The organism is Chryseobacterium sp. HNCC26DJ239 (assembly GCF_057180445.1).
Window position 1 is genome coordinate 230,687 of sequence record NZ_JBXUGJ010000005.1, and the last position, 115,343, is coordinate 346,029.

Sequence of the window (115,343 nt, forward strand, 5' to 3'; positions counted from 1 at the left end):
ATTCCCGGCGTTGCAGAAGCCATTAGAAATTACGGACAATTACGAACTCCTTATTCTATGCTTTCCAGAAGTATTGCCGGAATGATAGGTGAGACATTGGTCATTGCACTTCCTGGTTCTACAAAAGGAGCGGAGGAGTCAATGGATGCGATATTTCCTGGAATTTTACATATCTATAAAATAATAAATGGAGGCAAGCATTAAATCAAATGACATAAATCAAAATAATAAAAGACAAAACACTCTTTTATTTGAAATTCTAATCTTAAATTTGTCGTAATTCTATTATTAAAGAACAAAACGCCTAGTTAGAAAAGTTTTTTTATTTTTAAATAGAAGATAAAAAGATATTAATATTTTATTAAAAAATAAATGGATAAAAATCAATTTAAATCAGGACATCCTGTTCAAACTTATTTGATCGAAGAAGAAATAATTATTTCTTTGTTAGAAGAACTGAACAATACAAATGCAAACGAAGAATTTCAGAAGTTTTACAATCTTTTCAATCAACTGGCAACCGTTGAAAGACGATTTGAAAGAAAAGAAAATCAACTGTTTCCGTTTTTAGAGCAGAAAGGATGGACAGGGCCTTCCAGAAATATGTGGTCTTTCCACGATACAATAAGGGAAATTTTCAGGATCATCAGAAAAAATATCGATGAAAAAGATCTGGATTCTGCGATGGAAAATACAGAGTATGCAGGACAGAATTTGAGGAATCTAATAGCGGTTGAGAAAACAGTTTTGTTTCCTAACGCTTTGGATATTCTTACAGAGGATGAATGGATCAAAATGCGTGAAGGAGAAGATGAGATCGGCTGGATGCTTAGCAAGCCTCCCGCAAAATATCCTGAAGACAATCAATATGTACATCCATCAGAAGATACAGTCGTAAGAACCAATGTCGTTTTTGATGAAAATGCATCACATTTCGACGAAGGATATATGACAATTGAACAAGTGAATCTATTATTTAGAACTTTACCTTTAGATTTGACCTATGTCGATGAAAATGACAGAGTGATTTTCTATAATCGAGGAGAAGAACGTGTTTTCCCCAGAAGTGCGGGGATCATCGGAAGGGAGGTAAAATTCTGCCATCCTCCAAAAAGTGTTGATACAGTATTGAAAATAGTAGAGGCATTTCGGAAAGGAGAACAAAATGAAGCATCATTTTGGTTTAACTATAAAGAGAAGTTGATTTATGTTCGATATTTTGCTGTTCGGGATGCTCAGAAAAATTACCGAGGGGTGATTGAGATGTCTCAAGATATTTCCGAAACCAAAAAAATTGAAGGCGAAAGGAGACTGTTGGAATGGGAATGATAAATATCAATTAAATAAAATACTAATTTGTCTTTTATTTCGAAATAGATTTTTATCTTTGTATAATAAAAATAGCAAATGTTTTCTAAAACCTGTGAGTACGCCATTCGAGCTTTGATTTTTATCGCACAGAAGTCTAAGGACGGAAGTCGGATAAGCATTAAAGATATTTCATCGGGTATAGATTCTCCGGAATATTTCATTGCAAAAATACTTCAGAATCTCAGTAGAAAAGGTTTTGTGCAATCGGCAAAAGGACCCAACGGTGGTTTCTATATGGATGATGCCAATCTTGAACAGTCTGTAGCTGATATTGTGAGAGAAATAGATGGTGACAAACTATTTTCGGGTTGCGGTCTTGGTCTTAAAGAATGTTCAGAAGACCATCCTTGTCCTATTCATAACGATTTTAAGCATATTCGACAGGAAATAAAAGATATGCTCGACAATTCTAAAATCGAAATGTTTGTCAAGAATTTAGATTTAAAACTCACATTTCTAAAAAAATAAAATCAATATTATTGAATTAAAATATTTGAAAACAATAAAATTTCATTAAAATAAAATAACTTTGTTTAAGTATTTTTGAAATTAAAACCAACTATAAATCGTAAAAATTCTGAAAAAATGAAAAAATCACTCTTCCTTGCCGCTGTTTTGTCTGCTTTCATCAGTCTGAATTCCTGTAAACAAAACAATTCTACAAGCTCTGAAAATAATTCAGATACAGAGAAAATTAAAACGGACGGTTCCGTAGAACAGCAAAAATCTGTAGCACCGCCCAATGTGCCGGCTCCTGTTGGAGATCGTGCAGCAAAGAAAGTTGTCGTTCGTCTTGAAACTATCGAGAAGACTGGCGAATTGGCAGACGGTACGCAATATAATTTCTGGACTTTCAACGGAACGGTTCCGGGAAGTTTTATCCGTGCAAGGGTAGGCGATGAAATCGAACTTCACTTAAAAAATAATGAAAACAATACATTCCCTCACAACATCGACCTCCACGCTGTTAATGGTCCCGGTGGCGGTGCAGAAGCCACTTTCGTAGCGCCGGGAACGGAAAAAGTTTTCAATTTTAAAGCACTGAATCCCGGACTTTACGTTTACCATTGTGCCACAGCTCCTGTAGGAATGCACATTGCCAACGGAATGTACGGTCTCATCCTTATCGAACCGGAAGGCGGACTGCCAAAAGTGGACAAAGAATACTACATTATGCAGGGCGATTTCTACACCAAAGGGAAATTTGGTGACAAAGGTCTTCAGGAATTCGATATGGATAAAGCCATTGCAGAACATCCGGAGTATGTAGTGTTTAACGGAAAAACCGGAGCTCTTTTGGGCGATGGCGAGTTGCAGGCAAAAGTAGGTGAAACGGTGCGTTTCTTCGTAGGAAACGGTGGTCCGAACCTTACGTCTTCTTTCCACGTGATCGGGGAAATCTTCGACAGAGTGTATATGGAAGGCGGCAGCAAAATCAATGAAAATGTACAGACCACGGTTATTCCTCCTGGTGGAGCGTCTATTGTAGAGTTCAAAGCAACCGTTCCCGGTGAATATGTGATTGTTGACCACGCAATTTTCAGAGCTTTCAACAAAGGAGCTTTAGGCAAAATTAAAGTTACAGGACCGGATAACCCTGCAGTTTATAAAAAGAATCCATAATTTTTTTCTTGTTTCATTGAGGTTTAGCAAATACAAAGCAATGAGAGTTTTTGTCTTCATTTGTGCAGTCATCCTGAATTTGGGTTTAGCTTCCTGTTCACAATCTCCCAAAAGTCATCAGAGTACGTCTGTAGCAGATCATCAGTTAGAATTCATTTCCAGTTCAAAAAAAATGATGAAAATAGACAGCGGATCGTACAGAGCTTTTATCGGAAAAGATTCTAACAATATTATTAAAGTAAAATCTTTTTATATTGATAACAGCCCGGTGACCAATGCAGAATATCTCACATTTCTGAAAGCTAATCCTCAATGGACCAGAAGTAAAGTGCTTCGGTTATACGCAGACAGCACTTACCTCAAACATTGGAAAGGCGATTATCAGCTTCCGGAAAAAATAAATCCCGACGCTCCCGTCACCAATGTTTCCTGGTTTGCCGCAGAAGCGTATGCTAAAAGTGTGGGCAAAAGGCTTCCAACAATAGAAGAATGGGAATATGTAGGACTTGCAGACCGCAGTTCTAAAAATGCTTCTGATAAACCTCATTTTACAGATTTTATACTTAGAGAATACCAACAGCGGAAAAGCAATATGAATAAAGTTGTAAGACAAGGTGAACCCAATTTTTACGGCGTTTACGGTATGTACGGAATGGTTTGGGAATGGACGTACGATTTCAATTCGGTGATGATGAGCGGAGAATCCAGAAAAGACAATACCACCAACGAGTCTTTGTTTTGTGCCGGTGGCGCCATTACCGCTTCGGATCTTAGAAATTATGCTGCCTTTGTGCGTTATGCACTTCGCGGAAGTATCAAAGCTAACAACTGTCTCAACAATCTCGGTTTCCGATGTGCAAGAGATTTTGAAAATTAAAAAAAATGAAAAACTTACTTTATATTTTGTTGGCAATGGCAAGTTTGTCCTGCAGCAAAAAAAACGAAGAAATAAGTCCGGATTCCATTTATAATGTCAGTTCCAAATGGGAGAAACAGGACGGTAAAACCATTACGTTTTCTGATATGAAAGGGAAAGTTCTGGTTACTGCAATGATTTTTACATCGTGTAAAACCGCTTGCCCGAGACTCACTGCCGAGATGAGAACCATCTCCCAAAAAGTAGGAAAAACCAATCCGGAAGACATCCAGTATGTTTTGATTTCCATTGATCCGAAAAACGATACTCCCCAAGTAATGAAAGCTTATCTGGATACCAATAAATTCGATGAAAAACAATGGACATTTATCCGCAGCAACGAGGATGATACGCGGGAACTCGCCAACGTAATGGCTGTTAAATACAAAGAAATTTCGCCGATAGAGTTTTCCCACTCCAATATCATCAGTGTCTATTCCAAAAAAGGAACTTTAGCTTACCAAAAAGAAGGTCTGGACTCCGGCGATGATGACCTTGTAAAAGAAATTAAAAAACAAATAGAATTATAATCCATAAAAATCTTTAGTAATGAAAAACTTATTTTTTACAGCAATTTTGCTCTCTCTTACCATCACTTCTTGCTCAGAAAAAAAAGAACAAGTAGCAGAACAGCAGCCCACAACAGAATCCAATACAATGATGGAGGAACCAAAACCTGCAGCATCTGCTGATACTGCTTCAACAACAGCCGCAGCAAAGCCCGAAGACGAAGGCAAAGCTCTTGTAGAAGGCGCAGACTGCCTGTCTTGTCACAAGGTAGATTCGAAATTGGTGGGACCGTCTTATCAGGACGTAGCAGCAAAATATACCGATGCCGATATCGACCATCTTGCACAAAAAGTGATTGATGGCGGAAAAGGTGTTTGGGGCGATATCCCGATGACACCGCACGCCGGGCTCAGCAAAGAGAACGCTCAGAAAATGGTAAAATATATCCTTTCACTTAAAAAATAGATTAACAACTAATTCAATACTATTTTGTCATTCCGTAGGAATCTCAATTTACTGATGATGAATTACGAACTTATTCTAAATGGATTCCTTCGGAATGACAAATAATAGGCTTGAATAAAACTAAAACAGAGTTGTTTATAGTTAAATAGAAGATTTATTGATAATGAACTATATCCAATTCAAAAACTAAAAACCAGAAAATCAAAATAAAAAAATTTTAAAATAATAAAAGATAAAAAAGTATTTAATTATGAATATCAAGACAGATTTTATAGGAGAGATTGTCGCTGAAGATTTCAGAACCGCAGCAATCTTTAAAAAATACGGCATTGATTTTTGCTGTAAAGGCGGAAGAACAATAGAGGAAGCTTGTAGTCCGAAGAGTTTGGATAAAGATCAAATCTACTCAGACATAGAAAATCTTCCGAAAACGGATGGAAATTCTATCGATTTCAACAGTTGGCCCTTGGATCTTTTGGCAGATTATGTGGAGAAAACACATCACCGTTATGTGGAAGAAAAAACGCCAGTTCTACAACAGTTTTTAGATAAATTATGCAAAGTTCACGGTGGCGCACATCCGGAGTTATTCGAAATTAGAGATTTGTTTTTTGCGTCTGCACAGGATTTGGCAGCACACATGAAAAAAGAAGAATTGATTCTTTTCCCTTTTGTGAAAAATATGGTGAAGGCGAAAATTTCTAATGAAGCTATTCCGCAACCACCTTTTGGATCTGTAGAAAATCCCGTCAATATGATGAAGCACGAGCATACCATTGAAGGAGAACGATTGAGAAAAATCGCAGATATTACAAACGAATATACGCCTCCTGCAGATGCCTGTAATACGTATAAAGTGACATTCGCAATGCTTCAGGATTTTGAAAATGATCTGCATAAACATATTCATTTAGAAAATAATATTCTCTTTCCAAAAGCGATTCAATTAGAAAAAGAATTTTCAGTAGAACACTAAATTGAGAAAAGTATGACCACCAAAAAATTATGGACCTGGCTTGCAGCCGTCATCATAGGTTCTTTTGCCGTACTGATCTACTATGGCGTAGATATTTATAGGAAAATCCCGCCTGTTCCGGATAAGGTTGTTACTACTGACGGAACAGTCATAGCTACCGGGCAGGACATCAAAGACGGTCAGAATGTTTGGCAATCTATCGGTGGACAGACTGTCGGTAGTATTTGGGGACACGGAGCCTATATTGCACCCGATTGGAGTGCCGATTATCTCCATCGTGAATCTTTGCTTCTTCTGGAAGAACTGGCTAAAAAAGAGGGGAAAGTCTATAAAGATTTACCGGATGACGAGCAGGCAAAATATCAGGTATTACTGAAAAAAGAACTTCGTAAAAATACCTTAGACGAAGCTACCAATACAATTGTGATTTCTCCTGAAAGAGCAAAAGTACAGGCAGAACTGGCAGATTACTACGCTAAAATATTTATGAATGCTCCGGAAATGGCAAAACTGAGAGATCAGTACGCCATCCCGAAAAATACGGTAAAAACTCCGGAAAGAATGGCAAAAATGAATGCCTTTTTCTCTTGGGCAGCCTGGGTTTGCATCACGGATCGTCCTGGTGACGATGTAACGTACACCAACAACTGGCCACACGATGAACTGATTGGCAATGTACCACCACCATCGTTACACCTTTGGTCCGGTTTCAGTGTGCTGATGTTGCTGGGTTGTGTAGGTCTGCTGGTATTTTACCACGCCCGAAACAAGGAGGAAGAAATCAATTCAAGGGATATGCTGCCTTTGGAAGATCCGCTCAGAAATATGAAACCAACACCTTCTATGAGAGCAACGCTGAAATACATTTGGGTTGTCGCATTGTTAATTTTAGTACAAATGTTTGCGGGTGTCATCACAGCGCACTACGGAGTCGAGGGAAGTGGATTCTATGGTTTTCCTTTGGATGAATTTTTACCACAATCAATATCCCGAAGTTGGCACGTACAATTAGCCATTTTCTGGATTGCAACATCTTGGTTAGCCACTGGATTGTACATTGCTCCCGCAGTTTCAGGCTATGAGCCGAAGTATCAGGTTTTAGGTGTCAATATTTTATTTGGAGCATTACTGATTGTTGTTTTCGGTTCTTTAGCGGGACAATGGCTTGGCGTAATGCAGAAATTAGGATATGTAGATAATTTTCTTTGGGGACATTCGGGTTACGAATATGTAGAACTGGGTAGAATTTGGCAGATCTTATTGTTAGTAGGATTAATTCTTTGGTTAATTCTAATGGTAAGAGCACTTTTACCCGCATTGAAAAAGAAAGATGGTGACAGACATTTACTATTATTGTTCACACTTTCCGCAGTAGCAATTGCCCTATTCTATGGAGCCGGATTGATGTACGGAAGACAAACCCATATGGCCATTGCAGAATACTGGAGATGGTGGGTGGTTCACCTTTGGGTAGAAGGATTCTTCGAAGTTTTTGCAACCGTTGTAGCAGCCTTTTTATTTACAAGATTGGGATTATTAAGATTAAAGGCAGCAACTCATGCTGTATTATTTTCAACCATTATTTTCCTAGCGGGAGGTATTTTGGGAACGTTCCACCACTTGTATTTCAGTGCGACGCCAACAGCAGTTTTGGCTTTGGGAGCTACATTCAGCGCACTTGAAATTGTTCCTTTGGTTTTAATTGGGTTTGAAGCTTATCAAAATTATCAGATCAGTAAATCTACCAAATGGATCAAAGCATACAAATGGCCAATCTACTGTTTCATCGCCATGTGTTTTTGGAATTTCCTTGGTGCAGGTATTTTCGGGTTTGCCATCAATCCACCGATTGCATTGTACTATATTCAAGGACTCAATACAACCGCAGTTCACGGCCACGCCGCACTGTTCGGAGTGTATGGAATCTTAGGAATTGGTTTGATGATGTTTATGTTGAGAGGATTATATCCTGACAGAGAATGGAATGATAAACTCATCGGCTGGGCATTTTGGCTAACAAATATCGGATTGTTAGTAATGGTAACCATCAGTTTGTTGCCGATAGGAATTATGCAATCCGTAGCCTCTATTAAAGAAGGATATTGGTACGCTCGTTCCGCAGAATTTATGCAGACCGATATGATGCATACTTTACGTTGGCTGCGTGTTCCCGGTGATATTTTACTGGCGCTAGGAGAGATGCTGTTGGTAATTTTCATTATCGGACTGAAAACCGGCTGGTCATTAAAAGACAAAAGATAATCAATTATTTAATCATGAGAACTGTCATTGCTTTTGTAGTGGCAGTTCTTTTTAAATTTTAAGTTATGAAAAGAAACGAAAATCTCGTACCCTTATCCCGAGACCATCATTTTGGTTTGCTTTGTTGCTGGAAAATCCGTCAGGGCATCAAAAAAGAGGTTTCTTACGAACGCATCAAGAATTACATTAATTATTATTGGGAAAAGAATCTTCATAACCATTTCAAGACTGAAGATGATGTGCTTCCGGAATTATCGAACGAGGGTTTACAGAACCAAATGGAGAAAGAACATCGCGAAATTAGCCGTTTAATTGGAAGTATCAATCAATCAAATAACCAACAGTTGCTATCAGATTTTGCTGATGCTTTATACAAACATATCCGTTTTGAGGAAAGAAGTGTTTTTCCTTATCTTGAAGAACATCTTTCCGATGAACAGATGGATACAATAGGTTTAGAATTAAGCCAACATCATCACAAAGAAGAAGATGACTATGCGGATGAGTTTTGGAAATGATCATCAATTTTAAAAAATAAATCAATGGAAATCGTATTAAAAAGAGTGTACCAAGATGCTTCTCCCGAAGATGGTTACCGTGTTTTGGTAGATCGGATTTGGCCAAGAGGAATCTCAAAAGAAAAAGCCGCTTTGGATGAGTGGGACAAAGATCTTGCACCATCAACAGAACTTCGGGAATGGTTTCATCACGATCCTTTGCTTTGGGACGAGTTTTCCCGGAAATATAAAGAAGAACTTTTGGAGCGAAATCCCGGAAAGCCGTTCCTGGAAAAAAATGGGCAACAGGAAAAAATAACGCTGGTTTATGCAGCAAGGGATGATAAAAATTGTCATCCTTTGGTTTTGAAAGACTATCTGGAACAATTGCTCAACAACAAATCAAAAAAATAACTTTGATATTAAATTAAAAACTTTAACTGAAATGAATTATACTTTAGGAGAATATCTTTATCTGGCAATGGGAGAGTGCAACGGGCACAAAGTGGTAATGGGAATTGGATACACCTACGAATATGCCGACAAAAAAGCAAAACAGTTCGAAGAAGCAAGCCAAGGAAAAGTAAAATATATTGATGTTTCAGTCGTAAAATCTGGTGACAAAGAAAAATGCAAGACTTTAGAAAGACAAGTTTAAATCTTCATTTTCCGATCATTTGTTTTTGGATTTTCAATCGATAATCATACCTTTGAAAAGGATAAGAAAGTCTTATTTTGAATCTTTCTTTTCGCGTAATTTATGAGCAATTGGATTCATTTAAAACTGTTAGTCTGTACAATTTTAATGTCAGTTATGATGTTGAATTGTAAAAAAAAAGAACCAAATTCATCTGAAAAATCCACTCAAAATTCTTTCATTTCCGTTGCGGCGGCAGCTAATCTTAGGGACGTTTTAGAAGATTTAAAACAAATTTACATCAAAGAAAATCCTGATAAAAAAGTAGAAATTACTTTTGGTTCTTCTGGTTTGCTGGTTCAGCAGATCTTAAATGGTGCACCTTTCGATTTGTTTTTATCTGCCGATACTCAATTTCCGGAAAAATTAAAAAGTGCTGGGAAAAATTATGGAAATCCGAAAATTTACGCTTATGGAAAGGTCGTTTTGTGGAGCTCGAAAAAGGACGTTTCTAAAGGTTTGGATTTGTTGCAAAATCCTGAAATAAATAAAATTGCCATCGCAAATCCTGAGCTCGCACCATATGGAAAAAATACAGTCGAAGCTTTAAAAAAATCAGGATTATATTCCAAAATTGAAAACAAAATCGTTTGGGCAGAAAACATCAGTCAAGTCGCACAATTTGCGTCGACAGGAAACGCAGATGTAGGTTTCATCGCACTTTCCAATGCTAAAAATAAAGAAATGATGAGGCGAGGAAATTTCTATGAATTATCTGAAAAAGAATGCGAGCCGATTGCCCAAAGCGGAATCGTTTTGAAAGGCAAAAGCCAAACTGAATCTCAAGATTTTTTTGATTTCATCAATTCGGAAAAAGCAAATGAAATTTGGAAACGTTACGGTTATCAAACCAAAATTTCAAAATAAATGCTCGACCAAGACTTTATTTACACCTTGCTCCTCACTGGGAAATTAGCGCTAATTACCACGGTAATCCTCATTCTCATTGGAATTCCGGTTGCGTATTGGCTTTCCTATTCTCGGTTTAAACTGAAATTCATTGCAGAAACTTTAATTTCAATGCCGATGGTTTTGCCACCGACAGTGATGGGATATTATCTTTTGGTAGCCTTCAGTCCGGAAAATGCTTTCGGGAATTTTCTTCAAAAATATTGTGATGTTCGGCTCGCTTTTTCGTTCCAGGGAATTGTGATTGCAAGTATCATTGCCAATCTTCCGTTTATGATTCAGCCATTGCAGAACGGGTTTTCGGCTTTGAATGATGATTTGCGACAAGCTTCCTACACAATGGGAAAATCGAAAATAGTTACTTTATTCAAAGTCCTTATTCCAAATATTAAAAAATCTGTTATCACTGGAATTGCGCTCACTTTTGCCCACTGTATCGGCGAATTTGGCATCGTGATTATGGTTGGCGGAAATATTCCCAAAGAAACCAGGATCGCTTCGGTTGCGATCTATGACCAGGTTCAGGCGCTCAATTTTGAGGCTGCTAACCGTTATGCATTCGTGCTTTTCATCCTTTCGTTTCTTATTTTATTGTTGATTTACAGCATTAACCGAAAAACTAATTTTACCACATTCCGATGATTGAAATTCAGATAAGACATCAAATTTTTACTTCGTCAGGAAATAAATTTCTTGAGGTTGATGAGCGGATTTCAGAAGGAAGTTTTGTGCACGTTTCCGGCGATTCCGGGATTGGGAAAACCACTTTTTTCAAAATACTTTCGGGATTGGTTGTTCCGGATTTTGGTTTCATTAAATTAAATGATAAAATTTTGCTGGATACTGCCAATAAAATATTTCTACCACCTCAAAAACGAAATATTTCATTGATGTTTCAGAATTACGCCTTGTTCCCAAATATGACTGTGAAACAAAATATCGCTTTCGCACAAACGGAAAAAGACGAAAATATCGTCGATGAATTATTAGAAAAGTTTGCCCTCAAAACCTTCGAGAATACATCGCCTTCTAAACTTTCTGGCGGACAACAGCAAAGGGTTGCATTGGCAAGAACTTTAGCCCAAAATGCTGAAATTGTTTTGCTCGATGAACCATTTTCTGCAGTAGATATTGCAATGCGAAAAGTGATGTTAAATGAATTATTGGAGTTTAATAAAAACAATAATTCCACATTTTTTGTCATCAGTCATAGTGAAGAGGAATTTGAAAGTTTTTCAACATACAATTTGAATATCATTTAATTAAAATCATAATTTTCAGCTTTAGATTCCATTAAAAATCCAAGGATTTTAACAAAATTAATTGTTAAAAATTAAAATAAGACAAAAATGTCTTATTTGTGATTTCTATCACATCTTTATTTTTATTCAGTATAAATAAAAACTATTTCTTTGTAAAAAAATTTATACTTATGAAAGTAAAATCACTTGTAGCTCTAGTATTGGGCTTATTCATTTTTAGTTCTTGTAACAGTAGTGATGATAGAGAAGAAGACATTGCAACAGCAGGAGAAATCAAAACGCATCAGTTTTTAGATGCCAGATCTTATACCAATTGGGTTTATTTTTCATTTTCAAAAAATGAAATTGTAACCGTTACCGATGTTCAAGATGACAAAAATTGGGACATTATCGCTTACGAATTGGAAAATGGAGAAATTATTTATATCCCTGAGTAATTAATGAAGAATTTTAGTGTTTGGTTAAAACTTTGCGTTTTCAATTTCTTTGTTGTGTCGGTTGTCGGCGTGATGATGAGGTACAATATGGCTTTTTCTTTACCAGGATTAACGCACAAATTTACGCAGGAAGCGCACTCGCATTTTGCTTTTTATGGCTGGGTTTCAGCAAGTATTTATCTTTTTGTTACGAAATATTTGAGTGAAATTTCCGAAAAAATAAACTTCAAAAAATACCAATATTTAATGACTGCCAACCAAATCGGTTCGTATGGAATGTTGTTCACTTTTCTTTATTGGGGCTATTTTTGGTTGTCAATCATATTTGCGTCAATTGCTTTGTTTACGGGATTTGCGTATTTTATATTTTTATTAATTGATACAAAATCAAATAGAAATCCTGAAATAATCTGGTTAAAATCAGGTGCTTTTTTTACCACAATTTCTGCAATTGGAATTTTTGGGTTGGCTTATTTTTCTTCCCGAAAAGATGAATTTGAAGTGCTTTTTAGAGCCTCAACTTATTTTTATCTGCATTATCAGTACAACGGATTTTTTCTGTTTTCGTGTGTCGGTTTGCTTTTGATTTCATTAAAAAAGTACGGCATTCAAATCTCAGAAAAATTGAATAAAACTATATTTTTCCTTTTATTCATCGGATGTTTTTTCGGTTACGGACTTTCAATTTTATGGACAGAAATTCCTGATTTGTTGTATGGATTTTTTACCATAGTTTCACTCATTCAACTTTTAGGAGCGTGGAAACTTTGGAGTTTTGTTTGGAAAAATCGATCGAAATTCTCAGGAAATCATTTCATTCAAAAATTATTATTGGCAGTTGTCGGATTTTCTTTTTTAATGAAGTTTATTTTGCAAATTGCTTCTGCTATCCCGTCTTTAGGCATTTATGCATTCAACAGCATCAATATTGTCATTGCGTATTTGCATTTGGTTTTACTATTGGGAATTAGTCTTTTTCTAATATGGAAAATAGTAGATTTGGACTATTTTAAATTTGATAAAACAGTGAATTGTGGTGTTTTATTAATGGTTTTCGGTATTGTTTTAAATGAAATCATCTTGTCATTGGCAGCTATTTTTTCCATCTTTTATATTCCGTTTTTGAGTGCAAAATATTGGTTGCTATTTGCCTCAGTTATCATTATGATTTCAATCGGTTCTTTTATCAAATCTTTAAAAGTAGACTAACTTTTTGGTAATTTCATAATCTTTTGATTCTCATTGATGTTATCGTCAATTTTCTCATATTATTTTTATTGAATTATCGATGGTTTTGATGGTGAAATTAGTATGATATAAATCCTTTTTTTCGTGCTTAAAAAATGTTGTTATTCTTGACATAACAACCTCTGAAAATCTTAAATTTGTTAGGACTTTCAGCACGGTTATTTTCTCTTGTAAGTACTATGAAATCTCGGAACTCAAACAATTAATTCAATTTATAAATAATGAACAAAAAACCTGTACACAACTTTCATATTCCTGTGATGGGACTCGCTTACACAATCGATAGTCCAATCCGTGTTGCTCAATTTGGGATCTCATCTGTAGTTTCAATTATAGATGACGAAATTGTTGAGAGAATGCGAGACTTTTATAGCAAAAAATTCAATTTCGATTTTACAGCAATTTCAATTAAATCTGAAGACCACAGAGCGGAGAGAATCACGGCTTATCTGGATATGATGGACGATATTGTGACCAAAAAGTTTAAGGATTTCAAAGAGGAAATTTCAAAAAATACAGAAACTCTCAAACAATATATTGGAATGTTGCCAAGTACTTCTGGCGTGAGAGATGGTTTGCAAAATATCCTCAACAAAAAAGATAATCTGGCGGAAAGCATCAAAAATTTCATCGATAATCATTTAAATCCAGGTGAAATAGATGTGAATATTATGACGAAAGTAGACAAGGATAATTTTGTGAAAGATGTTCAGCTTCCGACTATTTATAATGATGCACACGCTTCTTTGCGAGGTTTTGCCAATAGCAAATTGTCGTCATCCGTCATTTTTTCTGCCGGAATGAATCCAAGATTGTATAGTTATCTGGAAGAGTTTGAAGATTTTTTTCCTAATGAAAATGGCGAATTGAAAAAGAAAATCATTCTTAAAGTCAGCGATTTTCGCTCTGCGATGATTCAGGGGAATTTTCTTGCGAAAAAAGGACTTTGGGTTTCAGAATACAGAATTGAATCTGGACTAAACTGCGGTGGACACGCCTTCGCAACCGACGGACTTCTTATGGGGCCAATTATGGAAGAATTCAAACAAAAGAAAAACGAGCTTCAGGCTTCGGCTTTTGCTCTCTGGAAATCAGCCTTGGAGCAGAAAGGGAAAATGACAACTTCCGAACCTTTGGAAACCAGAATTTCTGTGCAAGGTGGTGTTGGAACTTCTGAAGAACACGAGTTTCTTTTGACCACATATAATGCGGACAGTGTGGGTTGGGGTTCGCCATTTTTGCTGGTTCCAGAGGCAACTTCTGTGGATCAGGAGACCAGGAACCTTTTGATAAATGCAAAAGAAGAAGATTATTACCTGAGCAATATGTCGCCATTGGGAGTTCCGTTTAACACAATCAGAGGCACGAGCAATGATGAAATCAAGGATATGAATATTTCAAATCAAAAATTTGGGAGTTCTTGTCCAAAGAAATTTTTGGCGCTCAGCAAAGAATTTACACCTAAAGGAACTTGTACGGCTTCCAAAAAATATCAGGATATAAAACTGAGTGAATTGAAAACTAACAGGTTAAAATTGACTGATAAACAATACGAGAAACAGAAGCAAAACATTACAGAAAAATCTTGTCTTTGTGTTGGACTTGCAAATTCTGCATATTTGGAGTTAGATATCCCGGTAAAAGGGGAGAAGCAAGGTGTTGTCATTTGTCCGGGACCGAATCTTAGTTTTTTTGATAAAGAGGTTTCACTTTCGAAAATGGTTCGTCATATTTATGGTTATGAGAATGTTTTATCAGATGATCGCCGTCCTCATTTATTCATCAATGAATTGAAACTGTATGTCGATTATTTTAAGAATGAAATTCTGGAATTCTCTGAAGAAATCACCAAATCTCAGGTGAAAAAGTGGGAGATTTTCAAAGGAAATTTGCTGAAAGGAATTGCTTATTACGAAGAACTTTTTGCCGAAACCAATTATTTCAAACCAAAATTAGATTCTATTTTTTCTGACTTAAAATCTTTCAAACTGAAATTGAATCAAATCAAAATTCCTCAATTATAATAACTGAATTCATAAATCACTTGGCACACCCATCATCTGCATCACGCTTCCAAGATCTTTTAAATCTTTGATTTTGTACTTGAACATAATCAGTATCTTTTCTTTTACAGCAACCGCAAGATGGTGGATAGGGCAAGGGTTATCTCCATTACACTGTTTAAGTCCTAAGAGGCAGGAAGTAAGAACTTCTTTTCCCTCGAAATTTTCATAAATATCTTTGATTGTCAGGTTTTCAAATTGTTCATCAGTCAGAAAAAAACCGCCCCCTTTTCCTTTTCCTGAAGAGATTAACTTTTTTTTCGTCAATTGTTGTAAGATTTTGGATGTGAAAGCGGTTGGTGTTCCGATGACTTCGGAAATATCAATAATTCCAATCTTTCTTTTTTCTGTTGCCAGTACAATACAAGCTTTGATGGCGTATTGGCAAGTATGTGAAAATATAAGCATTTGTGCAATTTATAGTCGGCAATTATAGCAACTTTATTAGTTTTTATTAAAATTCAATTTTGATACCTAAATTGCTGAAAACGACTATTTATTTTACTATGATAATGATTTATAAAAATGATTAATGAAATTAAATATGTCCTTAGTTTCCATTAGAAAAACTAAGGACATTTTTTTATTTAATTTTAAAATTCGGAGCGATTCTAAAAGCAATCCACGACCAAGTTTGCAGGTTTTTTGGTTCAGGAACATTCTTCAGATATTCCATGCTTTTTCCTGAAAACATAAACGAATGACCAAGATTTGCAGTAATTGATTTTCCGATTTTATGAGTGAAAACTAAATCTAATTCGGTTCCTAAAAAATTTGAATATTTTTCTCCCAAATTATTTAAGCCCAATTTTCCATTGGATGTAAATGCGTGAAAATTGGCTTGAAGATTAGAATTTGAGTTAAATTTATAAGTAGATTTCAGATAATAATCGTTCAAGCCAAAACTGTTGAAATGATTTGTCCCGAAATAAAAATAATCCATAAAACCATTATAAAGATGATTAGTTCCGTACAGAGGACTGAAAGATCTATTCTTGCCGGCTTCCGTATCAAAACTTCTTCCGGAAAGCCATTCTGTTCCCAAAACCACGTTAAATTTCGGTATGATGATGAAGTCTGAATTTACAGAAAATTGATAAGCAGATTTACTTTGAGCGGCTGTATTTTTTCCGGTTTGATAATAAGCAGAACCAAAAAAACCGAAATTTTCAAAATATTTTTTTGAGTTAATTCCTACGGTCAACATATCGTAATGTGTACCAGACGGGTTTTGTAAAACCTGGTTCAAAGCGACTGCGGAGAACTGTAACTTGTTTTTTCCTGTGTATTGGTAATGGATGATTTGTAGAGATTTTGTGATTTCTCCGGCTTCTGTAATATTATAAACTTCTTTGTCGGGAAGGTCATTCGCGTCATTGTCGTCATTATTGTAAGTAATAACGGTTTCTAATTTTGAACTCGGAGTTAATTTGAAAATACCTTTTAAAGCATCAAAACTTCGTCCCTGCATTGCCCAATCCAATGCCCCAATTAATCGTTCGTTGTCGTAAGAAAGAATTTGCCGTCCCAATTTTAAGGCAAATCGTTCTGAAAATTGATAATTGGCCCAAGCCTCATTCAGAATAAAATTCTGATTTTTACTTGCAGTAGAAGAGGATTCACCCCAAGTTCTTACGTCTTGTGCAGAAATGTAAACTTCCAGATTTTTATAGTAATAATCAATTCCGAAACGAGCTCTTGATACAACCGTCGTTTCTGCTGATTTTCCTTTTGGGATTAGCGTTCTTGCTCCGTTATCCAGTTCGGCTCTTGTTCTGAGGTCAATGTTCATTTTCAGGCTGTCGACTTGTGCATTTGTGATTCCAAAAGCAAAGACCAGAAAGCTGATGGCGATTTTAGTTTTATACATCTTCTTATTATTCGGTGGTTATTTTATAGGTTTTATGACAAGCAACACAGTTGTTGAGCAATTGATTGAGCTTTTCCTGAGTTAGTTGGCGGTCGTATTTCTTTTTTGCCATTTTTGCCATCACATCAAAAAGTTCGTGAGTTTGAAAGCCCATTTGTTTAAATTCAAACGGTAAAGATTTTACAAGACCTTGTGGCACCGCATCCACTTTGCAGGTTCCGGATTGTTGTCCGACTTTTGCAATGATTTCAGGATCATTTTTAGCAATTCCTTCGTTGATCTTTTGGACGCTTTCCAGAAAACCTCTCATTTCTGCCATAACAAACTCCCGGTTTTCTTTTGCCATTTTGATTTCATATCTTCCCTCTTTTTCAGCAATTACCTTTTCACCCTTGTAAAAAAATTGATAGATCAATCCCGCATTCAGAGCGATAGATATCAACAGTAAAACTGAAGTTATTTTCTTTTGCATTACAATTTTTTAAATTAATAAACGAGCTTAAAGGAAATACTAGCAAGGTCTTTCACATCCTTTTTTTGTATAGAAATGCCAGTTGACGGCGGTTGCACAAACACATCCTACCACCAAAAACCAAAAGAATAATCTGGAATCTCCAGTCAATGCTCTGGATTGTGTGATCAAAATATTAAATACGAAAGGACCAAATGCAGCCACTGCTGCTGTCCAGCCGATAACACCTGCTGCTTTTCTCGGTGATTCTGAAAAAATAACTGGAAACTGTTTGAAAGTCGCTGCATTACCTATTCCTGTGAAGAAAAATATGGCTAATACTATGAGAAGAAATCCCTGAAATTGATCCGGTGAAGTTGGGGTCAGATAACCGCCAAGAATCAATCTGGAAATTAAAATTATCAATGATATTCCCGTGAAGTGAGTCAAATATGCACCACCTATCTTGTCTGCCACTTTCCCGAAAATCACTCTGGATGCAGAACCGATTAGGGGACCGTAAAATGCAAACTGTAAAGGGTCAATGTTCTTATCTAAGGGTGTATAGAGATTTTTTATCATCAGGGGGAAAGCCGCAGAAAATCCTGCAAAAATTCCGAAGGTCATTATGTAGGTCATCGTACAATACAAGGTGTGACGGTCTTTGAAAATATCCAGCTGCTCTTTGAAAGAAGCTTTTACGGGAATACTTTTTAATGAAAACCAAGCCCAAATTCCAACGATCAATAAAGGAATCACATAGATAAATGCAGTATTTTCCAGGTAGATCGTTTTTCCGGTTTCCACGATGATTTCACCGCCGCCTAAAAATGAGAACAGTGTAAGACTCATAATCAAAGGAGAGAGTAGCTGTACCAGACTTACCCCAAAATTACCGACACCTGCCTGGATTCCGAGTGCTGTTCCTACCTCCTTTTTAGGGAAAAATAATGAAGTAGACGGCATGAAGGATGAAAAATCTCCACCTCCAATCCCTAATAAGAATCCTATCAGCATAAAATAAGTGAATGATGTTTGGGGATTCATCACAGCAAATCCTAACATTAAAAGAGGAATTATTTTGATCAGTGAACTGATGGAAATAACTTTTCTTGTTCCGTATATGGGAATTAGAAATGTATTGACGATTCTTAGAATACCACCCGCCAGTCCGGGCATAGCGGCCATCCAGAAGAGCTGGTCATCTGTGAATTGAAAACCGATGTGCGGAAGTTTGATAACGATAACACTGTAAAGAAACCAGGTTGCGAAAGAGAAAGTAAGTGCAGCTGTGGTGATGGCCAAAGTTTTCCAAGCTATCTTTTTCCCACTGCGTTTCCAAAATTCTTCATTTGACGGATCGTAGTCCGTTAACCAATTTGACTCGTTCATATTGTAGTAATTTATTCTTTTAGTTTATTTTAATCTTTGTTGTTGTTGACGTGCTCAATTCTGTCTTTAAGATGCGGTGCAGCATTGTTTGTCATTTTTTTAATAACCTGATTCATCCAGAACAATGAGATAGCGGAAATGAGAAATACGAAAATCCATGAACTGGTCCATAACCCTGAAAAATCTAATAAATATCCAAAAAGGATAGGACCAATAAATCCGCCTAGACCACCAATTAATCCAACCATTCCGCCGACAACACCGACTTCATTCGGAAAATATTCAGGGATATGTTTATAAACTGCTGCTTTACCGATTCCCCACATAATGCCGATGAGAATCACCAAGATTGAGAAAACCCAGATGTGTGCTTCAAATTTGATCAATGTGACACCTTGTGCCAAAAGCTGCTTTTTCTGTACGCGCTCGTTTTGTTTTACTAAAATTTCCTGCCATGAAAAGGATTCGGGTAATACTGAAGTTTGTTGGGGAATCTCAGGTTTTGCACTGATAGCAAATTCGGCATTATCAAGAATGATCTTTTCATTTCCAAAACTTTTTACGATTCCTGTTTTTTTTGCTGTGATGCCTTTTCCGGGAGTTAGAATCTCCATTTTCGGAAGCATCAGAAGTCCGCTTAAAATCAGTGAAGAGTATAAGATCCAGTACATCACTTTTCTAGCACCGAATTTATCTGAAAGATAACCGCCAAAAGCGCGGATAACGCCACTGGGTAAGCTGAAGGCTGATGCCAAAAGTCCTCCTAAAACCAATGAGGTTTTGTAGACACTCACATAGTAAGGCATCAACCACTGAGAGAAAGCGACAAATAAGCCGAATACTAAAAAATAATAAAGACCAAATCGCCAGACTCTCATGTTCGAGAGAGGTTCGAGAAGTTGTTTTGTAGACTTGTTTTGTGCGGTAACTTTCTTATTTTTCACAAAGAGTAGAAAGATGCATCCTATGATGACCAATGTAATTCCATAGAGTATGGGAAGCATTCTCCATCCATTCTCTGGGTCTTCGGCAGATAGATAATTAAGTAGAGTGGGGGCAAAAAATGTGGTTAAGGCAGCGCCTGAATTTCCCATCCCAAATATTCCCAAGGCACGTCCCTGCCATTCTTTTGGATACCAAGCTGATGTAAAGGCAATTCCTACGGCAAAACCTGTCCCAATCATTCCGAATAAGGCACTTAGCAGAAAGTAGATCCAATAGGAATCTGCAAAATAGAGTAGGAACAATGGAACACTGCAAAGAAGTAGTAGGGTTGAAAATACAGGTTTTCCACCGTATTTATCAGTTAAAATTCCCAAGGGTAATCTCATAATGGAGCCCGTAAGAATGGGAATTCCGAGCAGCCAGCCAGTTTCGACGACTGACCAGTTGAAAATATTATTATCTACGAGATAAGTTACGAGAACTCCGTTCAATGTCCAGCAAGCAAAACAAATGGTAAAAGCCAGTGTATTTAATACTAGAATTTTGTGAGCGGAAGATAAATTTGCATCCATTGATTGTCTTTTTTTAGATGTTTATTATTTCTTCAGCAAAGATATTATAAATAAGATATTTTTGTCTTATTTTGATTTTTTTTTCTATTTTTGTGTCATAAATCATACTGCTCGTTATCCTACAGGAAGCTGATACAGGATTTTGTTTATTGTGTGTAATGTCTCCATTAAAACTTTAAAGATGAAGCAAATCGTCGGAATCAAAATCATACTATATGTACATGATCAAAAAAGAAGCACAGAATTCTATACTGCCTTATTTCGAAGGAAGCCTCATATTAATGTTCCGGGGATGACAGAATTTATCCTATCTGATCACTGCAAATTAGGATTGATGCCCAATGATGGTATTGTAAAAATTCTGAAGGATTTTATGCCTCATCCTGATAGGGGAAATGGTATTCCACGCTGTGAGCTATACCTGCGAACAAATGGTGTAACTGCCGAGTATGATAACGCTTTACAGATTGGAGCAAAGCTCATCAGTGTTGTTAAAAGTCAGAACTGGGGAGATGATGTCTGTTCGCCTTGGAGAGAATTTTGTGAAGAATTAATTGCAACAGAAATTTTAAACTGGCGGCCTTTTAGATACATCGACTATAGATTTAAGAAAAAAAGTCAATCACCTATAATTGATTTGGATATGGGAGGTAAAGGTCTTTTTATTTATGAAGTTTTTGATTTAGTAATTAATGATGACCAAATGCCATTACTTAAAGATTTAAAGAATAAAACATCTGAAAATTACATCTGGGTTACGGATGAAGTTATTCAAACACTAGGTGATGAGAGGGGTTCGAAATCTTTTCCACATGAAATTGGACCACATACAAAGTATGCACAAAACTTAAAATGGAGTAAATAAAACATCAACTACCATTTACATAGAAAAACCTTTAAATACTTTTATTTAAAGATTTTTCTATGTAACTCTTTTTTTTAACAATTATTGCCGATTTTTATTGAGTATTAAATCGGAACTTTTTATCTATTATTTTTTTAAGTTGGTATCTTCTTTTAGGTAATTATAAATTTATAAAATTGCTAATTAATGTATTTGCAAACAAGTATTGTAAATCGTCAGCAAAAAGTAGACATTATATAGTATAAAAGTTAAGGAGTGTTTTCAAAAAAAGAATTACATTTAATTATGGAAACACCTAAAAAGAAAAGTTCCGAAAAATTCGTAAAAGACATCCGTAAAAATACAAGGAGGATTTTTACAGCCGAGCAGAAAATTTTAATCGTAATGGAAGGGCTTCGTGCAGAAACTTCTGTAGCGGAACTATGCCGACAGCATAATATTGCCCAATCTCAGTTTTATTCCTGGAACAAAGAATTTATGGAAGCCGGTAAAAAACGACTCAATGGTGATGTTATTAGAGAAGCAACGAGTGATGAAGTGTCGGATTTGAAGAAAGAGAATGCACGCCTGAAAGAGATGGTTGCCGATCTGGTTCTACGCTACGACATCGTAAAAAAAAGCTTAGACATGCTGGATTAACCCATAAATACAGAAAGTTTATGAGATTATCAGCAAGTGAGAAATACGAAATTATTCAAGAAGTTACTACGAGCGAAATTGGTGTAAAACGAACCCTGGAAAGCTTTGGGATTGCAAGAAGTACTTTCTATAAGTGGTATCAGAAATACCTTGAAAACGGCTACGATGGCTTGGAGACATCCAAAAGAACATCGAAAAGACAGTGGAACAGCATTCCGGAAGAACAAAAAGATTTGGTAGTAGAAATCGCTTTGGAACACACCGAACTTTCCTCAAGAGAACTGGCGCACAAAATTACCGATGAACAAGGTGTTTTCATCTCAGAATCCAGTGTTTACAGGATTTTAAAGCAACGGGATTTGATTCCAGCTCCGAATCATTTTCTTCTTTCAGCAGCAAATGAATTTAAGGATAAAACAGAATTTGTGCATCAGATGTGGCAGACTGATTTTACCTATTTTAAAGTTATTGGCTGGGGTTGGTACTATCTGAGCACTGTTTTAGATGACTACAGCAGGTATATCATCCACTGGGAGTTATGCGATTCGATGAAAGCTGAAGATGTGAAACGAACAGTAAATACAGCGATTGAAAAAGCAAAATTAAAGTCTAAAGCCAAACCGAAATTACTCTCAGATAATGGTTCCTGCTACATATCAAACGAACTCAGAACCTATCTGAAAGACGATTTGAAGATGAAGCAGGTTCACGGAAAGCCGATGCATCCGCAAACCCAAGGGAAAATAGAACGTTACCACAGAACGATGAAAAATGTGGCTAAACTCAATCATTTTTATCATCCTGACGAACTTGTGGAAGCTTTAGAAAAATTCGTAGAAAATTACAACAACAACCGATATCATGAATCTTTGAAAAACCTTCCTCCAGCAGATGTTTACTTCGGCAGATCTGAGCAGATTTTGGAAAAAAGAAGCCAAATAAAATCGGATTCAATCCGAAAAAGAAGACAGACACTATCCCACAAAGTGTGTAAGTAGAAAAGTTAGTCTTGGATTTTATAATCTGAGCCTTTTTTCAAAAATAAGCATAAATTGGTTTAAAACCAATCCCCAATTATGGATAGGCATTGTCCATTTTTTGGTAGCTTCTTTTAGAGCAAGATACACCGACTTTAAAACAGCATCATCCGTAGGAAAAGACATTTTATTTTTAGTGTATTTTCGGATTTTTCCATTCAGGTTTTCAATTAAATTGGTGGTGTAAATGATTTTTCGGATTTCGATTGGGAAATCAAAAAATACGGTGAGTTCGTCCCAATTGTTTCTCCAGGATTGAATGGTGTACAAATATTTACTTTCCCATTTGGTTGCAAAATCTTCCAGGGCTGCTTTGGCGGCTTCTTTTGTAGGCGCAGTATAAATGTGTTTCATATCGGCAGAAAACGCTTTTCTGTCCTTCCAAACCACGTATTTACAAGCATTTCTTATCTGGTGGACTACGCAGATTTGGGTTTGGGATTCAGGGAAAACGGAGCGGATGGTCTGGGTAAATCCATTTAAATTATCGGTAGCGGTAATCAAAATATCTTCAACACCACGAGCTTTTAAATCGGTTAAAACACTCATCCAAAAGCTGGAACTTTCGTTCTTTCCAAGCCACATTCCCAAAACTTCTTTTCGCCCTTCACGATTGAGCCCTACGGCTAAATAAATGGTTTTGTTAATGACTTTTGAGTTTTCTCGAACCTTGAAAACAATTCCGTCCATCCAAACAATCAGATACAATTCGTCTAAAGGTCGGTTTTGCCACGCAACGACTTCACTGGCAACAGCATTAGTTATCCGAGAAATTGTTGATGTAGAAACCTCAAAATCATACATCTCACTAATCTGTTGTTCAATATCCGAAACGCTCATTCCTTTAGCATAAAACGAGATAATGATATTCTCCAAACCATCGATGATATTGTGTCTTTTGGGAACTAAAGCAGGTTCAAAACTCCCTCCTCGGTCACGGGGAACTTTAATTTCGGATTCGCCAAAGGATGACTTAATCTTCTTAGTTCCATGTCCGTTTCGGTAGTTTCCATTGGTGGTTTTTTCGTGTTTTTCATTGTCAAGATGGCTGTCTAATTCAGCATCAAGCATGTGTTCTACTGCTTTTTTGTGCAGTTCTTTGAAGAACGAGGTTAAATCTTCTCCGTTCTTAAAGGATTTGTAGAAATCCTTGTTGTTTAATAAATCTTCTTTATTGGTCATAACTGTATAATGTTTAAAAATAGTAAAAAGTTATTTCCGAAAAATTTTTTGAGCTTTGAGGGCTCAAAATTTTTCAGAATAACTTTTCTACTTACACAGTTAGTAGGACACTACCTAGTAATTTGTACGAACGTCTTTTTATCGTCAAATATTACCTCTAGTACTGTTAATATATCCGTTGATATGTGTATGAAAATAGCTTCAAGTTCATTTTGTTTTTAGAAGCTTTTGGACTATAGATACTCAGATTACGCAAATAGATATTCAATAACTATTTGCTCGTTTATTTACCGAAAATTTATTTTTCATCTTTTTTGAATGCTTTTCCCTCAACATAAGTAATAATAGAAACAAGCTTGTTGTTTTTATCATAATTAAAGATTGTTCCATTTCCATTAGTAAGCGTTCCTTTCTCTAATGGTTTTCCTTGGGAAGTGTTTGTTTCTATTATTTCCCAAGTTAAGTGGCTGTTTTTATTTGCATCATATTTAAAAAGAACTTTTTGCATTACTACACCATTGTCGTAATACCAGATACCAACACCGTTTCGAAAACCATTAATGTGATTGCATTCAAATTTTAGTTGCCCGTTACTGTAATAGGTTTGAAGGTTTCCGCTTCCATTTGAAGAAATTAGATTTCCCGATTTATCATAAATAGAATTCATTTTTGTATAAGTGCCATAATTCCAGAGTTCGCTTGAAGATTTTTTACCATTAGGATGATAAAAAAACTGCTCTCCGTGTTTTTTTCCGTCAACAAAATATCCTGTTTGCATTGGGGTAATTTTATTCTTTATGGTAAAATAAAAAGTATAATTTCCCTGTGCTACATCATTTTTCCAATTAGATTTTTCAAATAAAATACCTTCTTGATTATAAAATTTCCATTCACCCTCTTTCTTTCCGTTTACTTCATTTCCTTCGCCGGAAAGTATTCCGTTTGGGTGGTACTTTTTCTGTTTAACAGTTTTTTGATTAGTCTTATTGGGGAATAATTCATCACTTGTTTTTGCCAACTGTGTATTACTATAAGCATCCCAGTCTACCCCGTCCACCATTGTGGCGGTACCATCATATTCTTCTTTGCTCCAACCTAATTTTTCCTCTTGTTTGTAGGATTCCTCAGATATTTTCGCTATCCCTGCAGATCCTTGCATTAATGTACAACTATTATACATCAAACTTCCGTAATACAACTCTCCCCATTTGCCGTTATTACTCACGTTTGCTACTCCATACTCGTCGAAGTTCCCAGCTTTGTCAAACGTATGTTCACAAATGTTCTTGCCCGATTTATCTATATAAAACCATTTTCCATTTTTTTTCACTGCGGCATACCCAAATGAAAAGCCGTGAGCGTCATTATATTGAGGTTTTATAATTTCTGCTTTTGTTTTACTGTCCATAAAGCCCCATAATCCTTTATTGGATTTAAAAGCCGTTAATTTCTGTGCTGTAACATTGCTGAAAGAAAGCGATGTGATGATAGATATTAGAAATAGTTTTTTCATAAGATGTTTTTTTATTCTAATTCAGTTATTGGTTTTCAATCTATTCCTTTGTAATGAAATTTTATTTTTTTTTGATATAACCTTTCTTTTTTACAAAACATTTACCATTTTGAGCTTGTAAGATATTCAGTAATAAGTGTATGAAATTCATTGACACGTTCATTAGGAACAAAAAAATAAATTACATCAACTTTTTCTGGCTCTACATATTGGCGAAGAATACCTACAGTATATCTATATTTATTTATTTTAAAAGGAAATGTAACCGTTACCACAGAGAAATCTTTATTTTTCTCAATAGTCTTTACCTTAAAGTTTTTTATTGCCTCATCTGGTATGTTAAAAGACCAATAGTAGTCTTTATTTTCAAAGGTAATTCTTATTCTCGATAAAAAAAATTCGTTCATACTAGAGATAAATTCTTCTCCGTTGCTGGCCTTTACCGTAAAATTGTATGGTAAATCGCCATCGTAAAAAATATCTCTTAATTTTTCTGTATATCTGCTTCTTGTGGTACTTTCTTGCTGCACCATCATTTTGAATATTTGCTTTTCGCTGTCTAATACTTCTTTTGTATAAACTCCAATTGTATCTCCTTTATCAACTGTAAATGATTTTCCGATAGGTTCAAAGGGATTATTTATGTCTCTAAAAGCTAGAAAATGCGGAATAATATGACTTTTACTATCAAGAGATTTATAGTTCGTATTATCTTTTTTATATCCTTTTTCTATTAATTTCGACATTAAATTAATACTCTTGGATCCTAAATTTACAATTACAGAACTGCATTTATAACTTTCTTCATATGTAAATGTGCAAATTACAGTTACTTCTTTATTTTCAAATGTATCTTTCCAAGAGATATAATAATTTTGTTCATAACCCAAATCATAATAATTGGTTATATTCTCTTTCGTTAGTTGATCTTTAACATCGGTTAAGAACTTCCCTAAATACTTTTCATAATTTTGCCCGAAAGCAAAGGAGCTAAGTAAAAAATAAATAGCAAAAAAAGTTTTAAATATAGTTTTCATAATTATTTTTTTAAGCGTAATTTTTTTATAATTTCCAGCAAAGCTTTTCTGTTTTTGGCTTCATGATAAAATTTTGGAAGTTTCTCAAGTAGGGTGAAATGGCTTCTGTCTTTATGCTCGCGAAGTTTTGCTGAAATATATTGTTCTAAATAATCTAAATGTTTTTCGTTATAAGCAATAAAATAATCGCCTTTAAAAGGTACTGCATACCATAAACCAACATCAAAATAAGAACTTGCGGCAACTTTAAAATTTCCAGACAATCCAAAATAGCTGAGTTCGGTATCAGTTGTTTTATTGTATCCACAAAATAAACAATATAAACGGGCTTCCTTTTTCTCGTAATCTACCGTCGCGATTGCCTTTTTTGCACATTTTGGACAAGAAACATGAACTTCTGTTTCAAAATGGGTTAAGCGAAGGTTTTCGTCGTTGAAGCGGGAGTTCATAAAAACTTATTTAGAAATTAGTTTTAAGTCTAATATATAGTCTGCAAAAAAGTAAAAGTCATCTTTTTCAGCATCAGAAGTTTTATTGTAATTTTCTTCATAAAAAAACAAATAGTGCTCTTTTTTGTGCACATCATTATTTGTAGACTTAAAAACTATCGAGAAAATTAGATTATTAGTATCAGCAAGTTGTTCGTATTCTTTTTCGGTTAAGCGCGTGACAAGATTGTTTGTAATTTCTTTTTCGATAGAAGTATTATTGGGCATCCTTAATATTATTTTATTACTTATTACATCTTTTTCCTGAGTAAAGGCAATCACAATGGTCATTTTCACATAACCAGATTCTACTTTCCAAGTAAGATACGGTAATTTTTTACTGTCAATTTTTTCGAAATACTCAATTTTATCTTGATCGAGTAGCTTTTTTACATCGGTAATTGTTTCACCTAGATATTTTTCAAAACCTTGTGCGGAAGAAAAGATGCTTAATAAAAGTAACGTAGTAAGAAGAATTTTTACGAGTATTTTCATTTTTCTGTTTTATTATAATATTATTTCTTTTTCATTTTTGCAAGTACCTGTTGGGTTATATCTGAAAATAGAATGGCAACTTCGGCCTGAAAAGCAGCTTTATTGGTTACTAAGCTGTATTTATTCGTTTTTGCAATGTCTTGAACCTGGCTTTTTATTTTAGCACTATGTGCATTAATTTCTTTAGATAATTTTTCGTAAGTGCTTCGTTCTTGGTCACTCAAATTACCAGATTGGTTGTAGATATTCAATAAAGCATTTGATTCTTCATATTTTTTTACAACATCGGGATATTGCTCATAAATAACGTTTAAATCAATATACGCAATTTCCGTAGATGGAATTTCCTGAAGGATAACGGTACTATTTTTAACAAGACCCAACTCTTTTTTTAGCAACGAAATACCATTAGGAACTTTAGTGTTTAGAAAATAGCAATCGTCAAAATCAAGAAAAATGATGTGTTGTGAAGCGATTTTCTCATACGCTTCTTTATATTTTTTGTCAATTTTTGCTCTAGATTTTTCTTCCAAGTATTTGTATTCCCTATTTAATTGCTCATTCATATCGTTGAATTCTTGTGCTAAACGTCTACGATAGGTATCAAATTTTTGTTTCTTTTCTTCTGCAGACCATGAGTCAAATTCTTTCTCTCGTTCTTTGTATACAATCTCTTCACCCACTTCTGGCCCCATTTTGAAATGATTTTTTTCAGTAAGTGCTTCCACCAATTCTTTCTTGGTAAACTCATTGTAATCCCGTAGCTCATGTTGCATATTTTTGTTGAGCGCTTCTGTACGTTCGTATCTACTTTTATACCCATCACCAGGGAGAAGCTGATCCATCTCATCTAGCGATAATTTATATTCATCACTTTTCAAGTAGGCAAATTTATAATCCGTTTGTGCTTGAAATTTGGCTGCAACAAACAAAATACTCAATAGCAGGATTCTTGTTATTTGTTTCATTGTAATTATCGTTTTTTTTAAAATTTTTAATCTGCCCAAACACCTTTTTCTACAAAATAGCCAGACTTCCTGAAATATTTGATGAGCATATCGGCAAAATCTTCGTTATTTTTTTCTTGATTAAGCTGTAAAAAAAATTGGTCGGTTTTATAAGATTCCTTTTCACCATTTTCATTGATTGTAGTAACTAAAACAGCATTTTTTTGAGTAGTAAAAAGGATGTTAATGTCTTTCTGAACTTTTTCTATTGCACCTAAATTTACCTCCTGCTTTTCGGTATAGAACTTTCCGGTAGATTCATTTTTCTTTTTTATCTCAACCGAAAGAATTTTTAAATCAGCCTGCAAGATTCTTCTCATGGTTTGCGGATCTTCTTGATATTCTTCCATTACCACAATACTGTCTTGCAGTTGATAAAACTGAACTACCTCAAACTTTTCCGCATCAGGATTTTTCTCAATTCGTTTCAGCTCCTTTTTGAGTTCTTTGTTCAATAATTTTACAAGCTTATTGTTTTGGGAATAGGCAAAAGCAGATTGTAGTAAAAATATTACTAAAATAATTTTCAAACCAATAGTTTTCATGTACTAATTTATTGTTGGTTTTTTATTTCACCTTTTTTTCTGTAAAGTTCACTAATTCTGCACTTAACAAAGAATTATATAAAGATTTATCTTGAGGTGCTTTTATTTGTGTTCCATCAATATATTTCACTTCATCATCAGCGAAAGTTAATAATTCTGATTTACTCAAAGTACTGCTATTCGGTTGAAGAGGGAACATTTCGTTTGTTGTATGTCCTTTTAAAGATTTAATAAATGTTTTTGTTTTGCTTTTCAAAGTAGCTTTTATTTCAAAACTTACCGCATATAGTTGAGATGAACTGTTGTTGAATGCTTTGGTTTCCAAAATATTTCCATCTCTAATTACTTTTACTATAATATCTGGATTGGAAGTTTTAAGCTCGATTGTTTCTATTTTGGTTTTTGTTTGTGCTTTTATACTGCTCAATCCAAAAGTTGTAAATAGTATTATTGGAAACATCAAATTCGTGTTTTTTAAATCTAATTTCAAAAAAGTTTTCATAATTATAGTTTTTTAAGATAAATAGTTGTAACAAAGGTTTCGATTGTGCTTTTACCTTTTTCAAAATTATTGAGAAGCATCCGAAAAAAAATCACTAGAAATAGTGATTTTTAACTATTTTTAACGAAAATTAATATCCATGTTCACACTAACTACCATAAAAGATGTCTGGTCAAAAATTGCCAAGCATCAAAGTGGAAATATCCCGTTAGATTTTGAAATTACGGTTTACAAAAAGCTGTTAGATCTTTTTCATGTGGGTGATTATTACTACTATATTTTTAATACAGCCCATGCGAATATCGAATTTACAAGTGACGGTTTTGAGAAGGTTACCGGCTTTAGCCCTCACGTTTTTTCTGTAGAATGGGTGGTAGAGAATATACACCCAATAGACCAACCTAGGTTCTTTAATTATGAAAAAATGGTTACCGATTTTTTTAACAAACTTCCGCCTGAGAAGGTTCTAAAATATAAAGTAAGCTATGATTACAGAATAAAAACCAAAGAAGGTAAATATAAATGGATTTTACAGCAGGTAACGACAATACAAACCAAAGAAGATGGCGCAGTAATTAGAGTAATTGGAATTCATACCGACATTACTCATATGAAGACAGATCATAAACCATCTGGATTATCATTTCTAGGTTTAGATAATGAGCCTTCTTATTTGAATTATCAAGAAGAAAGTTTACACACGGATCCTGTGGCAGAAAAATTCACCTCCAAAGAGAAGCTAATTTTGAATCTTGTTGTTCAGGGCAGAACTACAAAAGAGATTTCTGAAATACTCAATAAATCTGTGCACACGATAAATTCCCATAGAAAAAATATTTTCCAAAAGTCGAGAGCAATTACGGTAGCAGATTTAGTTTCGAAATCTATAGAAAATAACTGGGTTTAGAAAGTATATCCATGTTTGAAAAAAATATCAGTGAAATTAGATGTGAAATAACCCACTGATGTAAATGATAGTGCCAATTAAGTAATATTCATTTGAATTTCATCACAAAATAAATGCGGAGAATACCTTAATTAATCACCGTGAATCTTGCGGAGAATAATTTGTATATTTACCGCATTAATATAAATAAAAATGGCAATTTACATTCATCAGCTTAACAATTGGGCAAATTTCCAGTGGAATGAACAGGATTTTATTACGCTTTTAAGTGAAGTGAGAAATCTCCAAGGAAAGTTAATGGGTAAAGTTGAGCTACTTGGATTTGAATTAAAAGATGAAGCTAACTTAGAAACATTGATACAGGATGTTGTTCAATCTTCCGAAATAGAGGGTGAAATATTGAATCCCGAACAGGTACGTTCATCAATTGCAACGAGGTTGGGTTTAGAAGATTCAGGTTTGCAACATATAGATAGGCATGTTGATGGAGTGGTAGAAATGATGTTGGACGCAACACAAAATAATGATAAAACATTGAGTAATGAAAGACTTTATGGTTGGCATGCAGCATTATTCCCAACAGGAAGGAGTGGAATGTATAAAATTGAAGTCGCAAAATGGCGTTCAGGAGATATGCAGGTAGTTTCTGGTGGTATGGGAAGAGAAATAGTACATTATGAAGCTCCAAAAGCAGAACTTCTAGAGCATGAGATGAAACAATTTATAGATTGGTTTAATACAGAAACTCAGTTAGATCCAATTCTAAAAGCCTCAGTAGCTCACTTATGGTTTGTTACCATTCATCCATTTGATGATGGAAACGGTCGTATTGCTCGTGCGATTACCGATATGCAACTTTCAAAAGCAGATGGGGTAAACCAGCGTTTTTACAGTATGTCGGCACAAATTAAAAATGAGAGAAAGTCTTATTACAAAATCTTAGAACATACTCAAAAATACGATTTAGATATTACAGAGTGGATTATTTGGTTTCTTGAATGTTTAAAAAAAGCGATTCTATCTTCTAGTACAATTATAGATAAAGTAGTAAAGAAACATCAGTTTTGGGTTAGGAATTTGGGATTGATAAGTAATGAACGTCAACAAAAAATGCTTACCATGTTAATCGATAATTTTGAGGGAAATCTAAACACTTCTAAATGGGCAAAAATAACTAAATCATCTCAAGATACTGCGTTAAGAGATATAACCGATTTAGTGAAAAAAGGAATTTTGATTAAAGCAAATTCTGGAGGAAGGAGTACTCACTACGAATTGAAAGATTAATTTATTTGGGTTTAAAAGCATTGTCCGATATTACCAATAGTATTAGTAGATGTTTCATAGTGTGATAAAATTAGTTTTGACATGAAATTAATGATTTTGGTAAGATTTTCTTTACTTTTGTTCTAACAATCTGCAAATGCATTTTGTTAAATTTTTGAATTAATTTTGAGGATAAAACTTCTATAAAAATTTAAAAATAAGTAAGCTTTACATGTGAAATTTGAGGTGTTTTAAACTAAATTTTAATGAAATTTCAAGTAACTTTAGCAGTAACTTTAAGTTAAAATTTAGAATTCTGATAGCCTCTGCATGCCGTTTAAACGGGGTTTGTTAACGTGGTTTTGAGTAAAAACTCTCTCATAATCAGGTGGTCCTTGGTTCGAGCCCAAGTGGGACCACGTTATAAATAAAACACTTACAGAAATGTAAGTGTTTTTTTGTTTTAAAAAATTCTAAAACTTTCTTTATTGTGATTGTAGGTGGCGGTTTAAAAATAATTTTAATTCTTCTCATCTTTTTATAAAAAAGAATCTTTAGCTTCGTATTTTTAAATTTAGTTTTGAAAATAATGAATCTAAGCATCAAAAATAAAAAACTGAAGGCCGTTGTTTTTTCTATTTTGGGATTGGCAATTGTCGTTGCGGCGTTGGTTTTTTATCAAAAGAAAATACGTTACAATTTGGTGACTATTACAGAGAATAAAGTCTATAATTCCGGTGCAATTCCACCAAATGAGTTGAAAGGTTTTGTGGATGAGCATAAAATTAAAACCATTGTTGATTTAAGAGATGGTTTAATTCAGACCGAGCTGAATCCAGAATCTAAAGACCAAGTAAATGCAGAAAAAGTAGCTGCAGATAAGATTTCAGGAGTGCATTATTACAATTTGCCGGTAGACCAAGTTCCTCCGGATAGCATGGTTCAGAAGTTTCTTACGATTATGGATAATCCGGCTAATTATCCTGTTTTAATACATTGTCATCATGGAGTAGGGCGCTCTCGTTTGTTCAGCTCTATTTACAGGATTGAGTACGAAAATTTTTCCAATGATGATGCCCGAAAAAATGCAAGATTGTTTTGGGAATTCGGAACTAATTTTTCTAAAACATCAGAAAAAGGAACGTATTTGTTGAATTATAAAAAGAGGTAAGATGTTTAAATTTTATATTTTCTTAGCAGCAGGAATAATTCTCCTTGTTATTAAAATTGCTGAATATTTTATAAACAATTCGGATAAAAGAAAAATAGAAAAGCTAAAAAAAGATAGCTTTAAAATAAATGTTCAGTTAAAAGATATTACTGTTTTGTCAAATTCTTGGAGTAATGAGATAGAGCCCACGAAAAGTGAACAAAGAACACTTCTTTACGACAAATTAACGAACAATGATGTTCGGGAATCTAAATATGAAACTGTTAATATGGTTCTTTTAAACTATAATTTTAAGTTTGAAGGCAATGTATATCAATACAGTAAAACTATAAATGTTGAAAAAGAAAAACTAAGGGTTGGCTTTGTTTTTCAAAAAGAAACGGTTTTATATTTCAATCCTAAAACACATCAAATGTATTTAGATCTAGAGTTTTTAGGTGATTAATACTACAATTACTTTCTCTTCGAAGACTTTCTAATAATAATTTTCGGGGCTAAAACCACTTTTTTCTCAATAGAAACTCCCGAAGAATTGTCTTTGATGTGGTCTAGGAAAACCTGTCCTGCCATATTTCCCATTAATACCGGAGTTTGGTCTACAGAACTCATCGGAAGTTCCATAAACTGAGTAAAAGGTTCGTTTGAAAAACCAATAACCGCCACTTCTTCCGGGATTTTTATTTTTTGCTTTTTTAATTCCTGACATACCCCTAATGCGGTAGAGTCGCTTGCGGAAAAAATGGCATCCGGGATGTTGTTGCCTTTCCAAAGTGTTTTTATTGCTTCAATTCCTGCGTCTATAGAACTTCCGGTGTAGATGATGTTTTCTTCTTTTACGTTGAATTTATGATCAATTAAAGCCTGTTTGTAGCCGTTGAGACGGTTTTGATAGATTTCAAGATTCAAATCACCTGCAAAATGGAAAATATTTTTGCACCCTTGTTTTATAAGATGTTCCGTTGCCATGTAGCCTCCGCGATAATCATCTACAGTTACGGTACTAATTCCAGGGATGTCTTTTTTTCTGTCGAAAAAAATAATTGGCGTATTTGAAGTGTCTAAAATACTCTGGATATGTTGTGTATCGATAGTTGTACGCGAAACCGACATGAAAATGCCATCAACCTGCGCATTAAGAAGCGTGTTTAAATGTTTTCTTTCGATATCAACGTCTTCATGGCTTTGGCAAATAATCACGTGATAACCTTGTGTAGAAAGTTCTTCTTCTATCCCACGAATAACAGATGAGAAAAAGTTGGTATTAATGTAGGGAACGATAATACCAATATTTTTTGTTTCGCCACTTTTAAGAGCTTTGGCGAGATTATTTTGTTTATAATTCATTTCCTTCGCAGTCTTCGTAACCAGCTCTTTCGTAGCTTGGCTTATTCTGGGGTGGTTGTTTAGCGCTCGGGAAACTGTAGCCACACTTACATTCAGCTTTTTCGAAATATCATATATCGTGGCATTTTTCTTTGTCATAAATTATAAGAAATCACATTAAATCTTCCTGTAGAATCTTTCTTTAGGATGAAGCGTAAATTTAAACAAATAATGCTTACACAAAGGGTTTTAACGTGTTTTTTTTAAAATAGGTGTTTTTTTAGGTTAAATTTTCTTTAATAAATCCATTGAAGTCTAAACTGTATGTTGTTGGTAACCCCTGTAATTCCATCTTTTTCTAAGTTACTTACACCATAAACTACACCTAGCTTCCAGTATTGTGTTGCCCACCAATTTAAGCCAACGTCGTAACGGTTATTAATTCCACCATGTATTTGTTTTGTTTCTAATTTGTTTCTTCCAAAACGGGTAAAGATTTCCCATGCTCCATATTTTCCCGTTGGTTTTATTCTTCTCGCGTAGGCGGCTCTTTGATCGTAAGGTCTTTGTTCACCGCTTATAACGTAGCTACCTGTTACATAGTATCCGTTAAACTGTTGTAGTCCAAAGTCTACAGTGCGGGTCCAATTGTGTACATATTCCATTAATACTGAAAAATTTTGCATACTCCATAATTGTTCTAGACCGAGATTGATTTGGCTTGTCGCTGCAATATTTCCGGTATCAACATAATTTGAGGTTATGTTTGATTCATTTTTGTTTTTCAACCTTACAATGCCGTTCTGTGCGTCTACGTATCTAAAACTTACCCCGCTATGCATAAATTGTTTACCATCGTTTTCCCATTTAGGTAAACCAGTGATTCTTGCAGTAAACGTGGTGTTAGAATTAGAGAAACTTTCACCTGTGGAGATCCAATCTTTATAAATACCTCCAGAAGCGGTTAATCTATTGTTTAAAAAGAAATGATGGTAGATAAACCCATAATTTCTACTTGCAAAGAAAGGGTTTAGCAAACGCTCAAAGTGGGGAAGGTTGGCTGCGTCTCCTACCATTTCATAGGCGAAAGTCTCTTTTATTTTTCCAAAAGTGATATCACTGTTTTTATTAAAAGGAATTACCAATTTTAGGTCTGTAAAACCAAAAGGAGGATCGTCTTCTCTTCTGTCTAAGCCTTTATATTCCAAACTTATGAGGTATGACCATGGATTTTTAAAATTAAGCTTGCCACTAAACATCATTCTTGCGCTACGGATATCGAACCTGCTTTCCTGCTCGCCAACTTGGTTTTTACTGTCTTGATTTTGAATATTTATATTGTAGTCGAGAATCGGTGCAAAGCCAATTTTTGTTGTGAAGAATTTGGTTTTTATTTTCGTCCATTTCATATTATCCTCGCTAAGCTCCGGGATCATGTATTTTTTTGTAGTATCAGCCAGGATTTGAGTTTGGCTATCGTCGACCAAGTCGGTGTGCTGCGCTTTTACCGAGAATGATAAGCTTAAGAAACTTATCGGAATAAGAATCTTTACGTTAAAATTGATCATAGTTTATAGTTTTTGGATATATAAATATATGTATTCTTTTGCAATTATTTTGTAAAAAAATATAAAAGTAAAAATAACTCTAAAGTGTGATATTTTTTTAAAAAAAAATAACTTTACCATTTGTTTTTGCGAGAAAAGTTGTGTATTTACTACTGATTTTAAGTTGTTTATGGTTTATTCAAAAATAATTTAAACTCTTAAAACTATTAACAAAAAATAATAATTATGAAAAAAAGGATCGTTTTTCTCGGCTGTTACTCTGCAGCTCAATGTCAGTTTCTGCTCAAAAAAAACAAACATTTTTATAATCTGGGTACATGATGTTCGTATATGGAATATTAGTGCTTGCCATCTTGGTATGATGGGGTAACTCCAAATATTGACAAGCTTGCGGATCAGGTAATGATTTTTATGGATCATTGCACTCTAGCATCCTGTACGGCTGGAAGAGCATCCTTGCCGAACCGGATTATTAACTGTTTGAATACCGGGTGCCAAGCAAGGAGTATAGTCTTCTGACATAGCGATAGCAGAATTGTTAAAATCGCATAGTTATGCCCTAGGAAAGTTTGGTAAAAATCACTTTGGTTACTGAGATGAATATTTACCAACCATGCATGGGTTTGATGAATTTTACAGCATTTTATTCCACCTGAACGCAGTACAGTATGCGGAACAATATGATTATCCTTTCGGCTAATCTAGCGAATTAACAACGAAGGTTTTTCTAAAATAAGAGAACAATATATTGACAAATTTTTTAAAGGCAGGAAAGTCCTCGCTTTTTTATTGATTAAAAAAACAAATATCATGAAACAATTTACTTTAGGCGCCATTATCGTCTGCTTCTTTTGGGTAGGATTGGTAAATGCTCAAAACAACAAAAAACCAAACATTCTCATCATCTGGGGAGATGATGTAGGTATGTGGAATATTAGTGCCTACCACAGAGGTATGATGGGAGGCACCACCCCGAATATTGACAAATTAGCCAAAGAGGGGATGATGTTTATGGATCATTATGCTCAAGCTTCTTGTACTGCTGGTAGAGCAGCCTTCATGTTGGGGCAACATCCATATAGAACAGGATTGTTAACCGTAGGAATACCTGGCGCAAAACAAGGAATTCAAGCTTCGGATCCCACCATTGCAGAATTATTAAAACCTTACGGTTATGCCACTGGTCAGTTTGGTAAAAACCACTTTGGTGACCGTGATGAATACTTGCCTACCATGCATGGTTTTGACGAATTCTATGGTATCTTATATCACCTGAACGCGGCTCAGTATGCTGAACAATATGATTATCCTAAAAAAGATGTTGCAGATAAATGGGGCTTTTCAGTAAGAGGAATTGTCCACTCCAAATCGGATGGCAAAGGCGGACAAAAAGTAGAAGAATTAGGTCCTTGGGGTACCGAAGTACAAAGACATTTGGATGAAGATGTGGTTAAAGAATCAAAAAGATTTATGAAAGAGGCTGTAGATGCAGGAAAACCTTTCTTTGTATGGCACAATTTTATCAGAATGCATTACCCTACTCACCAATCTAAAGAATGAGAAGGTAAAACAGGATATGGTAAGTATGCAGATGGTGTTGCCGAAATGGATTACAATGTTGGGCAATTAGTGAATTATCTAGAAGAGCTTGGTGTTGCCGATAACACATTTATCATGTTTGCAACCGACAATGGTGCTGCTACTAACTCTTGGCCAGATGGAGGTAACCAACCTTTCCACGGAGAAAAAGGTGCTGGTGGCTGGGAAGGAGCATTTAGAGTTCCTGTAATTGTTAAATGGAAAAATCACATTCTAGAAAACGTTTCTACAGGTGAATTTATGTCTATGGAAGACTGGATGCCAACTCTTTTATCCATTTGTGAAGGTGATAAGAATTTAAAAGAAGATTTATTGAAAGGCAAAAAAGTTGGATCAAAAACTTTCAAAAATCATTTGGATGGTTATGATCAAAGTGATCTTATCCTTAATAATGGAAAATCTGTTCGTAAAGATTTCTTATACTTTACTGAAACAACTTTCCATGCAGTACGTTATGGAGATTGGAAATTTATGTTCGTTGATCAAGAAGCATGGTTCCAAGCACCTCAATTACCATTATCAACACCTATCATTACTAATTTAAAATTAGATCCATTTGAAAGAATGCACAAAACTAGAGGTTACGGTGAGTGGCAAGAGCAACGTGGTTTTATGACCAGCGGAGCTGCTAAGGTTATCGGTTCATTCATTCAATCTCTGAAAGAGTATCCACCATCTCAACCAAGTGATAGCTTCAAACTTTCTGATGCTTTCGAAAAACTTTCGGCTAATCCAGCGAATTAGCAACGAATGTCTTTCTAAAATATAGGAAGAACATAATGACATTTTTTTTAAGGCAGGAAAGTCCTCGCTTTTTTATTCATTAAAAAAACAAATATCATGAAACAATTTACGTTAGGCGCCATTATCGTCTCCTTCTTTTGGGTAGGATTGGTAAATGCTCAAAACAATAAAAAACCAAACATTCTTGTCATCTGGGGAGATGACATCGGACAATCCAATATTAGTGCCTATACAAAAGGAATGATGGGCTACCAGACACCTAACATTGATAGAATAGCTAATGAAGGGGTTGTTTTTACAGATTATTACGGTGAGCAATCTTGTACTGCTGGGCGATCATCGTTTATTATGGGGCAAAGTGTTTTTAGAACAGGACTTTCCAAAGTTGGATTGCCTGGAGCTAAACAAGGGATGAATGTAGCAGACCCTACCATCGCCGTTTTACTTAAAGATCAAGGATATGTGACTGGACAATTTGGAAAAAACCACTTAGGTGACCGAGATGAACATCTACCAACCAATCATGGTTTCGACGAATTTTTTGGAAACTTATATCACCTTAATGCCGAAGAAGAACCAGAAAATGAAGATTATCCAGGAGATATGGTACTAGCCAATGGAAAAACTTTTAAAGAAACCTACGGTCCTAGAGGTGTAATACATTCATTTGCTAATGGTAAAATTGAAGATACTGGCCCATTAACTAAAAAAAGAATGGAAACAGTAGATGACGAAACATCTGACAGGGCTATGCAATTCATTAGAGATGCTGTAAAGCAAAATAAGCCTTTCTTTGTATGGTGGAGCGGAACGAGAATGCATTTTAGAACCCATGTGAAAAAAGAATTAGACGGAATTTCAGGACAAGATGAATATTCGGATGGCATGGTAGAGCACGATATGCATATTGGAAAATTCTTAAAATTACTAGATGAACTAGGCGTTGCTGACAATACAGTAATACATTATTCAACTGACAACGGACCACACTACAATACTTGGCCAGATGCAGGAGCAACACCTTTTAGAGGAGAGAAAAACACCAACTGGGAAGGAGCTTGGAGAGTACCCGCTATGATGAGATGGCCTGGACATATAAAAGCAGGTTCTGTTAGTAATGGAGTTGTTCATCACATGGATATGTTACCAACTTTTCTTTCTATTGCTGGCAAAAAAGATGTTAAAGAAGACTTATTGGATGGATATAAATCTAGTTCACTTGGTAGAAGCTACAAAGTACATTTGGATGGATATGATGTTTCTGCCCACTTAATGGATCCTAAAAAAGTAAAGAGTCCTAGACATGAAATTTTCTATTTTTCTGACGATGGCGATTTAACAGCTTTGAGATATGATGATTGGAAACTATTATTTATGATGCAAAAATCACCAGGAACCTTAAATGTTTGGCAAGAGCCTTTTGTACCTATGAGAGTTCCTTATATTTTTAATCTTAGAAGAGACCCATACGAACGCTCTCAAATCACATCAAACACTTATTATGATTGGATGTTAAATAGGGTTTATCTTTTGGTGCCTGCACAAGCCTATGTAGGTAAATTTTTATCAACATTCAAAGAATTTCCACCAAGACAAAAAGCGGCAAGTTTCTCTGTGGATCAGGTGCTAGAAAAACTACAAAGTCCAGGAGGTAATTAATTTTGGTATTAAAATTATTTAAAGTATTTAAAGTATTTCCTAGCCAATCTGTTAAAAAGCAATAGTAATTTTCTTAAACAGAAATGAAAATTCTCAGAGAGAATAGGTGTGATTATAACAGAAACAGGATTTTAAAAGGCAAGTTAAAATTAAATACCTGCCTTTCATACTTTAATGATGTATTAACAAATAAGCATTAATAATTAAAACAAAAAAAACGACAAAAAACGAAACTAGTTAGGTGGCCTTATCAAACAAAAGCTATTGGCCAAAGCATCTTAATTCTGCTTTTATTCGCCGCCTGCAAGGGAAAGGATGATAAAAAAACGAATGAAACAACTGAATCAACAACAAGTGCAGTTGAAGAAAATCCCAATCGAGATGTTTATTGGGGAGATCAGCATTTACATACGTCGTGGTCTGCTGATGCGGGTGCTTCTGGGACAAGAGTTGGACCAGAAGAGGCTCTTAGATTTGCACGTGGTGAAGAGGTAGAAAGTAACACAAAAAAAAGAGCAAAACTAAGTCGCGCTTTAGACTGGCTTTGTGTGGCAGATCATTCAGATGCCGCAGGTGTTATTAATGCAGTTATTGAAGGAGATCCTGAAGTAATGAAAGATCCTATCGTGGCTAAATATCATGAAGATATGAAAGCTGGTGGTGCTAAGGCAGCCGCAGTGATGATGGATATCATCAACCGCCAAGCCAATGGTACGCTTCCAAAACCTTTTACAGACCCCAAGTTTGCTAAAACAGTATGGGAAAGAAATATTGACATTGTTGAAAAATATAATGAGCCTGGGAAGTTTACTGCATTTATCGCTTATGAATGGACGTCTAACTATGGCGGGGGAAATAACCTGCATCGTAATGTAATTTATCGTGATGGAGCAGACAAGGGAAAACAAGTTTCTCCAATGACTACTTTCGATTCTGAAAACCCTGAAGATCTTTGGAAATGGATGGCTAATTATGAAGCCAAAACAGGAGGTAAATTATTAGCAATTCCGCATAATGGTAATTTGTCAAATGGTTTGATGTTTCAAGAAACAAATTTGGATGGCAGTAAAATGACACCTGAATTGGCCAAACTTCGAAACAAATATGAAGTATTATACGAAGTAACACAATGCAAAGGAACAAGTGAAACGCACCCTTTATTGTCACCTAATGACGAGTTTGCTGATTTTGAAATTTGGGATAAAGGGAATCTTGTATTGAAGCCTAAAAAGCCAGGTATGTTAAAAACAGAATATATCAGACAGGCTTTGAGCACAGGTTTAAAATTAGAAACACAATTGGGTGTAAATCCATTTAAATACGGAATGGCCGGAGGTACAGATTCTCACAGTGGTTTAAGCACAGCTGATGATAATAACTACTGGGGAAAATATTCTAACGAAGAACCCAGCAAAGAACGTTCTTTTGAAAAAGCATTAGAATTCCCTTCTGGATCTATGATGGCGTGGAAACTTGGTGCATCAGGATATACTGCTGTTTGGGCTACTTCTAATACACGTGCCGCACTTTGGGATGCTATGAAGCGTAGAGAAACTTACGGTTCTACAGGGCCAAGAATGAAAGTTCGCTTTTTTGGAGGATATGGTTATACAAAACAAGATTTGACTGCGCGCAACATGCCTCAAGTTGGCTACAAAAAAGGCGTGCCAATGGGTGGAGATATTAAAGGTAAAGCAGGGCAAAATCCTAATTTTATGATTTACGCTTGGAAAGATCCTCAAGATGCAAACCTAGACAGAGTACAAGTGGTTAAAGGATGGTTGGATGCAAAAGGTAACACACACGAAAAAGTTTATAATGTAGTTTGGAGTGATATGAACAAAAGACCAATGTCTGCTAATGGTAAAATACCACCAGTAGGAAACACTGTAAATCTGAAAGATGCTACTTGGAAAGATACTATTGGTGCGCAAGAACTAAAAACAGTTTGGTCCGATCCAGAGTTTGATCCTAAATTAAAAGCATTTTACTATGTGCGTGTTTTACAAATACCTTCACCAAGATGGACAGCTTATGATGCAGCTAGGTTCAAATTTCAACAAGCTAAAGATGTTTGGGTAACAACCCAAGAGAGAGCATATACTTCACCAATTTGGTATAGCCCGAAATAAATTGATATAATGTCAATAGTATGCGTTAAAAAATGGAAATTTTCTAACGCATACATTGTTTAACAAGATATGATATATGAAAAAATGGATAAAAGAACCATTGTTGCACTTTTTGTTGTTGGGAGCCTTACTATTTGTAGTGTATAAAGCAGCTAATAACGGCAAGGATGATGAGTTTAAAATTGTGATTGATGATGATAAAATTAATCATCTTAGTGCACTTTGGGAACTTCAATGGAAACGAGAGCCAACCTCTGAAGAAATGAATCAACTTGTCGATAATTATGTACGAGAAGAGATTTTTTATCAAGAGGCTTTACGAATGAATCTAGATCATAACGATGAGATCGTAAAGAGAAGATTGTCTCAAAAAATGGAGTTCATGGCAAATGATCTTACAAAACTTATAGAGCCAGCCACAGAAGAAAATCTTAAAAAGTATTTTGATGCTAATAAAGATAAATATGTGGTACCTAATAGCTATTCTTTGAAGATTATTACTTTTAGTCCAGCAAACCACCAAGATCCAAAGAATAAAGCTAAATCAGTGTTAGAAAAAGTTAATTCTATGAATGAAGTAGCGCTTGTAAATCAAGGCGATCAACTATTGTTACCTGCTGAATTTAACCAAGCTTCAAAAACGGAAATCACGAGAGAATTGGGAGAAGAATTCTACGAAGCATTGGAGAATAAAACTTTAAAAAAATGGATCGGTCCTATTACCTCGGCTTATGGAGAACATTTGGTGTTTATTTCAGAGAAAAAAGACGCTTATGTGCCTGAAATGGAAAGTATTGCTAAGCAATTAAAGCGTGATTATGAATATAATGTGGAAACCGAGACAAAAGACAATATATATCATGATTTGAAAAAGAAATATAAGATTGTAATAGAATCTAACCGTCTTAATCAAACACAGAAAAACGAACTTTCAACTGCTTTAAACCTTGTACAAAAATGATAAAGTACTTTTTCTTGTACATGTTTTTACTGGTAGGTTTTGGGGCAAAAATTCAAGCTCACGAGATTCGTCCTGCCTATCTCCTCATTAAACAAACAAATGAGAATTCATACGACTTAATTTGGAAAGTACCACGTAAAGGCGATATGGTAATCAGTTTATATCCTGTATTTGCAGATGGATTTAAAATGGTAGAAGCAGGAGAGCGGAAAATAGCAGAAAACAGCATGGTGTTTCATTATAACCTTCAAGGAAAAACCCCATTACCCAATAGTAAATTCTCAATACACAATTTGGAAAAAACAATGGTAGATGTTCTTGTAGATATTAATTATCTGAACGGCGAAAGAACTACTATAATGTTAAAACCAGATCAACCTACTGCTACTGTACCGGGAAAAACCAGTAAATGGAACGTTACTAAAACCTACCTTGGTTTGGGAATAGAACATATTGTTTTGGGAGTAGATCATTTACTATTTGTATTAGCTCTTATCATTATTACTAAAGGCTGGAAAAAAATTCTAAAAACAGTAACGGCTTTTACATTAGCTCATAGCATTACGCTTAGTTTGGCAGCATTAGGCTATGTAAATTTTCCAGCTCCTCCCGTAGAGGCAATAATAGCTTTAAGTATAATTTTTCTAGCATTAGAAATTTTAAAAAATATTCGAGGAGAGCAAACGCTCACCAGTAGACAACCTTGGTTAGTAGCTTTTGTATTCGGGCTTTTACATGGTTTAGGCTTTGCAGGCGCACTGTCTCAAATAGGATTACCACAGACAGAAATACCTCTTGCATTGGCTTTCTTCAATATAGGGGTAGAGTTGGGGCAATTAGCTTTTGTGCTCCTGGTGCTATTGATTATTCGAATAGTAAGTTTGAAAAAGGATTGGCCTTTAGTACTGCAAAAAGTGCCGGCTTACACCATTGGTTGCATTGCTTCTTTTTGGTTAATTGAAAGAGTGCTCACTTTTTTCCAGTAAAGACGAACATTACCCACAATTAGGAAAATATCAAATAAATAGAACTATTAAAACCTTTGTAGTAAAGTATGTAATATAAAATAAGGCATCACTAACTAACCAAATAGGAGAATTAGAAAGTAGAGGTCAAATAAAGGATAGAAAATTTTAATATAAATAGTCATTTTATTTAATTCATTACTAATAAAAACTAAAAAGGCAGGCGTTTCGCCTGCCTTTTTTAACTATAAAAAATATTTTGAATCTATGCCGAAATTACTTAGGCAAACCAAACCTTAAGCGTAATTAAACCAACATTTATCAAAAAGAATCATTAATTATAGAAATTTGGTTTATCAAAATTTGAAATATATTCTTTGGACTAGATTTTTAGTCAACTCAATAAATTACGATAAAAAAGAAGGCTGTCTCATCTAGAGGCAGCCTTTTATTATCTAATATGTATGTCTTTTCTACTTTGCTGTAGTACCGTCTTTTTCCATTTGGCTTTTTACAGATTTAATGACATCATCTACCATCGGCATCAGTTCGCTTCCGGCAAGTGTTTTGGTTGTACCGCTCCACAACAGCTTGTTTTTGGTTAAAGAGAAGATATTGGTTTCAACTAAATAATAAGTACTTTCGCTGTAGTAACTAGGTGTATAATATTGTGCACCGTACATACCGTACCAACCTCCGAAATAACCTCCGTAATACCCCAAATATCCTGGGTATCCTGCGTAGTAAGTGGTTCTTCCCGGAACGTAATTAGATTCTTTCTCTTTGCTTACTAAACGCATAGTGATCACTCCGTCATATTTTTCGTCGTGCAGAATTTTCAACTTTTCATCTTTAGATAAATTTTCTGTGAGGGCATTAAACTGTGCAAAGGAAGTTTTAATTAAACTAGGATTAATGGCGGCGATTTCGTTTTCAATATTTCGTCTTGTGGCTTCATTTTTCATGAGAGCGACCACCATTACTTTTTGAAAATTTTGTCCTGCAACAGTTTCACTTGGGTCTTTCCAACTGTTAACAACCGATGTGCTGCTGCAACTCGTGATAATGGCTAATGCCGATAAAATTAAATACTTTTTCATGTATTATTGGTTTTTAAATGTTTTGATATTGAATATAAATGTAATTAATTTAATTTGAAAATCAATTATATATCTTGCAAAATTGAAGTAAAAAAAATAAATATCATATTTTAGTTTAAAACGAAAAAAAAGACCAACTTTAAAAGCTAGTCTTTATGATTTATATTCGAAAGAAAAGGTTTATTTCTTCCAGATTTTTTCGATGTCTTCTAGAGAGCGACCTTTGGTTTCCGGAACCCATTTCCAAACAAAAACGAGAGATAAAACACTCATTACTCCGTAAAATCCGTAAGTGAAAGCGCCACTAAATTCCATCATAAAAGGATAGGTTGATGAAATTAAATAATTTGCCGCCCATTGTGCAGCAACAGCAATGGCAATAGCGCCTCCTCTAATTTTATTTGGGAAAATTTCGGCAATTAAAACCCAGCAAATCGGTCCCCAAGACATCATAAAAGATGCTGTATAGATAATGATAAATACCAAAGTTGCAAAACTGATGATTCCTAAATAAGAAAATATTGAAATCGCAAACATCCCAATCGCCATCCCAATCGAACCTACGATAAGAAGCGGTTTTCTTCCCCATTTATCAACCGTGAAAATTGCAATTACCGTAAAAACTACATTTACCAATCCCATAACAACCGTTTGAAGCATTGAAGCATCTTTATGAACACCCATGCTTTCAAAAATTCTCGGTGCGTAGTATAACGCAACGTTAATCCCTACAAACTGCTGGAAAACTGAAAGTAAAATTCCAATCACGATAACGGTTTTTCCAAATGCGAAAATCTCGCTTTTGTGTTCCGTAACGGTTGTTTTAATTTCGTTAAAAATTTCCTTTCCTCTCGCTTCACCATTTATTTTGGTTAAAATTTTCAGCGCTTCTTCGTTTTTATTAATTAAACTTAGATAACGTGGCGTTTCCGGAACTAAGAAAAGTAAAATCCCAAACAATGCAGAAGGAATCGTTAAAGACAAAAACATGTATCTCCACCCAATTTCGTTAATCCATTCTACGGTTTTTCCGCTTGCAATTCCCCAATTTACAAAGTAAACGACCAACATTCCGAAGATAATCGCAAACTGATTTAAAGAAACCAATCTGCCTCTAATTTCGGCAGGAGCAATTTCACCAATGTACATCGGGCAAACTGCGGATGCCAAACCAACACCAATTCCGCCAATGATTCGGTAGAAATTAAATGCCAATAAAACGCCCATAGAATGTTCACCATGCTTAAAAAATAGAAATTCTGGGTAGGCTGCTCCTAAAGCACTAATGAAGAACAAAAATGCCGAAAGCATCAGAGATTTTTTTCTTCCCAGTTTGGTAGAAATGTATCCAGAAATGGCTCCTCCAATAATACATCCAATTAATGCACTGGAAATTGTTGCACCATGAGCAAGCGAACTAAGACCCAACGGAATGATGAGGTACTCTTGAATAGATTTTTCGGCGCCGGAAATTACCGCCGTATCGTACCCGAATAAAAGTCCGCCCAAAGTTGCCACCAAAGTGAGTACTGTAACGTACGTCATATTGATTTGGGCTTTTGTATTAGACGAATACTGCGGCCCTGAATCTATTATCTGCATAGTTTAATTGAGTTTTTAATTGTGGATTTAATACAAATTACACTAATTTTTTACGAATTATACTAATTTTTAAATGTAGTATTTGTGAAACTTTTCCGTGTCTTTTGTGTTTAATTTTTATAAATATTGGTTAATTAAGCTTTCAAGGTATTCTTGTTTACCGCTTTCTCTACCAACTTCCCCTAAACTTTCTGCGTGAGTAGCCAAATCTGCTAATGAAAGTTTTCCTTCTTCGAAATCTTTACCTTTTCCAGAATCGAATGAAGCATATCTGTTGGTTCTAATCTCTGAATATTTAGATTTTTCTAAAATTTGGTCTGCTGCGATAAATGCTCTTGCAAAATTATCCATTCCGCTGATGTGAGCGATAAAAATATCTTCTAAATCTGTAGAGTTTCTTCTGATTTTAGCATCGAAATTCACACCACCACCTTGAAAACCTCCTGCTTGGATAATCACCAACATCGCTTGTGTCATTTCGTATAAATCTACAGGGAATTGGTCTGTATCCCAACCGTTTTGATAATCTCCTCTGTTGGCATCAATGCTTCCTAAAACATTGTTGTCTGCCGCTACTTGCAATTCGTGTTCGAAAGTATGTTGTGCTAAAGTAGCATGATTTACTTCAAGATTGAGTTTAAAATCATTTAATAAATCGTATTGGCGAAGGAAGTTTAAGCAAGTTGCTGCATCGAAATCGTACTGGTGTTTTGTAGGTTCCATTGGTTTTGGCTCAATGAAGAAAGTTCCTTTGAAACCTTGTGCACGAGCGTAATCTTTTGCCATGTGTAAAAATTTTGCCATGTGCTCTTGTTCACGCTTCATATCGGTGTTTAGCAAAGACATGTAGCCTTCGCGACCGCCCCAGAAAACGTAGTTTTCACCATTTAATTTCATCGTAGCATCCAAAGCATTTTTCACCTGACCTCCTGCGTACGCCAAAACATCAAAAGATGGGTTGGTTGCAGCTCCGTTCATAAATCTTGCATTAGAAAAACAGTTTGATGTTCCCCAAAGTAATTTTACACCAGATGCAGCTTGCTTTTCTTGAGCATAATCTGTGATGAATTCTAATCTTTTTGTTGATTCTAAAAAGCTGTCTGCTTCATCAATTAAATCATAATCGTGGAAGCAATAGTAAGGAACGCCTAATTTTGTGAAAAATTCAAATGCAGCGTCCATTTTTTCTGTCGCTCTTTGTTTTGGGTCTGTTGCGGTAAGCCAATCAAATTGCTGTGTTCCTACACCAAATGGGTCACCTCCTGTTGCACAGAATGTATGCCAATAAGCAGTTGCAAATTTGAAGTATTCCTTCATTGTTTTCCCACGTACAACTCTGTTTTCATCGTAAAATTTAAAGGCTAAAGGATTGTTTGATTCTCTTCCTTCAAACCTGATTTTTTCTATCCCTTTAAAGTACTCTTTGTTTCCTAATGTAACTGACATATTTTTGTATTTATTGTTTTGTAATCGATTGCATTAAAGACTGGTTTTGTCTAAATTACTTCTCATAAAATGGATGCTATATTTTAATTTCCATTTGAAAAAGCTGGGGCTCAACTAAATGTAAAAATTATCATTTAAAAAAAGAAAGTTTGTAAAAGCTTTTAGGTTTTTGTGTAATATTTGTTGGTAAGTACTTTATTGACAGTGGTTTGAAAGGTTGATATGAATGAAAAATGAAGAAAATCTAAACTGGAGATTAATTTTTATAATTCCAAAAAAGAGGAGCCAACTTCCCGAAAGTTGAATAAGTAATGTATTTATTTCCTAAGAAAACGAAAATAATAGAGTAGGCTTATCATAAAAAATACGATAAATATAAAAGCTATATTTATCGTATTCAAAATAATGTATTTTTTTTGATTAAAAAAGATTAAGAAATCTTCCAAGCTGCTTCTAAAGCAAGTTCAATCATAGGTTTTAGAGCTGTTTCTCTTTGGTCTGCCGAAATCATTTCTTTAGTTGGGATAATATCTGAAACTGTAAGAATTGTCGCAGCATTTTTACCTAATTCTTTGGCGTTGGCAAATAAAGCGAAAGCTTCCATTTCTACAGCAGGGCAGTTATATTGCATTGCAATAGCTGGAACAGCAGGGTCTTTTCTGTAAAAAATATCACTACTGTGAATGTTGGTTGCTTTAGTTTTTAAGCCTAATTCTTCAGAAGTTTCATTAATAATATTGAAAACATTCCCTTGATGCGGAAGAATATCTTCTTCAAATCCCCAAGCAAATTTTGCATACGTACTTTCGCTGGCTGCGTTTTCTACATTAAGAAGGTCAAAAACTTTTACATCGGTAGAATATCCTCCACAAGTTCCTATTCTAATGATGGTTTCTACTTCATATTCTGTAAAAAGTTCAAAAGAATAAATCCCGATACTTGGGAAACCCATTCCGCTTGCTCCAACGGTAATTTCTTTACCTTTATAAGTTCCGGTATAGTAGAAAATACCTCTTGTTTGGCTTACTAATTTTGCATTTTCTAAAAAGTTTTCTGCAATATATTTTGCTCTTAAAGGGTCACCTGGCTGTAAAACTACTTTAGCTATTTCTCCTTTTTTGGCACTTATGTGTATGCTCATAATGATGTTTTTATGCGTACAAAGGTAAGGATAATAAATATTTTGAGACCAAACCATTTCCATGTATCAACAGGATACTTAACAGGAAATTACTTCAGATATTTGACAACGAAATCGACTTAGGAAGATTTCAAAAGACATATTTTGATGAGGTAAGTAGCTTTGCTTATTTGCTGAATCGATAAAAATTCATCGCAATTACTTTTTTTAGAGTCGGAAGTAGTTGAGATAAAAATTTCGAATAGACTCTAAATAATTAAAACCTCCTTTAAAGAAATTTAAAAGAGGTTTTGTGTTTTTTATAAAGGTAAAGTTGATTGTAAATCATTGAAATTTCTGTAAATCTATATTCTTTCCTCCCAGAAATATGTTTATTTTTGTTTGATGATGGAAAATAAATCCCCGTTCTTAGACACTGTTTTTCTGCTCCGAAAAGATGAAAGCATTACAATTTTCGAAGATATTAAAGAGATTTCGAAAAAGGAAGAGCAAGATTGTACCTTATATTTTGAATCTGAATTTGAAAAAGAACGGTTAGAATTTTTATCTGACACATTAGAATACGACCGCGAAACAGCAGTTTGGGCTGCAAAAGTGCTTTATCACAGTGCACAATTGTATTTAATTCGAAAAAATACAGCGAAAGATTTATCTAAATTAATCCCAGACTTTAAAGGAAAAAGAAACGTTTCAGCTTTGCTTTCTGCAGATTTGTCTTTACGGTTTCTTCCTCAAATTTTAGTAGCCTTACAAACCGCAGATTCAAAAGACCCTTTAGTTCCAATGCTTGAAGGGATTTTGAGAAATTTCCATTATTCAGCAGTTGGATTTGAGGTGAATTTGGAAAATATCAACTGGGAAGAAGAATTTAAAGATGCAACGTATAGAAAACTTTATCTCGAAAGAATTGTCGAAAGAAAAGCTTATTCTTTAGCTGAAATACCTCACATTAATCAATTGCTCATCGCTGAATTTGGGATGTATAAAGACGAATTTTGGCGAGAATTAAAAATAGTAAACATAGAATCTGAAGAGCCACGAAGTGGCGAAATCAATAGCAATGGGTGAAGCCCATTGAAAAAAAAAAATTTAATGAAGCCCTGAAAGGGCGAAATCAATTAAATGTAAACCAAAAACAATGACTCAAAATATTGAAAAATTAAACCAAGTTCTTACCTACGTAAAAGATACTTTTGTGGGTAAAAATGATGTTGTAGATTTATTAGGGATTTGCCTTTTGGCAAGGGAAAACGCCTTTTTGTACGGCCCTCCAGGAACGGCAAAATCTGCAATCGTTCGAACTCTGGCAAAAACGGTAAAAGACGGCAAAAACTTTGAATATCTTTTAACCCGTTTCACGGAACCGAACGAAATTTTCGGTCCTTTCGACATCAGAAAACTTAAGGAAGGAGAGCTTTTTACCAATACAGACGGAATGATGCCCGAAGCTTCGTTGGTTTTTCTAGACGAAATTTTCAATGCCAATTCTGCGATTTTGAACTCACTTTTAACAGCTTTAAACGAAAAGATTTTCAAAAGAGGAAAAGAAACCAAAAACCTTCCAGCTTTGATGTTTGTGGGCGCAAGTAATGTGCTTCCGGAAGATGAAGCTTTGAATGCTTTATTCGACCGTTTTTTGATTAGAATTAATGTAGATTATGTAAACCCAGATTTGCTTCAGCAAGTGCTTTTGGCGGGAAGAAAATTAGAAAATAATATCGAAACAGACGTTCCGGAAATTCTCGCTCACGAAGTGAAAGAACTTCAAAATTTATGTAAAACTATAGATTTAAAGCCTATTTACGAGGTCTATTTAAACACTATCATCAGTCTTAGAAATACAGGAATTTCGATTTCAGACCGAAGAGCCGTAAAAATGCAAAATCTTATTGCAGCAAGTGCTTTAATTTGCGGAAGAAATGAAGCAATTTTGTCAGATTTATGGGTGTTGAAGCATATTTGGGACACCGAAGAACAGATTGAAATTCTCGAAGGAATTATCAACAGAACCATAGAAAAAGACGAGAACCCGAAGTCACATCCTCAAGCGTTGCAAAACAAAACGCCTAATCCTGAAGAAGTGATGAAAGACGTTAAAATTTTAGTTGAAAAATGGAATCTTGGAAACCTTAGTTTTGAAGAACAAAATGTAATAAAAGACAAACTAAGATATTTACAAACGCGTTGCGATTGGATTAGAAATCAAGAGCAGAAGCAGTTTATTCAACAAGAAATCGAAAGCTTATGGCAAAAGATTCTTCAAACGGTTTAAAAATTTTTTGGGCTGAACTTCCTAAAGCTGATGAAGATTTCCTTGGCGGAATTCGTGATTGGAAAAACATTCAGATTGCGACTGATGAAGACGTGATTTGGCTAAAAGGTTTTACCGATGAACAGGCGATTTCTTCTGAAATTCAGCAATTACCGAATTTGGTTTTGTATGAATTGAGAGACGGACTTTTATTCAAGAAAAACGCACTGGTTCCGACCAAAAAAATGCGCTCGGCTTTATTGTTTACGCCGATTGATAAAGCGTTGTCTTTAACTTTTCCGATTTCGAACAATAACTTTTTTGGAATCCATGAAAAACTAGAAGTAAAGTTGAAGCCAAGTGAGGAAGAGCAACCTGCTTTTGCTTTATTGAGTGGAATTTTTGAGATTAAAAACAAGGTTTTAGAATTACCAAAATTCAAACTTGAAAAATTGAACTGGATTGTAATTGATGATAAAGCTTTATTTTTCGGAACACCTTTGTTGAGTCTTCCAGGAAAGACTTTTTGGTTGAAAGACGACCATCTTTTACCAACAGGTTTTGATTTTGAATTTAAAAACTTGAGCTCTTTACTACAAAAAAAATACAATTCGGAACAAGAGCAATATCTTTTATGGAACGAAAACGGCAGCTTTGTAAAAATTGAAAAAAAGGATTTGCGAACCTTATCTGTAAGTTCATTCCGTTTCACTGAAAAAGCACAAAAATGGATGTAATTGCTTATTTTCAATCGTATATTAATTATTTCTGGGAATGGAACACAGACGAAGATGTTCCAGAGAAAAATGGTTATAATGAAAATAACCTTATTTCGATTCCAAATGTAGGGATGATCGCTTACAGAATTTATGTGATAGAAATACTCAAAGAATTAAAAGACAAAGGTTTTCCTCCTTTTGGCTCTTTACTTCTTGTTCTGTATACTCTTAATGAAGGTTACATAAATCTCGACGGTGTTTTTTATTATCTGAATAGATATAAAAAAGAGTCTGCAGAAAATGATTCTGATGTGGATTTAGCTATTAGATTTTTAGAAAATTTGAGAAATCTTGGAAGTTCATTGAAGAAAGGACAAAATAAAATTTCTCTTTTACAAACTATTTTTAAAGACTGTCACAACTGTGTTTCTCCTGCAAATTCAGGATTAATTTTAGAAATATTTAAAACTAAACCTTATATCATAGGTGAAGCATCTGTTAAAAAGAAATTAACGTCTCTTGTGGTAAATAGAGATATTAAAACTTTAGCATTACTTCAAAGTAAATTTCCCACAGCAGAATCCATCATCAACGCAATGCGTGGAATTGTAGAAATTCCCGACCTTGAAGACGAAGTTATCGAAGAAGAAACCACCGTAGAAACCGATAAAGATTTTATTCAAGAATTAATTGAAGAGCCAAAAACGTTTCAGGTTGGAAGTTTAATTAAAAGAATTTGGAGCGGTTTGAAAATTCCGATGCGACATCTTTCGCCGGGAGAACAACCAATTGGCGGTGTTTCGGATATGACCAATAAGGGAGATTTCAGCAGAATGCTTTTGTCTGAATTTGCGAATGAAGATGAAGTTTTTATGAACCGTGTTGCCAATAACGAAGCGCTATACATTCAAAGAGAAATTCCGCCGGAAGAAAATGTTTTCGAAAGAATTATTTTAATCGATACTTCCCTGAAAAATTGGGGAACACCGAAAGTTTTGGCTTTTGCTTCTGCAATTGCGGTTATCAAACATCCAAAAGCGCATTCAGACTGTAAAGTTTTTGCTTTGGGAAGCGGGATTGTTCCTGTTTCTTTAGATAAAGTAGAGGACGTTGTGGAGCATTTGAATCAGGTGAGTCCGCTTTTGGAGGTTTCAGAATCATTGCAAAGATTTTTTAATGAAGAACATACAGAAAAAGATTTGGAAGTTTTTTTCATTACCAATCATGAAAATTTAGACCATCAAAAAATTCAGAAAGTAATTCACGAAAACAGAGACAAACTTAAATTTTTGGTGACAACTTCTTCGGATGGCGAACTGAATTTTTACAAACATCATAAAGGAACAAGAAAACACGTTCAGAAAATCATGCTTCCGTTGAAAGATTTGTGGTCAAATCCGCCAAAGAAAAAGCAAATTAATCAGCAAACGACTTCTACAAGAGGGAAAAAAGCAGATGTTCCGATGAATTATCCTATTCTTTTTCCAGTTCCGCAAAACAAAATTGCTACCTTTTTGTATGAAGGCGAATTTTTTATTTTAAGTTCAAAAAAACAATTGCTGCAGACTTATTTGTCTGATAATTATTACAATAAAAACTATTACGAATACTACAATATTCATCATGGTTGTGAGGTTTTGGTAGAAGATATTTCTGTAAAACCGAAAGGTTGTTTTGCTTTGGCAAGAAACCGATTGAGACAATATATTATTTGCCAATATCAACCAGACAAAAGATTGTTGTCTAAACTTAATGTACACACAAAAGAATATTCTGAGGTTAATTTAACCGGAAAACAGATTCCACATGATTTTAAATTGATGTATTTCAATAAGAAATTTCATTTCAGAAACGAGAGTTCTCCTTGGGTTTTTGAATTGGATGTTGATGGAACAATTAATCTAGAATCTGTTAAAAATGACCATGAAATTACAAAAAGTCAAAGCAAAATTGAAAGCGAATTGCAAAAAATGGAAAGAGCCGGAATTAAGATTTTGAGTAATTTTAATAAACTCGGAATCAATTCTGAGAACAATTTGATGATTTCTCATAACGAGATTAAAAGAATGTATGATAATTCGCTTACGTTGTACAAAAATTCGCACCCTGTAAAAATCCTTGCCGAAAAAAATAAGAATAAGTTTACTTTTTCTGAAGGAAGCGAGATTATTACCGATTCTCGTGGAATGCTTACTTTTAGAAGCAATAATAAAGATATTCAAGAGTTTTACATTCCGTCTTGCGATCACGGTTTTTTAGCGATTGCGACAGAACATGAGTTTGCTGGTTCAGAATATTATCTGCCAAAAGACAGTTTGATGAAAATGAGAACAATGGAGGAAATGTACAACGAGTTTTTGAAGCCATTTATAGAACATATTTTGGATTATGGAGCTTAGAATTCAACCTTTTCCACGAAATACTTATCCGAAGAAAGGACTTTTAATAAAAGGTTCTTCGCCTTTGTTGTGGCTTCAGGAAATGGAATTTTTGGGTGTAAATTTAGAAGAAGTTCGCTCTTTTCCCATTCCTTCTAATGAACCGAATGTTTTGTATGGCTGTTTTTTAATTTTTAATCATTTTGCACCTTCAGAAATTGGTAAAAACGCCTATTTTCAGTGCTTTGAAGACCGCCTTTTTATTCCGGAAAACACTATTTTTTATCCAAAGCTGAACGAGGAAGATTGGCAAAAAATTGATGCTGAAATCGTTATTATTCATCCAGATTTTGGTTTGGTAAAACTGAATGAAGAAATTGATTGGCTGTCGATTATAGAAAACCCAAAAACAGGTAGCGAAAAAGTAATGAAAGCCTCGAAAGGTGTTCAGATTCCGAAAGAAATTAAAAGTTTCACCGTAGAAATGGATGATGCTAAAGTTTTGGAAGCTTTACAAAAATCGCAAACGCAGGAAGAATGGATGAAAGATTTGCCTTTCGACATGAAAAAAGTTTTGGCGGGAAACAAAAAAGAAATAGAAAAATACCTTAAATACATCGAAAAATATCCAGACAGAGCGGTAGAATTGGGCGTTCCTCTAGATATTTTGGGAACTTCAAGAGGGGATGGTTTTGGAAGATTTAGATTTGGAAATTCTTGGTTTTCAAATTTATTTGGTGGGAATTCAGGTGGGAGAAATTCAGAAAATTACCGATGGGTTTTTTGGACAGTTTTGGCGATTATGGGTTTAATTCGTTTGTTAACATTTATCAGCAAAGAAGATTCTGTAAAAACTGTCGAAACGTATAATGAAGTTTCTGTGAATGACGAACCAAAACCTTCAATGGTTGGTGTAGAAAAAAGAATTACCGACATCGATTTGAAGATTGATTCGATGTTTGCAGATAAAAGAAAAACGCTGGATGATGAGTTTAACGAAGCTTTGCTTTTGGTACAGAATAAAGAAAACCCTGAACTTTATGCAGATTATCTTAAAAAAGGAGGGAAGCCTTTACAAAAAATTCAGTTTGAGTATGTTAAAATCAATCAAAATGTAAATGATGCAAAAGATTCTCTTACAGATATTTATAATAGAAGAATTGATGTTTATTTGGAGGGAAATAAAAACGTTTTAAAAACTAAAATTAAAGATTCACTTCGTGATGCGGGTTCTGCTTTAGCATATAATAAAATTTTTATTGAAGAGCTGGTCGAAAAAAGAAAGATTGTGTTGCGAGATTCAATGTCTTATCGTTTCGGAATTAAAGAAAAAATAGACAAACCAACTTCGGTAAAAATTGAAAATTCAACTGTGGGAATTTCTGGTAATGCAGCTCCAAAACATACTCAGTCGGTTTCTTTGCTGGAAGTTTTCGGGCTTATTGTATTGATTATTGGAGGAATTTTTGGTTATTCAAAATTGGTTAAGAAAAAATCGCTCGACGCGGGAGGAAATAGTATTTCTAGAGAATCTAAATTTCTGCTCATCATTCTTCTGGTCGGAATGTTAGTTTTCATTTTCTATCCATTAATCAAAACCTATGGCTACAACTGGTTTGTGTGGATTTTGGTGGTTGCGATTGTGTTTCTTTTGTATCGTCTTTTTAGTGAAGACAAATCTATTTTAAACTCAGACAAAGATGAATAAGCAGAACTTTATAGATAAATTTTTTGCAGCATTCGTTGTTTTGGCGATTGTTAAAATCATCACGCTTTTGGTGCAGTTTTTCACCGAAGATTTTTGGACTGTTCTTGGCGGAATTCTCGTTTTCATCGGCATTGCAATCGTGATGGGTTTGGTTATTTCTTTTTTGGCGGGAAGAGAAGGAAATGGTTCTCTTTTCGGAAATCGCGGAATTGGCGGAAGAAGTTTTTATGTAGACGATGTTCTTTTCGATAAAATCCGAAATAAATACGAAGAATTGGCTGAAAAATACATCAACGAAAAAGATTACAGAAAAGCCGCAAAAGTATATATGAATCTTCTACAAGATAATTATCGCGGTGCAAAAACCCTTGAAGATGGCGAACTTTACAATGAAGCTGCCGTAATTTATTTATCTAAATTAAAAAACAAATCGGAAGCTGCATCCTGCTTTGAAAAAGGAAAGCAATACAAAAAAGCAATCGATTTGTACAAAGAATTGGAGCAAAAAGAGAAAGTAGGAGACCTCTACCGAGAAATTCATGATGTCACAAATTCTAATTTGTATTATCAAATGGTGATTGACGATTATGTGAAAAATAACCAAATGGTAAAAGGTTCTTTAATTTACCGTAAAAAAATGGACCAGCCGGAAGCGGCTCAGAAAATTCTACTTCAAGGTTGGGAAGCCAATCAGGATGCTTTTAATTGTCTTAATAATTATTTTGCCAACATTATTGAAGTAGAAACACTCGACCGAAGAATTAAAGAATTGTATGTAGAAACGCCTTTTGAAAAGAAAAATACCTTTTTGGAAGCCATGAAACATGAGTTTAAAAAAGACCCAAAAGTTCGAAATACCACAAGAAATATTGCCTACGAAATTATTGCAGAGAAAGTTTCGACAGGTTCTTATATTGTAAATGAATTAAAACATTTCAACCCAGAAGACGAAGTAATTTTGAAAGATATTTCGAGGTATAAAACTGGAAAAAATAAGATGTTTAGGAATTAAATAATAATTTTAAAAATCAAATAAAAGAGAAAAATATATATCTTTGCCGCAGAAAATAATGAAAATACAAAGAGCACATATCAGTTTAAATCTATGCGATCGCCCTACAGTAAAGGGATCGTTTGGGTATGAATGGATGTTGATGAATGAGGCGAAATGTGCTTGCTTTGAAAATTATTTACAATAAACCTGTAAAATTTAAATCAAAATATTGCAAAACGCCTCGAAAATCGAGGCGTTTTTTGTGTTTTTAGGAGCGAAATTATTTAGAATGAAAAAAAATAAACGAAAAAGTGAAAAATTTATAATCTATAATGAACCTTTAATTAGAAAATAAAGAGTGATAAGCAAACCGATGAGAGACAGTCATTTAGGTAAAATTGGCATCTGTACAGTTGTACGGACAGGAATTTCTTATGCTTTAATTTAAATATAATTAATTGATTTTCAGTTATTTGTATTGAAAATAAATTTGTGAATTCAAAAAAATCATATTTACTTTGCAACCGAAAATTAAAAGCAACAGATTTTTAAGCTTTTAATAAAACAAACATTTTTTAAACAAAAATATAATGAGACACTTACAATACATACTAGAACAGTTTTCTACAGACAACGGACAAAATCCGATGGAGAAAGCATGTCGTCTTGGAAGTGATTTTGTGGAAAAAAGGTGCATATTATTTAGGGTCAGTTAGAAAACTGATACGTTAAAATATACAGCGCCTCCCAAAAAGAGGCGCTTTTTTTATGCGAATAAATTAATAATCTCATAGCTCAACTGGAAAGAGCGTCGGTCTACGGAACCGAAGGTTGAAAGTTCGAACCTTTCTGGGATTACAAAGATTCATGGAGAAAATCGGCTCCGACTGTCTCTCGGAACTGGTTTTTGAAGTGAATCTAAAAAATGTGATTGAATTTTTTGAATAATTAGTCACAAAACTCAAAGAAAAAGTTTGTCAAAGCGCAGAAGTTCTTTACAAACCAAACACAAAATGATAAGGCAAGCTTTTTCTTTTTATCAATTCAAAAATGCTCCATTAGCATAGAGGTTAGTGCATTCGGCTTTCTACCGAACGACAAGGGTTCGATTCCCTTATGGAGTACAAAAGATTTCGTAGCTCAATTGGTTAGAGCATTGGTCTGTTAAACCAAAGGTTAAAGGTTCGATTCCTTTCGAAATCGCAAAAACAATTAATTATTTCAGAAAAATAAAGTTTTGTCGAGCGCAGAAGTTCATCAACCAAACACAAAAAAAATAGACAAACTTTAGAAATGAGTAATAAGAAATGTGCAATAAGTAATGTTTAACGTGAAAAATTACTCATTACCCATAAATCGATGGTTCGCCGAAGTGGGAGAGTCGGGGCGGTCTGCAAAACCGTTGCGTAAGCTGAGTGGGTTCAAAATGTGAAACATTCGTGAATTCATATTTAAAATATATAAGTTATGAACAATCCCACAACCATCTCAAAAAATATTAGCAATAAATAATGTTTAACGTAAAAAATTACTCATTACCTATTATTTATTACTCATCATTGATTCATGGTGTAACAGGTAGCACACAAGGCTTTGACTCTTGTTGTTCAGGTTCGAAATGCGAAGCATTCGTGAATACATTAAAAAAAAAAATTTTCATGAACAATCCTGATGAATCAACAAAAAAAATTAAAACTAATAACCATGAAAGATACATTAAAATTAGTTCTGGTTGGCTTGATGTCTTTCGTTGCCATCGCCAGAAGTTGTGTGAAAACAACAACAAGAGTTGCTCATTTTTCAGAACCTGCTTTAATGGAAGCAAGATACATGAAAAATGCATCAAACCTAGAAAGAGAAGGTGAAAGTTCTATCAACGCTTTCAAAGTGGTGAAAACTGCAAAAGACTCGAAAGATGTTGTGGAAATCTCAAAAAAAATAACTGAAAAAGATAGTTTGAAAACAAATGTAAAACCAGTAAACGCTTATAGAAAATGAAAACATAGCATTTACAAAAATCAAAAACAATGGAAACTCAACGGGAAAAATGGCAAAATTTAAAAGGAAATGTCTTTAGCAAACCTATCGCGGAGTTGGTAGAAGAAACCATCATCCATGAAAAGGAAATCGGAAACGAAATTAGCGTTTGCATCGGCTCCGACTCTCATGTTTATGGGGATTTTATCAATTACGCAACAGCGATTGTATTCGTAAGAAAACGAAAAGGAGCATTTGCTTTTGTGAGAAAAGATAAAGTTTTACAAAAAATCAGCATCAAAGAAAGAATGCTAAATGAGGTGAATAAATCGGTAGAAATTGCCTATTTAATCAGTCCGATTTTGGAAAAATATGGTGTTGAAATGGAAGTTCACGCCGATATTAATACAGATGCCGATTATAAATCTAATGCCGCTTTGAAAGACGCAATGGGCTACATTCTTGGGATGGGCTACGCTTTTAAAGCAAAACCATTTGCCTTTGCAAGTACCAATTGTGCGGATTTGATGGTGTGAAAAAAGTTGGAAGATGGATGTATGAAGATTGAAGTTTTACAACATCCAACTTCTATTATTTATAATAATTACAGAAAGAAAAATGATTTTTAAAACATATAATTCAATGGAAAACGCTTACCAAACCAAAGTAATCGACCAGATTAAGATGCAAGGTTATGGACACGATGTTTTCATTGTACAAGAAAAGGTGCATGGCGCAAACTTATCTTTTTTCACTGATGGAAAGGAAATTAAGATTGCTAAAAGAACCGCTTTTATTGAAAAAGATGATAAGTTCTATAATGCACAGAAGATTTTAGAACGTTACAGAGAAAATGTTTTTTCGCTTTTTGAAAAGGTGAAAAGCATCCATCCCGACATTGAATCCGTTGTTATCTACGGAGAATTGTTCGGTGGAGGTTACAAACATAAAGAAGTAGAACCCGTTGTTGATGCAATAAAAGTTCAAAAAGGAGTTGATTATGCTCCGTATAATGAGTTTTATGCTTTCGATATTAAATTGAATGGTATTACTTACATGGATGTAGAAATTGCCAATTCAATTTTCGAAGAAACTGGATTTTTCTATGCGAAAACCTTGTTTCAAGGTACTTTTGAAGAAGCGTTGATGTTCTCTAATGTTTTCAATTCACATATTCCAACTTGGTTGGGTTTGCCAGAAATTGAAGATAATATATGCGAAGGAACTATCATAAAACCTATTAAAACCAGATATTTTGGAAACGGAGCGAGAGTTATCATTAAAAATAAAAATGAAAAATGGATTGAAAAATCCAAAATGGTAATCAGGAAAGATAAGGTTGTGAAAAAGCAAGTTTATTTGACTGATTCTGCTCAAAAAATTTGGGATGAAATTCAAAAATATATTAACGAAAACCGTTTGAATAACGTGTTGAGCAAAATTGGAGAATTTGAACCAATGATGGTAGGTAAAGTGATTGGAGCTTTCAATCAAGATGTCTTGGAAGATTTCAAAAAAGATTTTCCAGACGCTTTTTCTAGCATTGAGAAAGACGAAGTGAAAAGAATTTGCAAAAAATTGAATTCCATGGTCATTGATTTCATTAAAGAAGAACTGATGACTTCAAAAACTTAGTTTGATGAATATTAATCACCATGTCAAGGTTCAAAACCTTGATATGGTTTAATGAAAATTAAAAAAAATGAAAACAAATATATTTTTTACGGCAGACCATCATTTTGGTCATGCTAATATAATAAGGTTTACCAATCGGCCTTTCAAAGATTTGGACGAGATGAACGAAGAACTCATCAAACGGTGGAACGAAAAAGTCGGGAAAGAGGATTTCGTCTATCATTTAGGCGATGTAAGTTTAGGCAAACCAGATTTTACTAAGGAAGTTTTAGATCAACTCAATGGAAAAATTTTCCTAATAAAAGGTAATCATGAAGGTTCAACATTAACTTATCCTAAAAAATTTGAATGGATAAAGGATTATGCTGAAATCAGAGTTGAAGACGAAGATCAATCCAATGGCTATCAAAAAATTATTCTTTCTCATTACGCTATGAGAACTTGGAATGGCTCTCATCGAGGAACATGGCAATTATTTGGTCATTCTCACGGAACATTGTTCGATGATCCGGAAATGCTTTCCATTGATGTTGGAGTAGATTGCCATAATTTCTATCCTGTTAGTTATGAAGAAGTGAAAAAAATAATGAAGCATAAAACTTGGAAACCGCCCTTTGCGCCGAGGAATTAATTAAGATTTTATTGATTATTTATATTTTTCATAACAACCAAAGCTTTTGAAAATATTGCTAAATGAAATGCCTTTGCGAGCTTAATAACAGTAAAATATTAAAAAAATCCTTGCGGTCATTGCGTTAAAACTTTATTATGATATATAATAGATATTCATAAATTTTCAAAAAAAATTAAATTAATTTTTACTACGCAAATAGATTGCGCAATAAGGTTTTTACTTTGCAGAAGAAATTTGAGGGAGACATAAAAAATCCCAAATGTTTAACAAAAAAAACAGTACAAAAATGAAATTTAATTTTTTAAGAAAAGAAAACAAAGTAGTCCTAAACTACGAAGGTGCAAAAGCGTTCACCATGACTCCTGCCGAAGAATTGTATAGTGCTGTTGTTACAACAGGATTATCTAACACAACATACGAAAAAGGCAATGATAGATTGCAAAGAATTCAGAAACTAATCGAGAAAAACGACCCTGAATTTGTAGCTAAATTAGCAACTTACGCCAGAAAAGAAATGTATTTGCGTTCCATTCCATTGGTATTGACAGTGGAATTGGCAAAACAAGTTTCAGGAACCGATTTGGTGAGCAAAACAGTAGATAACGTCGTTTTAAGAGCCGATGAAATCACAGAACTTTTGGCGTATTACCAATTGGCAAACCAAAGAACAGAAACCAAAAAACTCAACAGACTTTCAAAACAAGTCCAAAAAGGTTTAGCGAAATCGTTCAACAAGTTTGACGAATACCAATTCGGAAAATACAACCGAAAAGCAGATGTTACCTTGAAAGACGCCTTGTTTTTGGTACACCCAAAAGCAAAAGACGATAACCAACAAACAATTTTCAACAAAATCGTTAACGATACGTTGGATACACCTTATACTTGGGAAGTAGAGCTTTCCGTTTTGGGTCAACAAAAATTTTCGAGCGATGCCGAAAAACAAATGGCTTTCAAAAACAAATGGGAAGAACTCATTTTCAGTAATAAGTTGGGTTATATGGCAACCTTGCGAAACCTAAGAAACATTTTGGAAGCAAAAGTTTCTTCGGATGCCATCTACAAAGTTTGCAATTATTTGTCCGACGAAAAAGCGGTGCGTAACTCAAAGCAGTTGCCATTCAGATTTTTGTCCGCTTATAGAGAACTGAAAGCGATAGATTCGCCTTACCTTTCCTCTATTTTGGAGGCGTTGGAAGATGCCGTTTTGGTAAGTGCCAAAAACATCAGAGGTTTTGACTTCGGTACATCCGTTGTTATCGGCGCCGATGTTTCCGGTTCTATGCAACAACCAGTTTCGCCAAAAAGCAAAATTTTGCTTTACGATATTGGTTTATTGATGTCAATGATTTTGCAATCACAATGCAAAAATGTGGTGACCGGTATGTTTGGAGACCGTTGGAAAAGAGTTCCGATGCCAAAAAATGGTATCTTGAGAAACGTCAACGAGTTCTACAAACGAGAAGGTGAAGTAGGTTATTCAACCAACGGTTATTTGGTGATTGACGATTTGATAAGTCGAAAAGAAAAAGTCGATAAAATCATGTTGTTTACCGATACCCAAATGTGGGATAGTTCAGGTACAGGTAATTCTTTTGAGAAATCATGGAACCGATACAAAGCGATTGTACCCAATGCGAAACTGTATATTTTCGATTTGGTAGGTTACGGAAAACAACCGTTAGATGTCAGAAAAAATGATGTATACCTAATCGCAGGTTGGTCTGACAAGATTTTCGATATTCTCAATGCATTAGAAGACCGAAAATCAGCCGTAGAAATTATCAAAAAAGTAGAGCTGTAAAAGGCTCTGCTTTTAAAACTATTTTTTTAGAAGCTATTTCCCGCTTGAAGTTTATACTGAGCGTAGTCGAAGTGCTGTATCTTTTTTGCCAACGCTTTTTTACAAAGCCATCGCAAAAAAAGGATGTCGCTTCAATCGGGGCTAAAACAAAAACACAAATAATGAAAAACCAACCGATGCCGTAAGAAAAGAAATCCTTCGACTTTTAATTGAAACATAGTCTTTTCGCAAATTGCTCGGTTTAATATAACCAATGTCGTATATAAGAGTTACTTCGATCAAACTACCAATTTTGAACACAAAATGTACTCTTATAGAATGTTACTTGGTTTTTTTTAAAAAAATACAACTACGTAAAAAGAATGCGTACTTCGATTATAAATTTGTCACAGAATTCAAAACAAGAACAATGAAACATTATAAATCATTTCATAAAGGAACGCTGTATTGAGGTTAAGCTCAATACTAATGAAAAATAACAAAAAATTAATGAAAGCTTTTGGAATCAATGAATATCAACTCATTGACTTTCCAAAAAAGATTTCAAACGTTAAAATCTCTAGAATTTTATACGGAGATAAAATGGGTTGTTCATGGTGTTTTCCACACGGAATTGAAACAATAAATTCGAAAGAAATAAAATTTCAAAAAAATTGGAAAAAATTCAGAAAAACTCGATGGAAAAAATAATAAACAAGTGCCGTAGACAAGCGTTACTTCGCTCACAACGACGGGGTCGCAGGTTCGAGCCCTGCCTTTTCCACTAAAATTTTCGGAAAAGTAGCTCAGATGGTAGAGCACGATAATACGCTTATCGACTATCGCCTTGTTTTTAAAAATAAATCAAGTGTTGTTTCAGAATCATACTTCGAGATTTGAACATTCGGTCGCAGGTTCGATTCCTGCCTTTTCCCTCGCAAAGGAGAAGTAGCTCAGTTGGTTAGAGCAAATGCACGAACGATTCTGGTATTATTACCTTGATTAAAAATAAAAGAGTGCCGTAGAAAAGGCTTACTTCACGGTATAATTTTGGTTCGAGTCCAATCCATTTCTTCGGAAATTGGGTAGCTTTTTTGAGTTTTGCCTCTTTTATCATAATATTATTTATTAAAAATTTTAAGCAAAATTTTGTCATATTCGTTTGGTTTTTATAACTTTAGTTAAATTAATAACAAAATATAATATGGGAAAATTTGTAATTTCAACAAGAAAAAATGGCGAGTTTAAGTTTAATCTAAAAGCTGGTAATGGCCAAACAATCCTTTCAAGTGAAGGGTATACAACAAGAGCTGCTTGCGAAAACGGAATTGAATCTGTAAAGAAAAATTCTGCTGATGATTCTAAATACGACAGAAAAACATCAAGCAACGACAAGTTTTATTTCAATTTAAAAGCGACCAATGGTCAAGTTATTGGAAGTAGTGAAATGTATGAGTCTTCGCAAGGAATGGAAAACGGTATTGAATCTGTAAAAAATAATGCTCCGAATGCGAGCGTAGAAGTTATTGAATAAATTTATTTAAAACATAATTTAGAAATGCTTCATGTGAATGAGGCGTTTTTATTTGGAAGAAATTTGGTTTTAAGCCTGTTTTTCTATGTTTACAATATAAAGGGTGCCGTAGAGAAAACTTACTTCGGTTAATCTTATGATTTTGGTTCAACTCCAAAAAATAGACAGAAATGTTTATAAATACAGTTTTTTCGAAATTTGCCTCTTTTTAAATTAAAGAAAATAAAAGTGTCGTAGAAAAAAGCTACTTCGTTACCATTTGAAGGGGAGGAATAATGCAGTCGGTAACTCCGGCAAGATTATCCGGTTCGATTCCGGCTTAACGTAGCCCCAATTGTTTTTTTTGCTTTTTACCTTTTATTTTCTAAAATTTCAATCCTTTCCAAAATATTGGAGAGGATTTTTTATTAATTTGAACTTAATTTCAGTCTTTATTTAGTGAGATATAGTTTGTAGATTTGTATATTGTAATAAATTGTTTACAGAGATTTTAATGTTTATAAAATACTGTAACCAAATTTACATTCTGGTTGTCTTTGATGCAATAAACTCAATTTTACGAAATCATGCTGAAAATATTTTTAAACTTTTTAATTTTTCTCATTACCGTTATTTTTTCTCAATTTTCTGGACAGTTTTATCAGATTTTACAAGTGGTAAAAACAGATGGTTATGAAGGTAAGAATTTTATTTTAGAAGGAAAAATATTTTATAATGACGAAATTTCAAATAACTCATGGGTTGTATTGAGTGCGCTTCCTCTAAATGAAAAAGGTATTGGAATAAGAAATATGCTTCATAATGAAAATGCGGGTACTTTTTACAAAAAAGGAGAGTGGAGTTTTTACGAATTGAAAGGGAAGCTCGATAAAAAAGCAAAAATGATGGCGGTAGGAGTTTCGGTTGCCGGAAAAGACAGTTATTATCTGGATGATTTCAAATTATATGTTTTGGATGGTAAAAATAAGATTGAAATTCCTTTAAAAAACAATGGTTTTGAAGAATCTTCTCTAAATTCTTGGCAGTCTTATACTATGGTTGAAGGTACTGAACTTTCAATTTCAAATGAAAAGTTTTTTTCTGGAAAAAATTCTTTGTTTATAGATAGTTCTAAAGCGATTACAAAGCCGAGTTTTGGAAACAACAAAGATATTGGAAAGTTTGTTGAGGTTAATGGAGTTAATCTATACTACGAAATTTATGGAGAAGGTGAGCCTTTATTGTTGCTTCACGGGAATAATTCTTCAATGGGAAGTTTTTACAACCAGATAGAAGCTTTAAGTAAAAAATATAAAGTAATTGGTTTAGATAGTAGAGGTCAAGGGAAATCTTCTTCGGATGATAAAAAGCTAAGCTACGAATTGATGGCTGAAGATGTAAACGCTTTCCTAGATAAACTAAATCTTCAAAATGTAAATATTCTTGGATGGAGCGACGGAGGAAATATTGCCGTGATTTTAGGAATGGAACATCCTGAGAAAGTAAAGAAAATGGCAATTATGGGAACTGTTTTGTACAATAATGAAACATCTGTTTTTCCTGAGATTAATAAAATTTTGAACCAACAAGTAAAAGAAATGAAAGATAAAGGAGTCTCTGAAAATGATATGGATTATCGTTTGAAGAAGCTTCTTCTAACGGAACCGAATATCAACCCTGAAAATTTAAGAAAAATAAAAGCCCCAACTTTAGTAATGGCGGGCGAACATGATTTAATTCTTGAAAAACATACCCAATTAATTGCGGATAAAATTCCGAGTTCAAAATTGCTAATTTTTAAAGGAGGTGATCACGAAGCACCTGCAAAAATGCCTGAACAATTCAATAATGCAGTTATTAATTTTTTCGGAAAAATATAAAGGGTCTATTATTTCAATTGGAGAAAAAAGATGAGCTTTTCTCTTTTCTCTAAAATTTCAATCCTTTACAAAATATTGGAGAGGATTTTTTTACGACATAACTAAAGGCTTGTTTTTTGAGGTTTTTGGCTTTATTCATTTACAAGACATACCTTTGCAAAGCATGGAAAATTCTTTCAAACTTTTCGATTTTTCTCAGAAAATCAATTATAAAAACGAAATTTTAGCAGGTCTTACTGTCGCTATGACGATGATTCCTGAATCTCTTTCCTTCGCTATTTTGGCGGGGTTGTCGCCTTTAACGGGGCTTTACGCTGCGTTTATCATGGGTTTGGTAACGGCAATTTTTGGTGGCCGCCCCGGAATGGTTTCTGGTGGAGCAGGAGCAACCATTGTAGTATTGATTGCATTAATAAAATCGTATGGAGTAGAATATCTTTTTGCTACCGTTATTTTGGCGGGTCTTTTACAAATTTTTGTAGGCGTTTTTAAACTTGGAAAATTTGTGAGGCTCATTCCGCAACCGGTTATGTATGGTTTTTTGAACGGTTTAGCGGTCATTATTTTTATGGCACAAGTTGAACAATTTAAAACCATCGATGTAAACGGTGTTTCAGGATGGCTACAAGGTTCTGCTTTGTATATTATGGCGGGATTAACGGCTTTAACGATTGCTATCGTGTACGTTTTTCCTAAAATTACAAAAGTAATTCCGGCTTCTTTGGTGGCTATTTTGGTGGTTTTCGGAATTGTTTTAGGTTTCGGAATTAATACCAAAACTGTTGCCGATATCGCCAATGTAAGCGGAACTTTACCCACTTTTCATATTCCAGAGTTACCTTTTACTTTAGAAACTTTAAAAATTATTTTTCCGTATGCTTTGGTAATGGCGGGTGTTGGTTTAATAGAATCCCTTCTTACATTATCGATGGTGGATGAGATTACTGCGACAAAAGGAAATACCAACAGAGAATCTATTGCACAAGGTTTTGCGAATATTTCGAATGGGTTCTTTGGCGGAATGGGAGGCTGCGCAATGATTGCGCAAACTTTGGTAAATCTTAATTCGGGCTCTAGAGCAAGACTTTCGGCGGTTATAGGTTCGCTCACTATTTTACTTATTATTTTAGTTGGAGCACCATTTATTGAAAAAATTCCGATGGCTGCACTGGTGGGAGTAATGATGATGGTGGCGATTGGTACTTTTCAATGGGTGTCATTTAAAATTGTCAATAAAATGCCAAAATCGGATATTTTTGTAGGAATTACCGTTACCTTGATTACTGTTTTCTTGCATAATTTGGCTTTGGCGGTTTTGGTAGGCGTTATTATTTCTGCTTTGGTTTTCGCTTGGGATAATGCTAAAAGAATTAGAGCAAGAAAATATGTTGATGATGATGGCGTAAAGCATTACGAGATTTTTGGACCGCTATTTTTTGGTTCCGTGGCTTCTTTTAATGATAAATTTGATCCTGAAAATGATCCGAAAGAAGTAATTATCGATTTTCAAGAAAGTAGAATTGTCGATATGAGTGCCATTGATGCTTTAGATAAATTGTCTAAAAGATATACGCAACTTGGAAAAACATTGCATTTAAAACATTTAAGCGAAGATTGTCGGAAAGTGCTGAGAAATGCAGAAGCCATTATTGAAGTTAATATTCACGAAGATCCAACGTATAAAGTGATGGCAAAAAGAGGATTTTAAAAATTCTCTATTTTTAGATATTAAATAGAAAAGGTTTTACGCTATGTAAAACCTTTTTTTTTGTGTTTAAGTGAGAGGGAATTTATTTATATTTCATCAGTAGATTCATTTTTCTGCGGGTTTGAAAAGAAACCTTATACGCTATTTCTCTTATTTTTTGAATTTTTCCGACTGGTCTAAAGATGTCGAGATTTTCAAAAGGATTAAACGAAAGCAGTTCGTTGTCGCAAAGACTGGGGTTTTGTACAGCGTTTTTGTTAAATTTTACTTCACCAATTTTAATGGTGGCTGAGTTTTTCCACTCTTTATGAAGTAGATTGATGGGTTGATCTTTAAGATTATAGCATATCTTAATCAAAACATCGGCTGTGTATTCGTTGTCTTTCAAAAAAGATCTTATTTGTTTTCTTTTGTTACTTTTTTTTAGGAATTTACGGGGTGTGTTTTGCGGCTTTAATTTAATTTTAACCATCTTATCATCAAATCTATAGGCTCCGACAGAGTAAAAATTGTGCGAGAGAATAAAGTCATTTCTTTTTTTTACAAAACGAAAAAAATATCGAAGAAAGGAAAGATTGAAAATTGAAGGTACAACGTGATAGGCACTAAATAGTAGTGGAATAATAGATTTTATTTTTTTGATATAAAAACGATTGATATTGGTAAAAAGTTTTAAAAATACCGAAACCGAATTGATAGGAAGTAAAGGGAAGTTTACCAACGGATAATTGGCAATTGTTCTTCCCGAATCGTCTTTTATCTTAAATGCAAAACCATAAGCCGGGAAAGGGTTTTGTTTTCTACTGATTTTGAAGTTGGCATTCGAAATTCGGGCAATAATTTCGTAGTTTTCTTTATCGAAAATGTATTTTATATCATCTTGTAGATCGGGATTTATGTGAAACTCGCCTTTTAATACAGCATGAGCTTTAGAGTGTACATTTCGCGTGGCATAGTTCACATCACTTATTTCCGCAGATTGCTCTACAAACTCTTCGATGCTTTTTTTTGCTTCTTCTAGTAAAGTTTTTTCATCGTAAGAAAGTTGGTCAAAACTTTTATTGTATTTTAAGTGATTTAGCATAAATAATAATTACCCAATGATAACCCCAAGTTTTTAAATGTACATTAAGAGAATATTAAAAAATTTTTAATGTTTGGTATACTTGATTGTGATGCATTGAAAATGAGTGTTTTTCTGCAATGAAATTTATATTTTAAAAAGCTAATATTGCTTAAAACTTATTACCAGTTGCTCATCGTGTATTGCATATAATTAAAACTTATCTTTGCAAAAAAATACTATGGGAGTAGCAGATATTTTAAAAAGAAGAAAGAAAGAACTTGCCGAGAAAAACTTGAAAGAAGGGCAAGAATACATGGAAGAATACGGTAAAAGAGAAACCGTGGTAAAATTACCAAGCGGCTTGTTTTACGAAGTAATTACTGAAGGTGATGGTGCAAAACCAGGTCCAAAATCTACTGTGAAATGTCATTACCACGGAACTACAATTACAGGGAAAGTTTTTGATAGCTCTGTAAAAAGAGGAACTCCAGCTTCTTTTCCTTTAAATAGAGTGATTACGGGTTGGACAGAAGGTCTTCAGTACATGACGGTTGGAAGTAAATACAGATTTATCATTCCACCACATTTGGCGTATGGAGATCAAGAAATCAGCAAAGAAATTGGTCCAAACAGTACCCTAATTTTTGAGGTCGAATTGTTAGGAATCAAATAAATGTTAGAGCAAAAGCATGTAAAGCATGCTTTTATTTTTTAAATTAAATGTAATAAAATTTGTTACATTAAAAAAATATGTATCTTTGCAAAAGAAAATGAACAATACAAGATTTGCTACTGCGATACACATCATGACTATTCTGGCTAAAAGTCCGGGAGAGTGGCTTACGTCTGATTGGATTGCGGGTAGCATCAATATCAATCCTGTGATTGTTCGAAAAGAATTAAGCGTTCTTCGTGAAAACGGATTAGTTATTAGCAGGCAAGGAAAAGAAGGCGGTTGCCAAATTGGGATGAATCCTTCAAATATTAGAATTTCTGATATTTATGTTGCTGTAAAAAATTCTGAAGTTTTGGGTAAAAAAAATCAAAATCCTAACCCAATTTGTAACATAGGAAAAGATATTAATGCAAACTTGAAACATTTGTTTAACGAAACAGATCAGCTTGTTATAGATTTCTTAAGCCAAAAAAATCTAAACGATTTTGCCAATCAGTTTAAGTAAAAATTTTTTTGAAATAAAATGTAACAAAAAATATTACAATTTAAATTATAAAATAGAATATTATGAGTAAAAAAGTAGCCGTAATTGGTGCAACAGGTTTTGTAGGAAAACAAGTAGTAAACGAATTATCAAACAGAGGGTATCAAGTGGAGGCTTTCGCAAGAGATATTACGAAAGTAGAAGCTAAAGAAAATGTGGTTGCAAAAAGTATTGATGTGAATAATATTGATGAATTAGCAGAAGCTTTGAAAGGAAACGATGCTATAATCAGTACTTTCAACGCTGGATGGACAAATCCTAATTTATATGACGACTTCTTAAACGGTTCTTTAAATATCGAAAAGGCTGTAGAAAATTCAGGTGTAAAAAGATTTATTACGGTTGGTGGAGCAGGAAGTTTATACATCGACGGAAATCAGTTGGTAGACGGACCAGATTTTCCTGCGGAAATTAAACCGGGTGCAACTGCTGCAAGAGATTATCTGAATAAAATTAAAGAAAATACAACGTTGGATTGGACATTCTTTAGCCCTGCAATCGAAATGCACCAAGGAACAGCTGGTGTAAGAGTAGGAAAATACAGAACCGCTCTTGAAAATCCAGTTTTTAATGAAGAAGGAAGAAGTGTTCTTTCTGTAGAAGATGTTGCCGTTGTTTTGGTGGATGAGTTGGAGCAGAATAATCACATCCGTGAAAGATTTACAGCAGCTTACTAAGTTTTTTTTAAAATTACATACTTTTAAAGTGAAAGTAAAAATGTTTCGGCTCGCCGTAGGCGAGCCGAAACATTTTCATAATGAACAAGTTATAAAAATAATATTTCTAATAATTTTCGGCGGAGCCAAAGGCTCCGCCGAAAATTCAATATCTCAAAACTATAAAGTCATAAATAATTTAGGATTTACAGGAGTATTATTTTTGTGTACTTCATAATGAAGGTGTGGTCCTGTAGAACGGCCAGAATTTCCAGATTTTGCAATTACTTGTCCTACTTTTACTTTGTCGTTTGCTTTTACCACAAGCTGAGAAAGATGTCCGTACAAAGTAGCTAAACCATTACCGTGGGAAACAATCACACAATTTCCGTATCCGCCTTTTTGTCCGGAAAAAATTACTGTTCCGGCTGCAGTTGCGATTACATCAGAGCCGAAAGCGACAGCAATGTCCAGCCCTTTATGAAACTGCATTTGGTCTGCTTCAGCAGGTGCATTATTTTTTTCAATTGGTTTTGTAGCCACTGTTGAGGTTGTAGTGGGAGCTGTATTAGAGGCAACAGTAGTTTTGGGAGTAACCATTACCTTCACTTCTCTTTTATTTCCATTGTCGTCTGTAATTTCAATAGTTCTTTCTACAGGTTCTGCTTTAATTTCTGGCGACGGAGTAGTAACAGCAGCGGTTGCAGCAGGTTTTGTTGCAGAAACAGAAGCTAAAACTCTCTTAAAAGGAATCGGGTTCTTTCTTACCCCGAAATTTGAAGAAATATATCCGTCAGTTGGCATTCCTAGAGGAACTTGCTGGAGTTTTATCTGCAAATCCATAAGATATTGGCTGTATCTGTTTGCTTTTTTTGAAAGATAAACCGAGTTAGAAATACTGTCTTTATCAAGTACTTCAAGTCTGCCGTTTACAATATTTTTTGATTTTAAAAAAGAATTTAGTTCAGACACGGTTTGGTCTACAATTCCGAGGTCGTTTTTCATCTTTAAAAAATCTACACTGTCTTTCTCAGTATTTATTTTTACTAGATTTACCTCGTAAGTCTTGTCGTCTTTTTGGTTAAATAGTTTTGCAATCATCACGCTTTGCCCAAAAACAATCAATAAAAGTATTCCAATCAATACGGTTACTTTTTTTCTGTTGGCTAAAAAATTCTTCATTTTCTTTCTCTTTGAAGCTGTTTAAACTTTAAGGGTGCAAATTTACTCAAAATATTTTTTTTCAATTTTTTGTTCATGGTTGAAATTATTCTCATTACCAAACGTTATTTTTTATGCTAAATTGTTTCCGATATTAATTTTTGACAAAGTTTTTAATAAAATGTATTTCAGACTTTCCTTATTTTAAGGTTTTAATATATTTGCAAATTCACAGTATCATTATGGCGAAGAAAAAAACAAGTACAGATTCCGGAACCAAAAAAACTAAAATTGAAACCAAAGTTGGTGTTTTAGGAAGCGGAAGTTTTGCAACAGCAATTGTAAAAATGCTGGTAGAAAATTGTAAAACAGTACATTGGTGCGTAAGAAACGAGTTTGTAAAAGGTGCAATCGAGCTTCGAGGGCACAACCCAACTTATCTTACAGCAGTAAATTTTAATCTAAAAAACTTAAAGCTTACCACCGATATCAACGAGATGGTAGAAGCTTGCGATATTATAGTTTTGGCAACACCTTCTATTTATCTTTCAGATTCGATGGATAAACTAAGCTGTGATTATAACGATAAAGTTTTTGTTTCGGCGATCAAAGGAATAATTCCTAAGGTAAACAACGTTGTTGCACATTATTTGAAAGACGAGTTTAAGATTGGGTTTAGAAATCAGGCGGTTATTGCAGGGCCTTGTCATGCAGAAGAAGTTGCGATGGAAAGACTTTCTTATCTTACTGTGGCCACGGTAGAAGACGAAACTTCACAAAAGCTTCTCAATGTTTTTTCTTCGGATTTTATAAAAGTTCATGCAAGCAAAGACATCTTAGGAAACGAATACAGTGCAATTCTTAAAAATATTTTCGCAATTGGAGCCGGTATTGCAAGCGGTTTAGGATATGGTGATAACTTTACAGCAGTTTTTGTTTCTAACGCGATACGTGAGATGGAAACTTTCCTTGAAGCCATTTACGAAGCACCTAGAGATGTAAATGAAAGCGCCTATTTAGGAGATTTACTGGTTACAGCATACTCTTTGTTTTCAAGAAACAGAAACTTAGGCAACCTTATTGGGAAAGGCTATACGGTAAAATCTGCAATCCAATCGATGAACATGGTTGCAGAAGGGTATTATGCGGCAGATTCAATCTATCAAACGGCGCAACAAAAGGGATTAAAACTTCCAATTATCGAAACTATTTATAGTATTTTATATGAAGGCAAAAATGCCGAAAAACAGTTTAAAAAGCTTACCGCAAAGCTAAACTAATATTTTTTTCGACTAAAAAAAGTAAAATATTTTAGATTCATATATTAAAAATCTCCCTGTTTAAGGGAGATTTTTACATTATTGCTAAAAATTAAGTAAAAAGATTTGTTTTTTATATCATAATTGTTTGGTTTTTATTTTTCTTTGAAAAATTGACCATTATCAGTTTAAAAATCTATTCTCAATTTTAGATTTTAAAAACTTTTCCCGAAATTCGTGCAAATTTTTTAGAATAATGTCTCATACGCTTATCAGCAGAATACCAAAAACGAAATACGATGTCGTAATGATTGGCGGAGGTATCATGAGTGCTACTCTTGCTACCATCCTTCATGAGCTTGATCCTCAATTGAATATTGCTATTTTTGAACGATTAGGAAGATTTGCAAAAGAAAGTACCGCCGCTTGGAACAATGCAGGTACAGGTCATGCCGCTTTTTGCGAACTGAACTACACACCACAGAAACCAGACGGAAGCATCGATATTGCTAAAGCAGAAAGTATTGCAGAGCAATTTGAAGTTTCAAAACAGTTTTGGTCTTATCTAATCGACAAAAATTATATTGATACACCAAAAGATTTCGTAAACTCTTGTCCACACATGAGTTTGGTTTTTGGAGAAAAAGATGCAGATTTTCTAAAGAAACGTTTCGAGAAAATGTCGCAATCTGTACTTTTCTCAGAAATGGAATTCACAGAAGATCATGATAAACTTCGTGAGTGGATTCCTTTGGTAATGAGCAAAAGAAATAAATCTGAAGTTCTTGCAGCAACTAAAATGGATGCAGGAACCGATGTGAATTTCGGAACGCTTACCAGAAAAATGGGTCGCCATTTGATGAGAAGTACCAATGTTGAATTATTTCTTTACACAGAAGTAAAAGATATTGATCAGGTTGGTAAAAGCTGGAAATTGAAAGTAAAAGATCGTCTTGGGAAGACAAAACACGAAGTTGAAGCGGATTTCGTTTTCATCGGAGCAGGAGGGTATGCTTTACCGCTTTTAGACAGTTCAGATATTAAAGAAAGTGAAGGTTACGGAGGTTTCCCCGTTTCTGGGCAATGGTTGGTAACACATAATCCTGAGTTGGTAGAAAAACATCAGGCAAAAGTATATACACAAGCTTCTGTAGGCGCTCCGCCAATGTCGGTTCCTCACTTAGATTTAAGAATTATTGATGGGAAGAAAGCTTTGCTTTTCGGGCCTTTTGCAGGTTTCTCTACTAAATTCTTAAAAGAAGGAAGCTACCTAGACCTTCCGGAAAGTGTAAATACAAAAAATATCAGGTCTTTATTTGGCGCTTGGTGGCACAATATGCCGCTTACGAAATATTTGATTCAGCAAGTTGCGATGAATAAAGCTCAAAGAATTCAGCATTTAAGAGAGTTTGTTAAAGACGCTAAAGAAGAAGATTGGGAATTGAAAGTTGCCGGACAACGTGTTCAAATCATTAAAAAAGACGATGAATTGGGCGGCAAACTGGAATTTGGAACTGAGGTTGTTACCAACAAAAACGGTACAATTGCCTCGTTGCTTGGCGCTTCTCCAGGTGCTTCTACTGCGGTAAGTGCCATGGTAAATGTTTTAGAGAAATGCTTCCCAGAAAAAATGAAAGGGGAGTGGAAAACAAAACTTACCGAAATTATTCCTTCTTACGGACAAAAACTCGCAGAAAACCCTGAGCTCACAAAGAAACTTAGAGAATTCAGTAAAGAAAAATTAGAACTTGATTTTTAATAAAATATTTTAAATAAATTGGCAGTCATTATTCGTAAGGCTGCCAATTATTTTTAGAATCATTATGGTAATCGAAGAAACATTAGTAAAACCAATTATCGAAAAAGAACTTTTACAGTCTTTAAAAGCAAAGACTGAAGAAGAAAAACAGGTTATTGTACACTGCTGCTTTCCGGCGTCTCCGTCGTTGGGAAACCTTATCCGTATTTGGAAAACTACCTATCTTATCGATAATCATTCTGATCATAAAAGTAAACTTATCCACGCCGAAAATATTACGCTTTTTCCTAATTGGACAGCCGTTCCGTTTATGAAAGATTTTTGGTTTACACTTATTTTTTCAGGGCTTCCGAAAGATTGTAAGAGTTTCGATTTTCAGGAAGTAATTCCGGAAGAAGGAGGTTTTTATGTGAAATCAATTAAAAGAAATGAATCAGACATTTATAGAATTAAAATCTCTGAATAATTATGAAAAAAATAGTTTTTTATCTCCTGATTTTTTTAATTCCGGTTTTAAATTTCGCTCAGAAAAAAGAAATTAAAGACATTCAAAAGTTTCAAAAAGAGCTTAATAGAGGATATTTAGATAAAGATGAAACTCCTTTAAGAGGCGATAATTTTACGAATTTTAAAGCACATCCTTTCTTCCCAATTGATTTGAAGTATCGTGTTACGGCGAAGTTTGTGAAAAACGAAAGCCCAGAACCTTTTGAACTTCCAACTTCTTCTGGAAAGTCTAAAAAATACCAGCAATACGCCAAAGCTTACTTTACAATTGATGGTAAAGAATATGTTTTAAACATTTACCAAAGTTTAGATTTAATGAAAACTGAGAAGTATAAAGACCATCTTTTTCTTCCTTTTGGCGATGCAACGAATAATAAAGAAACGTACGGCGGCGGAAAATACATCGATTTGAAAATTCCGAAAGGAAATACTATTGTGATAGATTTTAACCAATCGTATCATCCGTATTGCGCTTATAACGCTTATGATTACAATTGTCCTGTTGTTCCCGCAGAAAATAAATTACCAGTGGAAATTAGAGCAGGGGTGATGTATGAAGATGTTTATCATCATTAAACCTTTGTTATTCGTAAATCTGCTGAATAATTTCTAAAGAATTTGGAATTCTAAAGTCGCTAAAATGATAGTGATAATACACCAAAATACTGTCTAGCATTGCTTTTCTTTCCGATGATGCAATTTTTACTTCGTAAGGGTTTTCAGATTCTGAAATATTTTTCCAAACCCAAGAGATTTCTTTGGTAAAGAGATGATGTTTTCTTTCTGAATAATAATTTCCTGTTTCCGGGTCTAAAAAATCGAAACTGCTTGAAAGTGGCTCAATTCCTTGAATTTTAAGTAAAAGAACGAGAAAAATAAGATGAGCCCTGTAGTTTTTTTGGTCTAATTCAAGGTTGAAATTGGCAATCGCTTTAAAAATTTGCGAATTTGAATTTTCATGCTTCAAAATCTGATTCAGAAAGTCTGAAATAAAGAAAACGATGGTATTGGCTTTTACATCTGTGTAAAAATCGTAAGAATTTTCGAGTTCAAACTTTACAACCGAATTGATTTCTGCACTGCTTTTCGTTTTTCTACACTGAAAATTAAGCAAGGTTAAAGGCAATAAAAGCGCCTTTTTTTTATTTTTTTGTGTGAAAACAGACTTTAGAAAAAAGCTCTGAAAGCCTTCTTCTAAAGTAAAACAATGCAAAATAGCATCACTGTCTCCGTATTTTAAAAGTGAAAGGATAAAACCTGTTTGTGAAATCATTTTTAGTTCACTACAGCAATTTTAGCGGTTGCTTTATCGGTTCCGTCTTCGTTGGTCATTAGCACAAAATAGATTCCAGAAGCCACTCTTTTGCCTTTTTGGTTGTTCAAATCCCACTCGTAATATCCAGTTCTAGACTGTGCAGAATGTACGATATTTCCTGCAGCATCTGTAATTCTAATGTTGGCAACTTCAGCCAAACCTTTAATGGTTACATTTCCTTTGTATTGCGAATATACAACCGGGTTTGGGTAGACCAAAACATTACCAAAATTTGATGTTGTTTCGGCTACATCGCCTTGGTAAGTTACAATTCCGTCATAAGTTACAAAGTAAACTTTTCCTGTTTTTTTATCGACTTTAATGTCTGTAACCGAGTTGGTTGGTAAAGGTGAGTTTTCTTTAGTGAAATGTTTTATGGTACGTTCTCCGTTTGCAGAAAGGTAATAAACTCCGCCGCCATCAACCGAAATCCATTTTTGGTTTCCTCCATCTACTTCAATTGCAAGAATCTGCGAATCTCTGAAAAGCTCTTCTGCAATACCATTTTGCTCAATTACAACAGCTTCAAGTTGAGGGTTGTTTTTAACTTCATCGGTTGCATTGGGAAGAATTCTAATTCCAAGGTCGGTTCCAATCCAAGCATCTCCTTCTTTGTCTATGGCTACAGAAATAGAGTTTGCAGGAAGATTATTATCTGATCCTAATAAATGCGTCGTATCGTCTGAAATGCTTACTGATCCTTTATAATCATAAGCCATTATATGTTGTGATCTTGGAAGTGGTACCCAAAGTAAACCTTCATGGAATATGGGGATTTGTACAGCAGAACTAGTTAAAATGATGCTATTCACTAAAAAGTCGTCATTACTACGGCTATAGGGAGCAATTGCGGGGTTGGCTCCTGTAGCAGTTGTGAAAGCAATAGATAAGAAAATGTTATTTTGATCGTCGTAAGCAAAACCAACTGGTCTATACGTATAAATATCAGTAGCCCCTAATTTATAATATTTTGTAACAGCAAAATCTTTTGAAGTTGTATTATATTTCATTTTATATACCCCCATTCCGTCCCAAATGCTGTAGTTGGTAAAAAAAACATCACTTGGATTGGCTGGATCTTGCATAGCATCTATGACATTAATTTTATTGGGATTTCCAATAAAAAAAGATGGGTAAATCCATTCTGTACCTGTGAAATAGTAAAAACCTGGATTTCTGTCATTATCAAGTCTTCCGTTGAATCCATCTGTTCTTCCTCCACTTGAAACAAGAAGCTGGTCATTATCCATTAATCTTATTTTGTAAGAATAATTGAAATAAGGACCACTTGGTTTAAATGAATTATTATCTTCATTTTTTATTCCAGATAAAGCGGTTCCGAAATATACTTTACTAGAAATCCTAATAGCAGTGTTGCATTCTTCTCCAGGAGAAGCACTTCCAATTGAAGTTCCATTGCTATCAAAAGAATATACTCGGTTGTTATCGGTTACGGTTATATAATTTGAGCCTGTAACAATATCTTTAATGCTAGTAAAAGTTTGTGAAATTGGAGTGGTAACACCATTATTAATTACATAAGCATTTGTAGCGGTTGAGTAAGAGACAACGCCTTCAGAATCGATTTGTGTGAAATTTCCAGATTGCACCGTTGTCCACGTAGAAAATACAGGAAAGGTTGTATTCAAATCATGGCTTTTCAAACCTGTTTTGGTTACAGAATATACTTTATTTCCAGAGATTGTTGCCTCGTTGCTTGCTTCGTAAACACCTGCTGTTACGAAAAACGCAGAGTCTGCAAATTCTTTTTGTTGAAGTCTAAAAATAGAAACTCCATAACCAACAGAAATTACAGCTTGGTTTCCAGTAATTGAAATGTGATTAATTTTTTTATCTCCCGCATAACCTGTAGCCATCGGAATATCCATAATATAAGATACTCCATTTGGTGTAATTACATCAAGAGCACCGCTTTCGTAGCCTACCAAAGCAATTTTAGATTGTGGGTCGTAGTCGAAAGCAGAAATTTTCACTTCGTGAAGACCGCTTGCTTTAGAAATTTTAGAAATCTCTCCGCTGGAAATATTGTAATAAAAAACTCCGTTTTCTGTAGCGGCAATAATTCTTCCATTGTCCTCTTTCATTGCGAGTACATTGTTGTATGAAAAAAGGTCTGCCCATTTTTTTGAAGTAATATTTTGAGCATTTACCAAAGGCAAAGCTGCCAAAATGCCGAGAGAGATTAAAAGTTTTTTCATATTACGCTATTATACTGCTGTCAATTGCTTGGTTGTTCCAAGAAATATGTTTTATGTTTTTGTTTTGATCAAAAAAGAAATCTATTCTGCCTAAAAGAAGTCCCGCCCAACCTACTTGGTTCACCAAAACCTTTTTACCTTGTCGGTTCATGTGAGTTTCAGGTTCAGGAAGGAAGGTATGAGTGTGACCTCCTAAAATTAAGTCAATATTTTCAGTTTTTGATGCTAAAATTTTATCACTAAGTTTTTCAGGGTCGTTTTTGTAATCGTACCCAATGTGAGAAAGGCAAATCACCAAGTCACATTTTTGCTCATTCTTTAAGAAATTTGAGTAATGTTGCGCCACATCAATCGGGTTCTTCCAGATTGTTTCGCCATATTGCTTTTTTCCAACCAAACCTTCAAGCTGAATTCCTACTCCAAAAATTCCAACCTTGATTCCGTTTTTATTGAAAATTTTATACGCTGAAGTTTTTCCGTCTAAAATGGTGTTTTTAAAATCATAATTAGAGCAGATAAAAGGAAATTTTGCATTCGGCAAAACCTTTAAAAATCCGTCCAAACCATTATCAAAATCATGATTTCCCATGGTGGAAGCATCATATTTCATCATCGACATCAGTTTGAATTCCAATTCGCCACCGAAAAAATTAAAATAGGGTGTTCCTTGAAAAATATCTCCAGAATCCAAAAGTAAAACATTGTTTTCTTCCCTTCTGATTTTCTGAATTAAAGTCGCTCTTCTCGCAAAACCTCCTTGGTTGGGATTTTTAGTATAAGAAGAATCGAAAGGCTCAATTCTGCTGTGTTGGTCGTTGGTATGAAGAATGGTAAGTTTTGTAGCGGGTTTAGAAGAATGTAGATTCAATTCTTCCGCCATCATCAAATTCGGAGCTAAAGACATTGCCAAAGTTCCACCACCAATTGTTTTTAAAAAACGCTTTCTATCCATTACTTTTTCCCGATAAAATTTAAACGTACCTCTTCTTTAGGATTAATTTGTTGATTTTTCTTGAAATATTCAATAAATAAATCTCTTAATTTAATTCCGGTAGGAATCATTTCTCCTTTGCTGAAAAACTTCATATTATCGCCTCCTAAAGCCAGATAATCTGAGGTTGCGATATAGTAATCCTGATTCGGGTTTACCGTTTTTCCGTTAATTAATGCTTTTGAAACTACTTTATTGTTGGTTTCAATATACAATTTAGAAACCGGGTTGTTGGTTTCGTTTTTAGCATAATAATCAAAAAGTCCTTGTAAATCTGAACCTTTAAATTTTACGATAATCACTTCATTTTCAAAAGGCATTACTTCGAAAACACTTTTCAAAAGAATATCTCCTTTCCCAATTGTGGTACGAATTCCTCCAATGTTAATTAATGCAGCATCTACATCTTTTTGAAGGTTTGTTTTTGCCCAAACTTCGGCACCTTCGTATGTAAAATCTGCCAAAAGATTCCCCAAATTGCTATTGTCGCCCTCTTTGGTAAGGTCTACAGAGGTGAAAGAGATTTTTTGGTTCATCTCTTTATTCAATTTTTCTGTGTAAGGAGCGATAAATTTTGCAAATTCCTCATCATTTTTCAGCTCATTATTAATAGAAATATTTTGCTGAGTCTGCACACTAGAAACCTGTAACGATGCCGTTTTGCAGGAAATGAGTGAGACCAAGGCAATTCCTAAGAATAAGAATTTATTTTGCTTCATATCTTTTAGTATATGCAAATATAATTATATGTATAATAAATCATTAAGTAAATATGATAAAATCTTGGTGTAAATGATTAAATTTGGCAAAATTAATTTTTTAACAGATGAGTATTTTAAAAGGACTCGGTGTTGCATTGGTAACACCTTTTAATGAAGATTTATCCGTTGATTTTGAAAGCTTAACGAAGCTTGTCGATTTTAACATCGAAAACGGAACCAATTATTTAGTTGTTTTGGGAACTACAGCAGAAGCTGCAACGCTTTCGGCTGAAGAGAAGAAACAGGTAATCAATCACATCATTAAGGTCAATAATAAACGTGTTCCGCTGGTTTTAGGAATCGGTGGAAACAATACGCTTGAGGTTAAAAAACAAATCGAAGAAGCAGATCTTTCTGAGTTTACAGCTGTGTTATCGGTTTCTCCTTACTACAACAAACCTAATCAGGAAGGGCTTTACCAGCATTATAAAGCTTTAGCTTCTACAGGTAAAAACATCATTATTTACAACGTTCCTTCAAGAACCGGACAAAATATTGATGCAGAAACTACTTTGCGTTTAGCAAACGAATTCCCGAATTTGTTCTTGATTAAAGAAGCAGCGCCAAATATTCTTCAGTATTTCGATATTTTAAGAAAGAAACCTGAAGCTTTCAACCTGGTTTCTGGAGATGATGAATATACACTTCCAGTAACTTTAGCGGGTGGAGCAGGAGTGATTTCTGTAATCGGACAGGCGTATCCTAAAGAATTTTCTACGATGGTTCAGCTGGCTTTCGACAAAAAAGTAGATGAAGCATACGAAATTCACAACAAATTGGTAGAAATCACAAGATTGATTTTCGCTGAAGGAAATCCTTGCGGAATTAAAGCGGTTCTTACCGAAATGGGAATCATCAAAAACTATTTGAGACTTCCATTAGTTCCTGCTTCAGAAGGACTTTATGCTAAAATTAAAGCTGAAATGAGTAAAATTTAAAATTTTAGATTCGAAATTTATAAATCAAAGTGAAAAGTGTAATGCTTTTCACTTTTTTAATCTAAAATATTAACCGTAAGTATTTAACCATAAAAGTCACAAAAGCTTATAGAGTTTAATTATTGAAGATGAAGAGTTCAAAAAAGCATTATGTTTAAGAAAATAAACTGTGTATTTTGTGAACTTTTAAAAAGAAAACTTTATAACCTAAATATTAAAGAAAATTTTTGTGACTTTTGTGGTAAATAAAGTATGAAAATTATCAAAGCAACTCAAGAAAATATCCCATTAATTCAAGATTTGGCGAGGAGGTCGTGGGAAAATGCTTACGCAGAAATTCTATCGCAAGAGCAAATGAATTACATGTTGGAAACCATGTATTCTGAAGCTGAAATTAAGTCGCATTTACAAAATCCGAACTATCATTACTTTCTTGTTTTTGATGAAAATACCAATGTTTATGACGGTTTTATAGGTTTTGAAAATCATTACGAAGAAAATACGACTAAACTTCACCGTATTTATCTCGTTCCTGAAAGTAAAGGAAAAGGTTTAGGCAAAAAAACACTTGAATTTTTAAACGAAAAAATAAAAGAAAGCGGAGATTCTCGCGTTATTTTAAATGTAAATAAACACAATTCCGCACAAAAATTTTACGAATCTCAGGGATATAAAATCTACGATGAAGGTGTTTTCGATATTGGAAATGGCTTTGTGATGGATGATTTTTTGATGGAGAAGAATATTCAATAGGAACGGGCTTTAGCCCGTTTTTAAATTTTTGTAATTCTAAAAGGCTTTAGCCAAAATATCAAAACTACGAAATCTTACTCCACTTATTTTTCCCTTTATAATTCTGTAAATAGTAGTTTTTAATCACTAAATTTTCAGTTTTTTGTAATAAAGGGTCGTTTTCTAAAAGTTTTTCAACCAAACTTTTGGTGAGTTTAATGATGGAAGCATCATTCACCAAATCCAGTTTTTTAAAATCTACAACACCGCTTTGCTGTGTTCCCAAAATATCTCCCGGACCGCGCAATTGCATATCAACCTCAGAAATTTTGAAGCCGTCATTGGTTTCAGTCATGGTTTTTATGCGGGTTCTGCTGTCTTTCGATAATTTATCGGAAGTCATTAATATACAATAACTCTGTTCTGCGCCTCGCCCTACACGACCTCTCAACTGATGAAGTTGTGACAAACCGAATCTTTCAGAACTTTCAATCACCATTACCGAAGCATTGGGAACGTTTACCCCAACTTCAATTACCGTTGTTGCAACCATAATTTGCGATTGTCCCGAAGCAAAAAAGTTCATGGCGGCATCTTTTTCGTCGGGTTTCATTTTTCCGTGAAGCATCGTGACATTGTAATTAGAGAAATTATCCATCACGCTTTCCAAACCTTCCATTAAATTTTTATAATCCAACGTTTCAGATTCTTCAATTAAAGGATAAACGAAGTAGATTTGTCGCCCTTTTCGGATTTCTTCGTGGCAGAAATTATACACATAAGCTCGGTCTTTTTCTCTTCTGTGAGCGGTGATGATGGGTTTTCTTCCAACCGGCATTTCATCAATCACAGAAACATCCAAATCTGAGTAGAAACTCATTGCCAAAGTTCTCGGAATTGGCGTTGCTGTCATCACCAAAATATGTGGCGGAATTTTATTTTTTGCCCAAAGTTTCGCTCTTTGTGCTACGCCAAAACGGTGTTGCTCATCAATAATGGCTAAACCAAGGTTTTTAAATTTTACCTTATCTTCTAAAACCGCATGCGTTCCGATGAGGATGGAAAGTTCCCCATTTTCCAACTCTTCATGAATGATTTTTCTTGCAGAAGCTTTCACAGAACCCGTCAAAAGACTGACTTTAATTTCTGTGCCTTTCAGTAAGTCTTTAATTCCGTTGTAATGTTGTTGGGCAAGAATTTCGGTTGGAGCCATCAAACAACTTTGAAATCCATTATCCATCGCAATCAGCATTGTCAATAAAGCGACCATTGTTTTACCAGAACCTACATCTCCTTGCAAAAGTCGGTTCATTTGAATGGGCTTTTTCATATCCATTCTGATTTCTTTTAACACTCTTTTTTGTGCGCCAGTTAAATCAAAAGGAAGATTATTTTCGTAAAAACCTGTAAAATAGTCGCCAACAATTGGGAACGGATTTCCTGGAGATTTCGTTTTGTGATGGTTTTTTTTTAAACCAAAGCCAAGCTGAAAGAAAAAAGATTCTTCAAATTTCAAACGGTAATCTGCCTTTTCAAAATGCGACTGGTCTTTGGGAAAATGAATGTTTAAATAGGTATGCTGTCTCGATAAAAACTGATAATGCCGAATCATATAATCGGGAAGGTTTTCCTGAATAAGACTCGGGATTTCTTTACAAATGTGTTTTAAAATATTCTGAAAAAATTTCTGTCCCAAATTTCTTTTCGTAAGCTTTTCTGAGCTTGGATAAATGGGTTTTAGGCGTGTTTCGCTTTCTTTACTTTCTTCGGCTTCAATTTCTGGATGTGGCATCGAAAATTGATTGTTGAAGGCATTAATTTTCCCAAAAATATACACTTCACGGTTAATTGGGATTTGTTCTTTCAACCATTTTGAATACTGAAACCAAACCAAATCCATCGTTCCGGTGTGATCGTTGAATTTTGCCGAAAGTCTTTTTGTTTTTCCGTTTTGAATTTCCTGAATGGAAGTGATTTTTCCTTTAAGCTGAACATCAATCGTCGTTTCGTGAAGCGTTGCAACGGTGTAAATTTTACTTTTGTCTAAATACCGAATCGGGTAGAAGTTCAGAAAATCTTCCACAGTAGAAATTCCCAACACATTTTTGATGAGTTTGGCGCGTTCGGAACCGATTCCTTTTACAAATTCTATGGGAGTTTCTAAAGTCAGAATATAATTTTGAGGGACGAATTTCGTGAAATTTTAGAAATAAAAAAAGCTTTCATGTTTGAAAGCTTCTGTTGTATTTTACTGCCTCACGCAGATTCCGTGGATTAGGTAGATTTTTAATTGCCATGAATGCACCAACTTCGTGTATTCGTGGTAATTTTAAAGGCTATCCACCAATTCCCCAAAGCTATTACTCTTTTATTTTCGATTTAAATTTCTTTTGGAAATCTTCCCAATCTTCTTTTGTTTTGATTTTTTTAAAAATATTTTCCGAGATTAAGGTGAGGTAGGGTTCTAATTCTTTTGCTGAAAGTTCGCCTTGCAAAATAGTGATTGGGCCGCCTGTTTCATCAAGAAAAACCGTACTTGGTACTGCATTCACATTCATATATTGAGTAAACTGGTGAAGCGAATTTCTGCCTTTTTTTTGAGCAGAATTTTCGTTGGAGAATTTTCTACCATAAATTTCGATATCTTTTTTTTCTTCCGCATTAAATTTTACCGGATAGTAATTTTCATTCAAGTATTGGAAAATTACTTCGTGACTATAGGTTTTTTTATCCATTATTTTGCACGGGCCGCACCAATCTGCATAAAAATCGATAAGTATTTTTTTTGGATTGGTTTTTTGTGCTTCTAAAGCTTCTTCAATCGTCATCCATTTTACCTGTGAAAAAGCAAAAACAGACTGAACGATGAAGAGAAAAGCAAATATTTTTTTCATATTTTTTGGTAGTTTTGGAATGGGTTAAAATTTACACCTTAAAAATTTAGATGGTAAAAGTATCAGTTTGTTAAAACATTAACGGACTTCCTGCATTAATTTTTTCACCCAAGGAGCAATTACAATTAATACAACACCAGCAATTACAGCGTACAAACCTAGTTGTTTGTAACCTTCTGTGTAAGTAATAAGTGCGTCGTAATTGGTAGATCCTTCTTTTGCATCAACCAAACCTGCTCCAATAATTCCCGCAACATATTGTCCGTAAGCGGAGGCAAGAAACCACATTCCCATCATCATTCCTTGAAGATTTTTGGTGGAAAGTTTCGTCATGATTGATAAACCGATAGGAGAGAGGCATAGTTCCCCCAAAGTAATGACTAATAAAGCTAAGGTAAAGAAATTTAAAGAAGTAATTCCTTGTAAATCTGCGAATAATCTTGTTGCAAATAGTACATAATATCCTAATCCTAAGAAGATAAAACCAAGCCCGAATTTAATAATCGTGTTCGGTTCAATTTTTCTTTTATTCATCCAAATCCATAGTAAACCCAGCAATGGTGCTAAGAAAATAATGAAGAATGCGCCTCCCGAATTATTAACTCCATTTGGGTCTAAACCTAATAAGTCTTTATTTAAATTTTTAGCCGCAAAAATACTTAGCGAACCACCGCTTTGCTCGTAAATTCCCCAAAATAATATAGAAAAAACAATGAAAATTAAAGCTGCCCAAAGTTTATTTCTTTCTGCGGGAGTTACTTTAGACATTTCGAAGAAAAGGTAAATTAAAGTTAATGGTCCTACAGTCCACATGAAATAATCGGTGTATTGAGGAACAGAAACCATTACTAAAATGATAGGAACAAAAATGAGAGACAAAATGTAAACACCGTATTCTTTCCATTTAGGCATGGGAGCAGATTTTACTTCCTGCATCGGATGTCCTGGCTGTAAACCGATTGTTCCTAAACTTCTTTGTGTAAAAATGAAATTAATAAGACTGATAACCATTACAATAGCTGCTAAACCGAATGCAATATTCCAACGAAGAGCTTCCGGAATTAGATTAGCAAAAAATTCACCTTTACCGATGGCGATACATAAATAACCTCCTAATAATGCACCGAGGTTAATTCCTGCATAGAAAAGGGAGAAGCCGGCGTCTGCTCTTGGATCATTGGGTTTGTAAAGTTGCCCAACCATTGATGAAATATTAGGTTTGAAAAAACCCGTTCCAACGACTGTAAACGCAATACCCCAAAAGAAAAAATCGTGTGGATTGGCTGCGAGAATTAAACTTCCTACAATCATTAAAAGCCCACCCCAAAATAGGGATTTTCTGAACCCTAAAATTTTATCTGCAAAAAGACCTCCTACAAATGTAAAAGCGTAGACAAATGCCTGTGTAGCTCCATATTGTAGATTGGCTTCTTTTTCATGGAAATTAAGCTGAGAAATCATAAAGAAAACGAGCATACCGCGCATTCCGTAGAAGCAGAAGCGTTCCCACATTTCGGAGAAAAAGAGGCTCCAGATTTGTTTTGGATATTTTCCTTTAAAGTCTTGTATTTGTTCGAGAGTTAATGACATATTTTTACTTTGATTAAACGAAAATAAAAAAAACCTCCGACAATGCAGAGGTTTATGTTGTATAATGTTGAAGAGTTTAGTTTACTCCGTGCATCATTTTCTTTAAAATAGGTGAGATAAGTGCCAAAATTACAGCAGCAATACCACATAAAACCACAAATACCATAAAGAATTCAAACAAGTTGTGAATTTCAAATCCTACAAAAGTTGGGTTTTCTAAAGGTAATTGAGCTTTCTCGAAAGCAGCAACTTGCTCGGCATTCAAGGTTACTTTTTTATCTAAAACTTCCTGTAAGTTTATACCAAGTTCTTCCGCTTTTTTAAATTTATCTCCTGTTGCTGGAATTAATGCTCCTAAAGATCCTGCTAATGCATATCCTGCAGCATTCGAAATGAAGAATACTCCGTATAGCAAAGATGCAAATCTTTTTGGAGCCAATTTTCCTACTAAAGATAAACCGATTGGAGAAAGACAAAGCTCACCACATGTTTGGATGAAATAAAGTAACATTAACCATTTAATAGCCAATAATCCTGAATTACCTAAATCTTTTACGTTATGAGCGATAATAAAGTAGCTTAATGCAATTAAAGCCAATCCCATTGCTTGTTTCATAGGAGATACAGGCTCTTTTCCTTTAGCTCTCAGTTTATCCCAACATAAACTGAAAGGAACAGCTAATAAAACAACGAAGATACCGTTGAAAATCTGCACCATTGAAGGTGGCATGTTCCATCCGAAGATGCTTCTGTCTGTTTGGTTATCTGCAATGAAGGTAAGAGATGAACCTGCCTGTTCAAATGCAGCCCAGAAGAAAATAATAAAGAATGAAACAATGTAGATTACCCAAATTCTTTGTTTTTCAATTTTGTTTTCAGCAGAAGACATAATCAAAAATGCTAATGAAATACCTGCAGCGTAGATGAAAGGATAAATAATTCCTTTGATTAACTGCCCCATTTCCATTGCGTTAAAGCCAAATTCTCCTACCAATAAATATCTGAAAACGAAGAATAAGATTACAAATAAAACTCCGGTAATTCCCAAAGCACTTCCCGAGAATTTTGCTGTTTGAGTTTCTCCTTCTTCAAAGTCTTCGCTTGTATTATTTTTAGGTAAACCACCAATTGGTCTTCCTTCTGGTGTTACAACATATTTATTTTTAAGAATAAAGAATGTGATTGTTCCAATTACCATAGCAATTGAAGCTGCTAAGAACCCCCATTTGAAAGCAAAAATATCTCTTACCCCAGTTGCCGCATCTTTTACGTCACCTACGTAAGGGCAGATAAACTGACCTAAAAACGCTCCAATGTTGATTCCCATGTAGAAAATCGTAAAGGCAGAATCTAGTTTAGATTTTTCTTGTTTTGGATAAAGACTTCCCACCATGGATGAGATGTTGGGTTTGAAGAAACCATTACCGAAAATAATGATAAACAAAGCCAACCACATAAACATTTTTGCGCTATCAATGTTTGCAGAGAATGTAGATGCACTGATGAATAGTAAAAACTGACCAATGGCCATCAAAGAACCTCCAATTAAGATTGCATTTCTGTTACCAATGTATTTATCTGCGATAAAACCTCCTAAAAGTGGGGTAAGATAACAAAGTGCTAAAAATCCTCCATAAATAATTGCGGCGTCTGCTTCTCTGATAAGTAAAGAATTTACCATAAATAGAGTAAGTAGAGCTCTCATTCCGTAAAAATTGAAACGCTCCCACATTTCCGTTCCGAAAAGTACCCACAATCCCTTTGGATGCTTGGTCTTCGACTGAACTGCTGTATCCATATATACTTGTTAAATTTTTGTTAAGACCCACAAATATAGTTTTTTTTGTGTGTTCAGCAAGGTTTTAATTCAATTAAAATAAAAAAGCTACAGAATCGTACTGTAGCTTTGTGTATTTTGTAGAGATAAAGATTAATGACCTTTTTCTTTCATAATTCTGTTGAGTCTTTTCAGCATTGAAAGTCCCAAAAGTGTTGCAAAAATGAGCAAACCGAAGTTTACAAGGAAATAATTGGTTTTGTCTTCATAGTTGTACCAAGTACTTGCAAGAATCCCTGAAAGTTTGTTCCCGACAGAGTTGGCAAGGAAAAAACCACCCATCATTAAAGCGGTAATTCTTGCGGGAGATAATTTAGATACAAAAGATAATCCCATTGGCGAAAGGCAAAGTTCTCCCACCGTAATTACTCCATAACTTGCAACCAACCACCAAGGCGAAACTTTTACCCCTCCATTTGAACCTGCATTTACTGCCAAAACCATTACCAAACATGAAAGTGCTGAAATAAATAATCCCAAAACAATTTTTGTTGGCGTTAATGGTTCTTTTCCTTTTCTTCTTAAAAGTGACCAAAAAGCCACAACAACAGGTGTTAAAGCAATCACCCAAAACGGATTGATAGACTGGAAAAGTTCTGTATTATAAAGGAAAAGCTTTTTCTCAGGGTTTTGTTCTAAAGTAGCGCGTTTTTCAGGAGAAATATTTTTAAAGTAAACATCTTTTCCTTGTTCTTTCTTGGTGTTTCCGTTGTCGTCTTTTTGAGCACGGAATTGGTCGTCGTAAACTGTAACTTCTTTCGTTTCGTAGCTTTTTCCTTCCACCATATAGATGTCTTCCAATGGTTTTTCAAGTGATGCAGAAACACTTCTGTCTGTGTAATAATTTGCCCATCTTGTAAGCGCTGTTCCGTTTTGTTTGAAAACCGCCCAGAAAAACATACTGATTAAAAATACCGATAAAAGCGCTCCAATGGAAGGTTTTTCTTCTGGTTTTGCTTTGAAGTACAACGATCCATAAAAATAGATAACAGGAATACAAGCGAAAATAAAAGCGTCTGTATTGTCGCTTCCAATTAAATTTCCAGGAATAAACCAACCTATTGCACCAAAAATAATGGCAGGTAAAAATACTTTCAATAAAATTTCAGAAAGCTTGGTGTCTCCTTCTTTTGCAGGTTTCATTTGTGCTGCATGAATGTAATGTTTTCTACCGATGGTAAAAATCACCATTCCGATAAGCATTCCAACTCCGGCTGTGATGAAAGCTTCGCCCCATCCGTATTTGTTTCTCATAAACGCAGCGATAAGGTTGCAAATAAAAGCTCCAATGTTAATCCCCATGTAGAAAATATTGTAACCAGAGTCTTTATTGGCTTTGTAAGGCTCTTCAGAATAAAGATTTCCCAAAAGAGTAGAAATGGTAGGTTTAAAGAAGCCATTACCAATGATAATTAAAGCCAAAGACGAGTAGAATAAAGTTAAATCTTTAAAAATACCCATCCCAATATAACCTGCAGCCATTAAAATTCCGCCTAAATAAATAGATTTAATGTATCCTAAAACTCTATCCGCCAAAAAGCCGCCGATAAAAGGAGTAAGATAGGTTAAGGCAATGTAGGTTCCGAAAATATCGTCCGCAGTTTTGTCGGGAAGACCGAGTCCGCCTTTTAAACCAGTTGGCTCAATTACATAAAGAACAAAAATTCCGAGGATAAGATAATATCCGAAACGCTCCCACATTTCTGTGAAAAAAAGAAAGGGTAATCCTTTTGGGTGTTTAGCTTTCATTAATGAAGTTTTAGTTTGCCAAAAATAAGATTTTAGATGTGAAATGAAAATTTTTCTTCAACAAGTGTACTTTTTCTTTAAAAGTGAATTGGGTTGGCGCGAGCGAAGCGAGCGTCAAAAAAGTTAGTATTAGAAATGTGTGTTAAAAAAAATCACCCAAAATTTTGAGTGATTTTCTTCTTTTAGTTTGTTGTTTCAAACTTTTATCTTTTACAGATTCTCCAAAATAAAATCCGTCATTTTTTGATATAATTGCGGTCTTGTTTGTCCGCCATAAATTCCGTGGTTTTTATCTGGATACGCCATAAATTCAAATTGTTTTTTGTTCTGAATTAAAGCTTCCGAAAACTCCATAGAATTTTGGAAATGCACGTTGTCATCAGCAGTTCCATGAATGAGAAGGAATTTTCCTTTCAACAAATTCGCATAAGTTGTTGGTGAGTTTTCGTCGTAACCTGCAGGATTTTCTTGCGGAGTTAATAAAAATCTCTCCGTGTATACAGAATCGTAATATCTCCAGTTAGTTACAGGCGCAACCGCAATTCCCATTTTGAAAACATCTGCACCTTTCGTCATAGCCAAACTCGCCATATAACCTCCGAAACTCCACCCAAAGATTCCGATTCTAGATTTATCGATGTAAGATTGATTTCCGAACCATTTTGCAGCTGCAATTTGGTCTTCAATCTCATATTTTCCTAGGTTTTTGTATGTTACTTTTTTGTATTTCGCACCTTTGTAACCGGTTCCTCTTCCGTCTACACAAGCAATGATGTACCCTTTTTGAGCCAACATTTCAAACCAAAGTGTATTTCCGTTGTCCCAAGAATTGGCAACTTGTTGAGAGCCTGGTCCAGAATACTGGAACATGAAAAGCGGATATTTCTTGTTTTTATCAAAGTTTTTAGGCTTAATAATCCACGCATTCATTTGGTCTCCTGCTTCGTTTGGAATTGTGATAAATTCTTTTACTGAGAAATTATCAGATTGTAATTTTTGAAGTTGTGCTTCGTTGTTTTGAAGTTCTTTCAATTGCTTTCCGTTTCCGTCTTTCAATACAAAAGTGTACGGTTTTGCAGCTGTAGAAGAAGTTTCAATGAAATAGTTGTAGTTTTTACTAAAGTTTGCCGCGTTATTTCCTTCAACATTAGAAATCAACTGAGATTTTCCGTTTTGAATATTGATTTTTGAAACTACTTTGTTGATGCTTCCTTTTTCTGTAGTTTGAACGAAAACTTCCTTCGTTTTTGGGTTGAAACCATAATAATCGGTTACTTCCCAGTTTCCTTTAGTAACTTGTTTTTTCAGTTTTCCATCTTTATCATACCAATATAAATGTCTGAAACCATCTCTTTCAGAAGCCCAAAGGAAAGAATTGTCTTCTAAAAACTCTAACGTAACATTGTCTGTATCAATCCACTTATCGTCTGTTTCTGTAAATAATTTTGTTGCCTGACCTGTTTTTGTATCAACTTTCAAAATATCAGAAGCATTTTGAGTTCTTTGTGAAGTAATTAAAACAATTTCATCAGGATTTGCCGTCTGAATAACATTTGGAATGTAATAATTCTTAAAACTATCCAAATTTACTTTTGTCTTTTTACCGTCTGCTAAATGATAAATATGCGCAGAAGCAACTGAATTGTTTTCACCTGCTTTTGGATATTTGTAACGCATTTCTGTTGGGTACAAAGATTTTCCGTACATAGGAATGTAGATTTCCGGTACATTTTCTTCAACTAATTTTACAAACAAAATATCAGCAGAATTTTTTGTCCACTGATACAATCTTGCATGCCCGAATTCTTCCTCATAAACCCAGTCTGCTAAACCATTAAGAACTTTATTTTTTACACCATGTTGCGTAATCTGAGTAATTTTTCCTGAATTTAAATCCTGATAAAAAAGATTATTGTCTACAATAAATGAAACTTTTGAAGCATCGGGAGAAAATCTCGGTTCCTGAACTGGTTTTCCATCATTTAAACTTAAAACTTTACCTGATTTTAAATCTTTTACATCATAAACACCTAAAAAAGAGTGTCTGTAAATGGGCTGACTGTCTTTTAGCAATAAAATTTTAGATTCGTCATCAGAAAATTCGTAGCTTTCAAATTGTCCGTCCACCAAATTTCCTTCTTTTTGAGAAGTTTTGTAAGAATATTTTGCAATACCACTTTGCTCGATAACAAGATAGTTTTCACCATTTTTCATCGAAGTAATTCCTGCAATACCTTTTCCACGGTAATATCCTGAATAGATTTTGTCTAAAGTAATTTCCTGCGCATTGATGTTCTGAAAAACAGCCACAATGCTAAGTGTAAGGATAAGTTTTTTCATTTTTAAATTTAAAGGATTCCAAATATAATCATTTTGCGAAAATCTCTGAAAATGATTATCAATAATATCACTTTTGGCAATAAAATTGAATTACATATACTTTCAAAATAAAATAATTATGGAAGCGAATATTGAAAAAAAACTAAATCGTTACGAGCTGGAAAATCAGATTGTTTATACAGGTTTTGGTAAGTTTGAGGAGGCTGAAACTTATGCATCTGCTCATAATGGAAATTTGGTGGAAGTAGCCTTCAAAGATGGAAACGACAATCCTGAAATTACAGATAATGAAGCAGGATTATTGGATAAAAAATTGCATTATTTTGTATATGCAGGTTCGGAATATAAATTTATCCATTCTTCAGATCCGGGTTTTAAAAAATATGCAGACGAATTGCAAAAGATAAAAGCAGATAACGACAATTCAAGCCCTGAAGAAAGATATTTTGCCAACTTTGAAATTGAAAATTCTGAAGACCCGATTATTGTGATTAAAAATGATCATTTTGAATCGGTTACCTCCAGAGAGCGCAGTAAATATTTAAAACACGCCAATGTTTATGAATTAGGCGTTTTGTTGAACAAATAATAAAAAAGGAAGCCAGAATAAAATATTTTAAAATGACTTCCTTTTTTCAATTCATATTGATTTTTTTTATAAATTTATAAAAACTATCTCTATGAAAATTAAGACATTAATGCGCCGTATTTTTTTAGGCGTTCTTTTCTTGTTGCCTTTTTTTGCGCTATTTTTAATATTTGAAAAAGTGTGGCACAAGTTTTCTGCCGTAAGCGAAAAGGTAGAGCATGTGGTGGGTGAGAATATGGTTTTTGGACCTTATACCGTAACTATAATCGTGGTTTTGCTCATCTTGGTGATTTTCTATTTTGCAGGGTATCTTACAGATTATAATATGTCGTCTCGAATACATGATGCAATAGAAAGGAGTTTTTTAGAATATATCCCGGGATATTTGGTGTATAAAAATAAGATGAGCAATACATTAGAAGCTACATCTGGAGAAAGAATTCCTGTTTATTTTTTAAACGAGGCAGAAAATAAACCGGCAATTCTAATTGAACAAACAGAAACTGAGGCTCTTCTTTTCATCCCAGGAATACCAGATACCAACTCAGGTGAATTGGTTATTACTGCGAGAGAAAATGTTGAGTTAGCCAATATGGGCTATAAAGAATTTCTAAAATGCCTTCAACTTTCGGGAAGGGGGTTGTTGAAAAATAGAAAACCGTTGTCTTAATCAGGCAACGGTTTTCGTTTTTTTATGCATTGTAAATGATTTTGTAATATTCATCAGCCATTCGGTCAGAATTAAACTGGTCTTTTACGTCATTCATTGCGTTGTATTGTATTTTTCTCCACTTATCCGGATTTTCGTAATAGGTAGGAAGAATTTCATTTTCTAAGATTTCATACAACTTGTTAAGGTCGTAGTTATCTTGTTCATAAACACTCATATTGGCATAATCTGCTTTTGGAACTACGAACGAGTTTTCGCCATGTTTTGCAAATTCAGGAATCCAACCATCATCGGTAGAAAGATTTACACTTCCGTTCATAGAAGCAGTCATTCCTGAAGTTCCCGAAGCTTCTCTTGGAACTCTTGGATTGTTTAGCCAAAGATCAGACCCCTGTTTTAAAGATCTGCTCAGAGAAAGTTCGTAGCCAGTTAAAACCGCCATGTTTTTATGGTTTTTACTTTCTTCCACCAAATAATTAAAGGTAGAAATTGCAGAATAATCCATCGGATAGGGTTTCCCTGCCCAAATAATTTGAATGGGATATTTTGGATGGTTCAAAAGGCTGTAAAGTCTAGATTTATCGTGCAAAAGTAAATCTGCTCTTTTGTATCCCGCAAATCTTCTTGCCCAAACAATTGTGAAAACATTAGGATCGAAAAGGTTTCCGGTTTGGTCTGCTACAATTTTGAAAAGTCTTTTCTTCAAATGTTTTTTTCTATAATCGAAAAGTGTTTCGTTGTTTTCGTCTTTTGCGTTGTAAAGTGGTTTGTCGCTCCAATATTTGAATTCCTGTGCGTTGGTAATCGATTTAATTTCACAAATTCCGTCGTATTTGTTCCACATTTCTCTTGCAACTTCACCGTGAAGTTTAGAAACTCCGTTGGCAATTTTAGCTAATTTTAAAGCGCATAAAGAATGGTTGAACCTATCATCATCTGCTCCTTCAATGCTTTTTACTTCTTCCATGCTTAATCCAGAAAAGTAAGACATGTCGTAGCAAAGCCTCAAATTGTGCTTTTCATTTCCTGCTTCTTCTGGTGTGTGAGTAGTAAATACCAGTTTTTCCTTCACTTTATTAATATCGCCATTCATTCGTTTTAAAAGGTGAAAAGCGGCAGGTAAACCATGTGCTTCATTTAGGTGGTAAATATCTCTATCTGCATTAATTTCTTCTAAAAGTCTTGCCCCTCCTTTTCCTAAAAGAATATATTGCGCCAGTTTTGTAGATTCATTGGCATCGTATAATTTATGAGAGATTGTTTTTGATACATAATCGTTTTCCGGAACGTCTGTAGAAAGGAAAAACATTGGCGCGGTGTTGAAAGTTTCAGGATCTAAATACCAAACTTTTACCCAAACAGGTGCACTGTGAATTTCAATTTGAAATTTAATTCCGGTGTCTTCCAGAAAACTGTACATTTTTTTTGTCCAAGTAGGTTGGAGGGTTTGGTCGTGATTTCTAGCTTGATCGTAGTACCCGAATTTCCAAAGAATTCCGATTCCTATCATATCTTGTTTCAGATTGTATGCACTTCTCATATGTGAGCCGGCCAAAAAACCAAGACCTCCAGAATATATTTTTAAAACTTGCTCTATGGCAAATTCCATAGAAAAATAAGCAACTTTCTTTTTGTACTGCGGGTTTACGCTGTAAGGTATTTTGAAGTTTTTAAAATCCATTATTTGAATACGTTTTTTTTGAGACGACAAATGTAAATATTATCAAAGTAAAATTTTTATTAATTATTTAATAATTTAAATCTGTACTCATGGTATTAATGAAAAAAAATCATTACATTTATGATGTAAAATTTTGAAAATCAAAATGTTTGCGCTTATTCTGTTTGTTTAATTTTCAGCTAAATGAGAAGCTTATGAAAAAGACGTTTTCTGATGAAGATCTTGTAAAGAATCTTAGCCTGTATTATCTCAACAGACATCTTAATAAAAAGCCTATAGAAAAATATCATCGTAGTATTGATGCGTCTCAGTTACACGATCGCGAGAAGTACAAGAAAAAAGCAGAAATTTTGCTTCTTAATTCTTTTATGCATCATTTTCCAGATGTTAAATTTGAAAATCTTACTTGTGAAAGCCCAGATTTTATCGCCAAGCTTCATGATAAGAAAATTGGCATCGAACTTACCGAAGTTATCAATCATCTTGAAATGAAAAAGGTAGAAAGCTGCTTAAACAAAATTTTCCGTCAGGCAGAAATATTATTAGAACAAGAAGACACCACGAAATATCGTGGTGTTTATTTTTTAGAATTTAATGAGCTTTTAAAGGTTGAAAAACTAGAATTTCATGAAGAAATTATATTTGATATCTATAGAAGCATTAAAAGGAAAAAGCCTACTGGATGCGTAAAGAAAATTAGAAAATCATCTCACAGACGCAACGTTTTTATAACGCATGAGTATAATTTGAATCTTTTTGATGAGCTTTGCTCAGAAAAAATTCTCGAGCTTATCGAAAAGAAAAACGAAAAATTTCCATACTATGATACTTCTGTAGACGAGTGTTGGTTGATCATTGTTTCTGATATGAATTCTCTTGCCTCTCGATATACTTTTATACAGAATAAAGAATCGTTGCAAGAAGTAGAAAGCCCATTTCATAAGATTTTTCATCTTGAAAACTTATGTGGCAATATTACCAGTATAAAATCGTGATTATAAATTCGATATTGTTAAAAATCATTTTGAATCAGTGTTTTAGTATTAAAATTATGTTGCTTTTTTTGTGTTGCTTTGTATATTTTGTTAAATTTGATACAAACTAATACAATTGGGTATGAAAAAATATATACTTCTTTTTTTACTTCTTGTTTCTAAAATTTTTTATGCTCAATCAGATTGTGCTACAGCGCTTTCAGTTTGTGGCAATGCTACTATTACTTATAGCCCAACAGGAGTTGGGGCGGTGAGTGAAACAATTGGAAGTTGTATTACATCAGGCGAGCATAATTCTATATGGTATAAAATTACTATCGCAGTTGGAGGTACGCTTACTTTTGATCTTTCTCCTACGGATCCTAGTGCAGATTATGACTGGGCTATTTTTGGGCCAAATGCAGTTTGCGGAAATTTGGGTTCTCCCATTAGATGTAATGCTGCAACGGTAATTGGTGTTGGTGCAAATACAGGATTAAATATGACAAGCACCATAACTAATGCGGCAGGAGGATCGTCGACTCCGTATTGTATGTATATGACTGTAAATGCAGGAGAAACTTATTATTTGTTTTTAGATAATTGGGTAGGAGCAGGTAGTACAACGGTAGCGCCCTTTTCTCTTACATGGGGCGGAACAGCGGTTTTGGCTTCGCCATTTACCAATCCAACATTGCAACCATATCCTTTTGTAGCACCTGGAGCACCAGCTGCAAATCCTACTGATCCTAGAGAAGTATTAATCTGTGTTAATCCTGCAGTTTTTGATTTTAGCACGCTTTCGGCAGGGATATTAAACAGTAATGCAAACTTTGTTATCACATACCATACTTCCCAAAATGACGCTATTTCAGGTGCAAGTCCTATTACAACACCAATTTTAGTAAATACCACGTCTACATATTATTATAGTATACATTATCAGGATCCGACAAACCCGACAAATCCTATGAACTACTGTAGACAGTTAGGTGCTTTTAAGTTTAAGCTCGGCAGTATTTCTGCTCAAGATGCTTCTTTGCAGTCTTGTGCGTTAGAAACTAATACAAATTCAGCGACTTTCAATCTTACTTTAGCAAACGTTACCTCTCAAATTGGGGCAACGAAAACGTACTATAGCTCTCTAGCAAATGCGCAGGCAGGAACCAATCCTATTGCAACACCTACAGCTTATGTTTCAGGAAGTGGAGTTGTTTATGTAAGGGTTTCTGATGCAGCGGGATGTTATACAATTGTGAAAATTACATTAACCGTTACTCCGCCGGTTTATTCTACCGTTTTGAAGGATCAAAATATTTGTATTGATGATCGTGCAACACTAGATGCGGGACCGGGCTTTACGTCGTATTTATGGAGTACAGGTGCTACTACGCAGGTAATTTCTGGGGTTCCCGTAGGTCTTTATTGGGTAAAACTTCAAAGCGGAAATTGTTTTTCAATTCAAACTGTGAGAGTATATCCTATTACACACCCAATTATTGAAAGTGTAGATGTTTCTTTCGAAAAAATCACTGTAAATGTTAAAGGAGGAAAAGCGCCTTATAAATACTCTATGGATGCGGTAAATTGGCAAGACTCGAATGTGTTTACTGGAGTGAAAAGAGGTCAGCGTACTGTATACGTGAAAGATGCAAACGACTGCCAAGAAATACAAATTGAAGTTACAGTTCCTAATATTGTAAATGTAATCACACCAAACGGCGATGGAGCCAATGATTATGTAGATTATTCTGCATTAGCATATAAAAAGAATCTTGTATTCACAGTTTATGACAGATATGGAAATAAAATTTTCGAAGCAGATAAATTTAATGATTATAAATGGGACGGAACCGCAGGTAATAAAAAAATCCTTACTGGAAATTACTGGTTCTCCTTCACATGGAATGAGCCTGTTGGAAATGCTCCTGTAAAATATTCCGGGTGGATTTTAGTAAAAAATCGAAACTAATTTTAAAAAATAATAAAATGCCGTTACTTAGTGAGCGGCATTTTTTCTGTTTATGCATCAAAATCAATAGAATAAATCGATTTACAAGTATTTTCTAAAATCACTATCTTTGCAGCCACAAATTTTAATTAATCTAAATGTCTCATATTCACAGAACTGCCGCATATCACACATTGGGCTGTAAACTTAATTTTGCAGAAACATCTACCATTGCCCGCCAACTTACGGAGGCAGGTTATGATAAAGTGAGTTTTGATGATAAAGCAGATGTTTATGTGATTAATACGTGTTCGGTTACCGAAAACGCAGATAAAGAATGTAAACTTCACGTAAAAAGAGCAATGAAAGCCAATCCCGACGGTTTGGTGGTAATTGTGGGATGTTACGCACAATTGAAACCGGAAGAAATTTCTCAGATTGAAGGGGTAGATTTGGTTTTAGGAGCTAAAGAAAAGTTTAATATTCTAAGCTATCTTGATGATGTAAAAAAATCTGAAAGTGAAGGTGTTGTGCATTCTTGCGAGATTGAAGAAGCAGATTTCTTTATCGGAAGTTACTCTATTGGTGATAGAACCAGAGCTTTTCTGAAAGTTCAAGATGGTTGTGATTATAAATGTACCTATTGTACAATTCCTTTGGCGAGAGGGATTTCACGTTCAGACACCATTTCTAATGTGCTAAAAAATGCCAGAGAAATTTCGGCAAAAGATATCAAAGAAATTGTATTAACAGGTGTAAACATTGGTGATTACGGAAAAGGCGAGTTTGGAAACAAAAAACACGAGCATACTTTTTTAGATTTAATTAAAGAATTAGACCAAGTAGAAGGTATAGAGAGAATTCGTATTTCTTCAATCGAACCGAATTTGTTGAAAGACGAAAGCATTGATTTGGTTTCTAAAAGCAGAAGTTTTGTGCCTCATTTCCATATTCCTTTACAATCGGGAAGCGACGATCTGTTGAAGAAAATGAAACGCCGTTATTTAACCAAATTATACAACGACAGAGTTCATAAAATACGAGAAGTAATGCCTCATGCGGCGATTGGAGTAGATGTAATTGTTGGTTTTCCAGGAGAGACAGAAGAACTTTTCATGGAGACGTACAACTTTATCAATGAGCTTCCTATAACGTATTTGCACGTATTTACTTATTCTGAAAGAGAAAATACGGAAGCCGCAGAAATGGATGGTGTTGTACCTGTTTCTGAACGAAAAAAACGAAATAAAATGCTTAGAATTTTATCTGAAAAGAAAAAAATGGCGTTTTATCAGGAGCAATTAGGAAAAACACTTCCTGTTCTTTGGGAGCACGAAAATAAAAGCGGCAAAATGTTTGGCTTCACCGAAAACTATGTAAGGGTTTCTAAAGATTTTGATGCTGCTTCTGTTAATCAAATTGAAGTTCTTCGTTTGGAAAATATTCTTCCGGATGGCACGGTTTCTGTGCGGTCATCTTTCGAAAGTTTTTTGGCGAACGCTTAAGACTTATTTTATCCCAAAATAGATAACTATAGAATATTTTTTGGTTAAAAAGTAGGTTGCATTGTAGTTGTTTCGCAGAATTTCTTTTAAATTTAACGTATAATCTACAATCTACATTTTTATGAGAGATAAGTTTTTATCTTGGGGAATTGTGGTGCTTATCGTTGCATGGGCTACTGCATTTCTTATTAAAGGACCTTTTTGGATACCAATTCTACTTACTTTAATCTATTTATTAGGAGTTTACAACACGTATCAAAGCAAACATGCAATTCTTCGGAATTTCCCTGTTTTAGGCTATTTCAGATATTTTTTTGAAAGTATTTCACCCGAAATGCAACAATATTTTATCGAAAGAGAAACAGACGGAAAACCATTCCCTAGAAATCAACGTGCTGCAGCGTATCGAAGAGCGAAAAATTTAGGTGATACCGTTCCTTTTGGAACTCAACTAGAGATAAATCACAGAAAATACGAAGGAATAAAACATTCTATTTACGCGAAATCTCCATCGGAAGAACTTCCAAGAGTTTGGGTTGGAGGAGAGCAATGTAAACAGCCGTATCATGCTTCTTTACTGAATATTTCTGCAATGAGCTTTGGTTCTTTGAGCGACCGTGCACAAATTTCTCTAAATCGAGGAGCTAAAAAAGGAAATTTCTATCACAATACCGGTGAAGGAGGTATTTCGCCTTATCATTTGGAAGGCGGTGATTTGTGTTGGCAAATTGGGACAGGTTATTTTGGTTGTCGTAATGATAATGGAAAATTTAATCCAGATCTATTTAAAAAATATTCTTCACTTCCTAATGTGAAAATGGTTGAAATTAAACTTTCACAAGGTGCAAAACCCGGTCATGGAGGTGTTTTACCAGGAATTAAAAATACTCCGGAAATTGCAAAAATTCGCCACGTTACACCTGGAATTACAATTATTTCGCCACCATCTCATTCTGCTTTTTCAGATGCGACGGGTTTATTGAAATTTGTTCAGCAATTGCGCGAGCTTTCTGGAGGAAAGCCCATTGGCTTTAAATTGTGTATTGGAGATACAAGGGAGTTTGAGGATATTTGTTTAAAAATGAATGAACTTCAGATTTACCCTGATTTTATTACAGTTGATGGAGCAGAAGGAGGAACAGGAGCTGCTCCGCCAGAGTTTTCAGACGGTGTTGGAATGCCTTTAGAACCCGCTTTAATTTTCGTAAATCGTACCTTGAAAAATTTTGGTTTGCGTGATAAGCTTAGAATTATCGCAAGCGGAAAAGTTTTAACAAGTTTAGATATTCTTAGAGCCGTTGCAATGGGTGCGGATATGTGTAATAACGCACGCGGTTTTATGTTTTCTTTAGGCTGTATTCAAGCGTTGAGGTGTAACAATAATAAATGTCCGACAGGTGTTGCTACGCAAGATAAAATGTTAATTAAAGGGCTTGATGTGTCAGATAAAGCAGAGCGTGTTTATCATTTTCATAAAAATACCCTGCATACTTGTAATGAATTAATTGCCGCTGCGGGAAGAGGTTCTTACGAAGAAGTCGATGCTTCGATGTTTATGAGAGGAGATGAGTTTGAGCATCTTTCCGACCATTATTTCCCAGATATTTTAAGTAATGTGAGAAAATAAAAAAAAGCTTCGTTGAAAAACGAAGCTTTTGTATTTTTATTTGAGTTTTTTACAACTCGTCTGTAGTTCTTGCTCTAGTTTTATACACTTGTACGTTGAAGATAAAAGATGCATTTCTAAAGGGAGAAGCGCTTGTTTGGCCAAAAGCATAATGCTCATCTCTAGCATAAGCCGCTCTTGAAGGCACAATAATTACCCCCTGAAGATTATAATTTTGATCATCGCCCACGTCAAATGCTTTGAATTTTCTAATAGCTTCTTGGAATCCTTCCATTTCGTAATAACTTCTAGATTTTCCACTAGCAGTCATAGTTGCTTCTTTTACATAGTAGAAAATTGGATCTACAAGAGGATTTCCAGTCTCGTCTAGAGGAGTATATCCTGAAAAATTTGCATTTGTAATGAATGATACATTTCCGTCACTTAATCCAGCTAAATACACTTTTGATCTCATCATAAGTCTCATTACATCGGTATTGCCGATTACAGTTCCTGGATTTGGCTGTGCATTAGGTCTAATAATATAGATTGCTCCAGAAGCTGTAGTTTGAGGATTTAGATCTTTTAGTTTCGTTTCATTATCGTCTGCTGTTGAGCTACTGTCAAAAGCCTTAATATTTCCCTGAGAATCCATATAGTTATTCTCTAGAAATTTTGCGATGGCTTCATCATCGTACGAATTTTGTACATTGATGTCTTCTGGTTCTTTATAAGTTTCTACCTCGTCATCTTTTTTACATGCTGAAAAACAAAGTGATCCGGCGAGTAGGTATAAAAATATTTTCTTCATTTTAAAAACTTTACTTACTTTACAAATAATATCGACAAAAGTATAAAAAAAAATATGAGAATAGATAAATTTTTATGGAGTATTCGTTTTTATAAGACTCGAACGGTCTCCACAGAAGAAATTAAGAAGAATAGAGTTTCGGTGGGAGGATCTGTTGTAAAATCTTCAAAAGAGGTAAAAGAAGGAGATGTTATTCAGATTAGAAAAAATCAAATCGATTATAAAATTAAAGTCCTACAGATACCGAAAAGCCGCATAGGAGCTAAACTTGTTCCGCTACATATTAAAGACGTAACAGATAAAGAACAGTATGAATTGCTGAAGCTACGGAGAATGTCTCAAGATTATTATCGCGGTAAAGGGGAGGGAAGACCAACCAAAAAAGACCGACGTGATATGGATGAGTATACAGGAAATGATATTGCTGCAGATTTTACTGATTGGGACGATTTCTTCGGAGAAGCAGATTCTGAAGAAGAAATTAAGGATTAATACATAAAACTTTACCTTAAAGGTAAAGTTTTTCTTTTATTTCTGCTACTACATCTTCAGGTTCTTTATTGTCTGTATTGATGGTAAACTGAGATTTAGAATAATAAGCATTTCTCTCAAAAAGATGCTTTGCGATAAACTCAGGGAGATCTTCATTAGGGATTCTTGCTACTAATGGTCTTTTCTCTTTCTGTTTAGAAAGTCTTTCGACAAGTGTATTAATATTTGCTCTCAAAAAAATACTTTTAGAGTTGAGATTAATAATTTCCATGTTATTGTAATAAACGGGAGTTCCTCCGCCAAGACTTAAAACCATATTTTCTTCTTTTGCGAGAATTTCCTCGAGTACTTCTCTTTCTGCCTTTCTAAAGTAAATTTCGCCCTTTTTTTCGAAAATTTCAGGAATAGACATCTTCAACCGCTTAGAAATCTCTTTATCTAGGTCTAAAAGTTTAAAATTAATTTTTTCGCTTAATATTTTGGAAATGTGAGATTTGCCACTCCCCATGTATCCGACTAGTGAAATTATCATGAAATTTTTTTAAACAAATTTGCAAAAAAGTTTTGAGATAAAGAAAAAAGCTATATCTTTGCACCACTTAAAACGAACGACGTTACAACAACGAAAAACGTTTAAAATAAGTGACCGACTCGGTAGCTCAGCTGGTAGAGCAATACACTTTTAATGTATGGGTCCTGGGTTCGAATCCCAGCCGGGTCACTAGCGGAAAATTATACTTTTCAAAGTAAATTTGACGCCTGCGTGGTGAAATTGGTAGACACGCCATCTTGAGGGGGTGGTTTCCTAAGGATGTGCTGGTTCGAGTCCAGTCGCAGGCACAAGCAAAAAAAATGTTTGTTAACATTGTATTTATATTGAAATAAATCATATATTTACGGAGTTAAATTAACGTGACCGACTCGGTAGCTCAGCTGGTAGAGCAATACACTTTTAATGTATGGGTCCTGGGTTCGAATCCCAGCCGGGTCACGAGTTTACTGAAAAGTAAATTTTTTTCATATTAATATTTTGTGATTTGGTGTTTCAAAGGCTTCTTTCCAGAAGCCTTTGATTTTTTGTTGTTACATTGGTAGGTTGTCAATCAATCTTACACCATCTACTATAACCACTATAAAAGCTCTGTAGTTTCTATCATTATAGAAAAATTCGGCTTCCTTAAGAGTTTTTTCGTCTGCAATTAAAAAATACTCAAGTTGCATATTTTGCTGGTTATCAAAAATGTCTTTCACTTTTTTTTGGATAATTTCGTAAGAATCTTCTTTAAACCAAATTTTTACTTTAGATAGAGTTTCAAAAATTATTTTTGATGCTTCTCTTCTGTTTTCGGTAAGTCTTTGGTTTCTGGAGCTTAAAGCAAGACCGTTCTTTCCTCTGAAAGTAGGAACTCCGATAATTTTTACCGGCAAACCTTTCATTTCAACCATTTTCTTAATGATGGCAAGTTGTTGGAAGTCTTTTTCGCCAAAATAAGCGCAGTCTGGCTTTACTTGCTTAAAGAGTTCTTCAACCACTGTTCCGACGCCGTCAAAATGACCTGGGCGAGATTTTCCCTCCATTTCGTTTTCTAAACCTCCAAAGTTGTATTTTTCACTTTTTGTTTGGTTGGGATAAATATCTTTTACTTCTGGGATGTAAACTGCGTCTACAAGACCGGATTTTTTTAAAAGATCAATATCCCTTTCGATATCACGAGGGTATTTTATTAAGTCTTCTTGGTTGTTAAACTGCGTAGGGTTTACAAAAATTGATGAGATAACAAGGTCATTTTCTTTTCTAGCCTCTTTATATAAAGATAGATGACCTTCGTGTAGGGCACCCATGGTTGGAGCGAAGCCAATTTTTTTGCCCATTTCTTTTTGTCTTTCAATAAAATCCTGCAGTATTTTTTTACTTTTTAGAACTTCCATATGTTTTTTTAATAGTTTATTCAAAATTAATAAATAATGGCGTAATAAAAGTAGAATTTCTTTAACAGATCAGGGTTTATTTATCGTAAAAAAATGTTAATTAAATTAATGTTGAATGTTTTTTCGTAATTTTGCACTTTATAGCATTTTTAAATATAGATTATAGTTTATGCCCAATCAGAAGATATTGTACATTACTACAGAGATGTACCCTTACCAAGAAGATACGAATTTAGCGGCGGTGGTAAATAAAATGGCGCTTAAAATGCACAATGAAGGCAATGATGTAAGAGTTTTTATGCCAAGATTTGGACAGATAAGTGAAAGGAAATTTCAACTTCATGAGGTGATTCGTTTATCAGGAATGAATATTATCATTAATGATTTAGACCAACCTCTTATTATAAAGGTTGCTTCTTTACCAGGTGAAAGACTTCAGGTTTATTTTATCGACAACGAAGAGTATTTTAAAAGAAAACAGACTTACTTCGATGATGAAGGAGTTGCTTTCGATGATAATGACGAGCGCGCCATCTTCTTTGCAAGAGGGGTTATCGAAACCATTAAAAAACTAAATTGGGTTCCAGATGTTATTCATCTAAACGGATGGATGTCTTCTTTTGTGCCAATTTATCTTAAAACTTATTATGCATCAGACACATACTTTAAAGATGCAAAAATTGTTCTTTCTGTTTATAACGAAAAAGATTCGCAATTAAGTTCTACAATTGCAGAGAAACTTAAGTTTGATAATATTTCAGACTTAAAAGCGTTAGAAAATCCTACTTTCGAGAATATTGTTGTTGAAAGTATGAATTATGTAGATGTTGTGGTAAAAGGGGATGAGTTTCTTAATGAAAATCTTGATAAAGGATTTAACGAAACGCAAACTTCAAAATCTGAATACCTAGACGTAGATTCAATCAATACATTATATTAAAAATACATTAATGATTAATAAGACAAAAAAAGTACTTGCAGTATTGTCGATGATAATTTTTGGGAGTGCATTACTTTATAATTGTGAGCCAGAAATTGATAACCTAGGTGAACAATTCTTTGAGGGGCAAGGTACTACGGGTACGGAGCTTTCTGAAGATCTGATTGTATATAATATTGACAATAATGACTCAATAAGAGCTGATTATTCTCGATTAGCAAGTGCCGTAATTGGAGCTTACTCTGAACCACAGTTTGGATTGCAAACAGCTTCATATTTTACTCAAATAAGAATGAGTTCTTATGATCCTGATTTTGGAACAAATGCTGTTATAGATTCAGTAGTATTAGTACTTAAACCTAATTATGAAACAAGCTCAGATTCTTTGGTAACAACAACTAATGAATCATATGTTTATCCAGACGGAAATGCCGATGCTAAATTAGAATTGAAAAAGGTTCCTGTAACAAAGTACGGAAAAACTAAAACAGGAGGAAGTATTACTCCTTTAACTCTTAAAGTGCATGAGGTTACAGAGTTTATGGGAAGTTATAATGATAAAGTTTTTTCTAATAAAAATTTCACAACAGGTGCAGAGTTGGGTTCTAAAGTGTTTGATGGATATGCTAAATCTGTTACTATTACAAAAGATGCTAATAACGAACAGGTTTTTGCATCTACTAATGATATAAGAATTCCTTTAGATAAAGCCTTCTTCCAAAATAAAATAATTGCAAAAAAAGATCAGAGCGAGTTGCAAAATATGTCTAATTTTATTAGATATTTCAGGGGGTTAAAAGTTTCTATACAGGAAAATAATGGATACTTGTTTTCTATAAATCCTAATGATACAGGAACTCAAATTATTATGTATTATAAGTACGATAAAGTAGATAACGGAACTACCACAAGACCTCAGACAACTTTTTCTTTATCAATAGGTGCAGGGAATGCTCATACTTCGCTTGTAGAATATGATAGATCTAATTCTGAAATTAATAATTATCTTTTAGGAAATCAGAATACGACCAAGCTTTACGCTCAAGGAATGGGTGGCCCTTCAATCGGGATTAAATTTAAGCCTGAGACTATTAATAAATTAAAAAATTTATATCAAAATAATAAAGCCGCCATTGTTTCTGCTAAAATTAGATTGTATACAGATGCTCAGAATTGGAATAACTCTTTATTAAAGCCAGCTGAGCTTACATTTGTTCAGAAAGATAAAGATGAGACTACTGGAAAAGAGACTACTAATTTTACTTCAGATTATTTAAAGTTGATAGGTACAGCTAATTATATTTATTTAAGAACAAAGGATTTAGATAAAAATCCTGGATATTATGAATTTACTGTTACCCAGTCGATAAAAGATATAGTTGAAGGAGGTGTGGATTATACAAATAAGTATTTTAAAATTGATATTGCTCAATTTTACCGAAACTCAGATAATACAACTTTTTCAAGTTATAGCAGTACAACTAGAGCTTTTGCCAAAGAAAGAGTGGTTTTTGTAGGTTCAGATCCATCAAACGATAAGAAGATTCAGTTAAAAGTAATTTACGGATCTAAATAATTTTTTTTGAATAAAACACAATATATAAAATATATAATTTATGTGCGGAATTGTAGGTTATACAGGTTTTCAAGATGCTTACGACATTGTAATTAATGGTCTTAGAAGACTTGAATATAGAGGGTACGACAGTGCAGGTATTGTACTAGAAACTCCAAATAATACTTTAGAAGTTAAAAAAACAAAAGGTAAAGTAGACGATCTTGAAGGTATTGCTACTGAATTGAAAGGAATAGCAAAAATCGGAATGGGGCACACTCGTTGGGCTACACATGGTGTTCCAAGTGATAGAAACTCGCATCCGCATTTATCAAATAATGGTAAAATTGCAATCGTTCATAACGGAATCATAGAAAATTATGATACGATCAAAATTATGCTTACCGAGAAAGGTTTTACTTTTCAGTCTGAAACAGATACTGAGGTTTTAGTAAACCTAATTCAGTATTTTATGGATGCCAATTCTGAAACAGATTTCCCTACTGCAGTAAGGTTTGCTTTGAACGAAGTTTATGGAGCCTACGCAATTACTGTAATGCATGAAGATTATCCCGGAGTACTTGTTGTAGGAAGATTAGGTTCTCCTTTAGCAATTGGAATTGGTGATAAAGAGTATTTTATCGCTTCTGATGCTTCTCCTTTCGTAGAATTTACAAAAGAGGCCATTTATTTAGAGGAAGGTCATATGGCAATTATTTCACTTGAAAATGGTGTAGATATTAGAACAATTGTAGAAAATTCGAAAATTCAGCCAGAAATTCAAGAGCTAAAACTAAGTTTGGAGCAAATAGAAAAAGGAGGATATGAGCATTTTATGCTTAAAGAAATTTTCGAACAGCCAAAATCTATTCATGATACCATGAGAGGTAGGCTTCTTGTAGGAGAAGGAGTAATAAAAATGGCTGGAATTTGGGATCACATTGAAAGATTCAAAAATGCAAACCGAATTATCATTATAGCTTGTGGTACTTCTTGGCATGCGGGTTTAATTGGTGAATATTTAATCGAAGAATTCGCAAGAATTCCTGTTGAAGTAGAGTATGCTTCAGAATTTAGATATAGAAACCCTATCATTACCGATAAAGATGTTGTTATTGCAATTTCTCAGTCTGGGGAAACTGCAGATACGATGGCTGCACTTAAGCTTGCAAAAGAAAGAGGTGCCTTTATATATGGTATTTGTAACGTTGTAGATTCTTCAATTGCAAGAATTACAGATGCCGGTTCTTATACACACGCAGGTCCTGAAATTGGTGTAGCTTCTACAAAGGCATTTACAGCACAGCTTACTATTTTAAGTTTAATTGCTTTAAAACTTGGAAAACACAACGGTAACTTAGGAAATGCAGAATTCATGAGTTTAATAGCAGAATTAGATGCAATTCCAAAAAGAATTGAAGATGTTTTAACAGCTACACATGAATTAACTCAAAATATTGCGAAAGACTTTGTAAATGCTACAAATTTCTTATATTTGGGAAGAGGTTACAACTATCCTGCAGCGTTGGAAGGTGCATTGAAATTAAAAGAAATTTCGTACATCCATGCAGAAGGTTATCCAGCAGCAGAGATGAAGCACGGCCCAATTGCTTTGATTGATGAAAACATGCCTATCGTAATTATTGCCCCTAAAAAAGGACATTATGATAAAATTGTAAGCAACGTCCAAGAAATTAAAGCAAGAAAAGGAAAAGTAATTGCTGTAGTGAACAGAGGAGATCAACAGGTAAGTGCAATGGCAGATTATGTAATTGAAATTCCTGAAACTTCAGAGTGCTTCTCACCAATTGTAGCTTCAGTGCCTTTACAGTTGTTAGCTTATTATATAGCAGTGTACAGAGGTGCAAACGTAGATCAGCCAAGAAATTTGGCAAAATCTGTAACAGTTGAGTAAAAAAAACTCTTGGAAATAAAATAACTTTAGATTTTTTTCGTTATTCTAAAAAAAATCTTAAAAGTTTCTTAAAAAAATTATATATTTACGGCTTAATTATAAAAATTAACATGAAAAGGATATTTCTTTTATTAGTGTCTGCGTCGGTAGCATCGGTATCTTGTTCAAGTGGTGGAACTTCTTCTGTTGGGAAGCCAGGAACAAAAGGGGAATTGATACCTAGAGAAAAAACATCATCATTTGTTGCGGAAAGACCATACGGTATGGTTGCTATCCCAGGAGGTTCATTTGTTGCAGGATTAACAGATTGGGATCCTACAAATAATCCTGAGAAAGCTCAAGCAAAAACAGTTACAGTTTCTTCATTCTTTATGGATGAGGCTGAAACTACTAATGCAGAATACAGAGTATTCATTAACTATGTAAGAGATTCTATCGCAAGAACACTTCTTGCAGAAGCTGCTGGTGAAGGTGGTGAAGGAGGTGGAAAAGGCCAAGCAATTGGAGATTACGCTTACCTTGCGAAAAAAGAAGAAAACCTTACGCCATACCAAGAATATCTTGAAGGATCTGGCGGTGGTAGAGAAGATTTCGATGAGTCTAAAAGACTAGATTGGAAAATTCCTTTGCATTGGAATACTTCTAAATATCCTGATGTTGAATACGCTGAAGTTTTAGAGTCTATGTATTTGCCAGCTTCTTCAAGAGTTGGAAGCGAAAGACTTTTAGATGTAAGTAAATTAAAATATCATTACAGATGGGGAGATATGGATGCAGGTATCGCTGAAGAGCAAAGAGGTGCAAACTTCTTAAGAAGCGAAAGTATTGCAATCTATCCAGATACAACTGTTTGGAAAAAAGATTTCCATTTTACATATAATGAGCCATTGTTCGAACAGTATTTTTGGCACAAAGCATACAAAGATTATCCTGTAGTAGGTGTTACTTGGGATCAGGCAAGAGCTTATTGTAACTTCAGATCTAAGTTGAAGTCTGATTATAACGAAAGCTTAAAAAGAAGAAAACAAAAACCAATTTCTTTCAGACTTCCAAACGAATTCGAGTGGGAATATGCTGCAAGAGGAGGTATGGAAAATGCAACTTACCCATGGGGAGGTCCTTATTTAATGGATGATAGAGGTTGTTATTTAGCAAACTTTAAACCAAAAAGAGGTAATTACATGGAGGATGAAGTAAAAGGTACATACACTTATACTGCTCCTGTAAAAAAATTCAAAAAGAATGGTTTCGGTTTGTTTGATATGGCAGGAAACGTTTCTGAGTGGACAGATTCTCCTTACAACAACTCTTCTTATACATTCTCTTCAACTTTAAATCCTTCTACAAAAGATAAAACTGAAGTTAAAAAAGCTGTAAGAGGGGGTTCTTGGAAAGATGTAGGTTATATGTTGATGACAGGTGCTAGAGATTGGGAAAGAAAAGATTCTGCTAGAAGTTACATTGGTTTCAGAACAGTACAAGATATTCCTGAAGCTGCTGTAAAAGCTAAGAGAGTAAGCAAATAATATTACCATTTAATTATTATATCAAATTATTAACAACTCATTTTAAAAAAAACTAACGTATATGTTTAAGACTAAAGATGCGTGGATGAATTTCTTTTATTCATTCGGTGCTGCAATCGTAATTCTTGGAGCTTGGCTTAAAATTACTCACATTACTCTGGGACCAATTAATGGTAATATCGCACTAACTGTAGGTTTGGTGACTGAAGCTATTATCTTCATCATTTTCGCTTTTGACCCTCCTAAAAATGAAGAGTCTTATGCGTGGGAAAATGTTTACCCAGAATTATTAGATAAGCATGCAAATCCAAACCCATTGCATTCAAATGTATCAGCTAAATCTAATGTAAACCATATGGCAGAATTAGAAAATTCTCTTTCTGGTAAATTAGATAAAATGCTTCAAGATGCTAAACTTGATGTTCAATTATTCGAAAGCTTAAGAACAGGAATCAACAAATTTTCAAATTCTGTTGAGCAAATTAACCAAACAGTTGATGTATCTGCTTCTACTCATAAATATAACGACCAATTGAATAAAGCTGCTGAACACATGGAAAGCATGAATGCTCTTTACGCTATGCAATTAGAAAGCGGAAGAAAGCAGTCTGAATTTGCTTCTAGATATGTAGCTGATATGGAGAAATCTGTAGAGCAGTCTCAGAAATTTAACGAAGAATTACAGGGATTAACATCTAACCTAAATAACTTAAACAGAGTTTATGGCGGTATGCTTACTGCAATGAAGTCTTAATTTCTTAACCATTTATAGTATTTAATTAATTAAAAGAAAAAAGAATGGCAAAAGGAAAACAGACTCCACGTCAGAAGATGATCAACCTAATGTATTTGGTGTTCATCGCTATGATGGCCCTCAACATCGATGTTGAAATTATTAGGTCGTATTATGATTCTACTAGAGCTCTTAAGGAAACTAGATTTTTAACAGAGCAAAAGAACGAAGATATTTTCGAAAAAACTCTTGAAGCTAAAGCTCAACAAGTTCCAGATACTTACGCACAACCATGGGCACAGTATAAGGTAATGAGAGATAAGATTAATGTTCTAGTAAAATCTGCTGAAGATATTAAAGTCCTGCTTAAAACTCAGTCAGAATTCCATGATAAAGATGAGACTGGAAAAGACATGGACGTAAGTGAGAATTTCTCTGCTTTAAATAATAACGAAGCTACAACTGAATATTTCTTTAAAGAAGGTGATGAAAATTCACCATCGGCAAAGGCTTTAGAATTGAAAAGTAAAATGGATGATGTAAGAAATTATATCAACACTACTTTCGGTAATAATCCTCAGTTGCAAAAATTAGTAGAGAGAGCGAACAAGTCTTTATCTGCAGAGTATGAGAAAGATAAATCTCCAAATGGAAAAACTTGGTTTCAGAATAAATTCTATCACCAACCGCTTATTGCTGCGATTTCTAACTTAGAAATTATTCAAAACGATGCTAGAAACGTACAGTCTGATGCATTAGCTTTAATGCTTCAAGAAAAAGTAGATGCTAGTATTAAATTTAACCAGTATGAAGCTATTGTTTCTGCACCTACTGATATTGTTTCAGGTAAAAAAGCAGAAGCTGTGGTAATGTTAGGTACATACTCTAACAGTGATAAAATCAGAATTTCTGGTGTAAGCAGACAAGAAAACGGTAAAGGATTCTTGCCACTAAACACTGGAGGTATTGGAGAAAGAAAAATTGGAGGTACAATTACACTTACTGATGCAGAAGGTAAAGTACAATCTTACCCTTTTACACATACTTATAATGTGATCGCTGGTCCTCAGGAAGTTAAATTGGAGAAAGGATTACTATTATCTGCGGATAAGATGAATGTAATGTATAGAGGTTTAGAAAACCCTGTATCAGGTTCAATCTTAGGTGCTGATAATTCTAAACTTACTTTAAGTGCTTCTGGTGGAGCTACTGTAAGAAGTAAAGGTAATGGTAAGTGGGATGTTATTCCTCAATCTGGAAATGTTGTTCAGTTAACTTTATCTGGAAGAAACCCTAGCGGACAAGCTGTTTCTCAGGTATTTGAATATAGAATTAAAGGTATTCCAAGACCGCAAGGACAAATTAGAGCAAAATCTGTTAATAATATGCCAGCTAGTTCGATTCCGAACCAAACTGTGACAGCTGCTTTACCAGATTTCGACTTCCCGGTTTCATTTACTGTAAATAGCTTTATCTTAAAATTACCAGGAAGAGCAGGTACAATGATTCAAGGTAATTCATTATCAGCTGCAGAAGGATTGATTAAAAATCTTAGACCTGGTGATGTAGTTTATATTTATGATATTCAAGCTACAGCTACAGGATTAGGTAATCAGAAATTGAAAGAAATCTCTCCAGTGGTAATTAATGTTCAATAATATTTATTTGAAAAATTCTATTATGAAAAAATATATAAGCAGTCTTTTAGTAGTAGCCTCTGGGTTTGCTTTTTCTCAGACTATCTTAAATGCTTCTTCGCCTGAACAGTTTAGACAGATGAGAGCAGATAACATGAGAAAAGTAGGAGATACTGTGATTAGTAATAAAGTTACTCCTTTGGAATATGGCTTTGTTGATGATAAAGATATCTTAAAAAGCATGATGGTTTGGGAAATTATCGACATGAATGATAGAATCAACCAACCGTTTTATTATGATAATCCAAATGGATTACTTTCTAAAACCACAAGATCATTGTATCAGATTTTGTTAGATGCTGCATTAGATGGAACAATTTCAGAAGTATACGAAGATGAAGATTTTTCTACAAAATCTACTCCAGATGGTATCAGAAAGAAACTTGAAAGTGTTAGATTAGATGATGAGGCTATTGAAATCTTGAATAGTGGTCGTCAACTAACTGAGGCAGAAAAGAAAATGTATACTGACTATATTAGAACTACAACTGAAAAAGTTAAGGTTTTAAAAATTATGGGCATGTGGTTTATCGATAAAAGAGATGGCCAAATGAAGTACAGACCTCTTGGTATTGCTGCAATGGGACCAGATCCTTCTGCTGTTGGTAGAACTGGTATTGATGGTCAGCCGTTAAGCATTGGTGAGGAACTTGTAGATCTTTTTTGGATTTATTATCCTAATGCACGTGATATTCTAGCTAATAATTACGTATTCAACAAGAATAACTCATCTGCTGATATTTCTTTTGATGATGTAATTAATGCAAGAAGATTCTCTTCTGTTATTTACAAATCTTCTAATGGTATTGGGGAAGGTAAAATTTCAGATTATATTCCTAAAAATGCTGAAGAGCAATTGGCGGAAAGCAACAGAATTAAAGAACAAATTCTTCAAATGGAGAATGATATGTGGAATTATTAATTTCCGCTTGATATTTACAGAAAACCTGAGTATTTTTACTCAGGTTTTTTTATTATGGATAATGTAGATTATATAATCGTTGGAGACGGCTATGCCGCTTTATTTTTTGCTCATCATCTTTTGAAGGAAGGTAAGTCTTTTAAGTTATTTTCTGAAGACAAAAAAGGAGCTTCTCAGGTTTCTGCAGGAATTATAAATCCTGTAGTGCTTAAAAAGTTTACAACATTTTGGAAAGCACAGGAGCAAATTGATTATTTATCTGAGACTCTTCTAGAAATTGAAAGGTATACAGGAAAGAACTATCTTATTAAGC

At 34.4% G+C, this 115,343-nt stretch carries 101 protein-coding genes, 7 tRNA genes and 1 pseudogene (2 of these 109 running past the window's edge); 74 read left to right on the forward strand and 35 right to left on the reverse strand.

Features of this window, described 5'->3' with window-relative positions; genetic code table 11:
• The 18 genes from moaCB to AC2A1D_RS12795 form a co-directional block, all read left to right on the forward strand.
• Positions 1-204, forward strand: partial view of a bifunctional molybdenum cofactor biosynthesis protein MoaC/MoaB gene (moaCB, locus tag AC2A1D_RS12710; RefSeq protein ID WP_484043974.1) — the 3' end only. It extends 702 nt beyond the left edge of the window; the window shows 204 of its 906 coding nt (coding positions 703-906); its start codon lies beyond the left edge, outside the window; its stop codon occupies positions 202-204.
• 168 nt (positions 205-372) lie between these two features.
• On the forward strand, positions 373-1,329 hold the full coding sequence (locus AC2A1D_RS12715; RefSeq protein ID WP_484043975.1) for a DUF438 domain-containing protein: 957 nt from the start codon (positions 373-375) through the stop codon (positions 1,327-1,329).
• A gap of 78 nt (positions 1,330-1,407) precedes the next feature.
• Positions 1,408-1,839: an RrF2 family transcriptional regulator gene (locus AC2A1D_RS12720; RefSeq protein ID WP_484043976.1), complete on the forward strand. Its 432-nt coding sequence runs from the start codon at positions 1,408-1,410 to the stop codon at positions 1,837-1,839.
• Between the two features lie 117 nt (positions 1,840-1,956).
• Entirely contained in the window at positions 1,957-2,994 is a 1,038-nt protein-coding gene (nirK, locus tag AC2A1D_RS12725; RefSeq protein WP_484043977.1) for a copper-containing nitrite reductase, read from the forward strand.
• A 172-nt stretch (positions 2,995-3,166) separates the two neighbouring features.
• The gene (locus tag AC2A1D_RS12730) at positions 3,167-3,871 is read left to right on the forward strand and encodes a formylglycine-generating enzyme family protein (protein WP_484043978.1); all 705 of its coding nucleotides are present in this window, start codon (positions 3,167-3,169) and stop codon (positions 3,869-3,871) included.
• Positions 3,872-3,876: 5 nt separating this feature from the next.
• On the forward strand, positions 3,877-4,440 hold the full coding sequence (locus tag AC2A1D_RS12735; RefSeq protein WP_002978662.1) for an SCO family protein: 564 nt from the start codon (positions 3,877-3,879) through the stop codon (positions 4,438-4,440).
• 19 nt (positions 4,441-4,459) lie between these two features.
• On the forward strand, positions 4,460-4,885 hold the full coding sequence (locus AC2A1D_RS12740) for a c-type cytochrome (protein WP_168638225.1): 426 nt from the start codon (positions 4,460-4,462) through the stop codon (positions 4,883-4,885).
• 250 nt (positions 4,886-5,135) lie between these two features.
• Positions 5,136-5,861 (forward strand): iron-sulfur cluster repair di-iron protein, encoded by a 726-nt coding sequence (ric, locus tag AC2A1D_RS12745; protein WP_209388969.1) that lies wholly within the window; start codon positions 5,136-5,138, stop codon positions 5,859-5,861.
• A gap of 12 nt (positions 5,862-5,873) precedes the next feature.
• Complete coding sequence (locus AC2A1D_RS12750; protein ID WP_484043979.1) at positions 5,874-8,123, forward strand: nitric-oxide reductase large subunit; 2,250 nt, start codon at positions 5,874-5,876, stop codon at positions 8,121-8,123.
• Positions 8,124-8,188: 65 nt separating this feature from the next.
• Positions 8,189-8,641 carry a hemerythrin domain-containing protein gene (locus AC2A1D_RS12755; RefSeq protein ID WP_313270226.1) on the forward strand — a complete coding sequence of 151 codons (453 nt, stop codon included), beginning with the start codon at positions 8,189-8,191 and terminating at the stop codon, positions 8,639-8,641.
• 24 nt (positions 8,642-8,665) lie between these two features.
• Positions 8,666-9,034: a DUF488 domain-containing protein gene (locus AC2A1D_RS12760; protein WP_484043980.1), complete on the forward strand. Its 369-nt coding sequence runs from the start codon at positions 8,666-8,668 to the stop codon at positions 9,032-9,034.
• Between the two features lie 31 nt (positions 9,035-9,065).
• Complete coding sequence (locus AC2A1D_RS12765; protein WP_124802777.1) at positions 9,066-9,278, forward strand: hypothetical protein; 213 nt, start codon at positions 9,066-9,068, stop codon at positions 9,276-9,278.
• Between the two features lie 156 nt (positions 9,279-9,434).
• Positions 9,435-10,184, forward strand: a complete 750-nt coding sequence (gene modA / locus AC2A1D_RS12770) for a molybdate ABC transporter substrate-binding protein (RefSeq protein WP_484043981.1) — start codon at positions 9,435-9,437, stop codon at positions 10,182-10,184.
• Positions 10,185-10,868: a molybdate ABC transporter permease subunit gene (gene modB, locus AC2A1D_RS12775; protein ID WP_002978670.1), complete on the forward strand. Its 684-nt coding sequence runs from the start codon at positions 10,185-10,187 to the stop codon at positions 10,866-10,868. It begins immediately after the preceding gene.
• The gene (locus AC2A1D_RS12780; protein ID WP_484043982.1) at positions 10,865-11,488 is read left to right on the forward strand and encodes an ATP-binding cassette domain-containing protein; all 624 of its coding nucleotides are present in this window, start codon (positions 10,865-10,867) and stop codon (positions 11,486-11,488) included. The genes modB and AC2A1D_RS12780 overlap by 4 nt, the downstream gene beginning before the upstream one ends.
• Positions 11,489-11,658: 170 nt before the next feature.
• Positions 11,659-11,925: a hypothetical protein gene (locus AC2A1D_RS12785; RefSeq protein ID WP_484043983.1), complete on the forward strand. Its 267-nt coding sequence runs from the start codon at positions 11,659-11,661 to the stop codon at positions 11,923-11,925.
• Positions 11,926-11,928: 3 nt separating this feature from the next.
• Positions 11,929-13,134, forward strand: a complete 1,206-nt coding sequence (locus AC2A1D_RS12790) for a hypothetical protein (protein ID WP_484043984.1) — start codon at positions 11,929-11,931, stop codon at positions 13,132-13,134.
• Between the two features lie 260 nt (positions 13,135-13,394).
• A complete protein-coding gene (locus AC2A1D_RS12795; RefSeq protein WP_484043985.1) occupies positions 13,395-15,197 on the forward strand; it encodes a hypothetical protein in 1,803 nt (600 codons plus the stop codon).
• 9 nt (positions 15,198-15,206) lie between these two features.
• On the opposite strand, the gene AC2A1D_RS12800 is transcribed toward AC2A1D_RS12795, so the two are convergent.
• From AC2A1D_RS12800 to AC2A1D_RS12820, 5 genes are all read right to left on the reverse strand, one after another.
• Positions 15,207-15,644, reverse strand: coding sequence for an RrF2 family transcriptional regulator (locus AC2A1D_RS12800; RefSeq protein WP_484043986.1), 438 nt, complete (start codon positions 15,642-15,644; stop codon positions 15,207-15,209).
• Positions 15,645-15,819: 175 nt separating this feature from the next.
• Positions 15,820-17,106: an alginate export family protein gene (locus AC2A1D_RS12805; RefSeq protein WP_484043987.1), complete on the reverse strand. Its 1,287-nt coding sequence runs from the start codon at positions 17,104-17,106 to the stop codon at positions 15,820-15,822.
• A gap of 7 nt (positions 17,107-17,113) precedes the next feature.
• Positions 17,114-17,578 (reverse strand): hypothetical protein, encoded by a 465-nt coding sequence (locus AC2A1D_RS12810; RefSeq protein WP_002978677.1) that lies wholly within the window; start codon positions 17,576-17,578, stop codon positions 17,114-17,116.
• A 39-nt stretch (positions 17,579-17,617) separates the two neighbouring features.
• Entirely contained in the window at positions 17,618-18,949 is a 1,332-nt protein-coding gene (locus AC2A1D_RS12815; RefSeq protein WP_332655190.1) for an MFS transporter, read from the reverse strand.
• Positions 18,950-18,978: 29 nt separating this feature from the next.
• On the reverse strand, positions 18,979-20,466 hold the full coding sequence (locus AC2A1D_RS12820; RefSeq protein WP_484043988.1) for an MFS transporter: 1,488 nt from the start codon (positions 20,464-20,466) through the stop codon (positions 18,979-18,981).
• Positions 20,467-20,647: 181 nt separating this feature from the next.
• Here AC2A1D_RS12820 and AC2A1D_RS12825 point away from each other — a divergent pair, with 181 nt between their 5' ends.
• Positions 20,648-21,331 carry an SMODS-associated NUDIX domain-containing protein gene (locus AC2A1D_RS12825; RefSeq protein WP_332655186.1) on the forward strand — a complete coding sequence of 228 codons (684 nt, stop codon included), beginning with the start codon at positions 20,648-20,650 and terminating at the stop codon, positions 21,329-21,331.
• Positions 21,332-21,616: 285 nt separating this feature from the next.
• Positions 21,617-22,968, forward strand: a protein-coding gene (locus AC2A1D_RS12830; protein ID WP_484043989.1) for an IS3 family transposase whose coding sequence is annotated in 2 segments (ribosomal slippage) — positions 21,617-21,952 and positions 21,955-22,968 — 1,350 coding nt in all. Because the reading frame shifts where the segments join, the coding sequence is not laid out codon by codon here.
• A gap of 18 nt (positions 22,969-22,986) precedes the next feature.
• On the opposite strand, the gene AC2A1D_RS12835 is transcribed toward AC2A1D_RS12830, so the two are convergent.
• The 8 genes from AC2A1D_RS12835 to AC2A1D_RS12870 all read right to left on the reverse strand — a co-directional run bounded on the left by AC2A1D_RS12835 (position 22,987) and on the right by AC2A1D_RS12870 (position 29,776).
• Complete coding sequence (locus tag AC2A1D_RS12835) at positions 22,987-24,189, reverse strand: IS256 family transposase (protein ID WP_332655184.1); 1,203 nt, start codon at positions 24,187-24,189, stop codon at positions 22,987-22,989.
• Positions 24,190-24,487: 298 nt separating this feature from the next.
• Positions 24,488-25,702 carry a WG repeat-containing protein gene (locus AC2A1D_RS12840; RefSeq protein WP_484043990.1) on the reverse strand — a complete coding sequence of 405 codons (1,215 nt, stop codon included), beginning with the start codon at positions 25,700-25,702 and terminating at the stop codon, positions 24,488-24,490.
• A gap of 101 nt (positions 25,703-25,803) precedes the next feature.
• Positions 25,804-26,739 carry a hypothetical protein gene (locus tag AC2A1D_RS12845; protein ID WP_484043991.1) on the reverse strand — a complete coding sequence of 312 codons (936 nt, stop codon included), beginning with the start codon at positions 26,737-26,739 and terminating at the stop codon, positions 25,804-25,806.
• A gap of 2 nt (positions 26,740-26,741) precedes the next feature.
• Positions 26,742-27,188 carry a hypothetical protein gene (locus AC2A1D_RS12850; protein WP_332655178.1) on the reverse strand — a complete coding sequence of 149 codons (447 nt, stop codon included), beginning with the start codon at positions 27,186-27,188 and terminating at the stop codon, positions 26,742-26,744.
• 6 nt (positions 27,189-27,194) lie between these two features.
• The gene (locus AC2A1D_RS12855; RefSeq protein WP_484043992.1) at positions 27,195-27,722 is read right to left on the reverse strand and encodes a hypothetical protein; all 528 of its coding nucleotides are present in this window, start codon (positions 27,720-27,722) and stop codon (positions 27,195-27,197) included.
• Between the two features lie 20 nt (positions 27,723-27,742).
• Positions 27,743-28,690: a hypothetical protein gene (locus tag AC2A1D_RS12860; protein WP_484043993.1), complete on the reverse strand. Its 948-nt coding sequence runs from the start codon at positions 28,688-28,690 to the stop codon at positions 27,743-27,745.
• Between the two features lie 26 nt (positions 28,691-28,716).
• A complete protein-coding gene (locus AC2A1D_RS12865) occupies positions 28,717-29,274 on the reverse strand; it encodes a hypothetical protein (protein WP_484043994.1) in 558 nt (185 codons plus the stop codon).
• Between the two features lie 22 nt (positions 29,275-29,296).
• The gene (locus AC2A1D_RS12870) at positions 29,297-29,776 is read right to left on the reverse strand and encodes a hypothetical protein (protein WP_484043995.1); all 480 of its coding nucleotides are present in this window, start codon (positions 29,774-29,776) and stop codon (positions 29,297-29,299) included.
• A 139-nt stretch (positions 29,777-29,915) separates the two neighbouring features.
• Between AC2A1D_RS12870 and AC2A1D_RS12875 the strand changes: the two genes are divergently transcribed.
• The 4 genes from AC2A1D_RS12875 (at position 29,916) to AC2A1D_RS12890 (ending at position 33,565) form a co-directional block, all read left to right on the forward strand.
• Positions 29,916-30,683, forward strand: a complete 768-nt coding sequence (locus AC2A1D_RS12875; RefSeq protein WP_484043996.1) for a LuxR C-terminal-related transcriptional regulator — start codon at positions 29,916-29,918, stop codon at positions 30,681-30,683.
• Between the two features lie 192 nt (positions 30,684-30,875).
• Positions 30,876-31,970 carry a Fic family protein gene (locus AC2A1D_RS12880; protein WP_484043997.1) on the forward strand — a complete coding sequence of 365 codons (1,095 nt, stop codon included), beginning with the start codon at positions 30,876-30,878 and terminating at the stop codon, positions 31,968-31,970.
• Between the two features lie 568 nt (positions 31,971-32,538).
• The gene (locus AC2A1D_RS12885; protein ID WP_484043998.1) at positions 32,539-33,120 is read left to right on the forward strand and encodes a dual specificity protein phosphatase family protein; all 582 of its coding nucleotides are present in this window, start codon (positions 32,539-32,541) and stop codon (positions 33,118-33,120) included.
• Position 33,121: 1 nt separating this feature from the next.
• Complete coding sequence (locus tag AC2A1D_RS12890) at positions 33,122-33,565, forward strand: hypothetical protein (protein ID WP_484043999.1); 444 nt, start codon at positions 33,122-33,124, stop codon at positions 33,563-33,565.
• Between the two features lie 8 nt (positions 33,566-33,573).
• Here the strand turns inward: AC2A1D_RS12890 and AC2A1D_RS12895 are convergent, their stop codons facing one another.
• Together AC2A1D_RS12895 and AC2A1D_RS12900 are read right to left on the reverse strand one after the other, a co-directional pair.
• Positions 33,574-34,602 (reverse strand): LacI family DNA-binding transcriptional regulator, encoded by a 1,029-nt coding sequence (locus AC2A1D_RS12895; RefSeq protein WP_484044000.1) that lies wholly within the window; start codon positions 34,600-34,602, stop codon positions 33,574-33,576.
• 137 nt (positions 34,603-34,739) lie between these two features.
• Positions 34,740-36,011, reverse strand: a complete 1,272-nt coding sequence (locus tag AC2A1D_RS12900) for a porin (protein WP_484044001.1) — start codon at positions 36,009-36,011, stop codon at positions 34,740-34,742.
• Between the two features lie 810 nt (positions 36,012-36,821).
• On the opposite strand from AC2A1D_RS12900, the pseudogene AC2A1D_RS12905 reads away from it, so the two are divergent.
• The 5 genes and pseudogenes from AC2A1D_RS12905 (at position 36,822) to AC2A1D_RS12925 (ending at position 44,092) form a co-directional block, all read left to right on the forward strand.
• A pseudogene (locus AC2A1D_RS12905) lies at positions 36,822-38,354 on the forward strand (arylsulfatase).
• A gap of 96 nt (positions 38,355-38,450) precedes the next feature.
• Complete coding sequence (locus tag AC2A1D_RS12910; RefSeq protein ID WP_484044002.1) at positions 38,451-40,013, forward strand: arylsulfatase; 1,563 nt, start codon at positions 38,451-38,453, stop codon at positions 40,011-40,013.
• 284 nt (positions 40,014-40,297) lie between these two features.
• Positions 40,298-42,145 (forward strand): DUF3604 domain-containing protein, encoded by a 1,848-nt coding sequence (locus AC2A1D_RS12915; protein WP_484044126.1) that lies wholly within the window; start codon positions 40,298-40,300, stop codon positions 42,143-42,145.
• Between the two features lie 76 nt (positions 42,146-42,221).
• On the forward strand, positions 42,222-43,106 hold the full coding sequence (locus AC2A1D_RS12920) for a peptidyl-prolyl cis-trans isomerase (protein WP_484044003.1): 885 nt from the start codon (positions 42,222-42,224) through the stop codon (positions 43,104-43,106).
• Complete coding sequence (locus AC2A1D_RS12925) at positions 43,103-44,092, forward strand: HupE/UreJ family protein (protein WP_484044004.1); 990 nt, start codon at positions 43,103-43,105, stop codon at positions 44,090-44,092. The genes AC2A1D_RS12920 and AC2A1D_RS12925 overlap by 4 nt, the downstream gene beginning before the upstream one ends.
• A 452-nt stretch (positions 44,093-44,544) precedes the next feature.
• Here the strand turns inward: AC2A1D_RS12925 and AC2A1D_RS12930 are convergent, their stop codons facing one another.
• From AC2A1D_RS12930 to deoD, 4 genes are all read right to left on the reverse strand, one after another.
• On the reverse strand, positions 44,545-45,171 hold the full coding sequence (locus AC2A1D_RS12930) for a hypothetical protein (RefSeq protein ID WP_484044005.1): 627 nt from the start codon (positions 45,169-45,171) through the stop codon (positions 44,545-44,547).
• A gap of 180 nt (positions 45,172-45,351) precedes the next feature.
• Positions 45,352-46,773 carry a D-xylose transporter XylE gene (xylE, locus tag AC2A1D_RS12935; protein ID WP_484044006.1) on the reverse strand — a complete coding sequence of 474 codons (1,422 nt, stop codon included), beginning with the start codon at positions 46,771-46,773 and terminating at the stop codon, positions 45,352-45,354.
• Between the two features lie 117 nt (positions 46,774-46,890).
• Positions 46,891-48,219 (reverse strand): xylose isomerase, encoded by a 1,329-nt coding sequence (xylA, locus tag AC2A1D_RS12940; RefSeq protein WP_484044007.1) that lies wholly within the window; start codon positions 48,217-48,219, stop codon positions 46,891-46,893.
• 430 nt (positions 48,220-48,649) lie between these two features.
• Positions 48,650-49,360: a purine-nucleoside phosphorylase gene (gene deoD, locus AC2A1D_RS12945; RefSeq protein WP_484044008.1), complete on the reverse strand. Its 711-nt coding sequence runs from the start codon at positions 49,358-49,360 to the stop codon at positions 48,650-48,652.
• A 384-nt stretch (positions 49,361-49,744) separates the two neighbouring features.
• On the opposite strand from deoD, the gene AC2A1D_RS12950 reads away from it, so the two are divergent.
• The 18 genes from AC2A1D_RS12950 to AC2A1D_RS13035 all read left to right on the forward strand — a co-directional run bounded on the left by AC2A1D_RS12950 (position 49,745) and on the right by AC2A1D_RS13035 (position 68,540).
• Complete coding sequence (locus AC2A1D_RS12950) at positions 49,745-50,428, forward strand: hypothetical protein (protein WP_484044009.1); 684 nt, start codon at positions 49,745-49,747, stop codon at positions 50,426-50,428.
• A 70-nt stretch (positions 50,429-50,498) separates the two neighbouring features.
• Positions 50,499-51,632: an AAA family ATPase gene (locus tag AC2A1D_RS12955; RefSeq protein ID WP_484044010.1), complete on the forward strand. Its 1,134-nt coding sequence runs from the start codon at positions 50,499-50,501 to the stop codon at positions 51,630-51,632.
• Complete coding sequence (locus AC2A1D_RS12960; RefSeq protein ID WP_484044011.1) at positions 51,605-52,348, forward strand: hypothetical protein; 744 nt, start codon at positions 51,605-51,607, stop codon at positions 52,346-52,348. Before AC2A1D_RS12955 ends, AC2A1D_RS12960 begins: the two co-directional genes overlap by 28 nt.
• Positions 52,339-54,729, forward strand: coding sequence for a hypothetical protein (locus AC2A1D_RS12965; protein WP_484044012.1), 2,391 nt, complete (start codon positions 52,339-52,341; stop codon positions 54,727-54,729). The genes AC2A1D_RS12960 and AC2A1D_RS12965 overlap by 10 nt, the downstream gene beginning before the upstream one ends.
• Entirely contained in the window at positions 54,719-56,416 is a 1,698-nt protein-coding gene (locus tag AC2A1D_RS12970) for an APC family permease (RefSeq protein ID WP_484044013.1), read from the forward strand. The genes AC2A1D_RS12965 and AC2A1D_RS12970 overlap by 11 nt, the downstream gene beginning before the upstream one ends.
• On the forward strand, positions 56,409-57,428 hold the full coding sequence (locus AC2A1D_RS12975; protein ID WP_484044014.1) for a tetratricopeptide repeat protein: 1,020 nt from the start codon (positions 56,409-56,411) through the stop codon (positions 57,426-57,428). The genes AC2A1D_RS12970 and AC2A1D_RS12975 overlap by 8 nt, the downstream gene beginning before the upstream one ends.
• 766 nt (positions 57,429-58,194) lie before the next feature.
• Positions 58,195-58,268: transfer RNA gene (locus AC2A1D_RS12980), tRNA-Arg, on the forward strand.
• A 194-nt stretch (positions 58,269-58,462) separates the two neighbouring features.
• Positions 58,463-58,534 (forward strand) — tRNA-Glu (locus tag AC2A1D_RS12985).
• Positions 58,535-58,539: 5 nt separating this feature from the next.
• Positions 58,540-58,613 (forward strand) — tRNA-Asn (locus AC2A1D_RS12990).
• A gap of 501 nt (positions 58,614-59,114) precedes the next feature.
• On the forward strand, positions 59,115-59,408 hold the full coding sequence (locus tag AC2A1D_RS12995) for a hypothetical protein (protein ID WP_484044015.1): 294 nt from the start codon (positions 59,115-59,117) through the stop codon (positions 59,406-59,408).
• A gap of 29 nt (positions 59,409-59,437) precedes the next feature.
• Positions 59,438-59,923, forward strand: coding sequence for a ribonuclease H-like YkuK family protein (locus AC2A1D_RS13000; RefSeq protein ID WP_484044016.1), 486 nt, complete (start codon positions 59,438-59,440; stop codon positions 59,921-59,923).
• Between the two features lie 106 nt (positions 59,924-60,029).
• Positions 60,030-61,022: an RNA ligase family protein gene (locus AC2A1D_RS13005; RefSeq protein WP_484044017.1), complete on the forward strand. Its 993-nt coding sequence runs from the start codon at positions 60,030-60,032 to the stop codon at positions 61,020-61,022.
• A 67-nt stretch (positions 61,023-61,089) separates the two neighbouring features.
• Positions 61,090-61,653, forward strand: coding sequence for a metallophosphoesterase (locus tag AC2A1D_RS13010; protein WP_484044018.1), 564 nt, complete (start codon positions 61,090-61,092; stop codon positions 61,651-61,653).
• A 289-nt stretch (positions 61,654-61,942) separates the two neighbouring features.
• Positions 61,943-63,460 carry a TROVE domain-containing protein gene (locus AC2A1D_RS13015; protein WP_484044019.1) on the forward strand — a complete coding sequence of 506 codons (1,518 nt, stop codon included), beginning with the start codon at positions 61,943-61,945 and terminating at the stop codon, positions 63,458-63,460.
• Between the two features lie 774 nt (positions 63,461-64,234).
• Positions 64,235-64,374: transfer RNA gene (locus AC2A1D_RS13020), tRNA-OTHER, on the forward strand.
• 269 nt (positions 64,375-64,643) lie between these two features.
• Positions 64,644-64,973 (forward strand): YegP family protein, encoded by a 330-nt coding sequence (locus AC2A1D_RS13025; protein WP_484044020.1) that lies wholly within the window; start codon positions 64,644-64,646, stop codon positions 64,971-64,973.
• Between the two features lie 566 nt (positions 64,974-65,539).
• Positions 65,540-66,832 (forward strand): alpha/beta fold hydrolase, encoded by a 1,293-nt coding sequence (locus AC2A1D_RS13030; RefSeq protein ID WP_484044022.1) that lies wholly within the window; start codon positions 65,540-65,542, stop codon positions 66,830-66,832.
• A gap of 163 nt (positions 66,833-66,995) precedes the next feature.
• Positions 66,996-68,540, forward strand: a complete 1,545-nt coding sequence (locus AC2A1D_RS13035; RefSeq protein WP_484044023.1) for a SulP family inorganic anion transporter — start codon at positions 66,996-66,998, stop codon at positions 68,538-68,540.
• 82 nt (positions 68,541-68,622) lie between these two features.
• Here AC2A1D_RS13035 and AC2A1D_RS13040 read toward each other — a convergent pair whose 3' ends face one another.
• Complete coding sequence (locus AC2A1D_RS13040) at positions 68,623-69,624, reverse strand: catalase family protein (protein WP_484044024.1); 1,002 nt, start codon at positions 69,622-69,624, stop codon at positions 68,623-68,625.
• Positions 69,625-69,844: 220 nt separating this feature from the next.
• Here AC2A1D_RS13040 and AC2A1D_RS13045 point away from each other — a divergent pair, with 220 nt between their 5' ends.
• The 3 genes from AC2A1D_RS13045 (at position 69,845) to AC2A1D_RS13055 (ending at position 71,503) form a co-directional block, all read left to right on the forward strand.
• Positions 69,845-70,279, forward strand: a complete 435-nt coding sequence (locus AC2A1D_RS13045) for an FKBP-type peptidyl-prolyl cis-trans isomerase (RefSeq protein WP_484044025.1) — start codon at positions 69,845-69,847, stop codon at positions 70,277-70,279.
• A 97-nt stretch (positions 70,280-70,376) separates the two neighbouring features.
• On the forward strand, positions 70,377-70,787 hold the full coding sequence (locus AC2A1D_RS13050; RefSeq protein ID WP_484044026.1) for an Rrf2 family transcriptional regulator: 411 nt from the start codon (positions 70,377-70,379) through the stop codon (positions 70,785-70,787).
• A 62-nt stretch (positions 70,788-70,849) separates the two neighbouring features.
• Positions 70,850-71,503 carry an NAD(P)-dependent oxidoreductase gene (locus AC2A1D_RS13055; protein WP_484044027.1) on the forward strand — a complete coding sequence of 218 codons (654 nt, stop codon included), beginning with the start codon at positions 70,850-70,852 and terminating at the stop codon, positions 71,501-71,503.
• A gap of 159 nt (positions 71,504-71,662) precedes the next feature.
• Here the strand turns inward: AC2A1D_RS13055 and AC2A1D_RS13060 are convergent, their stop codons facing one another.
• Positions 71,663-72,664: a M23 family metallopeptidase gene (locus AC2A1D_RS13060; protein ID WP_484044028.1), complete on the reverse strand. Its 1,002-nt coding sequence runs from the start codon at positions 72,662-72,664 to the stop codon at positions 71,663-71,665.
• Positions 72,665-72,885: 221 nt separating this feature from the next.
• Between AC2A1D_RS13060 and AC2A1D_RS13065 the strand changes: the two genes are divergently transcribed.
• The 4 genes from AC2A1D_RS13065 to AC2A1D_RS13080 all read left to right on the forward strand — a co-directional run bounded on the left by AC2A1D_RS13065 (position 72,886) and on the right by AC2A1D_RS13080 (position 76,744).
• The gene (locus tag AC2A1D_RS13065; protein ID WP_484044029.1) at positions 72,886-73,923 is read left to right on the forward strand and encodes an NAD(P)H-dependent glycerol-3-phosphate dehydrogenase; all 1,038 of its coding nucleotides are present in this window, start codon (positions 72,886-72,888) and stop codon (positions 73,921-73,923) included.
• Positions 73,924-74,158: 235 nt separating this feature from the next.
• Positions 74,159-75,661 carry a malate dehydrogenase (quinone) gene (gene mqo, locus AC2A1D_RS13070; protein ID WP_484044030.1) on the forward strand — a complete coding sequence of 501 codons (1,503 nt, stop codon included), beginning with the start codon at positions 74,159-74,161 and terminating at the stop codon, positions 75,659-75,661.
• A 64-nt stretch (positions 75,662-75,725) separates the two neighbouring features.
• Positions 75,726-76,127, forward strand: coding sequence for a hypothetical protein (locus tag AC2A1D_RS13075; protein ID WP_484044031.1), 402 nt, complete (start codon positions 75,726-75,728; stop codon positions 76,125-76,127).
• Positions 76,128-76,129: 2 nt separating this feature from the next.
• Entirely contained in the window at positions 76,130-76,744 is a 615-nt protein-coding gene (locus AC2A1D_RS13080) for a DUF1684 domain-containing protein (RefSeq protein ID WP_484044032.1), read from the forward strand.
• Positions 76,745-76,751: 7 nt separating this feature from the next.
• On the opposite strand, the gene recO is transcribed toward AC2A1D_RS13080, so the two are convergent.
• Genes recO through AC2A1D_RS13100 form a run of 4 tightly spaced genes read right to left on the reverse strand, consistent with a single transcriptional unit; the run spans position 76,752 to position 81,412 of the window.
• Positions 76,752-77,441 carry a DNA repair protein RecO gene (gene recO, locus AC2A1D_RS13085; RefSeq protein ID WP_484044033.1) on the reverse strand — a complete coding sequence of 230 codons (690 nt, stop codon included), beginning with the start codon at positions 77,439-77,441 and terminating at the stop codon, positions 76,752-76,754.
• A 2-nt stretch (positions 77,442-77,443) separates the two neighbouring features.
• On the reverse strand, positions 77,444-79,702 hold the full coding sequence (gene porZ / locus AC2A1D_RS13090) for a type IX secretion system anionic LPS delivery protein PorZ (protein ID WP_484044034.1): 2,259 nt from the start codon (positions 79,700-79,702) through the stop codon (positions 77,444-77,446).
• Between the two features lies 1 nt (position 79,703).
• A complete protein-coding gene (locus AC2A1D_RS13095; RefSeq protein ID WP_484044035.1) occupies positions 79,704-80,654 on the reverse strand; it encodes a bifunctional metallophosphatase/5'-nucleotidase in 951 nt (316 codons plus the stop codon).
• Positions 80,654-81,412 carry a 5'-nucleotidase C-terminal domain-containing protein gene (locus AC2A1D_RS13100; RefSeq protein ID WP_484044036.1) on the reverse strand — a complete coding sequence of 253 codons (759 nt, stop codon included), beginning with the start codon at positions 81,410-81,412 and terminating at the stop codon, positions 80,654-80,656. Before AC2A1D_RS13100 ends, AC2A1D_RS13095 begins: the two co-directional genes overlap by 1 nt.
• Before the next feature lie 107 nt (positions 81,413-81,519).
• Here AC2A1D_RS13100 and dapA point away from each other — a divergent pair, with 107 nt between their 5' ends.
• Positions 81,520-82,392, forward strand: a complete 873-nt coding sequence (gene dapA, locus AC2A1D_RS13105; protein WP_484044037.1) for a 4-hydroxy-tetrahydrodipicolinate synthase — start codon at positions 81,520-81,522, stop codon at positions 82,390-82,392.
• Positions 82,393-82,644: 252 nt separating this feature from the next.
• Positions 82,645-83,145, forward strand: a complete 501-nt coding sequence (locus AC2A1D_RS13110; protein WP_484044038.1) for a GNAT family N-acetyltransferase — start codon at positions 82,645-82,647, stop codon at positions 83,143-83,145.
• 64 nt (positions 83,146-83,209) lie between these two features.
• Here the strand turns inward: AC2A1D_RS13110 and recG are convergent, their stop codons facing one another.
• The 6 genes from recG to AC2A1D_RS13140 form a co-directional block, all read right to left on the reverse strand.
• A complete protein-coding gene (gene recG, locus AC2A1D_RS13115; RefSeq protein WP_484044127.1) occupies positions 83,210-85,294 on the reverse strand; it encodes an ATP-dependent DNA helicase RecG in 2,085 nt (694 codons plus the stop codon).
• A gap of 190 nt (positions 85,295-85,484) precedes the next feature.
• Positions 85,485-86,018, reverse strand: coding sequence for a thioredoxin family protein (locus AC2A1D_RS13120; protein WP_484044039.1), 534 nt, complete (start codon positions 86,016-86,018; stop codon positions 85,485-85,487).
• Positions 86,019-86,096: 78 nt separating this feature from the next.
• Positions 86,097-87,608 (reverse strand): peptide MFS transporter, encoded by a 1,512-nt coding sequence (locus tag AC2A1D_RS13125; RefSeq protein ID WP_484044040.1) that lies wholly within the window; start codon positions 87,606-87,608, stop codon positions 86,097-86,099.
• 76 nt (positions 87,609-87,684) lie between these two features.
• A complete protein-coding gene (locus AC2A1D_RS13130; protein WP_484044041.1) occupies positions 87,685-89,406 on the reverse strand; it encodes a peptide MFS transporter in 1,722 nt (573 codons plus the stop codon).
• Positions 89,407-89,538: 132 nt separating this feature from the next.
• Positions 89,539-91,194, reverse strand: coding sequence for a peptide MFS transporter (locus AC2A1D_RS13135; RefSeq protein ID WP_484044042.1), 1,656 nt, complete (start codon positions 91,192-91,194; stop codon positions 89,539-89,541).
• A gap of 210 nt (positions 91,195-91,404) precedes the next feature.
• Positions 91,405-93,534 (reverse strand): S9 family peptidase, encoded by a 2,130-nt coding sequence (locus AC2A1D_RS13140; RefSeq protein ID WP_484044043.1) that lies wholly within the window; start codon positions 93,532-93,534, stop codon positions 91,405-91,407.
• Between the two features lie 118 nt (positions 93,535-93,652).
• Between AC2A1D_RS13140 and AC2A1D_RS13145 the strand changes: the two genes are divergently transcribed.
• Positions 93,653-94,123 (forward strand): hypothetical protein, encoded by a 471-nt coding sequence (locus tag AC2A1D_RS13145; protein WP_484044044.1) that lies wholly within the window; start codon positions 93,653-93,655, stop codon positions 94,121-94,123.
• Positions 94,124-94,214: 91 nt separating this feature from the next.
• A complete protein-coding gene (locus AC2A1D_RS13150) occupies positions 94,215-94,793 on the forward strand; it encodes a hypothetical protein (protein WP_484044045.1) in 579 nt (192 codons plus the stop codon).
• 22 nt (positions 94,794-94,815) lie between these two features.
• Here the strand turns inward: AC2A1D_RS13150 and glgP are convergent, their stop codons facing one another.
• A complete protein-coding gene (gene glgP, locus AC2A1D_RS13155; RefSeq protein ID WP_484044046.1) occupies positions 94,816-96,474 on the reverse strand; it encodes an alpha-glucan family phosphorylase in 1,659 nt (552 codons plus the stop codon).
• Between the two features lie 194 nt (positions 96,475-96,668).
• Here glgP and AC2A1D_RS13160 point away from each other — a divergent pair, with 194 nt between their 5' ends.
• From AC2A1D_RS13160 to AC2A1D_RS13175, 4 genes are all read left to right on the forward strand, one after another.
• Positions 96,669-97,469 (forward strand): hypothetical protein, encoded by an 801-nt coding sequence (locus AC2A1D_RS13160; RefSeq protein WP_484044047.1) that lies wholly within the window; start codon positions 96,669-96,671, stop codon positions 97,467-97,469.
• A 121-nt stretch (positions 97,470-97,590) separates the two neighbouring features.
• Positions 97,591-99,420: a T9SS type B sorting domain-containing protein gene (locus AC2A1D_RS13165; RefSeq protein ID WP_484044048.1), complete on the forward strand. Its 1,830-nt coding sequence runs from the start codon at positions 97,591-97,593 to the stop codon at positions 99,418-99,420.
• Positions 99,421-99,557: 137 nt separating this feature from the next.
• On the forward strand, positions 99,558-100,904 hold the full coding sequence (mtaB, locus tag AC2A1D_RS13170) for a tRNA (N(6)-L-threonylcarbamoyladenosine(37)-C(2))-methylthiotransferase MtaB (protein WP_484044049.1): 1,347 nt from the start codon (positions 99,558-99,560) through the stop codon (positions 100,902-100,904).
• A gap of 121 nt (positions 100,905-101,025) precedes the next feature.
• Positions 101,026-102,531, forward strand: a complete 1,506-nt coding sequence (locus AC2A1D_RS13175; protein ID WP_484044050.1) for an FMN-binding glutamate synthase family protein — start codon at positions 101,026-101,028, stop codon at positions 102,529-102,531.
• A gap of 49 nt (positions 102,532-102,580) precedes the next feature.
• On the opposite strand, the gene AC2A1D_RS13180 is transcribed toward AC2A1D_RS13175, so the two are convergent.
• Positions 102,581-103,321 carry a hypothetical protein gene (locus AC2A1D_RS13180; protein ID WP_484044051.1) on the reverse strand — a complete coding sequence of 247 codons (741 nt, stop codon included), beginning with the start codon at positions 103,319-103,321 and terminating at the stop codon, positions 102,581-102,583.
• 54 nt (positions 103,322-103,375) lie between these two features.
• On the opposite strand from AC2A1D_RS13180, the gene AC2A1D_RS13185 reads away from it, so the two are divergent.
• The gene (locus tag AC2A1D_RS13185; protein WP_484044052.1) at positions 103,376-103,813 is read left to right on the forward strand and encodes an RNA-binding S4 domain-containing protein; all 438 of its coding nucleotides are present in this window, start codon (positions 103,376-103,378) and stop codon (positions 103,811-103,813) included.
• Positions 103,814-103,829: 16 nt separating this feature from the next.
• On the opposite strand, the gene AC2A1D_RS13190 is transcribed toward AC2A1D_RS13185, so the two are convergent.
• Positions 103,830-104,345, reverse strand: a complete 516-nt coding sequence (locus AC2A1D_RS13190; RefSeq protein WP_484044053.1) for a shikimate kinase — start codon at positions 104,343-104,345, stop codon at positions 103,830-103,832.
• Between the two features lie 116 nt (positions 104,346-104,461).
• On the opposite strand from AC2A1D_RS13190, the gene AC2A1D_RS13195 reads away from it, so the two are divergent.
• The 3 genes from AC2A1D_RS13195 (at position 104,462) to AC2A1D_RS13205 (ending at position 104,804) form a co-directional block, all read left to right on the forward strand.
• Positions 104,462-104,534: transfer RNA gene (locus AC2A1D_RS13195), tRNA-Lys, on the forward strand.
• Positions 104,535-104,570: 36 nt separating this feature from the next.
• Positions 104,571-104,653: transfer RNA gene (locus tag AC2A1D_RS13200), tRNA-Leu, on the forward strand.
• A 78-nt stretch (positions 104,654-104,731) separates the two neighbouring features.
• Positions 104,732-104,804: transfer RNA gene (locus AC2A1D_RS13205), tRNA-Lys, on the forward strand.
• 92 nt (positions 104,805-104,896) lie between these two features.
• Here the strand turns inward: AC2A1D_RS13205 and panC are convergent.
• On the reverse strand, positions 104,897-105,742 hold the full coding sequence (gene panC, locus AC2A1D_RS13210) for a pantoate--beta-alanine ligase (protein ID WP_484044054.1): 846 nt from the start codon (positions 105,740-105,742) through the stop codon (positions 104,897-104,899).
• 169 nt (positions 105,743-105,911) lie between these two features.
• Here panC and AC2A1D_RS13215 point away from each other — a divergent pair, with 169 nt between their 5' ends.
• From AC2A1D_RS13215 to AC2A1D_RS13250, 8 genes are all read left to right on the forward strand, one after another.
• Positions 105,912-106,682: a glycogen/starch synthase gene (locus AC2A1D_RS13215; protein ID WP_484044055.1), complete on the forward strand. Its 771-nt coding sequence runs from the start codon at positions 105,912-105,914 to the stop codon at positions 106,680-106,682.
• Positions 106,683-106,692: 10 nt separating this feature from the next.
• Positions 106,693-108,258: a DUF4270 family protein gene (locus AC2A1D_RS13220; RefSeq protein WP_484044056.1), complete on the forward strand. Its 1,566-nt coding sequence runs from the start codon at positions 106,693-106,695 to the stop codon at positions 108,256-108,258.
• 40 nt (positions 108,259-108,298) lie between these two features.
• Positions 108,299-110,152 (forward strand): glutamine--fructose-6-phosphate transaminase (isomerizing), encoded by a 1,854-nt coding sequence (glmS, locus tag AC2A1D_RS13225; RefSeq protein ID WP_484044057.1) that lies wholly within the window; start codon positions 108,299-108,301, stop codon positions 110,150-110,152.
• A 110-nt stretch (positions 110,153-110,262) separates the two neighbouring features.
• Positions 110,263-111,678 (forward strand): T9SS ring complex lipoprotein PorK/GldK, encoded by a 1,416-nt coding sequence (porK, locus tag AC2A1D_RS13230; protein ID WP_484044058.1) that lies wholly within the window; start codon positions 110,263-110,265, stop codon positions 111,676-111,678.
• A 61-nt stretch (positions 111,679-111,739) separates the two neighbouring features.
• The gene (gene porL, locus AC2A1D_RS13235) at positions 111,740-112,432 is read left to right on the forward strand and encodes a type IX secretion system motor protein PorL/GldL (RefSeq protein ID WP_484044059.1); all 693 of its coding nucleotides are present in this window, start codon (positions 111,740-111,742) and stop codon (positions 112,430-112,432) included.
• Positions 112,433-112,476: 44 nt separating this feature from the next.
• Complete coding sequence (gene porM / locus AC2A1D_RS13240; RefSeq protein WP_484044060.1) at positions 112,477-114,069, forward strand: type IX secretion system motor protein PorM/GldM; 1,593 nt, start codon at positions 112,477-112,479, stop codon at positions 114,067-114,069.
• A gap of 22 nt (positions 114,070-114,091) precedes the next feature.
• Complete coding sequence (porN, locus tag AC2A1D_RS13245; protein WP_484044061.1) at positions 114,092-115,030, forward strand: type IX secretion system ring subunit PorN/GldN; 939 nt, start codon at positions 114,092-114,094, stop codon at positions 115,028-115,030.
• A gap of 54 nt (positions 115,031-115,084) precedes the next feature.
• On the forward strand, positions 115,085-115,343 hold the beginning of the coding sequence (locus tag AC2A1D_RS13250) for an NAD(P)/FAD-dependent oxidoreductase (protein WP_484044062.1). Its footprint extends 776 nt past the window's final position; 259 of the gene's 1,035 nt are visible here — the first part of the coding sequence; the start codon lies at positions 115,085-115,087; its stop codon lies beyond the right edge, outside the window.

Coding starts and splice junctions, on each gene's coding strand:
- AC2A1D_RS13120 (WP_484044039.1), bottom strand. CDS start 86,018: ATGAAAAAAATATTTGCTTTTCTCTTCATCGTTCAGTCTGTTTTTGCT.
- AC2A1D_RS13185 (WP_484044052.1), top strand. CDS start 103,376: ATGAGAATAGATAAATTTTTATGGAGTATTCGTTTTTATAAGACTCGA.
- AC2A1D_RS13110 (WP_484044038.1), top strand. CDS start 82,645: ATGAAAATTATCAAAGCAACTCAAGAAAATATCCCATTAATTCAAGAT.
- porK (WP_484044058.1), top strand. CDS start 110,263: ATGAAAAGGATATTTCTTTTATTAGTGTCTGCGTCGGTAGCATCGGTA.
- AC2A1D_RS13160 (WP_484044047.1), top strand. CDS start 96,669: ATGAAAAAGACGTTTTCTGATGAAGATCTTGTAAAGAATCTTAGCCTG.
- AC2A1D_RS12785 (WP_484043983.1), top strand. CDS start 11,659: ATGAAAGTAAAATCACTTGTAGCTCTAGTATTGGGCTTATTCATTTTT.
- AC2A1D_RS12815 (WP_332655190.1), bottom strand. CDS start 18,949: ATGAACGAGTCAAATTGGTTAACGGACTACGATCCGTCAAATGAAGAA.
- AC2A1D_RS13190 (WP_484044053.1), bottom strand. CDS start 104,345: ATGATAATTTCACTAGTCGGATACATGGGGAGTGGCAAATCTCACATT.
- AC2A1D_RS13055 (WP_484044027.1), top strand. CDS start 70,850: ATGAGTAAAAAAGTAGCCGTAATTGGTGCAACAGGTTTTGTAGGAAAA.
- AC2A1D_RS12910 (WP_484044002.1), top strand. CDS start 38,451: ATGAAACAATTTACGTTAGGCGCCATTATCGTCTCCTTCTTTTGGGTA.
- AC2A1D_RS13125 (WP_484044040.1), bottom strand. CDS start 87,608: ATGTCATTAACTCTCGAACAAATACAAGACTTTAAAGGAAAATATCCA.
- AC2A1D_RS12790 (WP_484043984.1), top strand. CDS start 11,929: ATGAAGAATTTTAGTGTTTGGTTAAAACTTTGCGTTTTCAATTTCTTT.
- AC2A1D_RS12765 (WP_124802777.1), top strand. CDS start 9,066: ATGAATTATACTTTAGGAGAATATCTTTATCTGGCAATGGGAGAGTGC.
- AC2A1D_RS12900 (WP_484044001.1), bottom strand. CDS start 36,011: ATGATCAATTTTAACGTAAAGATTCTTATTCCGATAAGTTTCTTAAGC.
- modB (WP_002978670.1), top strand. CDS start 10,185: ATGCTCGACCAAGACTTTATTTACACCTTGCTCCTCACTGGGAAATTA.
- nirK (WP_484043977.1), top strand. CDS start 1,957: ATGAAAAAATCACTCTTCCTTGCCGCTGTTTTGTCTGCTTTCATCAGT.
- AC2A1D_RS12950 (WP_484044009.1), top strand. CDS start 49,745: ATGATGGAAAATAAATCCCCGTTCTTAGACACTGTTTTTCTGCTCCGA.
- AC2A1D_RS13075 (WP_484044031.1), top strand. CDS start 75,726: ATGGTAATCGAAGAAACATTAGTAAAACCAATTATCGAAAAAGAACTT.
- AC2A1D_RS13095 (WP_484044035.1), bottom strand. CDS start 80,654: ATGGATAGAAAGCGTTTTTTAAAAACAATTGGTGGTGGAACTTTGGCA.
- AC2A1D_RS13035 (WP_484044023.1), top strand. CDS start 66,996: ATGGAAAATTCTTTCAAACTTTTCGATTTTTCTCAGAAAATCAATTAT.
- porZ (WP_484044034.1), bottom strand. CDS start 79,702: ATGAAAAAACTTTTAATCTCTCTCGGCATTTTGGCAGCTTTGCCTTTG.
- AC2A1D_RS12835 (WP_332655184.1), bottom strand. CDS start 24,189: ATGACCAATAAAGAAGATTTATTAAACAACAAGGATTTCTACAAATCC.
- porM (WP_484044060.1), top strand. CDS start 112,477: ATGGCAAAAGGAAAACAGACTCCACGTCAGAAGATGATCAACCTAATG.
- AC2A1D_RS12720 (WP_484043976.1), top strand. CDS start 1,408: ATGTTTTCTAAAACCTGTGAGTACGCCATTCGAGCTTTGATTTTTATC.
- panC (WP_484044054.1), bottom strand. CDS start 105,742: ATGGAAGTTCTAAAAAGTAAAAAAATACTGCAGGATTTTATTGAAAGA.
- AC2A1D_RS12930 (WP_484044005.1), bottom strand. CDS start 45,171: ATGAAAAAGTATTTAATTTTATCGGCATTAGCCATTATCACGAGTTGC.
- AC2A1D_RS12825 (WP_332655186.1), top strand. CDS start 20,648: ATGAAGCAAATCGTCGGAATCAAAATCATACTATATGTACATGATCAA.
- AC2A1D_RS13175 (WP_484044050.1), top strand. CDS start 101,026: ATGAGAGATAAGTTTTTATCTTGGGGAATTGTGGTGCTTATCGTTGCA.
- xylA (WP_484044007.1), bottom strand. CDS start 48,219: ATGTCAGTTACATTAGGAAACAAAGAGTACTTTAAAGGGATAGAAAAA.
- glmS (WP_484044057.1), top strand. CDS start 108,299: ATGTGCGGAATTGTAGGTTATACAGGTTTTCAAGATGCTTACGACATT.
- AC2A1D_RS12860 (WP_484043993.1), bottom strand. CDS start 28,690: ATGAAACAAATAACAAGAATCCTGCTATTGAGTATTTTGTTTGTTGCA.
- AC2A1D_RS12965 (WP_484044012.1), top strand. CDS start 52,339: ATGGATGTAATTGCTTATTTTCAATCGTATATTAATTATTTCTGGGAA.
- AC2A1D_RS13050 (WP_484044026.1), top strand. CDS start 70,377: ATGAACAATACAAGATTTGCTACTGCGATACACATCATGACTATTCTG.
- porL (WP_484044059.1), top strand. CDS start 111,740: ATGTTTAAGACTAAAGATGCGTGGATGAATTTCTTTTATTCATTCGGT.
- AC2A1D_RS13150 (WP_484044045.1), top strand. CDS start 94,215: ATGAAAATTAAGACATTAATGCGCCGTATTTTTTTAGGCGTTCTTTTC.
- AC2A1D_RS12955 (WP_484044010.1), top strand. CDS start 50,499: ATGACTCAAAATATTGAAAAATTAAACCAAGTTCTTACCTACGTAAAA.
- AC2A1D_RS13145 (WP_484044044.1), top strand. CDS start 93,653: ATGGAAGCGAATATTGAAAAAAAACTAAATCGTTACGAGCTGGAAAAT.
- glgP (WP_484044046.1), bottom strand. CDS start 96,474: ATGGATTTTAAAAACTTCAAAATACCTTACAGCGTAAACCCGCAGTAC.
- AC2A1D_RS13015 (WP_484044019.1), top strand. CDS start 61,943: ATGAAATTTAATTTTTTAAGAAAAGAAAACAAAGTAGTCCTAAACTAC.
- AC2A1D_RS12810 (WP_002978677.1), bottom strand. CDS start 17,578: ATGCAAAAGAAAATAACTTCAGTTTTACTGTTGATATCTATCGCTCTG.
- AC2A1D_RS12820 (WP_484043988.1), bottom strand. CDS start 20,466: ATGGATGCAAATTTATCTTCCGCTCACAAAATTCTAGTATTAAATACA.
- mtaB (WP_484044049.1), top strand. CDS start 99,558: ATGTCTCATATTCACAGAACTGCCGCATATCACACATTGGGCTGTAAA.
- AC2A1D_RS12870 (WP_484043995.1), bottom strand. CDS start 29,776: ATGAAAACTTTTTTGAAATTAGATTTAAAAAACACGAATTTGATGTTT.
- AC2A1D_RS13165 (WP_484044048.1), top strand. CDS start 97,591: ATGAAAAAATATATACTTCTTTTTTTACTTCTTGTTTCTAAAATTTTT.
- AC2A1D_RS12970 (WP_484044013.1), top strand. CDS start 54,719: ATGGAGCTTAGAATTCAACCTTTTCCACGAAATACTTATCCGAAGAAA.
- AC2A1D_RS12735 (WP_002978662.1), top strand. CDS start 3,877: ATGAAAAACTTACTTTATATTTTGTTGGCAATGGCAAGTTTGTCCTGC.
- AC2A1D_RS13030 (WP_484044022.1), top strand. CDS start 65,540: ATGCTGAAAATATTTTTAAACTTTTTAATTTTTCTCATTACCGTTATT.
- AC2A1D_RS13060 (WP_484044028.1), bottom strand. CDS start 72,664: ATGAAGAATTTTTTAGCCAACAGAAAAAAAGTAACCGTATTGATTGGA.
- AC2A1D_RS12795 (WP_484043985.1), top strand. CDS start 13,395: ATGAACAAAAAACCTGTACACAACTTTCATATTCCTGTGATGGGACTC.
- AC2A1D_RS12975 (WP_484044014.1), top strand. CDS start 56,409: ATGAATAAGCAGAACTTTATAGATAAATTTTTTGCAGCATTCGTTGTT.
- AC2A1D_RS12740 (WP_168638225.1), top strand. CDS start 4,460: ATGAAAAACTTATTTTTTACAGCAATTTTGCTCTCTCTTACCATCACT.
- deoD (WP_484044008.1), bottom strand. CDS start 49,360: ATGAGCATACACATAAGTGCCAAAAAAGGAGAAATAGCTAAAGTAGTT.
- AC2A1D_RS12715 (WP_484043975.1), top strand. CDS start 373: ATGGATAAAAATCAATTTAAATCAGGACATCCTGTTCAAACTTATTTG.
- AC2A1D_RS12805 (WP_484043987.1), bottom strand. CDS start 17,106: ATGTATAAAACTAAAATCGCCATCAGCTTTCTGGTCTTTGCTTTTGGA.
- AC2A1D_RS12925 (WP_484044004.1), top strand. CDS start 43,103: ATGATAAAGTACTTTTTCTTGTACATGTTTTTACTGGTAGGTTTTGGG.
- ric (WP_209388969.1), top strand. CDS start 5,136: ATGAATATCAAGACAGATTTTATAGGAGAGATTGTCGCTGAAGATTTC.
- AC2A1D_RS12875 (WP_484043996.1), top strand. CDS start 29,916: ATGTTCACACTAACTACCATAAAAGATGTCTGGTCAAAAATTGCCAAG.
- AC2A1D_RS13220 (WP_484044056.1), top strand. CDS start 106,693: ATGATTAATAAGACAAAAAAAGTACTTGCAGTATTGTCGATGATAATT.
- recO (WP_484044033.1), bottom strand. CDS start 77,441: ATGATTTCACAAACAGGTTTTATCCTTTCACTTTTAAAATACGGAGAC.
- AC2A1D_RS13000 (WP_484044016.1), top strand. CDS start 59,438: ATGGAAACTCAACGGGAAAAATGGCAAAATTTAAAAGGAAATGTCTTT.
- AC2A1D_RS13180 (WP_484044051.1), bottom strand. CDS start 103,321: ATGAAGAAAATATTTTTATACCTACTCGCCGGATCACTTTGTTTTTCA.
- AC2A1D_RS13215 (WP_484044055.1), top strand. CDS start 105,912: ATGCCCAATCAGAAGATATTGTACATTACTACAGAGATGTACCCTTAC.
- dapA (WP_484044037.1), top strand. CDS start 81,520: ATGAGTATTTTAAAAGGACTCGGTGTTGCATTGGTAACACCTTTTAAT.
- xylE (WP_484044006.1), bottom strand. CDS start 46,773: ATGCAGATAATAGATTCAGGGCCGCAGTATTCGTCTAATACAAAAGCC.
- AC2A1D_RS12730 (WP_484043978.1), top strand. CDS start 3,167: ATGATGAAAATAGACAGCGGATCGTACAGAGCTTTTATCGGAAAAGAT.
- AC2A1D_RS12885 (WP_484043998.1), top strand. CDS start 32,539: ATGAATCTAAGCATCAAAAATAAAAAACTGAAGGCCGTTGTTTTTTCT.
- mqo (WP_484044030.1), top strand. CDS start 74,159: ATGTCTCATACGCTTATCAGCAGAATACCAAAAACGAAATACGATGTC.
- AC2A1D_RS13045 (WP_484044025.1), top strand. CDS start 69,845: ATGGGAGTAGCAGATATTTTAAAAAGAAGAAAGAAAGAACTTGCCGAG.
- AC2A1D_RS13040 (WP_484044024.1), bottom strand. CDS start 69,624: ATGCTAAATCACTTAAAATACAATAAAAGTTTTGACCAACTTTCTTAC.
- AC2A1D_RS12890 (WP_484043999.1), top strand. CDS start 33,122: ATGTTTAAATTTTATATTTTCTTAGCAGCAGGAATAATTCTCCTTGTT.
- AC2A1D_RS12760 (WP_484043980.1), top strand. CDS start 8,666: ATGGAAATCGTATTAAAAAGAGTGTACCAAGATGCTTCTCCCGAAGAT.
- AC2A1D_RS13140 (WP_484044043.1), bottom strand. CDS start 93,534: ATGAAAAAACTTATCCTTACACTTAGCATTGTGGCTGTTTTTCAGAAC.
- AC2A1D_RS12840 (WP_484043990.1), bottom strand. CDS start 25,702: ATGAAAAAACTATTTCTAATATCTATCATCACATCGCTTTCTTTCAGC.
- AC2A1D_RS12920 (WP_484044003.1), top strand. CDS start 42,222: ATGAAAAAATGGATAAAAGAACCATTGTTGCACTTTTTGTTGTTGGGA.
- AC2A1D_RS13135 (WP_484044042.1), bottom strand. CDS start 91,194: ATGAAAGCTAAACACCCAAAAGGATTACCCTTTCTTTTTTTCACAGAA.
- AC2A1D_RS13130 (WP_484044041.1), bottom strand. CDS start 89,406: ATGGATACAGCAGTTCAGTCGAAGACCAAGCATCCAAAGGGATTGTGG.
- modA (WP_484043981.1), top strand. CDS start 9,435: ATGATGTTGAATTGTAAAAAAAAAGAACCAAATTCATCTGAAAAATCC.
- AC2A1D_RS12865 (WP_484043994.1), bottom strand. CDS start 29,274: ATGAAAACTATTGGTTTGAAAATTATTTTAGTAATATTTTTACTACAA.
- AC2A1D_RS12895 (WP_484044000.1), bottom strand. CDS start 34,602: ATGACAAAGAAAAATGCCACGATATATGATATTTCGAAAAAGCTGAAT.
- AC2A1D_RS13080 (WP_484044032.1), top strand. CDS start 76,130: ATGAAAAAAATAGTTTTTTATCTCCTGATTTTTTTAATTCCGGTTTTA.
- AC2A1D_RS12855 (WP_484043992.1), bottom strand. CDS start 27,722: ATGAAAATACTCGTAAAAATTCTTCTTACTACGTTACTTTTATTAAGC.
- porN (WP_484044061.1), top strand. CDS start 114,092: ATGAAAAAATATATAAGCAGTCTTTTAGTAGTAGCCTCTGGGTTTGCT.
- AC2A1D_RS13065 (WP_484044029.1), top strand. CDS start 72,886: ATGGCGAAGAAAAAAACAAGTACAGATTCCGGAACCAAAAAAACTAAA.
- AC2A1D_RS12850 (WP_332655178.1), bottom strand. CDS start 27,188: ATGAACTCCCGCTTCAACGACGAAAACCTTCGCTTAACCCATTTTGAA.
- AC2A1D_RS12995 (WP_484044015.1), top strand. CDS start 59,115: ATGAAAGATACATTAAAATTAGTTCTGGTTGGCTTGATGTCTTTCGTT.
- AC2A1D_RS12845 (WP_484043991.1), bottom strand. CDS start 26,739: ATGAAAACTATATTTAAAACTTTTTTTGCTATTTATTTTTTACTTAGC.
- AC2A1D_RS12800 (WP_484043986.1), bottom strand. CDS start 15,644: ATGCTTATATTTTCACATACTTGCCAATACGCCATCAAAGCTTGTATT.
- AC2A1D_RS12880 (WP_484043997.1), top strand. CDS start 30,876: ATGGCAATTTACATTCATCAGCTTAACAATTGGGCAAATTTCCAGTGG.
- AC2A1D_RS13010 (WP_484044018.1), top strand. CDS start 61,090: ATGAAAACAAATATATTTTTTACGGCAGACCATCATTTTGGTCATGCT.
- AC2A1D_RS13100 (WP_484044036.1), bottom strand. CDS start 81,412: ATGAAGCAAAATAAATTCTTATTCTTAGGAATTGCCTTGGTCTCACTC.
- AC2A1D_RS13005 (WP_484044017.1), top strand. CDS start 60,030: ATGGAAAACGCTTACCAAACCAAAGTAATCGACCAGATTAAGATGCAA.
- AC2A1D_RS12750 (WP_484043979.1), top strand. CDS start 5,874: ATGACCACCAAAAAATTATGGACCTGGCTTGCAGCCGTCATCATAGGT.
- AC2A1D_RS13025 (WP_484044020.1), top strand. CDS start 64,644: ATGGGAAAATTTGTAATTTCAACAAGAAAAAATGGCGAGTTTAAGTTT.
- AC2A1D_RS12960 (WP_484044011.1), top strand. CDS start 51,605: ATGGCAAAAGATTCTTCAAACGGTTTAAAAATTTTTTGGGCTGAACTT.
- AC2A1D_RS12780 (WP_484043982.1), top strand. CDS start 10,865: ATGATTGAAATTCAGATAAGACATCAAATTTTTACTTCGTCAGGAAAT.
- AC2A1D_RS12755 (WP_313270226.1), top strand. CDS start 8,189: ATGAAAAGAAACGAAAATCTCGTACCCTTATCCCGAGACCATCATTTT.